The 111,709-nt window shown below is 61.5% G+C and carries 116 protein-coding genes, 1 tRNA gene and 1 pseudogene (2 of these 118 running past the window's edge); 56 read left to right on the forward strand and 62 right to left on the reverse strand.

Annotated features, from left to right (window positions below):
- The 3 genes in view from OHL12_RS08885 to OHL12_RS08895 are tightly spaced (at most 41 nt apart) and all read right to left on the reverse strand, a layout consistent with a single transcriptional unit that may run on beyond the window.
- Positions 1-280, reverse strand: partial view of a glycosyltransferase family 39 protein gene (locus OHL12_RS08885; protein ID WP_263413470.1) — the start only. 1,328 nt of this gene lie to the left of the window's left edge; the window shows 280 of its 1,608 coding nt (coding positions 1-280); it begins with the start codon at positions 278-280; its stop codon lies beyond the left edge, outside the window.
- A gap of 41 nt (positions 281-321) precedes the next feature.
- On the reverse strand, positions 322-1,245 hold the full coding sequence (locus OHL12_RS08890) for a polysaccharide deacetylase family protein (protein WP_263413471.1): 924 nt from the start codon (positions 1,243-1,245) through the stop codon (positions 322-324).
- The gene (locus OHL12_RS08895) at positions 1,242-2,198 is read right to left on the reverse strand and encodes a PfkB family carbohydrate kinase (RefSeq protein ID WP_263413472.1); all 957 of its coding nucleotides are present in this window, start codon (positions 2,196-2,198) and stop codon (positions 1,242-1,244) included. The genes OHL12_RS08890 and OHL12_RS08895 overlap by 4 nt, the downstream gene beginning before the upstream one ends.
- A 332-nt stretch (positions 2,199-2,530) precedes the next feature.
- On the opposite strand from OHL12_RS08895, the gene OHL12_RS08900 reads away from it, so the two are divergent.
- Positions 2,531-3,883: a retroviral-like aspartic protease family protein gene (locus tag OHL12_RS08900; protein ID WP_399261227.1), complete on the forward strand. Its 1,353-nt coding sequence runs from the start codon at positions 2,531-2,533 to the stop codon at positions 3,881-3,883.
- A 14-nt stretch (positions 3,884-3,897) separates the two neighbouring features.
- Here the strand turns inward: OHL12_RS08900 and mtnP are convergent, their stop codons facing one another.
- The 3 genes from mtnP to OHL12_RS08915 form a co-directional block, all read right to left on the reverse strand.
- Positions 3,898-4,770 (reverse strand): S-methyl-5'-thioadenosine phosphorylase, encoded by an 873-nt coding sequence (gene mtnP, locus OHL12_RS08905; protein WP_263413474.1) that lies wholly within the window; start codon positions 4,768-4,770, stop codon positions 3,898-3,900.
- Between the two features lie 71 nt (positions 4,771-4,841).
- Complete coding sequence (locus tag OHL12_RS08910; protein WP_263413475.1) at positions 4,842-6,254, reverse strand: zinc dependent phospholipase C family protein; 1,413 nt, start codon at positions 6,252-6,254, stop codon at positions 4,842-4,844.
- Between the two features lie 110 nt (positions 6,255-6,364).
- The gene (locus tag OHL12_RS08915; protein WP_263413476.1) at positions 6,365-7,957 is read right to left on the reverse strand and encodes a hypothetical protein; all 1,593 of its coding nucleotides are present in this window, start codon (positions 7,955-7,957) and stop codon (positions 6,365-6,367) included.
- Positions 7,958-8,022: 65 nt separating this feature from the next.
- On the opposite strand from OHL12_RS08915, the gene ygfZ reads away from it, so the two are divergent.
- From ygfZ to ribF, 4 genes are read left to right on the forward strand one after another with little or no spacing between them, the layout of a single operon-like run.
- A complete protein-coding gene (ygfZ, locus tag OHL12_RS08920) occupies positions 8,023-9,051 on the forward strand; it encodes a CAF17-like 4Fe-4S cluster assembly/insertion protein YgfZ (RefSeq protein ID WP_263413477.1) in 1,029 nt (342 codons plus the stop codon).
- A 12-nt stretch (positions 9,052-9,063) separates the two neighbouring features.
- On the forward strand, positions 9,064-9,942 hold the full coding sequence (locus OHL12_RS08925; RefSeq protein ID WP_263413478.1) for a DUF1844 domain-containing protein: 879 nt from the start codon (positions 9,064-9,066) through the stop codon (positions 9,940-9,942).
- A 12-nt stretch (positions 9,943-9,954) separates the two neighbouring features.
- Positions 9,955-10,749 (forward strand): MBL fold metallo-hydrolase, encoded by a 795-nt coding sequence (locus tag OHL12_RS08930; protein ID WP_317889812.1) that lies wholly within the window; start codon positions 9,955-9,957, stop codon positions 10,747-10,749.
- Positions 10,746-11,756, forward strand: a complete 1,011-nt coding sequence (ribF, locus tag OHL12_RS08935) for a riboflavin biosynthesis protein RibF (RefSeq protein WP_263413479.1) — start codon at positions 10,746-10,748, stop codon at positions 11,754-11,756. Before OHL12_RS08930 ends, ribF begins: the two co-directional genes overlap by 4 nt.
- Positions 11,757-12,048: 292 nt before the next feature.
- Here the strand turns inward: ribF and OHL12_RS08940 are convergent, their stop codons facing one another.
- Together OHL12_RS08940 and OHL12_RS08945 are read right to left on the reverse strand one after the other, a co-directional pair.
- Positions 12,049-12,828: an SDR family NAD(P)-dependent oxidoreductase gene (locus OHL12_RS08940; protein ID WP_263413480.1), complete on the reverse strand. Its 780-nt coding sequence runs from the start codon at positions 12,826-12,828 to the stop codon at positions 12,049-12,051.
- A 10-nt stretch (positions 12,829-12,838) separates the two neighbouring features.
- On the reverse strand, positions 12,839-15,499 hold the full coding sequence (locus OHL12_RS08945) for a penicillin-binding protein 1A (protein ID WP_317889813.1): 2,661 nt from the start codon (positions 15,497-15,499) through the stop codon (positions 12,839-12,841).
- A gap of 110 nt (positions 15,500-15,609) precedes the next feature.
- Between OHL12_RS08945 and OHL12_RS08950 the strand changes: the two genes are divergently transcribed.
- Positions 15,610-16,038, forward strand: a complete 429-nt coding sequence (locus OHL12_RS08950) for a ribosomal protein L7/L12 (protein WP_263413481.1) — start codon at positions 15,610-15,612, stop codon at positions 16,036-16,038.
- Here OHL12_RS08950 and OHL12_RS08955 read toward each other — a convergent pair.
- The 11 genes from OHL12_RS08955 to OHL12_RS09005 form a co-directional block, all read right to left on the reverse strand.
- The gene (locus tag OHL12_RS08955; protein ID WP_263415103.1) at positions 16,035-16,442 is read right to left on the reverse strand and encodes a helix-turn-helix domain-containing protein; all 408 of its coding nucleotides are present in this window, start codon (positions 16,440-16,442) and stop codon (positions 16,035-16,037) included. The genes OHL12_RS08950 and OHL12_RS08955 overlap by 4 nt on opposite strands.
- A 175-nt stretch (positions 16,443-16,617) precedes the next feature.
- Positions 16,618-17,124, reverse strand: coding sequence for a GNAT family N-acetyltransferase (locus OHL12_RS08960; RefSeq protein ID WP_263413482.1), 507 nt, complete (start codon positions 17,122-17,124; stop codon positions 16,618-16,620).
- 13 nt (positions 17,125-17,137) lie between these two features.
- Positions 17,138-17,800 (reverse strand): HAD-IA family hydrolase, encoded by a 663-nt coding sequence (locus OHL12_RS08965; RefSeq protein ID WP_263413483.1) that lies wholly within the window; start codon positions 17,798-17,800, stop codon positions 17,138-17,140.
- Positions 17,801-17,916: 116 nt separating this feature from the next.
- A complete protein-coding gene (locus OHL12_RS08970) occupies positions 17,917-18,744 on the reverse strand; it encodes a hypothetical protein (RefSeq protein WP_263413484.1) in 828 nt (275 codons plus the stop codon).
- 277 nt (positions 18,745-19,021) lie between these two features.
- The gene (locus OHL12_RS08975; protein WP_263413485.1) at positions 19,022-20,503 is read right to left on the reverse strand and encodes a phosphoglucomutase/phosphomannomutase family protein; all 1,482 of its coding nucleotides are present in this window, start codon (positions 20,501-20,503) and stop codon (positions 19,022-19,024) included.
- A gap of 97 nt (positions 20,504-20,600) precedes the next feature.
- Complete coding sequence (locus OHL12_RS08980; protein ID WP_263413486.1) at positions 20,601-21,734, reverse strand: mannose-1-phosphate guanylyltransferase; 1,134 nt, start codon at positions 21,732-21,734, stop codon at positions 20,601-20,603.
- 72 nt (positions 21,735-21,806) lie between these two features.
- Positions 21,807-23,012 carry a pyridoxal phosphate-dependent aminotransferase gene (locus OHL12_RS08985; protein WP_263413487.1) on the reverse strand — a complete coding sequence of 402 codons (1,206 nt, stop codon included), beginning with the start codon at positions 23,010-23,012 and terminating at the stop codon, positions 21,807-21,809.
- A gap of 582 nt (positions 23,013-23,594) precedes the next feature.
- Positions 23,595-24,116: a pantetheine-phosphate adenylyltransferase gene (gene coaD / locus OHL12_RS08990; RefSeq protein WP_263413488.1), complete on the reverse strand. Its 522-nt coding sequence runs from the start codon at positions 24,114-24,116 to the stop codon at positions 23,595-23,597.
- Positions 24,117-24,118: 2 nt separating this feature from the next.
- Positions 24,119-25,792 carry a M28 family peptidase gene (locus OHL12_RS08995; RefSeq protein ID WP_263413489.1) on the reverse strand — a complete coding sequence of 558 codons (1,674 nt, stop codon included), beginning with the start codon at positions 25,790-25,792 and terminating at the stop codon, positions 24,119-24,121.
- Between the two features lie 63 nt (positions 25,793-25,855).
- Entirely contained in the window at positions 25,856-26,611 is a 756-nt protein-coding gene (locus tag OHL12_RS09000; protein ID WP_263413490.1) for a YqjF family protein, read from the reverse strand.
- 50 nt (positions 26,612-26,661) lie between these two features.
- Complete coding sequence (locus OHL12_RS09005) at positions 26,662-27,027, reverse strand: VOC family protein (protein ID WP_263413491.1); 366 nt, start codon at positions 27,025-27,027, stop codon at positions 26,662-26,664.
- 84 nt (positions 27,028-27,111) lie between these two features.
- On the opposite strand from OHL12_RS09005, the gene OHL12_RS09010 reads away from it, so the two are divergent.
- Positions 27,112-27,426 carry a helix-turn-helix domain-containing protein gene (locus OHL12_RS09010; protein WP_263413492.1) on the forward strand — a complete coding sequence of 105 codons (315 nt, stop codon included), beginning with the start codon at positions 27,112-27,114 and terminating at the stop codon, positions 27,424-27,426.
- A gap of 16 nt (positions 27,427-27,442) precedes the next feature.
- Here the strand turns inward: OHL12_RS09010 and OHL12_RS09015 are convergent, their stop codons facing one another.
- Positions 27,443-28,180 carry a 3-keto-disaccharide hydrolase gene (locus tag OHL12_RS09015; protein ID WP_263413493.1) on the reverse strand — a complete coding sequence of 246 codons (738 nt, stop codon included), beginning with the start codon at positions 28,178-28,180 and terminating at the stop codon, positions 27,443-27,445.
- Positions 28,181-28,215: 35 nt separating this feature from the next.
- Between OHL12_RS09015 and OHL12_RS09020 the strand changes: the two genes are divergently transcribed.
- From OHL12_RS09020 to OHL12_RS09035, 4 genes are all read left to right on the forward strand, one after another.
- Positions 28,216-29,931 (forward strand): FAD-dependent thymidylate synthase, encoded by a 1,716-nt coding sequence (locus OHL12_RS09020; RefSeq protein WP_263413494.1) that lies wholly within the window; start codon positions 28,216-28,218, stop codon positions 29,929-29,931.
- A gap of 111 nt (positions 29,932-30,042) precedes the next feature.
- Positions 30,043-31,122 carry a recombinase RecA gene (gene recA / locus OHL12_RS09025; protein WP_263413495.1) on the forward strand — a complete coding sequence of 360 codons (1,080 nt, stop codon included), beginning with the start codon at positions 30,043-30,045 and terminating at the stop codon, positions 31,120-31,122.
- A 132-nt stretch (positions 31,123-31,254) separates the two neighbouring features.
- Positions 31,255-32,001 carry a 3-oxoacyl-[acyl-carrier-protein] reductase gene (fabG, locus tag OHL12_RS09030; protein WP_263415104.1) on the forward strand — a complete coding sequence of 249 codons (747 nt, stop codon included), beginning with the start codon at positions 31,255-31,257 and terminating at the stop codon, positions 31,999-32,001.
- Between the two features lie 105 nt (positions 32,002-32,106).
- Entirely contained in the window at positions 32,107-32,814 is a 708-nt protein-coding gene (locus tag OHL12_RS09035) for a DUF4396 domain-containing protein (protein ID WP_263413496.1), read from the forward strand.
- On the opposite strand, the gene kdsB is transcribed toward OHL12_RS09035, so the two are convergent.
- Positions 32,815-33,630 carry a 3-deoxy-manno-octulosonate cytidylyltransferase gene (gene kdsB, locus OHL12_RS09040; protein ID WP_399262193.1) on the reverse strand — a complete coding sequence of 272 codons (816 nt, stop codon included), beginning with the start codon at positions 33,628-33,630 and terminating at the stop codon, positions 32,815-32,817.
- A gap of 53 nt (positions 33,631-33,683) precedes the next feature.
- Here kdsB and OHL12_RS09045 point away from each other — a divergent pair.
- The 21 genes from OHL12_RS09045 to OHL12_RS09135 all read left to right on the forward strand — a co-directional run bounded on the left by OHL12_RS09045 (position 33,684) and on the right by OHL12_RS09135 (position 48,293).
- A tRNA-Met gene (locus tag OHL12_RS09045) sits at positions 33,684-33,760 on the forward strand.
- A 175-nt stretch (positions 33,761-33,935) separates the two neighbouring features.
- Entirely contained in the window at positions 33,936-35,135 is a 1,200-nt protein-coding gene (locus tag OHL12_RS09050; RefSeq protein WP_263413497.1) for a tyrosine-type recombinase/integrase, read from the forward strand.
- Entirely contained in the window at positions 35,125-35,784 is a 660-nt protein-coding gene (locus tag OHL12_RS09055) for a hypothetical protein (RefSeq protein ID WP_263413498.1), read from the forward strand. Before OHL12_RS09050 ends, OHL12_RS09055 begins: the two co-directional genes overlap by 11 nt.
- 111 nt (positions 35,785-35,895) lie before the next feature.
- Positions 35,896-36,078 carry a helix-turn-helix transcriptional regulator gene (locus tag OHL12_RS17410; protein WP_399261247.1) on the forward strand — a complete coding sequence of 61 codons (183 nt, stop codon included), beginning with the start codon at positions 35,896-35,898 and terminating at the stop codon, positions 36,076-36,078.
- 45 nt (positions 36,079-36,123) lie between these two features.
- Positions 36,124-36,375 (forward strand): hypothetical protein, encoded by a 252-nt coding sequence (locus OHL12_RS09060; RefSeq protein ID WP_263413499.1) that lies wholly within the window; start codon positions 36,124-36,126, stop codon positions 36,373-36,375.
- On the forward strand, positions 36,372-36,659 hold the full coding sequence (locus tag OHL12_RS09065; protein ID WP_263413500.1) for a hypothetical protein: 288 nt from the start codon (positions 36,372-36,374) through the stop codon (positions 36,657-36,659). Before OHL12_RS09060 ends, OHL12_RS09065 begins: the two co-directional genes overlap by 4 nt.
- The gene (locus tag OHL12_RS09070) at positions 36,656-37,609 is read left to right on the forward strand and encodes a YdaU family protein (RefSeq protein ID WP_263415106.1); all 954 of its coding nucleotides are present in this window, start codon (positions 36,656-36,658) and stop codon (positions 37,607-37,609) included. The genes OHL12_RS09065 and OHL12_RS09070 overlap by 4 nt, the downstream gene beginning before the upstream one ends.
- A complete protein-coding gene (locus OHL12_RS09075; protein ID WP_263413501.1) occupies positions 37,606-39,360 on the forward strand; it encodes an AAA family ATPase in 1,755 nt (584 codons plus the stop codon). The genes OHL12_RS09070 and OHL12_RS09075 overlap by 4 nt, the downstream gene beginning before the upstream one ends.
- A gap of 8 nt (positions 39,361-39,368) precedes the next feature.
- Positions 39,369-39,731, forward strand: a complete 363-nt coding sequence (locus OHL12_RS09080; RefSeq protein ID WP_263413502.1) for a hypothetical protein — start codon at positions 39,369-39,371, stop codon at positions 39,729-39,731.
- Positions 39,728-40,120 (forward strand): hypothetical protein, encoded by a 393-nt coding sequence (locus OHL12_RS09085; protein ID WP_263413503.1) that lies wholly within the window; start codon positions 39,728-39,730, stop codon positions 40,118-40,120. Before OHL12_RS09080 ends, OHL12_RS09085 begins: the two co-directional genes overlap by 4 nt.
- 3 nt (positions 40,121-40,123) lie before the next feature.
- Entirely contained in the window at positions 40,124-40,549 is a 426-nt protein-coding gene (locus OHL12_RS09090; protein WP_344687543.1) for a terminase small subunit-like protein, read from the forward strand.
- 66 nt (positions 40,550-40,615) lie between these two features.
- On the forward strand, positions 40,616-41,029 hold the full coding sequence (locus tag OHL12_RS09095) for a DUF5681 domain-containing protein (protein ID WP_263413505.1): 414 nt from the start codon (positions 40,616-40,618) through the stop codon (positions 41,027-41,029).
- Positions 41,030-41,032: 3 nt separating this feature from the next.
- Complete coding sequence (locus tag OHL12_RS09100; protein WP_263413506.1) at positions 41,033-41,236, forward strand: helix-turn-helix domain-containing protein; 204 nt, start codon at positions 41,033-41,035, stop codon at positions 41,234-41,236.
- Between the two features lie 82 nt (positions 41,237-41,318).
- The gene (locus tag OHL12_RS09105; protein ID WP_263413507.1) at positions 41,319-41,540 is read left to right on the forward strand and encodes a helix-turn-helix transcriptional regulator; all 222 of its coding nucleotides are present in this window, start codon (positions 41,319-41,321) and stop codon (positions 41,538-41,540) included.
- Positions 41,541-41,548: 8 nt separating this feature from the next.
- Positions 41,549-42,076 carry a hypothetical protein gene (locus OHL12_RS09110; protein WP_263413508.1) on the forward strand — a complete coding sequence of 176 codons (528 nt, stop codon included), beginning with the start codon at positions 41,549-41,551 and terminating at the stop codon, positions 42,074-42,076.
- Positions 42,077-42,593: 517 nt separating this feature from the next.
- Complete coding sequence (locus tag OHL12_RS09115; RefSeq protein ID WP_263413509.1) at positions 42,594-43,142, forward strand: hypothetical protein; 549 nt, start codon at positions 42,594-42,596, stop codon at positions 43,140-43,142.
- A gap of 329 nt (positions 43,143-43,471) precedes the next feature.
- Positions 43,472-43,666, forward strand: a complete 195-nt coding sequence (locus OHL12_RS17415) for a toxin-antitoxin system HicB family antitoxin (protein WP_399261257.1) — start codon at positions 43,472-43,474, stop codon at positions 43,664-43,666.
- 177 nt (positions 43,667-43,843) lie between these two features.
- Positions 43,844-45,040, forward strand: a complete 1,197-nt coding sequence (locus tag OHL12_RS09120; protein ID WP_263413510.1) for an acyltransferase family protein — start codon at positions 43,844-43,846, stop codon at positions 45,038-45,040.
- A gap of 150 nt (positions 45,041-45,190) precedes the next feature.
- Entirely contained in the window at positions 45,191-46,375 is a 1,185-nt protein-coding gene (locus tag OHL12_RS09125; RefSeq protein WP_263413511.1) for a glycosyltransferase, read from the forward strand.
- A 599-nt stretch (positions 46,376-46,974) separates the two neighbouring features.
- On the forward strand, positions 46,975-47,340 hold the full coding sequence (locus OHL12_RS09130; protein ID WP_263413512.1) for a hypothetical protein: 366 nt from the start codon (positions 46,975-46,977) through the stop codon (positions 47,338-47,340).
- A gap of 473 nt (positions 47,341-47,813) precedes the next feature.
- Positions 47,814-48,293 carry a response regulator gene (locus OHL12_RS09135; RefSeq protein ID WP_263413513.1) on the forward strand — a complete coding sequence of 160 codons (480 nt, stop codon included), beginning with the start codon at positions 47,814-47,816 and terminating at the stop codon, positions 48,291-48,293.
- Positions 48,294-48,526: 233 nt separating this feature from the next.
- On the opposite strand, the gene OHL12_RS09140 is transcribed toward OHL12_RS09135, so the two are convergent.
- Both OHL12_RS09140 and OHL12_RS09145 read right to left on the reverse strand, forming a co-directional pair.
- Positions 48,527-49,021, reverse strand: a complete 495-nt coding sequence (locus OHL12_RS09140) for a hypothetical protein (RefSeq protein ID WP_263413514.1) — start codon at positions 49,019-49,021, stop codon at positions 48,527-48,529.
- Between the two features lie 882 nt (positions 49,022-49,903).
- On the reverse strand, positions 49,904-50,311 hold the full coding sequence (locus tag OHL12_RS09145) for an SOS response-associated peptidase (protein WP_263413515.1): 408 nt from the start codon (positions 50,309-50,311) through the stop codon (positions 49,904-49,906).
- A gap of 28 nt (positions 50,312-50,339) precedes the next feature.
- Here OHL12_RS09145 and OHL12_RS09150 point away from each other — a divergent pair, with 28 nt between their 5' ends.
- Positions 50,340-50,960 (forward strand): PEP-CTERM sorting domain-containing protein, encoded by a 621-nt coding sequence (locus tag OHL12_RS09150; protein WP_263413516.1) that lies wholly within the window; start codon positions 50,340-50,342, stop codon positions 50,958-50,960.
- A gap of 55 nt (positions 50,961-51,015) precedes the next feature.
- Here the strand turns inward: OHL12_RS09150 and OHL12_RS09155 are convergent, their stop codons facing one another.
- Together OHL12_RS09155 and OHL12_RS09160 are read right to left on the reverse strand one after the other, a co-directional pair.
- On the reverse strand, positions 51,016-51,336 hold the full coding sequence (locus tag OHL12_RS09155; protein ID WP_263413517.1) for a hypothetical protein: 321 nt from the start codon (positions 51,334-51,336) through the stop codon (positions 51,016-51,018).
- Positions 51,337-51,651: 315 nt separating this feature from the next.
- On the reverse strand, positions 51,652-51,939 hold the full coding sequence (locus OHL12_RS09160) for a hypothetical protein (RefSeq protein ID WP_263413518.1): 288 nt from the start codon (positions 51,937-51,939) through the stop codon (positions 51,652-51,654).
- A gap of 926 nt (positions 51,940-52,865) precedes the next feature.
- On the opposite strand from OHL12_RS09160, the gene OHL12_RS09165 reads away from it, so the two are divergent.
- From OHL12_RS09165 to OHL12_RS09180, 4 genes are all read left to right on the forward strand, one after another.
- On the forward strand, positions 52,866-53,402 hold the full coding sequence (locus OHL12_RS09165) for an ester cyclase (protein ID WP_263413519.1): 537 nt from the start codon (positions 52,866-52,868) through the stop codon (positions 53,400-53,402).
- 1,473 nt (positions 53,403-54,875) lie between these two features.
- Positions 54,876-56,870 carry a PP2C family protein-serine/threonine phosphatase gene (locus OHL12_RS09170; RefSeq protein ID WP_263413520.1) on the forward strand — a complete coding sequence of 665 codons (1,995 nt, stop codon included), beginning with the start codon at positions 54,876-54,878 and terminating at the stop codon, positions 56,868-56,870.
- Positions 56,871-57,564: 694 nt separating this feature from the next.
- On the forward strand, positions 57,565-57,801 hold the full coding sequence (locus OHL12_RS09175) for a hypothetical protein (RefSeq protein ID WP_263413521.1): 237 nt from the start codon (positions 57,565-57,567) through the stop codon (positions 57,799-57,801).
- A gap of 937 nt (positions 57,802-58,738) precedes the next feature.
- Positions 58,739-58,912 carry a hypothetical protein gene (locus OHL12_RS09180; RefSeq protein WP_263413522.1) on the forward strand — a complete coding sequence of 58 codons (174 nt, stop codon included), beginning with the start codon at positions 58,739-58,741 and terminating at the stop codon, positions 58,910-58,912.
- Positions 58,913-59,333: 421 nt separating this feature from the next.
- Here the strand turns inward: OHL12_RS09180 and OHL12_RS09185 are convergent, their stop codons facing one another.
- From OHL12_RS09185 to OHL12_RS09195, 3 genes are all read right to left on the reverse strand, one after another.
- Positions 59,334-60,080, reverse strand: coding sequence for a DUF1353 domain-containing protein (locus OHL12_RS09185; protein WP_263413523.1), 747 nt, complete (start codon positions 60,078-60,080; stop codon positions 59,334-59,336).
- A gap of 26 nt (positions 60,081-60,106) precedes the next feature.
- Positions 60,107-60,907 carry a tyrosine-type recombinase/integrase gene (locus OHL12_RS09190; RefSeq protein ID WP_317889836.1) on the reverse strand — a complete coding sequence of 267 codons (801 nt, stop codon included), beginning with the start codon at positions 60,905-60,907 and terminating at the stop codon, positions 60,107-60,109.
- Between the two features lie 140 nt (positions 60,908-61,047).
- Complete coding sequence (locus tag OHL12_RS09195) at positions 61,048-62,181, reverse strand: site-specific integrase (protein WP_263413524.1); 1,134 nt, start codon at positions 62,179-62,181, stop codon at positions 61,048-61,050.
- Positions 62,182-62,307: 126 nt separating this feature from the next.
- On the opposite strand from OHL12_RS09195, the gene OHL12_RS09200 reads away from it, so the two are divergent.
- The 3 genes from OHL12_RS09200 to OHL12_RS09210 all read left to right on the forward strand — a co-directional run bounded on the left by OHL12_RS09200 (position 62,308) and on the right by OHL12_RS09210 (position 64,257).
- Positions 62,308-62,517, forward strand: a complete 210-nt coding sequence (locus OHL12_RS09200) for a hypothetical protein (protein ID WP_263413525.1) — start codon at positions 62,308-62,310, stop codon at positions 62,515-62,517.
- A 589-nt stretch (positions 62,518-63,106) separates the two neighbouring features.
- Positions 63,107-63,844 carry an acyltransferase family protein gene (locus tag OHL12_RS09205; protein WP_263413526.1) on the forward strand — a complete coding sequence of 246 codons (738 nt, stop codon included), beginning with the start codon at positions 63,107-63,109 and terminating at the stop codon, positions 63,842-63,844.
- Entirely contained in the window at positions 63,841-64,257 is a 417-nt protein-coding gene (locus tag OHL12_RS09210; RefSeq protein ID WP_263413527.1) for an acyltransferase family protein, read from the forward strand. Before OHL12_RS09205 ends, OHL12_RS09210 begins: the two co-directional genes overlap by 4 nt.
- 13 nt (positions 64,258-64,270) lie before the next feature.
- Here the strand turns inward: OHL12_RS09210 and OHL12_RS09215 are convergent, their stop codons facing one another.
- Complete coding sequence (locus OHL12_RS09215) at positions 64,271-64,666, reverse strand: SOS response-associated peptidase (protein WP_263413528.1); 396 nt, start codon at positions 64,664-64,666, stop codon at positions 64,271-64,273.
- Between the two features lie 185 nt (positions 64,667-64,851).
- On the opposite strand from OHL12_RS09215, the gene OHL12_RS09220 reads away from it, so the two are divergent.
- Positions 64,852-65,592, forward strand: a complete 741-nt coding sequence (locus OHL12_RS09220) for a Crp/Fnr family transcriptional regulator (RefSeq protein WP_263413529.1) — start codon at positions 64,852-64,854, stop codon at positions 65,590-65,592.
- 578 nt (positions 65,593-66,170) lie between these two features.
- On the opposite strand, the gene OHL12_RS09225 is transcribed toward OHL12_RS09220, so the two are convergent.
- On the reverse strand, positions 66,171-66,656 hold the full coding sequence (locus OHL12_RS09225; RefSeq protein WP_263413530.1) for a DUF4231 domain-containing protein: 486 nt from the start codon (positions 66,654-66,656) through the stop codon (positions 66,171-66,173).
- A gap of 596 nt (positions 66,657-67,252) precedes the next feature.
- Positions 67,253-68,200, reverse strand: a complete 948-nt coding sequence (locus OHL12_RS09230) for a P-loop NTPase family protein (RefSeq protein WP_263413531.1) — start codon at positions 68,198-68,200, stop codon at positions 67,253-67,255.
- A gap of 438 nt (positions 68,201-68,638) precedes the next feature.
- Here OHL12_RS09230 and OHL12_RS09235 point away from each other — a divergent pair, with 438 nt between their 5' ends.
- The 3 genes from OHL12_RS09235 to OHL12_RS09240 all read left to right on the forward strand — a co-directional run bounded on the left by OHL12_RS09235 (position 68,639) and on the right by OHL12_RS09240 (position 69,455).
- Complete coding sequence (locus OHL12_RS09235) at positions 68,639-68,890, forward strand: hypothetical protein (RefSeq protein ID WP_263413532.1); 252 nt, start codon at positions 68,639-68,641, stop codon at positions 68,888-68,890.
- A 209-nt stretch (positions 68,891-69,099) separates the two neighbouring features.
- A complete protein-coding gene (locus tag OHL12_RS17420) occupies positions 69,100-69,273 on the forward strand; it encodes an HNH endonuclease (protein WP_399262197.1) in 174 nt (57 codons plus the stop codon).
- Positions 69,270-69,455 (forward strand): hypothetical protein, encoded by a 186-nt coding sequence (locus OHL12_RS09240; RefSeq protein WP_263413533.1) that lies wholly within the window; start codon positions 69,270-69,272, stop codon positions 69,453-69,455. The genes OHL12_RS17420 and OHL12_RS09240 overlap by 4 nt, the downstream gene beginning before the upstream one ends.
- An 18-nt stretch (positions 69,456-69,473) precedes the next feature.
- Here OHL12_RS09240 and OHL12_RS09245 read toward each other — a convergent pair whose 3' ends face one another.
- From OHL12_RS09245 to OHL12_RS09255, 3 genes are all read right to left on the reverse strand, one after another.
- Complete coding sequence (locus OHL12_RS09245; RefSeq protein WP_263413534.1) at positions 69,474-70,025, reverse strand: hypothetical protein; 552 nt, start codon at positions 70,023-70,025, stop codon at positions 69,474-69,476.
- Complete coding sequence (locus tag OHL12_RS09250; RefSeq protein WP_263413535.1) at positions 70,025-70,357, reverse strand: PadR family transcriptional regulator; 333 nt, start codon at positions 70,355-70,357, stop codon at positions 70,025-70,027. Before OHL12_RS09250 ends, OHL12_RS09245 begins: the two co-directional genes overlap by 1 nt.
- A 191-nt stretch (positions 70,358-70,548) precedes the next feature.
- A complete protein-coding gene (locus OHL12_RS09255; RefSeq protein ID WP_263413536.1) occupies positions 70,549-70,731 on the reverse strand; it encodes a hypothetical protein in 183 nt (60 codons plus the stop codon).
- A 32-nt stretch (positions 70,732-70,763) separates the two neighbouring features.
- Between OHL12_RS09255 and OHL12_RS09260 the strand changes: the two genes are divergently transcribed.
- Together OHL12_RS09260 and OHL12_RS17425 are read left to right on the forward strand one after the other, a co-directional pair.
- Complete coding sequence (locus OHL12_RS09260) at positions 70,764-71,195, forward strand: hypothetical protein (protein ID WP_263413537.1); 432 nt, start codon at positions 70,764-70,766, stop codon at positions 71,193-71,195.
- Positions 71,196-71,320: 125 nt separating this feature from the next.
- On the forward strand, positions 71,321-71,704 hold the full coding sequence (locus tag OHL12_RS17425) for a terminase large subunit domain-containing protein (protein WP_399261276.1): 384 nt from the start codon (positions 71,321-71,323) through the stop codon (positions 71,702-71,704).
- 702 nt (positions 71,705-72,406) lie between these two features.
- Here the strand turns inward: OHL12_RS17425 and OHL12_RS09270 are convergent.
- From OHL12_RS09270 to OHL12_RS09285, 4 genes are all read right to left on the reverse strand, one after another.
- Entirely contained in the window at positions 72,407-72,949 is a 543-nt protein-coding gene (locus OHL12_RS09270; protein WP_263413539.1) for an HNH endonuclease signature motif containing protein, read from the reverse strand.
- Between the two features lie 9 nt (positions 72,950-72,958).
- Positions 72,959-73,147, reverse strand: a complete 189-nt coding sequence (locus OHL12_RS09275) for a hypothetical protein (protein WP_263413540.1) — start codon at positions 73,145-73,147, stop codon at positions 72,959-72,961.
- On the reverse strand, positions 73,144-74,082 hold the full coding sequence (locus tag OHL12_RS09280; RefSeq protein ID WP_263413541.1) for a hypothetical protein: 939 nt from the start codon (positions 74,080-74,082) through the stop codon (positions 73,144-73,146). The genes OHL12_RS09275 and OHL12_RS09280 overlap by 4 nt, the downstream gene beginning before the upstream one ends.
- A 367-nt stretch (positions 74,083-74,449) precedes the next feature.
- Positions 74,450-74,833, reverse strand: a complete 384-nt coding sequence (locus OHL12_RS09285; RefSeq protein ID WP_263413542.1) for a DUF3052 domain-containing protein — start codon at positions 74,831-74,833, stop codon at positions 74,450-74,452.
- Between the two features lie 186 nt (positions 74,834-75,019).
- Here OHL12_RS09285 and OHL12_RS09290 point away from each other — a divergent pair, with 186 nt between their 5' ends.
- Together OHL12_RS09290 and OHL12_RS09295 are read left to right on the forward strand one after the other, a co-directional pair.
- A complete protein-coding gene (locus tag OHL12_RS09290) occupies positions 75,020-75,358 on the forward strand; it encodes a YciI family protein (protein WP_263413543.1) in 339 nt (112 codons plus the stop codon).
- Positions 75,359-75,721: 363 nt separating this feature from the next.
- The gene (locus tag OHL12_RS09295; protein WP_263413544.1) at positions 75,722-76,852 is read left to right on the forward strand and encodes an alpha/beta fold hydrolase; all 1,131 of its coding nucleotides are present in this window, start codon (positions 75,722-75,724) and stop codon (positions 76,850-76,852) included.
- Positions 76,853-76,934: 82 nt separating this feature from the next.
- Here OHL12_RS09295 and OHL12_RS09300 read toward each other — a convergent pair whose 3' ends face one another.
- A complete protein-coding gene (locus OHL12_RS09300) occupies positions 76,935-79,013 on the reverse strand; it encodes a glycosyltransferase family 39 protein (RefSeq protein WP_263413545.1) in 2,079 nt (692 codons plus the stop codon).
- Between the two features lie 667 nt (positions 79,014-79,680).
- A complete protein-coding gene (locus tag OHL12_RS09305; protein ID WP_263413546.1) occupies positions 79,681-80,133 on the reverse strand; it encodes a hypothetical protein in 453 nt (150 codons plus the stop codon).
- 543 nt (positions 80,134-80,676) lie between these two features.
- On the opposite strand from OHL12_RS09305, the gene OHL12_RS09310 reads away from it, so the two are divergent.
- The gene (locus tag OHL12_RS09310) at positions 80,677-81,813 is read left to right on the forward strand and encodes a sensor histidine kinase (protein ID WP_263413547.1); all 1,137 of its coding nucleotides are present in this window, start codon (positions 80,677-80,679) and stop codon (positions 81,811-81,813) included.
- Between the two features lie 147 nt (positions 81,814-81,960).
- On the opposite strand, the gene OHL12_RS09315 is transcribed toward OHL12_RS09310, so the two are convergent.
- The 3 genes from OHL12_RS09315 to OHL12_RS09325 all read right to left on the reverse strand — a co-directional run bounded on the left by OHL12_RS09315 (position 81,961) and on the right by OHL12_RS09325 (position 85,952).
- On the reverse strand, positions 81,961-82,551 hold the full coding sequence (locus tag OHL12_RS09315; RefSeq protein ID WP_263413548.1) for a PEP-CTERM sorting domain-containing protein: 591 nt from the start codon (positions 82,549-82,551) through the stop codon (positions 81,961-81,963).
- A 67-nt stretch (positions 82,552-82,618) separates the two neighbouring features.
- A complete protein-coding gene (locus OHL12_RS09320) occupies positions 82,619-83,719 on the reverse strand; it encodes a type 2 periplasmic-binding domain-containing protein (protein WP_263413549.1) in 1,101 nt (366 codons plus the stop codon).
- A gap of 103 nt (positions 83,720-83,822) precedes the next feature.
- Positions 83,823-85,952: an alkaline phosphatase family protein gene (locus tag OHL12_RS09325; RefSeq protein WP_263413550.1), complete on the reverse strand. Its 2,130-nt coding sequence runs from the start codon at positions 85,950-85,952 to the stop codon at positions 83,823-83,825.
- 354 nt (positions 85,953-86,306) lie between these two features.
- Here OHL12_RS09325 and OHL12_RS09330 point away from each other — a divergent pair, with 354 nt between their 5' ends.
- Positions 86,307-87,590 carry a S41 family peptidase gene (locus OHL12_RS09330; protein ID WP_263413551.1) on the forward strand — a complete coding sequence of 428 codons (1,284 nt, stop codon included), beginning with the start codon at positions 86,307-86,309 and terminating at the stop codon, positions 87,588-87,590.
- 110 nt (positions 87,591-87,700) lie between these two features.
- Here the strand turns inward: OHL12_RS09330 and OHL12_RS09335 are convergent, their stop codons facing one another.
- The 16 genes and pseudogenes from OHL12_RS09335 to OHL12_RS09410 all read right to left on the reverse strand — a co-directional run bounded on the left by OHL12_RS09335 (position 87,701) and on the right by OHL12_RS09410 (position 103,589).
- Positions 87,701-88,606: a rhomboid family intramembrane serine protease gene (locus OHL12_RS09335; RefSeq protein ID WP_263413552.1), complete on the reverse strand. Its 906-nt coding sequence runs from the start codon at positions 88,604-88,606 to the stop codon at positions 87,701-87,703.
- Positions 88,607-88,655: 49 nt separating this feature from the next.
- On the reverse strand, positions 88,656-89,162 hold the full coding sequence (locus OHL12_RS09340) for a hypothetical protein (RefSeq protein WP_263413553.1): 507 nt from the start codon (positions 89,160-89,162) through the stop codon (positions 88,656-88,658).
- Between the two features lie 95 nt (positions 89,163-89,257).
- Positions 89,258-90,436, reverse strand: coding sequence for an MBL fold metallo-hydrolase (locus OHL12_RS09345; RefSeq protein WP_263413554.1), 1,179 nt, complete (start codon positions 90,434-90,436; stop codon positions 89,258-89,260).
- A gap of 69 nt (positions 90,437-90,505) precedes the next feature.
- Positions 90,506-90,973, reverse strand: a pseudogene (locus tag OHL12_RS09350) (MaoC family dehydratase); the annotation flags it as partial.
- Between the two features lie 56 nt (positions 90,974-91,029).
- Positions 91,030-91,938, reverse strand: a complete 909-nt coding sequence (locus tag OHL12_RS09355; protein ID WP_263413556.1) for a PP2C family protein-serine/threonine phosphatase — start codon at positions 91,936-91,938, stop codon at positions 91,030-91,032.
- Between the two features lie 19 nt (positions 91,939-91,957).
- The gene (locus tag OHL12_RS09360; protein WP_263413557.1) at positions 91,958-93,739 is read right to left on the reverse strand and encodes a carboxypeptidase regulatory-like domain-containing protein; all 1,782 of its coding nucleotides are present in this window, start codon (positions 93,737-93,739) and stop codon (positions 91,958-91,960) included.
- Positions 93,736-95,442: a carboxypeptidase-like regulatory domain-containing protein gene (locus tag OHL12_RS09365; protein WP_263413558.1), complete on the reverse strand. Its 1,707-nt coding sequence runs from the start codon at positions 95,440-95,442 to the stop codon at positions 93,736-93,738. Before OHL12_RS09365 ends, OHL12_RS09360 begins: the two co-directional genes overlap by 4 nt.
- A 200-nt stretch (positions 95,443-95,642) precedes the next feature.
- On the reverse strand, positions 95,643-96,071 hold the full coding sequence (gene atpC / locus OHL12_RS09370) for an ATP synthase F1 subunit epsilon (protein WP_263413559.1): 429 nt from the start codon (positions 96,069-96,071) through the stop codon (positions 95,643-95,645).
- Positions 96,072-96,162: 91 nt separating this feature from the next.
- Complete coding sequence (atpD, locus tag OHL12_RS09375; RefSeq protein ID WP_263413560.1) at positions 96,163-97,605, reverse strand: F0F1 ATP synthase subunit beta; 1,443 nt, start codon at positions 97,603-97,605, stop codon at positions 96,163-96,165.
- Positions 97,606-97,631: 26 nt separating this feature from the next.
- Complete coding sequence (locus OHL12_RS09380; RefSeq protein WP_263413561.1) at positions 97,632-98,741, reverse strand: F0F1 ATP synthase subunit gamma; 1,110 nt, start codon at positions 98,739-98,741, stop codon at positions 97,632-97,634.
- An 86-nt stretch (positions 98,742-98,827) separates the two neighbouring features.
- Complete coding sequence (locus OHL12_RS09385) at positions 98,828-99,055, reverse strand: hypothetical protein (protein WP_263413562.1); 228 nt, start codon at positions 99,053-99,055, stop codon at positions 98,828-98,830.
- 9 nt (positions 99,056-99,064) lie between these two features.
- The gene (gene atpA / locus OHL12_RS09390) at positions 99,065-100,615 is read right to left on the reverse strand and encodes a F0F1 ATP synthase subunit alpha (RefSeq protein ID WP_263413563.1); all 1,551 of its coding nucleotides are present in this window, start codon (positions 100,613-100,615) and stop codon (positions 99,065-99,067) included.
- 84 nt (positions 100,616-100,699) lie between these two features.
- Positions 100,700-101,239 (reverse strand): ATP synthase F1 subunit delta, encoded by a 540-nt coding sequence (atpH, locus tag OHL12_RS09395; RefSeq protein WP_263413564.1) that lies wholly within the window; start codon positions 101,237-101,239, stop codon positions 100,700-100,702.
- Positions 101,240-101,965: an ATP synthase F0 subunit B gene (locus OHL12_RS09400; RefSeq protein WP_263413565.1), complete on the reverse strand. Its 726-nt coding sequence runs from the start codon at positions 101,963-101,965 to the stop codon at positions 101,240-101,242.
- Positions 101,962-102,432 (reverse strand): F0F1 ATP synthase subunit B family protein, encoded by a 471-nt coding sequence (locus OHL12_RS09405; protein ID WP_263413566.1) that lies wholly within the window; start codon positions 102,430-102,432, stop codon positions 101,962-101,964. Before OHL12_RS09405 ends, OHL12_RS09400 begins: the two co-directional genes overlap by 4 nt.
- A gap of 368 nt (positions 102,433-102,800) precedes the next feature.
- Positions 102,801-103,589, reverse strand: a complete 789-nt coding sequence (locus OHL12_RS09410; protein WP_263413567.1) for an SDR family oxidoreductase — start codon at positions 103,587-103,589, stop codon at positions 102,801-102,803.
- Between the two features lie 112 nt (positions 103,590-103,701).
- On the opposite strand from OHL12_RS09410, the gene OHL12_RS09415 reads away from it, so the two are divergent.
- On the forward strand, positions 103,702-104,076 hold the full coding sequence (locus tag OHL12_RS09415) for a cupin domain-containing protein (protein ID WP_263413568.1): 375 nt from the start codon (positions 103,702-103,704) through the stop codon (positions 104,074-104,076).
- Positions 104,077-104,098: 22 nt separating this feature from the next.
- Here the strand turns inward: OHL12_RS09415 and hflX are convergent, their stop codons facing one another.
- Together hflX and hfq are read right to left on the reverse strand one after the other, a co-directional pair.
- Positions 104,099-105,640, reverse strand: coding sequence for a GTPase HflX (hflX, locus tag OHL12_RS09420; protein WP_399261294.1), 1,542 nt, complete (start codon positions 105,638-105,640; stop codon positions 104,099-104,101).
- A gap of 2 nt (positions 105,641-105,642) precedes the next feature.
- Positions 105,643-105,942, reverse strand: a complete 300-nt coding sequence (gene hfq, locus OHL12_RS09425) for an RNA chaperone Hfq (RefSeq protein WP_263413569.1) — start codon at positions 105,940-105,942, stop codon at positions 105,643-105,645.
- A gap of 299 nt (positions 105,943-106,241) precedes the next feature.
- Here hfq and OHL12_RS09430 point away from each other — a divergent pair, with 299 nt between their 5' ends.
- The 3 genes from OHL12_RS09430 (at position 106,242) to OHL12_RS09440 (ending at position 109,692) form a co-directional block, all read left to right on the forward strand.
- The gene (locus OHL12_RS09430) at positions 106,242-107,390 is read left to right on the forward strand and encodes a DegT/DnrJ/EryC1/StrS family aminotransferase (RefSeq protein WP_263413570.1); all 1,149 of its coding nucleotides are present in this window, start codon (positions 106,242-106,244) and stop codon (positions 107,388-107,390) included.
- 320 nt (positions 107,391-107,710) lie between these two features.
- Positions 107,711-108,697, forward strand: a complete 987-nt coding sequence (gene kdsA / locus OHL12_RS09435; protein ID WP_263413571.1) for a 3-deoxy-8-phosphooctulonate synthase — start codon at positions 107,711-107,713, stop codon at positions 108,695-108,697.
- 5 nt (positions 108,698-108,702) lie between these two features.
- Positions 108,703-109,692: a KpsF/GutQ family sugar-phosphate isomerase gene (locus OHL12_RS09440; protein WP_263413572.1), complete on the forward strand. Its 990-nt coding sequence runs from the start codon at positions 108,703-108,705 to the stop codon at positions 109,690-109,692.
- A gap of 3 nt (positions 109,693-109,695) precedes the next feature.
- On the opposite strand, the gene OHL12_RS09445 is transcribed toward OHL12_RS09440, so the two are convergent.
- A complete protein-coding gene (locus OHL12_RS09445; RefSeq protein WP_263413573.1) occupies positions 109,696-111,198 on the reverse strand; it encodes a glycoside hydrolase family 32 protein in 1,503 nt (500 codons plus the stop codon).
- A gap of 142 nt (positions 111,199-111,340) precedes the next feature.
- Here OHL12_RS09445 and OHL12_RS09450 point away from each other — a divergent pair, with 142 nt between their 5' ends.
- Complete coding sequence (locus OHL12_RS09450; RefSeq protein WP_263413574.1) at positions 111,341-111,589, forward strand: hypothetical protein; 249 nt, start codon at positions 111,341-111,343, stop codon at positions 111,587-111,589.
- A 21-nt stretch (positions 111,590-111,610) separates the two neighbouring features.
- Positions 111,611-111,709 carry the start of a hypothetical protein gene (locus tag OHL12_RS09455; RefSeq protein ID WP_263413575.1) on the forward strand. It continues 417 nt past the right edge of the window, so 99 of the gene's 516 nt are visible here — the first part of the coding sequence; its start codon is at positions 111,611-111,613; its stop codon lies beyond the right edge, outside the window.

Below are 111,709 nucleotides of genomic sequence, written 5' to 3' on the forward strand. Positions count from 1 at the left end.
CGAAGCTGATGAGACGAACGGCGAGGCGGTCGGCTACGTGCAGCTTGAGAAGGGCCGCGACCGCGAAGACGTGAAGCGGGCTGGTGAAGCCCTCGACCGGTGGACCGGCGATGTTCCAGCGCGGGCCGAGCCCCTGTGCAAGGTGCCGTGCGTAGCGGAGCGTGATGTCGGTGTCGTCGTAGAACCAGGCGTGGTTGTACCAGAGGCAGAGCGCCACGAGAACGGCGGTTGTCGCAACCAGAACGGAGCTGAGCCTGTTGTCGGCTTGTCGCGACAGCATGTGCCCCTTATACCATTCGTGGGCGTGCGAGACGGGGTGAGTCAACGGCACAGCTTGGCGAGCTTGTCATAGGGCTTGGTGTCGGGCGCGACGGTTTCGTCGCGGGATTCGAGCAGGAGCTCAGTGAAGCTGCCGCCATCCTTGTCGCCATGGTCGGGATCGAGCCGGTAAGCCTTGTCGTTGAGAGCGTGCGGCATGGTGACGAAGGTGAAGCCGCGCTTGCGATAGAGTTCGAGGAGTTCGGGCAGCATCTTCGCGTCGAATGCGCCGATGTGCATGAGCAGAACGTACGGGATGTCGCGATGGAAGGCCTGCTGCGATAGACCCCGGTAGACCGTGATGTAGTGATCCGCGGTTTCCAGATAGGAGTCGTGCAGGTACTTGAGAGCTTCCGGGTCGTTCTTGGCGGAGCAGCGAGCGTACGGATCGTTCCAGAGGTAGTCTTCAAAGTCCATCGAGACTTCGGCGATGCGGAAGCCGCGGGCGGCGAGGCCGGCACGAACGGCGCGGCGCTTTTCGATCGTGTCGCCTTCGTGAAGGAAGGGGTAGCGCAGCCACTGCTGGTGCTGGCCCTTTGGGTCGATCTGGTTGAGCAGGGTCTGGTTGCGATCGACGTCGGCAAGGAATTGCTCGGCGGTCTGGTCGTTCAGGTCGGTGTGGGCCCAGGTGTGGTTGCCGAGCGGCTGCCGCGCTTTCAGCCAGGCTTGCAGCACCTGCAAGGTGGGTGGCGCGTCAACGGTGCGAACGCCATTGACGAAGCCGTAGATGGGCGGCAGGTGCTCGCGGTGGAATGTGTCGAGGAAGCTCTGCGCGACCTGCTGCCGCGTGACGCCGGGCGGGAGTTCGCCGTGGGCAGGCAGGTCGTCGACCGTGATGGCGAGTTGGAGCTTCTGCGCAGGCGCAGCGACAGTGGCGATGGTAAGTGCGACTGCCGCTGCCAACGATCCGAGGGTGCGGCCCTTCACTTCGCGTCCGGCTTCAGTTCGCCGTCGAGGTGCGAGATTTCGACGAAGAGACGGAAGCGTTCCTCGATCTCCTCGCGCGTCGTGCGGGCGAGGCGGTCGGTGCCGAACTCTTCAACCGCGAACGAGCCCATGACGCCGCCGTAGAAGAGCGCCTTGCGCAGAACGGCGGGCGTGAGCTGCGGCTGCGAAGCGATGTAGCCATAGAAGCCGCCGGCGAAGCTGTCGCCCGCGCCAGTGGGATCGACGACGGTTTCGATGGGCAGAGCGGGAGCGCGGAAGGGCTTGGGTGTTCCCTGCTCGCCCGTGAACGAGCGCTCGCTGAAGAAGGCGGTCGCGCCGTACTCGCCATGCTTGATGACGAGCGACTTGGGGCCGAGCTCCATGACGCGCTTGGCGGCGGCGACCAGGTTGTGCTCGCCGCTCAGCAGACGCGCTTCGGTGTCGTTGATGATCAAGATGTCGAGCTCGCGCAAAACCTTCAAGAGGTTGTCGCGGTGGTCGTTGATCCAGTAGTTCATGGTGTCGCCGGCGACGAGCTTCACGTTCGGTAACTGCTGGCGAACCCGCAACTGCAGCACGGGATCGATGTTGGCGAGGAAGAGGTAGTCGGAGTCGGCGTAGCTGGCGGGGATCTTCGGAGCGAAGGTGCCGAAGACGTTCAGGTCGGTGCCGAGGGTCTTGGCCTCGCTCATCGCGCCTTCGTACGCGCCGGTCCAGTGGAAGGAGAGGCCATCGGCGTGCTCGATGCCGGAGGTGTCGATGCCCTTCGAGCGCATCACATCTTCGTGCTCAGCAGTGAAGTCTTTCCCAACTACGCCGACGACGCGTACGGGCGTGAAAAACGAAGCAGCAAGCGAGAAATGTGTTGCGGCGCCACCAAGAATTTTCTCGCGATGACCTGTGGGCGTTGTTAGGGTATCGAAGGCAACGGAACCGACTACAAGGATGGACATTGGACCTCGCTTTTGAAGGTACGTTATAACCCCGGTCAGCGAAAGTTCAGCGGGACAGATTGGAATTGCAGGCCTTAGAACACGCAAGTACAGTGTTCGCATCCATGATGAAGCTCTTTGCTGCTCTGTGTACCTTTTTCCTTCTCTGCCCATCCATGCTGCATGCGCAAGCGGCGTCGGCATCGCGGTCCTGCCCGATCCGAAGCACACCTCTCAGCGAGGCGGATCTGCTGCTAAGTCGTAGTCAACCCAAAGAGGCACAGGCGATTTACAAAACGCTGCTGCAGAAAAGCCCGACGGACGAGTACGCGAGGCTGGGCTTCATCCGGTCCATGCTCGAACAATCTCAGGTTGCAGAAGCAAGCCGCGAATCAACCGCATTTGTGAAGGATCGACCGGCGAGTGGGCTGGCCCAGCTTGCGGCGTTTGAGGTCGCATACCGTAGGGGTGACATCGAGGAGGCATTCGCTCATGTGAAGCGGGCCTTGGCGTTGGCGCCCTGCGATGGTCAAGCCGACATGGGATTGGCTCAGATGTATCAAATGACGGGCCTGTATGCCACGGCGGCCCACTTCATTCGGCTGGCACACATGCTGGACCCGCAGAATCAATTCATCACGCGGGAATGGATCGGCACTTTGCCGAGGGAAGAGCGCCTGCCCGCGCTCACAGCGTTCCTTCAGTCGAATCCGCCGGTGTCCGATCGCGTGCTGCGCACATTGGAGGATCGCGAGGAAGATCTGAAAGCGCAAAAGTCGGGTGAGTGCCGGGTTGTGTCTTCGACCGACGCGGCAGAGGCACCGTTTACTGCAATCTACGGCGGGAACGGGAACCGTCCTGTGGCGTACGGACTCGAGGTTCAATTCAACAACAAGAAGCGAGTCATGCAGATCGACACTAGCGCAAATGGATTCTTGCTCACCACCGCCGCGGCTCACGCCCTAGGACTTCAGCCGGACACCGCGGCCAAGCCGGGCGCGAAAGGCAACGAAGGGGCGCGTGACGAGTACGTGACGCACGTGCACAGCATTCGACTCGGTGCGATGGAGTTGCAGAACTGCAAGGTGCGTGTTGTGAAGGGCGACGGCCCGGTGGCGAACGGCGTGATCGGGATGGCGCTATTTCGACGCTGGCTCGTCACCCTGGACTATCCGGGAGCGAGGTTGCGGCTGGCGGCGCTGCCTGTCAATCCACGGGCACCCGCATTGAGCGCCGATACCGACCCGGATGATGAAATGCCGCAGGACGCGTACATCGCTCCGGGCATGGAGGACTGGGTACACGTGGTGCGCATCGGAAACGAACTGCTGCTGCCGTCATCGCTGAAACCGAATGGTCCGCTGCACTACATGGTCATGGAGACTGGTGCGTTGAATAGCACGCTTTCCCCAACGATGGGCAAAGAAGCAGGCACGTTGCGTGCCACGAGCTACCGGAACGCCAATCCTGCCGCGACGGGCACCCTATACGTAACCCAGGACACCCCTCTGTACATCGGCAACCTGCACCTGCTTCCGGACTCCTATTTCTGCACTGACCTCGAATACGTCTCAAAAGGGCTGAACTTCGATATCGGCGGCTTCTTCGGCCTGAACACGCTACAGCGGCTTACCATCCAGATCGACTATCGAGACGATTTGGTGAAGCTGACCTATGACCCGAAACGAGATGTGGTGCGGTTCTAGCTAGCTTCGCTGCGTTAGCCCTCGTACTTGTCGAGGAAGATGGCGAGCTTCTCGCGGGTGGCGGCGGGGATGAGTTTCTTGTCGGTCATGATGGCGTACTTAAGGGCGCTGGCGCACGGGGTGTCGCTGTTGGATTTGGGCAGGGCTCGGATGGCGCCGGCGAGGACGCGCTGGGCGTTGGCCGTGTTCTCGTGGATGACCTTGATGACCTGGTCGACGGTGACGTCGTCGTGGCCTTCGTACCAGCAGTCGTAGTCGGTGACCATGGCGAGGGTGGCGTAGCTGATCTCGGCTTCGCGGGCCAGCTTGGCTTCCTGCAGGTTGGTCATGCCGATCACGTCCGCGCCCCAGGATCGGTAGAGGTTCGACTCGGCGCGGGTGGAGAACTGCGGGCCTTCCATGTTGACGTAGGTGCCGCCCAGCTTGCCGACGACGCCTGCGTCATCGCAGCCCTGCTTGAAAGCTTTTGCTGCGACGGCGCAGACGGGATCGCCGAAGGCCACGTGGCCGACGATGCCGTCGCCGAAGAAGGTGGCGTTGCGGGCAAAGGTCCGATCGATGAACTGATCGGGGATGACGAAGTCGGTGGGCTTGTGCTCGGCCTTGAGCGAGCCGACGGCGCTGATGGAGAGGATGAACTCGACGCCGAGCGACTTCATCGCGTAGATGTTGGCGCGGAAGTTCAGCTCTGATGGCAGGATCCGGTGGCCGCGGCCGTGGCGAGCCAGAAAGGCGACCTTGCGGCCCTCGAGCGTGCCCAGCACGATGGTCTCAGACGGTGCGCCAAAGGGCGTATCAACGGTGATCTCGGTGGTGTCTGTGAGGCCGGGCATGTTGTAGAGCCCGCTGCCGCCGATGATGCCGATCTCTGCCTGCTGCTGTGCCACGTGTGTCGTCTCCCTGCGGGTGCGCGTGTGACTGCACCGTTGCTGAGTATAAGCGGTGTGGCCCGCGAGACTTAGTTGTCCCTGTCGTTGTCGTCTCCGTAGGTTTCGAAGAGTTTGTCGGCGTCGCGCGTGGGCATGCCCTGAAGGGTGACCAGGTCCTTCTGCACGGTGGCCCACTCTTGCGGCTTGTGCTTCACGGAGTAAGCCAGGCTCGTGTTGCTGAAATAGTTGAGGATCTCGGTCTTGACGCCGGGGGGCACGGGCTCGTTGGGCATGGCGGTGAGCCGATGCAGCAGGCGCGCGTAGGTCTGGTCGGTAAGAGGGTACCCCGCAGGCTGCACGACGTTTCCGGTGTCCAGGTCTCGATTGGCGAGCGGATGGTTGGGATCGCGCTGAGCCTGCGGCGGTGCGAGTGAGCGGAACATGGACGCCGGCAACGTGGAGTGCGTGTCCGCAGCGGCAGCGGTAGCAGCGCTGGGCACGGTTGTGGGCGGCGGAGTGAAGCGGTGCAGCGTGCGGTTGAGAGCGTCGGTCGCGCGGATCACGCTCTTCACGTATTCGACTTCGGTCTGGTCCGTAGGGCCTTTGACAGACACGAACTTGATGGGGCCTACCTTGGGCAGGATGTACAGCAGACCGGCGAGGCAGTAGGTGCCGATGCCCGCTTTTTTGCGGTAGTCATCCCAATGATTGTTGGTGGCTACCTGCTGCAGTTCGCGTTCCATGCGCTGGAAGTCGGCGTCCTGCACGTCTGCCGGTTCTTTGTGGCGGTGAAGAAGCGTGACGGCGTAGGCGATGCGCGGAAGAAAGCTGCGGACGGAAAAGCGATAGCCGCTGACGTTGATGCGGCGGCCGCGACGCTGGGTGAAATCTTCGCCGAGGCCGTAGGTCTGGTAGAAGGCGAGGGCGAGCTGCTTAGTGGGCACCTGAAGCCCGATCTGGCGAAGGTAGTGCACGGGAGCGAAGCGGTGGTGCGCGATCTCGTTGACGTCGAAGGCGAATTCGGTGCGCACATGTTGGCTGGGCCCCTGGGCGTAGTTCACGGAGTCGCCGTAGAGGGCGCGCAGCTTCGGGAACTCGACCGGCACCGAGCGGTTTGTCGCTTCGGAGTGGCCCACGGTATCGCCCACGTAGTGCGACAGGGCGCCGACGGCAAAGGCGAGTTCGTCGGCGTTGCCGGCGTTCCGGAAAAGATTGACGACGAAGTCGCCGGAGCGGACGTAATGCGTGAGGTCGGAGAAGAACTCATCGCCGAACGGGTAGTAGCCGATGTCCTGGATGACGCAGCCGCCGTAGGCGTAGGCACGCGCTTCCTGAAGCTGCGCCGCGGTGAGCGTGGGGTAGCGGCTGCGCAGGAGCGGAACGATGGAGCTGTCCCAGGTGAGGTCGATGAGTTGTTCGTGGGTCAGGACGGAGTAAGCGTGCGCCGCGGGAGTGGCGGCCAGCAAACAAGCCGCGAGGAGCAGACTGAGGCGCTTGCGCATGTCGATGAGAGGCTACAGCAACGCGGTGGGTTGTAGCGAGTTGCCGAGGAAGCGCGCGATCTTAACAAGTGCCCATACCCCTGGGGCATTGAGCTGGTGAGCGCTGTCTGCTATCGCAGGCTGAGCGGGACGATGTTGACCACCGTGGCAAGCCGGTTGTGCAGTTCGCCCGCTACGGGTAATTGGTTCGAGAGGCCTGCGTTTTGCAGCACGCCGTTGCCCTGCACCTCTCGCAGCTTCGCTTCCAATTGCTTTGCGAGGTCAAGCGGGAAACCCTCGCTGATGAAGACGGTGCGGTCGTCGAGCGTGAGCAGGATGTCGCCCTCTTCGCTGGTAAAGCGCAGGTGGTCGATGTCGACGTCGGTGCCGGTGGTGACCTGCTGCAGATGCTCGTACTTGCGCGGCAACTGGGTCGCGTAGACGCGCAGGAAGGAGCGCGCCGAGTCGGCGTTCTTCCAGCGCGAAAGGTAAAGCAGGCCGAGCGAAGCGGTGCTGGCCTTCTGCGCCGGCGTCACGTCTTTCTTCTGCGCGGCGTAGTAGATGCCGCCGTCCCAGTTGAGGGAGAGCGGACCGGCGATCTGTGCACCGCCGAAAAGTTCAGTGAGCATGCGGACGTCCAGCTCGCCCATGACGCCTATGTCGTAGGCGTTCCACTGCTTGTCGAGCAGCGGGTGAATGTCGGGTATGGCGAGCACGGGCACCGGAACGTGGTTCAGGTAGTCGTCGGGATGCAGGATTTCGTGCGAACTGGAGGGCGGGCGATCGAGCGCGCCGGCAAAGGCTGCATCGACACCGTTGCGCTGCAGGATCGCCTGCTCAAAGGTGACGCCGTTGGTGTACGGAAAGAGGAGGGATTGCTGCAGGACGAGCGGAGCGCGGGCGAGGATGGGTGAGCCGCTGGTATCGGACCCCATCTGGGCCAGGCGATCGCCCATCTGCGGAACGTCGCGGAGGGTCTTGCCGGTGTCGCGGATGCTGTAGTCGATGAAGGTGACCATGGCCTGGCCTTCGGTGACGGCCTGGCGCGCGGTGGAGGCCTCGTCGGTCTGGATGTGCAGGTTGTCCTCGCGCTCGTTGTGGCTCATCTCCTCGGGCTGTGGGTCGTTCCACTTCTCAAGGCCTACGCGGTTGTCCTGCAGAGCGTGGGTCAGCTCGTGTGCGATGACGGGCTTCTGCTCGTCGGGCTTGACCCAGTCGAGCAGGTTCATGGTGCGCGTCTTGGGTTCGTAGAAGCCGGCGACCTGCTCGCTGAGCAGTGACAGCAGGAACGGCTGCAGATCGAAGTCGCGGTCGAGCAGGCCGAACTTCTTCAGGACCAGCTCCGCGCGCTGCATGCGGCGCGTGCCTTCATCCTCGGCCATCTTGCGGCGAAGGATCTCGGTGACTTCGGCGCGGGTGTGGATGGCGCGCTTGATCGGCTTGTTGTTGGCGAGGTGCGTGTCTTTGCTGACAAAGGCCAGGATGCCGTCGACGGAGGCGAGCAGATCGTCGGCCTGCGCCTTGGTCAGATGGGTGTCGGCGTCGGACGGGGCGGGCTTAGGGGTGCCGGTCTGGGTTTCCGCGTTGCGCTGTGCGGACTTCTGCGCGCCCTCGGTGCCGGGCTTGGGAGCGACAGGAGCGGAGGCCTGGGCGAAGACTGTGGTGGCGGCAAGCGCGATTGGCAGCAGAAGCGAAACGCGGCGGAACGGCAGAGCTGAGGGCACTAGGAGAGGTCCTTTGGAAGGCGGCGGCGAGCGCTGCAGCGCGCGACGAGGCGTATCCTCAGTGTATGGGAGCGCTTGTGCCGGAGGCGACGCTGACAGGAACGGAAGGCTTGCGCGCACTGCGCTCTGGCGCGGGATGGACGCGGCTGGACGATCGCGGCTGGATCGCGGTGACGGGCGAGGACCGCGTGCGCTGGCTGAACGGCATGGTCACGAACAGCGTGCAGGCGCTGCAGCCAGGACAGGGCGCGTATGCGTTTCTGCTGAACGCGCAGGGACGCATCCAGGGCGATGCGACCGTCTGGTGCGAGGCGAACCGCCTCTTGCTGGAGACGGACCTTGCCCAGGTGAAGCCGATGATGGAGCTGCTGGACCGCTTCATCATCATGGACGACGTGGAGCTGGAGGACCTGACCGGGGACATGCATGGCTTGCTGGTCGCCGGGCCGCGGTCGGCGGAACTGCTGGCCGAGGCTGGGCTGGATGTGCCGCGCTCCGAGGAACTGACCCGGACGGAACGGCAGTGGGACTTTTCGCCGGTACAGGTTGTTCGGGCCTACAGCCCTGCTGTTCCACGCTATGAGATCTGGATGAGTTCTGCCGCAGCGCAGAAGGCTGACGTGAGCGCGTGGATGCAGGGCATCTCGCCAGTTGGGCGTGAGAGCTTTGAGCTGTTTCGGGTCGTGGAAGGTGTGCCGCGGTTTGGAGTGGACATCCGCGACAGGGACCTGCCGCAGGAGACGGCGCAGACGCGGGCGCTGCACTTCAGCAAAGGATGCTATCTGGGCCAGGAGATTGTGGAGCGCATCCGGTCGCGCGGGCAGGTGCACCGCACGTTTGCGCAGTTTGTGCTGGAGGGCGATGCGCCCGCTGCCGGGACCGAGCTGCTGGCCGAAGAGAAGCCGGTCGGAGTACTGACGAGCGTGAGTGCAGAGCCGATCGACGGAGCGACGCTTGCGCTGGGCGGAACGACACTTGCTCTGGGCTATGTGCGGCGCGAGGCAATCGAGCGCAGGCTGCCGCTGTCGTATGCAGGCGGAACCGCACGCGTGCGATTGGAAGCTCTGGACGGCAAGGCTGCATCCAACGCTTGAGATTTTGCGCGCGTGCCGCATGCACGACGCTTTTACGCCGGGAAGGACATTACCGTCATGGCCGAGCAAGACAAGCCATTTGTTGTGAACGATCGCCGCAAGTTCCGCATGGACGGCGAGTTGCGCGAGCCAGCGCCCGAACGCACGGAGAACGCGGAAAGTGCGGAGACGCCCGGCGGACCGCCGGCGACGGCCTTCTCTGCCGCTGAACCGACGCCGGAAAAGCACGCGGATGGGGGCAAGGTGATCTCGTTTGCAGACGCCGCGGCGCAGCACGAGCACACCCACACGGACCGCCCGCGCACCACCGAGCACGCAAGCGAGCCGATTCCCTTCCATTCGCACACCGTCACGCCGGAGCCGGAACCGGGCGAGAACGCCAGCGCAAGTGCAGGCGACGAGAACCTGCCTCCTCCGCCTACGGCGGAAGAGATGGAGCAGGTGAAGCGCGCCTACGACAGCACCGCCGAGCGGCTGGACACGGTAATGCGCGCCAGCAACCCTGGTGGCGAGCATATGCCGCCCATGGACTTCACGCGGCTGGTGCAGTCCGTGTACATGAGCGCGATGGTGCAGATGGGCGCGGGCACGCCGCAGGGCGAGCAGGCACGCGTAGACCTGATGGGCGCCAAGCAGAGCATCGACATGCTGAGCACGATCGCCGAGAAGTCCAAGGGCAATCTGGACAGCCGCGAGCAGTTGCTGATCGACTCCGCGCTGTTTGAGTTGCGGATGGGATTCCTGGAGATTACGCAGTTGCTGGCGCGGCAGGCGCAGACCCGGCAGCCAGGCCCCGGAGGTTTCAGCGGATCGGGCGGCTTTAGCGGTGGCCCCGGCGGCTTTGGCGGACCCGGTGGAACGACCGGCGGCGGCCCGCGCATCGTTTCCTAGGCGCGCGGCCGGATGGGAACGTTGAACGCGAAGCTTACCTTTCTTGGAACCGGAACCAGCATGGGTGTGCCCACGCTGGGTTGCGATTGCGCGGTGTGCACGTCTGCAGATGTGCGCAACGTGCGGACGCGTTCGTCGATCGCGCTGGAGTACGCGGGACGCGTGGTGCTGATCGATACAGGCCCGGACTTTCGGCAGCAGATGCTGCGCAGCGGCCTGCGCCAGGTGGATGCGGTGCTGTACACGCATGGGCATGCCGACCACGTGCTTGGCTTTGACGACCTGCGGCCGCTTACCTTTGGGCGCGGCGGACCCGTGCCGGTGTATGCCGACGATCCGACCGCCGACGTACTGGAGCGTGTGTTTGAGTACACGTTTCGCAAGGTGGACAAGTATCCGACCAGCGCCAAGGTGGCACTGCACCGGTTGAGTGCGGAGCCGGGCACGGCAGTGTCGCTGTTTGGAGCGTCGTTCGAGCGGATCCCGATGATCCATGGGCGGAACAGCATTGGCGGGTACCGGTTTGGCCAGGCCGCCTACCTGACGGATATGAGCGACTTGCCCGAGGCGAGCTTTGACCGCCTGCACGGGCTGGACGTGGTGGTGCTGGATGCCCTGCGACGCGAGCCGCACCCCAGCCACAGTCACCTGGAAAACAGCGTGCGGATCGCGGAGAAGATCGGCGCGCGGCGCACGTTCTTTACCCACATTGCGCACGAGCTGGACCATGCGGAAGTAGCAGCCGAGTTGCCGCCGCATATTCAGCCGGCATACGACGGGCTGCAACTGGAGTTCGTCATCGCATGAGCTTTGTAGCGCAAAGTGAGGTTTCTCCGTCAGCGTGCGCGGTCTTCCGCAGCATCGATTCGGTGCCTGAAGATTTCGGTCCGAGCGTTGTGACGGTGGGTAATTTCGATGGGGTGCACTGCGGCCATCGTCGCGTGATCGGCGAAGTCGTCGCGCGCGCCCGGGCGCTGCAGGCGAAGGCTGTGCTGGTCACGCTGGACCCGCACCCTGCCGTGATCCTTCGGCCCGATCAAGCGCCGAAGCTGATTACGCCGACGCCGGAGAAGCTGCGGTTGCTGTTGCAGACCGGGCTGGATGCGGTGCTGGTGATTCCCTTCACTGCCGAGCTGGCGCGTACCAGCGCGCGGGAGTTCGCCGCGACCGTGCTGCGCGATCGGTTGCGCGCCGTGGAAGTGTACGAGGGCGAGAACTTCCGTTTCGGCTACCAGGCCGAGGCCGATATCGCAGGCCTGAGCGAACTTGGGCGAGAGTTCGGATTTCGCGTGGAGGCGTTCCAACCGGTCAAGATCGCGCGTGGCGTGGTTTCGTCGTCGCGCATTCGACAGGCGATTGCCGCGGGCGACCTGACCACGGCCAGGCACCTGCTGGGGCGAAGCTTTGCGGTGCAAAGTACGCCAGCGCGCGGCCGCGGGTACGGCACCCAGTACGCCGTTCCCACCGTGAACCTGGCAACGTACGAAGACCTGCTGCCAGCGAACGGTGTGTACGTGACCGAGATGCGTATCGGCACGGGCGAGGAAGTAGTGACGTTTGAGAGCGTCACGAATGTTGGGAACCGGCCGACGTTCGGACCGGACAGCTTTGCGGTGGAAAGCTTCCTCTTCCGGTTTCGCCCGATCGCACTTGGGGAAAGCACGCCGGTTCGGCTCACATTTCTGAAGCGGTTACGGGAAGAGCGCAAGTGGCCCTCGCCCGAGGCTCTGAAGGCACAGATCGGCCGGGATGTGGCGCGAGCCGAGCGATGGTTCGCGCTGCGGCGGGCGCTCGGCGGAGCTTCGCAGGGGTAGACGCGCCTGTGCTTCACACAGGGCCGAAGCGGTCTGAAGCAGCAGGAATTAGGAACTGGCTGGACTTGCGGGCGTGGCCGCTCGCGGTCGGAACGTGATCCAGGTACATGCCGCATTTTGCTGCGATGAAGTTGAAAGCTTCGCAAAATCGACACGGCACAGGGATTGCCTGCGTTCACAGCGAACTAGGATTTTCCCTAGTCAGTGGCGGCTGTGGCCGTCGTCTATGACGGTATTGGCAGCACTAGGGGAAGGGGGCACTCGGCCATTTCGAGGGCCCCTATTTTTGGCCTCAGGAGGCGTCCGGCAGCCGTTCGCCGGTAATGCGTTCGCACGCATCGATAAACTTCTGCTGCGACTCCTGCCGCTGCGCATCTGGCAGTACTTTGCTCTCGCGCAGGTGGTAGAAGTAGCGGCCCGTGACAGTGGCAGCAGGATCGTCACTGGTGGCAAGCCACACCTGAGTGAGATGCCCCTGTTCCAGGTCGTCGCTGGCGCCGGGGCCGCCCATCTTGGTCTGCACCCAGCCGGGTGTCATTGCATTGCTCAGCACGTTGGGCCACCGTCTGGCGATTGCGAAGGCGAGCAAGACGTTGTGCAGCTTGGAATCAGAGTAGGCCTGGTGCCCACTCCAGGGACGCGAGTCCCAGTTCAGATCCTGAAGGCTCGGATCGCCCTGCAGGTGAAGCCCGGAACTGACGTAGACCAGACGCGTTGGTGCAGGCATCAGCGCAGTAAGCAGGTAGGGCGCCACGCTGTTGATGGCGAAGAGATGGGCCAGGCCATCCTCAGTCACAATGCGCTTCGGCTCACGGTAACCAATGGCAGCGTTATGGATCACAGCGTGAAACCGGCCGGTGGCGTTGGCCTGCTCCGCCACACTGCGGGTCTGCCGCAGGCTGGACAGGTCGCCGGTGAGCACGGCTTCTGCCTGCGGAAGTTTGCGCCGGGTCTCTTCTGCGCGCTGTTCGTTGCGTGCGTGCAGAACGACGGAGTGACCTTGTTCGAGGAGCAGCTTGGCGGCCATCAAGCCCAAGCCATCCGAGGAGCCGGTGATGAAGATGCGAGCCATCGCTACTCGTTTACTGAGGCGGAGCCGTTGCGGGCCGCTGGGTCTTGGGTGGCGTCTGCGGTCGAGTGCTCAGAGGAGTCGCTGTAGCACCTGTGCCCGCGGGAGGGGTGTAGGGGCGATAGGGTCCGAAGGGCGATGCAACCAGGCCGGAACGGGGCGTCGTAGCAGCCGGCGCGGGCGATGTGCGTGGGGAAGGCGCTGCGGCGGGAGAGGGCTGTGAATCCGCCGGAGCTGCATCCGAAGGAGCGTCAGACGGTAGGGCGTCGGGCGACGGAGCATCCGCTGGTGGCGCGGCCGACTTCGGCCCGTTGTCGTCGCCCGAGTCTTCCGAATCGTCGCTGTCTTCTTCCTTCTTCGGAGCAGGAGCGGTCGAGGCGCTGTTGTCCGTCGTGACGTCGAGTTGCTTCTTGAGCGCGCCGCTCGGGAACTGTTCGTTGGGCGTGCGCGCGATGGCAACCTTCATGAAGTTGATCCACGCCGGCAGAGCGGCCTTGGCGCCCTGTTCCTTGTCGCCGAGCGTCTGGCGATTGTCGTAGCCGATCCACGTGCCACAGGTGACAGAGGGCGAGAAGCCGATGAACCAGGCGTCGGTGAAGCCGTTGGTAGTGCCGGTTTTGCCACCGATCGGGTGCTTCAGTTCGGCACCGGCGCGGGCCGCGGTGCCGAAGGTGGGAACGGCCTTGAGAAGGGTCATCATGGTGCGCGCGGTTTCGACGCTGATGACCTCTTTGGCGCGTGCGGCGTTGGAGCGCAGCGGCACGCCGTCGGACTGCACGACCCGGCGGATCACATGCGGCTCCACGCGGATGCCGTCGTTGGGAAAGACCGCGTAGGCGGCCACCTGCTCGTTGAGCGTAATAGACGCGGCACCGAGCGCGACGGGCAGAAACGCCGGAATGGTTTCGGTGATGCCGAAGCGGTGCGCGACTTCGATGACCTTCTTGATGCCGACCTTGTTGGCGAGCTTCAGCGCCGGAATGTTGCGCGACTGCGCAAAGGCGGAGACAAGGCTCATGGTGCCGGCGTAGTTGGGCTCGTAGTTGTGGGGCGTGTACGGGCCGTTGGGCGTGTAGAAGCTGGTGGGCGCGTCGACGATGGTGTCGTAGGGCTTGGCGCCGGCTTCGACAGCGGCGGTGTAGACGTAAGGCTTGAACGACGATCCGACCTGGCGCTGGGCCTGCGTGGCGCGGTTGAACTGCGACAGGTTGAAGTCGCGGCCGCCGACCATGGCGAGCACTTCGCCGTTGGAGTTGTCCATGGCCATCATGCTGCTCTGCGCGCCGGAGTCCTGCTGCAGCGAGGCATGCATGGTGCCGGCTTCCGGAGCATCTTCGACGCGGACGTAGACGATGTCTCCGCGCTGGAGAATGCTGGCTGCGGAGACCGTGGTCCATGCCCAGTCCCGGGGCAGGATTTCGGCGTAGCGCTTGCCGATGCGCACAAGGATGTGGCGCGCGTTCACGTCCATGACCAGGGCGTGGATGTAGCCGCCGGTCTGGGGCGTGTCGACCCAGTCCGGGTGGTTGTAGGTGTCCAGCTCCTGACCCTGGGCGAGCACGTTCTGCAGCTTGCCCTTCCAGCCGTGGCGACGCTCGTAATCAGCCAGGTTGTCGAGCACGGACTTCTCAGCCGCCTGCTGCAGGTCGAGGTCAAGAGTCGTGTACACGCGCATGCCGCTGCCGTGTACCTGGTCGGTGCCGTACTCCTGCTCCAGCTGGCGCCGGACCTCTTCCACGAAGTAAGGCGCAACGGTGACCGGCGCCGGCTCAATGTGCAGTTGCAGCGGCGTGGACACGGCCTGCTGGTAGGCGTCCTGCGTGATCTTGCCGTCTTTCAGCATCTCGCTTAGCACCAGATTGCGCCGCTTGATGGCGCGATCGGGGTGGCGGAGAGGCGAGTAGCCGTTGGGATTCTTGGGCAGGCCGGCCAGCAGCGCGGCTTCGGCCAGCGACAGGTCGTGCAGGTGCTTCGAGAAGTAGTGCTCGCTGCCGGCTTCGAAGCCGTAATTGCCGCTGCCCAGGTAGATCTGGTTGGCGTACAGCGTGAAGATCTGTTCCTTGGTGAAGTGGCGCTCAATCTGAATGGAGAGCAGCACCTCCTGCAGCTTGCGGGTAAAGGTCTGCTCAAACGAGAGGAACAGGTTGCGCGACAACTGCATGGTGAGCGTGGACGCGCCCTGGCGGCGGCCCTTGCTGCGGATGTCTACGATGGCCGCGCCCACCGCGCGGAAGAGATTGATGCCGGCGTTGCTTTCAAAGCTCTTGTCTTCGATGGACAGAATCGCATCGTGCAGGACGGGCGGGATGTCCTGGTAGCCGACGACGATGCGCTTTTCCAGAGCGAAGGAGCCGAAGGTCCGGCCGTGGATGTCGAGCAGTTCGGTGGTAGTGCTGGGCCGGTAATGCTCCAGGTCTTCGATCTGGGGCAGGTCGGTGACGGAGACGAGCGTGAGGCCGGCCAGCGCGCCGAAAACCGCCGACATGGCCAGCAGGCTGAGGAAGATGGCGCGGCGCGCCTTCCGGCGCGTGGGAAACCAGCGGTACCACCGCTCGCGGAGGCTGTGGGGCAGCCACGCCGGAACGTAGCCGCGCTCCGACGCAGGCCGGGTGGGCGGCGCAGCCGTATCTCGGCGGGCTCCGCTTTCGGGTTCGCGAGTGGGAAGCGTAGCCACAGCAAAGCTTACGGTATCATGCGGCCGCCACCGAGAACGGGCGACTCCGGCGCTGGTTCAGCAATCTTAGAACGTGAGGTGCGGTGATGAACGTAGTTGGCTGGATTGTGATGGCTTTTGTATTAGGTGTCCTGTTTGGCCGGTTGACATCGCGCAGCGGTACGTCTGGTCATGCACATCCGCTTGCGCCAGGCTCGCCGGATCTGGATTTGGGACGGCCCTCAGCTATCTCCTCGGCGGATGCCCCGGGTGGCCCTTATGCCGTGACGCTGCTGGATCAGGGATCTAACCTGATCCGAACCATCAAAATGGTGCGCGAGGTCAAGCACCTAGGCCTGAAGGATGCCAAGGACTTTGTGGAATCAGCGCCGCGTCCGCTGATCCGGGTTGCGTCCGCGGACCAGGCGAACGCGATCGTACGCGCGTTTCAGGGTGTTGCGTCGGTGCGGGTGGACGGCCCCGAAGGTGTGCACGAGGTCAAGGACTATGGCTATAGCCAGTTTCCTCCGCCGAACCGTGACACGACTTCCGCAGGCTAGACCAGGGCGGTCTGGGCGAACTTTTTCACCATTGCGAGCAGGAGCTTGCGGTCGGATTCGGTCAGGTGCGCGCTGTACCGCTGAATCTGGGTGAGGAAGCGAATGTCGTCTTCGCTGAGCGACAGCGACTGCATGTCACGCGCGATTGCCTCTTCGGCGAAAAACTGGCTGAGCGGCAGGCCCAGCGCGCCGGCGATCTTCTGCAGCGTGTCCAGCGACGGAACAGTGTGGCCGTTCTCCACGCGCGACAGGTAGCAGCGCAGCAGGCCGGTACGCTTCTCCACATCGCCCTGCGACATGCCCTTCTGGAGGCGGTACCCACGGATTGTCGAACCGATATTCATTGCCGCGGGGACCGGTGTTTCCTCCGGCGGGGCGTTCCGCGCCGGAAACATCATGTGCATGTCAGCCATTGACCGTAAAGTAACGACCAGTTATGGCAGTGGCAAGAACATTCGTCGCAATCAGCGCTCCTGGAACCTCTGCGGATGCGTATCCAGCCTGAGGCTTGCCGAGCTGGTGACGAGAGATTGCAATGACCGCCGTCATGTCAGTTTAGGTGCTGTATGTACTAAAAGATTATCCCAGGCGCAGCCGAAAGAACGCGAACTCCGGACCGAGATTCCGGTTGTAACGAGCGAACGGTTCGAAGCCGAGGGACTGGTACAGGCGAACCGCATTGGGCATTGCGGCCGGCAAGGTGTCCAGCAGCAACTGGAAGGCGCCGAACTGCCGGGCCGTTGCCGCGGAGGCCTGGATGAGCGCGGCACCCGTGCCACATCCGCGAGCCCCTGGGGCAACGTAGAGCCGCTTCATCTCTGCGCTGCGTGGCGGCGCAGCAAGACGGTGCACGGCGGCACAGCCCACCGCTTCGGTTCCCATCCAGGCGATTAGCAGCGTGGAGGACTGGCGATCGTACCGCTGCGGCACGAGCGCCAGCTCCGGCGCACGATCGATGGAGCGAATCGACTCCGGGACCGCGGGATTCGCTGCGAGCCAGGCGAAGTACCCGGTGAGCAGGCGGATGGCGACTTCCCTGTCCTGCGGCCACTCCGCCGGGCGAACTTCAATGTGCTGGCCTGTCATCCGCTGCTGCCCGTCAGCCGATTGCCTGAATCTGCAAGTTGAGCGCGCCCTGATCGCTGACTGTTGCGACCGCGTCGCGCAGCGATGCGACGCGCCACGTTGCCTCTTTGAGGTCTTCGAGTTGGTGCGTGCCGAGCACGCCAAGAACGCGCGATCCGGCGGCTAGGCCTGCGGATACACCGGCCGGCGCGTCCTCCACGACGATGCAGTCCTGCGGTGGTAGGCCCAGGATTTCAGCGCCGCGGCGATACGGCTCGGGGTGCGGCTTGCCATTGACCACGTCTTCGGCAGCGATGAGTCGCTCGGGGGCGGGCAGGCCGGCGATGCGGAGCCGCGCCAGCATCAGCCGGCGCGTGGCGCTGGTGACGATGGTCCAGCGATCGGCAGGAAGGCTCTTCAGCAGTTCGGGCACGCCGGCGAGCACGCGGAGATCTTCCGTGTCTTCGATCTCCAGGTCTTCGATCAGGCGCAGACCTTCTTGTGGATCGATGTCGGGCTTGATCTGCTGGATGATTTCGATGGCGCGGGTGCCATGCGGGATTTCGAACGTATCGGCGCCAGGGATTCCATAGTGCCGGCACCATTTGCGCCAGCAGCGGCGGACCGAACCGATGGAGGAGATCAGCACCCCATCCATGTCAAAGAGCAGACCGCGAGTCGTGATGTTTTCTTGCATGCTAGGACGATTGTAGTGAGCGAGGAATGAGCACCCGATGGTGGGCCAGGTGCAGCGACGCAAGTAAGAGGGCACGGCTGCTGCCGTGCCCTCTTGGAATTGCCGAGCGTTGTTGCCTAGAACCGGTAGAAGAAACCGGCCGCTGGCATCGCCTGGTGGATCCACGCGTTGCTGCGAAGGCTGCTCATGTAGTAATCCGGGGCCTTGTAGAAGAGGCTGTGCTCCTCGATGCGGATGCCGAAGTTCTTGGCGCGCTTGGAGGTGAAGTCGAAGCCGACGTTGGCCATGTAGGTGCCGCGCCACTGGTCGCCAAGCACCTCGTTCAGGCCGTTGCCGGCGGGCGGCTGGATGCGGGTGGAGCGGAAGTAAATGCCGCCGCCGCCAACGACGACGAAGGGCTGCACCCAGGGCGTCTTGATGTGAAAGACGTAGCCAGCGGTCGCTTCGTGCTGCTCCATGGGCCGGTTCAGGGCCGTAGGGGCGTTGGCGGCAAAGCGGTAGTGCTCGGTGTACTTCTGGTAGCCGTAATCAAGCTCGATGCCGGCCCAGGAGACGGGATGCTCACGGATGTTCGCGAGGAAGCCTGCGTTGAAGCTCTGGCCCACCTGGGTCGGTCCCTGCTCGTCGATGTTCTGCTGCAGGCGGCCGGTGGCGAGACCGGCGAGGTCGAACCCGTGCGTGTGCCAGTAGCTGTGGCTTTCCGCCGGAGCGGCATAGCCGGGCGTGCCCGAACCGTACTGCTGAGACGCGGTGGCTTGAGCGGGCGCGGGTGCGTCCACGGGGGAGTCGCTGCTGCTGTATGCGGCGGTGGCGACTGGGGCGTTGCTGGCCAATTGAAGCTGCTGCGGGGCGGCCTGTGCAAGGGCGCTCGGCACCGGCACGGCCATGCAGCCTGCTACGGCAAAAGCTAGCGCAAAGCGCTGCATGTGTGTCGTCGTTTCCATCTGTTCTCCTTCACATCGACTGCGATGTGACGACGCACGCCGGCATTTACTTTGCGATACAAAGTATGTTGTGCAACATGCCTGTTGCGTCGTTTGTTACTGGGATGCGAACGACTTACTCGCCGCACGCGACAAACCGCGACAAGCAATTTGGTTGTAGTCCAAGAACGCAGGAAAATCGCCTGCATTCTGACCAATGTTCGCTGTTCGAACAGGGATTCACAAGCCCGGAAAAGGTCGCAACAAAATGGGTAACTCCCCAGGTACAACTTAGGAGTTACTTGCCTTGCAGGACAAACGTTTCAGCAGCCTTGAGGATGCGAGTTACATTCTCTGGCGATGAGCTCTCGCAGTAGACACGAAGCAACGGCTCAGTGCCGCTGGCGCGCAAGAGCAGCCACGTTTCCGCAGGCGCTGGCGTGCTGCCCTGCCTGGCCGCGTCTTCGGGGATCTCCAGAAAGAATTTGAAGCCGTCCAGGTTTTCCGTGCGCAGGACCCTGAAGCCCGCGAAGTCGGAAACGCCGCTCGACGCGCGCTGAATGGCGGACTGCTTGAGGCGGTCGTCTATGTGCATGTCGATGCGGCCGTAATGGTGCTCGCCGAACTCCGCCTGCAGCGATGCGACGAGCTCGCCGAGTGTCTTCTTCTCGTCGGCCATCACGTTGGCGATCAGCAGCGCGTTGAGGATGCCGTCGCGCTCCGGAAGGTGTTTGCTGATGCCGATGCCACCGGATTCTTCACCGCCGACCAGGATGTCTTCCGAGAGCATGAGATCGCAGACGTACTTGAAACCGATGCCGTGCTCGTGCAGCTTGCGGCCGTACCTGGCGGCGATGCGGTCGAGCATCTTTGTCGTGTTGAAGGCGCGGGTCACATCGCCGGGCCACTGTTTGCGCTCGAGCAACCAGCGCAGAAGAATGGCGAAGATCTTGTGCGCGTCGACCACATTGCCGTGCTCATCGACGCTGCCGATGCGATCGGCATCGCCATCGGTGATCAGGCCGGCGTCGCAGCCCTCGGCGACAACGCGTTCTTGCGTCAGCGAGATGTGCGGCAGGATGGGCTCGGGATTGATGCCGGGAAAGTTCGGGTTGCGCTCGGAACGGATCTCAACTGCTGGAACGCCGGCGCGGTCGAAGATGCCCTTGAGCACGCCTGCTCCCGCGCCGAACATGCTGTCGATGAGGAAGCGATAGCCCGAAGCCTGGATGGCGGGCAGGTCGGCGAAGGCCTCGACCGCGGCGATGTAGTTGGGAAGGAAGTCAACGCGGGTGATCGCCGCGGGCTCTGCGGCCTGGGGAAGGTCCGCGCCTAGGTACTGCTCGATCTGCTTGATGATGCCGGGCGAGCCGGAGCCGCCGTAGCTGGCCTTGTACTTCACCCCGTTCCACTGCGCGGGGTTGTGCGATGAGGTGATCATGATGCCACCCGCGCAGCCGCGGTGACGCACGCCATAGCTGAGTGCGGGTGTGGGCGTTACGTCCTGCGCAAGCTGCACGGGAATGCCAGCGTTGGCGAGCACTTCTGCGACGACCTGCGCAAATTGCGGCGAACTGAAGCGCGTGTCGAACCCGATGCATACGCCTTTGCTGGCGTCTTCGTGGCGCAACACGTAGTTCGCGATGGCGGCAGCGGCGACGCGGACGTTGCTGTAGGTGAAATCGTCGGCGATGATGCCGCGCCAGCCATCCGTACCGAATTTGACAGCGCTGAATGTTGCGGAGGTGGACGGGAGGGGCGACGCGGTCTGGTTGCTCATAGCCAGCACCGATTATCCGACAGTGCTCCCGTGAAAGGAACCTGGCGATGTGGTCTGCAGCCGAATCGGGCCTGGAAGCAACGGCGCAAAGGCCTGGCTAAACGAGTTCGTGGCGCGCGTGCTTGACCAGCTCTTTAACCACGCGGCCAACTTCCTGCGAGTGCGCGCGGGTGGTCACCAGAAGGGCGTCGTCCGTTTGCACGACGACAAGATCTTTCACGCCCAGCAGAGCCACGGTGAGCCCCGGCGCGTAGACATAGTTCCCGCTGGCGTCCAGTTGCAGAGTGCTGGAGGACTCGACGACGTTGTTGTTGCCGATGTCCTGGATGTGCTGCAGGTGGTGCTCGTGCAGCGCGCTCCAACTGCCCAGGTCGTTCCATCCAAAGTCGGCCGGCAGGCAGTAGATGTTGCTCTTGCCTTCGCCCTTGAAGGAGCGCGATTCGAGGATGGCAAAGTCGATGCTGATGTTTTCGACGGTGGGATACTGCTCGGCAAAGACGCGATCGAAGTCGGGCGTGCCGAACGCGTCGGCGATGGCGAGGATGGGTGCGAGCATCGAATTGCAGTGTTCGCGGAAGGCGTTGATCAGGGTCTGCGCGGACCACAGGAACATGCCGCTGTTCCAGGTGTAATTGCCGGCGGAGAGGAACTTGCGGGCATGCGCGAAATCCGGCTTCTCGGTGAAGCGTCGGACCGCGTGAACTTCGAAAGGCTCGCTTCCGAAGCTGACCGCAACGCCTTCTTCGATGTAGCCGTAACCCGTCTCAGGCCGCGTGGGCGGAGCGCCGAGAACGACGATGTTTTCGCCGGCGGCTGCCACTTGGATGGCCTGCTGCATGCGCTCCACGAACTTCGCGTCGTCCAGCACCACGTGATCGGACGGGAAGATACCGAGCACGGTCTGCGGATTGCTCTTGGCCAGGATGGCGGCGGCCAGCAGGCAGGCAGGAGCGGTGTTGCGCGCGGCGGGTTCACGCAGGATGCGCGCAGCCGGTACGTTGGGCAACTGCTTGCCGATCGTCTCCGCCAGCAAGTCGTTGGTGATGACCAGAAAGGTGGAGTCCTGAGCAAGCGGGCGCAGGCGCTCCACGGTTTGCTGAATCATCGTCTCCTCGCCAGACAAGGCCAGCACCTGCTTGGCGCGGGCTTTGCGAGAACGCGGCCAGAAGCGGGTGCCGCTGCCGCCGGCGAGGATGACGGGAACGAAGTCGATGTTGGTTGGCGGTTGCATGCGTGACTTGAGCAGTGTAGTCAAAGAACGGCGGCGAGCGGAATAGCACGGAGGCTTTCCAAGGGGACTCGTTTAGGTGAGCGAGGCGAAGAAAGTGCGCATACGCTCAAGACCCTTATCGACCACGCTGGACGAAACGGCATACGAAAGCCGGATGTGGTCGGCGGTGCCGAAGGGCTCGCCGGGAACGCAGACCACGTGAGCCTCGCTTAGCAGGCGCGCGGCAACGTCGGACGCGGAGTTCACGCCGCCCTTGCCGAAGAAGGCGCTGACGTTGGGATACACGTAGAACGCGCCCTGCGGCACGGTGCAGGTGAGACCCGGGATGCTCTGGAAGCCCTCCAGAACGCGGTCGCGGATTTCGATGTAGCCCGCGCGCATGTCGGCCACGCACTGCTGCGATCCGCTGAGCGCGGCGATGGAGGCGTGCTGCACCATGGTGTTGGTGTTGCTGGTGGACTGCGACTGCAGCTTGTTGATGGCCGCGATGATCGGCTTGGGAGCCAGCGCGAAGCCGGCACGCCAGCCGGTCATGGCGTATGTCTTTGAGAGTGAGCCGAGCACAACGATGTGCTCCTTGCATTCGGTCACGCTGGCGCCGCTGACCGGCTCGCCGTCGAAGCAGAGGTAGACGTAGCACTCGTCCAGCAGGGCGTAGATGCCGCGCTCGTGGGCCAGGCGCACGATGCTGTAGAGGTCGTCCTTGGCCATGATCGCGCCGCTGGGGTTCGACGGCGAGTTCAGGATGATGGCGCGCGTTTTGGGTGTGATCGCGGCCTCAATCATGGCAGCGGTCACGCGGAAGTTCTCCACCTCGCTGGTTTCGACGAAGACGGGAACGCCGCCCGCGAACTGGATGATGTCCTTGTACGAGACCCACGCCGGGGTGGGCACAATGACCTCGTCGCCGTGGTCGATCAGCACCTCGATCGCGTTGAACAGTGCCAGCTTGCCGCCGGTGGTGAAGCTGCACTCTTCCGGCGCGTAGTTCGTGCCGAAATCGGCAGCGTGGCGGTCGACGATGGCGCGGCGAATCTCCGGGATGCCGGCAACGGCGGTGTAGCGCGTGTAGTTCTTTTCGATCGCCTGGATCGCGGCCTGCTTGATGTGCTCGGGCGTGCTGAAGTGCGGCTCGCCGGCACCGAAATCGGCCAGGTCGATGCCCTGCGACTTGAGGCGAAGCGCCTCCGCGGTAATGGCCATGGTGGCCGAAACCTCAATGCGGTTGATGCGTTCGGAGAGTGTGTGCGCGGCAGGAGCGGCGGTCGCGGTAGCCATGCGTATAGTGTCGCAGATCGTCAGCGGGCAAGGCGAGAAGCTGTTCTGCTTCCGACAGGCCGACTTGTCAGGAGCTGAGTGAAATCTGTGCAGGGCACCCGTAGACTGCTCTCATGTTCAGCCGCGGTTACAGATAATGAAATCGTTAACTCTCGCAGGCTCGACACTCATCGCGCTAGGACTTATTGCATTCTCGTTGGGCGAAAGGCTCTTTTACTTCGACGATTACACCCTCTACCTGTGGCTGATAGGGCTCGGCCTAGTGTCGTTTACAGTTGGTGCAATTGGCTGGTCGATTCTCCTGAAAAAGCAAGAGCGAAGAAGGATGGGTGCTTTCCTTATCCTGTGCCCAACAGCTCTTGTTCTACTCGTTGGATCTTTCAACCCCAACGTACACGGGATCTTCCCGCTATTCTTCATAACACTCGTTCCGATCTGGCTTCTGGGAGTAATCGTTCTACTGACTTCATTCAGGTAAAACTCCGCCATCGGCTCTTGCACTCATAAAGTGACTTGAAGCTTTATCGAGCTAAGTTGTGATGAACGTCTTGCGCCACCGACGCTTGGCAAACCGCTCAGCAACTAAGTGCTAGCGCCGGTCTCCGGCGGAGCGATGTTCGCCGGCACCTTGCTGCGCAGGCGCTGCATCACCTCAGGTGGAACGAGCGAGTTGATGTCGCCGCCGAGTTGGAAGACGCCCTTGATGAGGCGCGACGAGACGTAGGTGTACTTCTCCGCCGGTTGCATGAAGACGGTCTCAAGCTGCGGGTCCAGCTTGCGGTTCATCATTGCCATCTGGAACTCGTACTCGTAGTCACTTACGGCGCGGATGCCACGCAGCACCGCGGTCGCGCCCTGCTGGCGTGCGAAATCGACCAGCAGGCCGTCGAAGGTGGCGACCGTCACGTTGCCGAAGGGGCGTGTGATCTCCGCCAGCATTTCCGCGCGCTCCTGCGTGGTGAACAGCGGAGCGCCCTTGCTGGAGTTGCGCAGCACGGCGACGATGAGCCGGTCGAAGATGCGTGACCCGCGCATGCAGATGTCGAGGTGGCCGTTCGTCGGCGGATCGAAGGTTCCGGGGTAGATTGCGGTGACTTGCGGCATAGCTACTTCGTCCCTTGGCTCCGCTTGCGCGCGGCTTCGAACTCGTCTCCGGGCTGCCAGGCGACGCTGCCCTGCTGCTGCATGACCAGCCAGCCCAGTTCAAAGCCGAAGCGGGCCATGCGGGCGTTGCCGCGGAAGTCCATGGAGTCTTCGTACTTGTCGGCGGGCGTGTGGTAGCGCTCGGCGGTGTACTGCTCGGCCTGCTGCCTGCCCCAGGCGTCGTCGTGGTCGCGGAACATCGTGCCCTCGCCGATGCTGAAGGCGGGCACGCCCACGCGCGCCAGCGAGAAGTGATCCGAACGATAGTAGTGGCCGGCCATCGGGAACTTGTCCGGCTCCAGTTGCAGGCCTTCCTTCGCAGCCAGCGCCTCCACCAGCGGATACACGGTGGTGCGTTCGGCGCCGTGCACCTCGGCGCTACGCACGTCGCCCACGGGCAGCAGGGCGTCGTAGTTCAGGTCAAGCTGGATGTCCCGCGCGGGCACGGGCGGATGTTCGCCCAGGTACTGCGATCCGAGCAGCCCCTGCTCCTCTGCCGTGACACAGGCGAAGTAGACGTCGTGCGGCGGCGTGGCTTTCTTTTCCGCGAAGGCGCGGGCAAGTTCCAGCACGATCGCCGTACCGGTGGCGTTGTCGTTAGCGCCGTGGAAGACCGGGTCGCCCTGACGCGAGCGGTCGATGCCGAAGTGGTCCCAGTGGCCGGTGTAGAGCACCGCACCGCTGCCGGGCTTTGCGCCAGCCAGCTTGCCGACCACGTTGGCCGAGTCGTACTCGCGCACCTTGCTGACGATGTGCGCCTCGAGCTTGACCGGCAGCGGCATCGCCTTGAAGCCGCGCTGATTGCTGGCGTCGATGGCCTGATCAGCGGTCATGCCGATGCTGGCCAGCAACTTGTCTGCCTCGGACTGCTGAATCCAACTTGCCGCGGTCAGGCGCGCGTTCGGGTCGCCGCGCAAGTAGCTGTGCTCGCCCGACCACGAGTTCTGCACTACCTGCCACGGATAGCTGGCCAGGTCGGTCCGATGGATGATGAGCGCGCCAACAGCGCCGTGGCGGCCTGCCTCTTCGAACTTGTAGGTCCAGCGGCCGTAGTAGGTGAGCGCCTCGCCCTTGAAGAACTTCACATCGGTCGACGGTGGTTCGTTGACCACGATCAGCACCACTTTGCCGCGCACGTCGACACCGGCGTAGTCGTCCCAGCCGTACTCCGGCGCGACGATGCCGTGGCCGACAAAGACGATGGGCGCATCGACCTGTGCCGTGGGCATGTGACGCTGGTTGTTCACCACGAAGTCAGAGCCAAAGGTGAGGTCGGTCGGCGTGGTGGTTTTCGATCCCGACTGCGGCACAAAGCGGAAGTGCGTCTCCGCCGCGACCGGCGTCACGCCGACCAGTGGCACCGCCTGCACAAACGTGCCGTGATCGCCCGCGGGTTGCAGGCCGTACTTCTTGAACTGCTCCACGAGGTATGCGGTGGTCTTTTCGCCGCCGGGCTGACCGGGGCCGCGGCCCTCGTAGGCGTCGCTGCTGATCAGCTTAACGGTGGCGCGCAGATGTTCGGGATCGATGCTGTTGGCCTCGGCCTGTGCGGCTGGCAGCAGCGTGCTCTGTTGCGCGGAGACAGTGGCGCACATGGCGAGCGACGAAACGAGAAGAATGGCACGAACAGCGCGCATGCGATGGACCCTCGGAACGAAGTGCGAAGACACACCGAGTGTACGGCAGCGCGGACGATTGCCTTAGCGCAGGGACGTGGCGAACGGCCGGATCGTCCACGCCTGCATGTGCACCTCCGCCGCGTAGTGCAGCACCGGCGGGCGGTCTGGCAGCGTGAATCCGAACGCGCCTGGGAGGCCGTTGTGCTGGAACTCCGCTTCGGCGTTTTCCAGTTGCCATGGCAGGTGGTGGATCTCGCCAGCCCAGACCCGGCCCAGGTAGCGGTTGAAGAAGGCGTAGCGCCCGGTGAGGAAGCGGCGCAGGTCGTCTTGTGGGCTCTCGGTGCCCAGCGAACGATAGCTGGCGGCGAACTCAGCGGGACGGCTGAGCAGGCGACGCGACGTGTAATGCGTGGTGCTGCCCTGCTGCTGCATGCGCATGCGTGCCCAGAAGTACGGCAGGCCAAATGCCACGCGCGCACCGGTCACCGCCAGCAGCGATCCCGCGTCGAGCGAAAAGAAATACACGCCGGCGCGGCCGTCGGGCGCGAGGACGTAGGTGCGCAAATTGAGTTCTGGAAAGGCCCGCGCCGTGGGAACGCCCAGGGCGTGCTCACCGATGGTCCGGAAGCGCACCTGATCCATGAGGAACGGAACGACACCGAGCCAGGCCCAGCCGTCGAACGTGTCGACTCGCAAACCGCGCGGCAGCCGCTGTTGCACTGCCTCGGCCGGAACGGGCCAGTGCGCGAAGAGCAGACGCGACCAGCGCTGGCGCAAACGCCACGGCCGCTGCGGCATGGGCCAGGGCCGGTGCGCGGTGTGTACCGATGAGTCCACGCCTGTACAGATGCCAGGATTCAACCGCACTGTTGCGAGCGGCGCGCCGGTTACCGACTCGATAGCACGAAGCGGTTTCCGTCTCCGTCCAGGAAAATGGCCGACGTACCCCACTGCTCTTGCTTCGGCTCCTGCTCGAACTGCACGCCCTTGCCCTTCAGGATGGCCGCGGTTGCGCGGACGTCGTCACACCATAGCGACATGGGTTGAAAGCTGCCGATGCGGTCCTCGTGACCCGGCGGCGTAAACAGGACGAGACCCGTTTCGGCGCCACTGAAGGCGAGTTCGATCCACCGCTGCGTGGGACTGAACGCCTGGTCGGTCTGCACGCGCATGCCTAGCTTTTCCGTGTAGAAGTGCAAAGCCCTGTCCTGGTCAAGCACCGGGATGCTCACAAACTTGATGCCTCGAATCATGCTGTCTTCTCCTGCCTGCGAGGATGGCACCCGCGCCCGGACAACACAATGTGCTACTCCGTCCTATACCATTCAACGGTATAGATGGGCGATCTGAAGATCGACGAATACGTGCATAGCGTGCTGCTGCGAGATCTGGTGGGGCACGACCACCGGCCTGCCGCTTTCCTCACTTATCTGTGGCTGACCTTAGAGGAGCAGCGCCGCGGAGACTCTGTGGCGATCAGCTATGCCAGCCTTGCGGAAGAGCTTGGGATCTCGCGATCGGCGGCGCAAACCGCAATCGCCTGGCTGCTGCAGCGCAAACTGCTCACTGTGCAACGCGAGCACATTACCGCGACGCCGGTGTACACGACGCATCAGCCGTGGTCCCGGCTGCGCCGGGACCGTTCGATCTAACACTTGCTGTACCGGACTACTGCGCCGGAAGCTCGCGGATGCGGATGTTCCGGAAGTGCACGGTATCGCCGTGGTCCTGCAGCAGGATGTGACCGTTGGGAGCATCCGCAAAGCCAGAGAAGTGGGTGAACTTGCTTTGCGTGAAGGCCGCCTTGAAGTCCTGCGAGGCGCGATCGTACTGCAGCACCTTTACGCCGTTCAACCAGTGTTCGCCGTGATTGCCGCGAACCACGATGCGCGCGGTGTTCCAGACGCCGGGGCCGCGGTAGGCGCCCGCCGTGTGCGACGGCAGAATGTCATAGAGCGATGCCGTCCTACGGTCGCCGTCATGGCCCAGCTTCGCGTCGGGGTGCTTGTCGTCGTCCAGGATCTGGTATTCGAAACCGAGCTGGTGATCGTGCGCCGCCGCATTCACCTGGTCGTTGACGAAGTACTTAATGCCGCTATTGCCGCCGGGCTCGATGTTGAAGTCCGCGAGGAGCTCGAAGTTGGTGAAGGTGCGGTCGGTCACAACGTCGCCCTGGTGGTGCGCGCTCTTCTGCAGCGTCAGGACGCCGTCCTGGATGAGCACGCCGGTGACCGGCTCTCCCGTCGCGGCGACATGCCAGCCGTTCATGTCTTTGCCGTCGAACAACAGTTGCCATCCGGCCTTCTGCTGCGCGGGAGTCAGTTGGTTCTCCTGTGCCATGGACGGTGCCAGAGCGGAGCTGGCAGTGAGGAAGGCGATGACGACTGCTTGTGAGAAAAGTCTCATGCCGGATCAGCATACGCCGCGCTATCCTTGGGTGCATGCCCGACAACCTGCCTGACGTCCCGGCCAGCGGGAGCCCCGCAGTCACCGCCGCGACCGAGGTGTACGCCATTCACGGCGCCGATCCGGAGGTGCTGGCGTATGCGATGGCGAAGTATTCGCGCAGTGCCCTGACCCTGCGTGAATCGCTGAAAGAGATCAGCGCGCAACGCGCCGAGCAGTTCCTGAACACGTTCTATTTCCAGTACGGTCACCGCTCCATCGCCGACCTGGCGCACGTTGCCTTTGCCGTGGAGCGGCTGAGCCTCCTGGCTGCGATCGCCCTAGTCGACGAGCCGCGCTGGGATGGGCAGGAGCGCTCCACGCGCTACCAGGACTTCCGCAAGTCCGGCTACTACACGCCTCGGCTCGACGACTCGGCGAAGGCGGAGCTGTACCGCTCGACCATCACGCACCTGTTCGACAGCTACCAGGCTGTGGGCGAAGGCATGCTGCAGGAGCTGAAGCAGCACACACCGCGGCCCTCGACCATGGACGAGGCAGCGTATACGCGCACCTTGCGGGCCCGCGCCTTTGACATGGCGCGCTACCTGTTGCCGCTGGCGACGAATACGTCGCTGGGCCAGATCACCAACGCGCGCACGCTGGAGCAACAGATCGCCCGCCTGCTGGGCAGCGAGTACGGCGAGATACGCGAGCTGGGCGAGCGGCTTCGCGAGGCCGCCAGCGGTTCCGCCTGGAACCCGACGGGCGACACGAGGGAGGTGAAGGTTGCGCCGACCCTGGTGAAGTACACGGCACCGAGTAACTTCGCAGCGCAAAGCAAGCTGGCACTCACCGAGGCCGCGCGATCTCTGATGGGGGACGCGCCCATTGCGGCGATGCCGGCTGAGTCTCCCAACGTGGAGCTGATCGTAACGCCGCCCGGCGAGCGGCTCTCACTGGAAATCGACCTTGCAACGTCCCTGCTGTATCCGCACACGCATTACCGCTACGCGCAGTTGCGGGAAGCGGTGCGCAGCCTGCCGGAGCAGCGCATCCTGGAGCTCGTGTCGCTCGGCACCGTGCACCGCGGCCGGCATGACGAGTTGCCGCGCGCCTTTGCCGCGGCGAACGGTTTGCGTTTCGACATCCTGATGGATGTGGGCGGCTTCCGCGACATGCACCGGCACCGCCGCTGCGTGCAGTTGCTGCAGGACTACACGTCTGCGCACGGCTTCGATACGCCAGACTTCCCGGGTCAGCCGCCCGTCAGCGGGTCGGCGGTGGCGGCGGTATTTGCGGAAGGTATGGAATCGGCCATGCACGCGTACGCCCGGCTGGGGGGAGCCACTGTGCCGGACACGGTGGCCACCGCTTCTGCGGAGGGCTCGAAGCTGCAAGCGCACTCGGCGGCTGCTGTTCCCGTCCCGGAGTTCCGCGCGAATGGCTCCCTGGGCATGACGTGGGGCAAACCCCTGGCATCGCCGGCCGACGGTCTCGACTTCCCCACCGACCCGAAACCGACGACTGTAGCCGCAAACCCGGACGCAGCCTATGTGCTGCCGCTGGCCACGCGCTGCCGCTCGCTGTTCGCCATGGACTTTGCGCAGGCGGTGTACATCAGCGAACTGCGCTCCACGCCGGCCGGCCATTGGAGCTATCGCAACGTCGCCTGGCAGATGTTTCAGGCGGTGCAGCGGCAGTATCCGGGGCTGGCGGAACACTTCCGCATCCGCGATCCACACGAGCCGGTGGACCTGCTGCAGCGGTAGGCTGGCGGCAGGAAATGCCGCAAAGATGGTGCACCATTGCTTCGCTTTTTCTTTGCTCTACTCCTGTTTCGGGTGCTACGATTTTCTTAGGATTGCGAGGGTTGTAACGGCATGGCAGACGATCGCGGCAGAGCCATAGAGCTGGCGCTGGCCGGCATTGAAAAGCAGTTTGGCAAAGGTTCCATCATGAAGCTGGGGGCGAAGGACGCCATCGTTCCCATCTCCGTGATCTCCACCGGTTCCATCAGCTTCGACGCGGCGCTTGGCGTGGGCGGAGTTCCCCGCGGCCGCGTAGTTGAGATCTACGGCCCGGAATCATCCGGTAAGACGACCATCACGCTGCAGATCGTGGCGGAAGCGCAGAAGCAGGGCGGTATCTGCGCGTTTGTGGACGCCGAGCACGCGCTGGACCCCGTCTACGCGCGCAAGCTGGGCGTGGACACGGACAACCTGCTGATTTCGCAACCGGACTACGGCGAGCAGGCGTTGGAGATCACCGAGGCGCTGGTCCGCTCCGGCGCGATCGACGTTCTCGTCGTCGACTCGGTCGCGGCGCTCGTCCCCAAGGCCGAACTCGACGGCGAAATGGGCGACTCGCACGTGGGTCTGCAGGCTCGTCTCATGTCGCAGGCACTGCGTAAGCTGACCGGTACAGTCTCAAAGTCGCGCACCTGCCTCATCTTCATCAACCAGATCCGCGAAAAGATCGGCGTCATGTTCGGCAACCCCGAAACGACGACCGGTGGCCGCGCTCTGAAGTTCTACTCGTCGGTGCGCGTGGACATCCGCCGCATCGGTGCGGTGAAGGAAGGCGACGTGGTCGTGGGATCGCGCACCAAGACCAAGATCGTGAAGAACAAGGTCGCCGCTCCGTTCCGTGAGGCTGAGTTTGACATCCTGTATGGCGAAGGCATCAGCCGCGAGGGCGACGTGCTCGACCTGGCGGTGCTGCACAACATCGTGGACAAGAGCGGCGCGTGGTACAGCTACGCGGGCGAGCGCATCGGACAGGGTCGTGAGAACGTCCGCAACTTCCTGAAGACCAACAAGGACGTCTTCGGCCGCATGGACGCGGAACTGCGCGCCAAGCTGAAGATCGGTGCGGCCTCGACCGCACCGGTTCCAGATGCTCCAGCGGACGGCGAAGCCAAGGCTGTGGAAGCCGTCGGCGGACGCAAGGGTCGCGGGTAAGTAAACCTTTTCAAGCAACGGGCGAGGCTGCGGCCTCGCCCGTTTGTTTATGACCACGGCAGCCTCGCACAGAGGAGCCGCTGGCGCGATCCCGCTTCGTATACTGTTCAGCGGAAGAGAGGTATGGCACACATGGCAGGTTTCGAAGGGCGCGTTGCGCTGGTCACGGGAGCATCGCAGGGCATCGGACGCGCCGTCGCGATCGAGCTCGGACGCGCGGGTGCCACGGTCGCGCTGGCCGCACGCAACGAGAGCAAGCTGGCCGAGGTGAAATCCGAGATCGAGGCTGCAGGTGGCAAGGCCGAGAGCTTCGCGCTCGACGTTGCGAGCGAAGACTCCATCAAGTCTGTCGCCAAGGAGATCGTCGCCAGGCTCGGTGCTGTCCACATCCTGGTCAACAACGCCGGCGTGACGAAGGACGGCCTCGTCCTGCGCATGAAGACCGCCGACTGGAATGACGTGCTGACGACAAACCTGACCGGTGCCTTTCTGCTGACGCAGGCGCTGCTGCAGCCCATGATGAAGGCTCGCTGGGGCCGCGTGATCAACATCACCTCCGTTGTGGGCGAGACCGGACAGGCCGGACAGGCGAACTACGCCGCCAGCAAGGCCGGCATGATCGGCCTGACCAAGTCGCTGGCGCGTGAGTTCGCCAGCCGCGGCATCACCGTAAACGCCGTCGCGCCCGGCTACATCGAAACCGCGATGACCGCCGTTCTGAACGACGACCAGAAGAACGCCATGCTGAGCGTGGTGCCCCTGGGCCGCGCCGGTGCCGACGCCGACATCGCCGCCGCCGTGCGCTTCCTCGCCTCCGACGACGCGAGCTATATCACCGGGCACACGCTCGACGTGAACGGCGGCATGTACATGGGCTAAGTGCCCTCGATCGCACGAGGCCAACGACGCCCGCCTGCTACGGCGGGCGTTGCGCGTTACAACGAGCGCAGCAGCCGGGCACTCCTACCTTTCAGGAGCCTGCTCGTGCTGAACACCTTCGCCATTGTGTCCATTGTCATCGCCGTGATTTGCGCGATCACCATCGCAGCAGACGAGTTCCGGCGGCCGCAGAAGATGGGCGTGATGAACGTGGTCTGGCCCGTCACCGCGCTCTACTTCAGCGTCTTCGCCGCTTGGGCGTACTTCCGCTTTGGTCGCGCCAAGCCGAAGAGCGAACCCATGCCGATGCAAATGGGTAGCAGGCAAGGCGATGGCATGTCGGAGGCAAAGCAACCGCCCGATCCGAACTGGACGCAGGTCGCCACCGGCACCAGCCATTGCGGCGCCGGTTGCATGCTGGCAGATCTCGTCTCAGAGTTCGGCATCGCCGCCGCAGGGATCACGCTCTTTGGATCGATGCTGTGGGCGGAGTACGCGATCGACTTCGCGGCCGCCTGGGCGCTTGGCATCGTCTTTCAGTACTTCGCCCTGCGCCCCATGCGGCACGACCTGAGCGCAGGCGGCGTGATCCTGGCCGCCATCAAGGCCGACACGCTCTCAATCCTCTGCTTCCAGGTCGGCATGTACGCGTGGATGGCGCTGACCTACTTCGTCTTCTTCCCTGCACCGCATATCACGCCGTTCCAGCCCGGCTACTGGCTGATGATGCAGATCGCGATGATCTTCGGCTTCCTGACCAGCTATCCGATGAATCGCTGGCTGATCCGCCACGGCCTCAAAGAAGCGATGTAGCTAACGTTCGCGACCGGCGAGCAGCGCCTCAACGCGCAGCAGGTCTTCTTCCGTGTCCACTCCGACGGTGTCAAAGTCGACAGCTTCCACGTAGAGGCTCAAGCCGTTCTCCAAGAGGCGAAGCTGCTCCAGCCGCTCCGTTTGCTCCAGCGCCGTTGGGTGCAAGCCCGCAAACCGCAGCAGCGCCGCGCGGCGGTAGGCGTACAGCCCCAGGTGCTTCCAGTACGGCGGATGTGTGCCGTCGCGATCGTAAGGGATGGTCGCGCGAGAGAAATATAGTGCCCGGCCGTCAGAGGCAGTCACGACCTTGACTGCATTCGGGTTGGTGATGTTCGCGGCGGAGCACGGCGTCTTCACGGTCGACACCTCCACGTGGCTGCCCAGCAGAAACGGCCGCAGTAGCGCGTCGATGTGGGCGGGCTCCAGCAGCGGCTCGTCCCCTTGCACATTCACGTAGAGATCGGCCGGAACGCTCTGGGCCACGGCGTACATGCGGTCGGTGCCGCTGGGCAGTTCCGGGTCAGTCCGCTGGTAGTGCCAGCCCTGTTGTTCGCACAGCTCGGCAACCTCGTCCGAGTCGACCGCGACAATCACCTGCTGGAATTGTGGACAGCACTGTGCCGCCTCCACCACCCAGTGCAACAGCGGCCGGCCCAGCAGAGGCCGCACCACTTTGCGCGGCAGGCGGGTCGAGGCAAGGCGCGCTGGAATGACCGCAACAATGCGGCCAAGCGACGAGAAGTCCGAAGAGGGTGCGACAGGTGCGGTGATTGGTTTGGCTCCAACTGGTCTGTTCCGGTAGACTACTGGAAGCAGCGAACCGGCCGTGGCGCACCCGCGCCCAAGCGAGGCCGCCGCAGCGTCACCCCGGCGGTGTAGCTCAGATGGTTAGAGCGACGGACTCATAACCCGTAGGTCAGTGGTTCGATTCCACTCACCGCCACCATAAACCCTTCTCACCAGATATCGCAGAGTCTCTCAACTTTAGAGATTCCGAAGGAAACAGCCGCTTCCTCGTCTCAGACGGTATCACAACTTCTTTTGACTTCTCACATTATTTGGGGGCAGAATCGGGGGTAAGTTGACTCGCAGCAAATCTGCTGCCCCAAAACTGCCCCACCATGCCCCTAACAGATGCCACGATTCGACAGTTGAAGCCCGCGGAGAAGCCTCGCAAGGTCTCAGACGGCAAGGGCCTCTACGTCGAGGTCATGCCAACCGGGGGCAAGCTGTGGCGCCTCAAGTACCGCATCCACGGCAAGGAAAAGCGAATCAGCCTGGGCACGTTCCCGGAAACGGGCTTGAAGGTCGCGCGCGAAAGCCGCGACGAGGCACGTGCCCTCATTGCTAAGGGCATCGACCCCAGCGCCCATCGGAAGGCCACGAAGCGTACCGCCAAGGAACGAGCGGCGAACGACTTTGAAGCGATCGCACGGGAGTGGTTCGCTATGACCGGCGCCGTGTGGGCCGACACTCACCGAGATCGCGTCCTGCGCCGGCTGGAGCGGGACGTCTTCCCTGCCCTTGGCCCACGTCCCATTTCCGAAATTACACCGCCAGAAATCCTTCAGGTGCTCCGGCGCATTGAGAAACGCACGGTTGAAACTGCGCACCGCGCCATGCGTAGCTGTGGCCAGATCTTCCGCTATGGGATCGCTACAGGCAGGTGCACCACCGACCCCACCCGCGACCTCCGCGGCGCACTCTCGACCGACAAGGGCGGCAGCCACTTTGCTGCGACGACGGAGCCGAAACGTCTCGGGCAGATTCTCACGATGCTGGACGCCTATCCCGGAACGCCTGTCGTCCGCGCTGCCCTGCAGCTTGCGCCGCTCGTGTTCGTACGTCCCGGCGAGCTACGAAAGGCGGAGTGGTCGCAATTCGACCTGGACGAGGCTACCTGGCAGTTCACCTCAAGCAAGACCAAACAGCCGCATATAGTCCCGCTGGCGACGCAAGCAGTTGCCATCTTGCGTGAGCTGCACAAGCACACCGGAGGCGGCCGCCTCGTCTTCCCTGGCGCCCGTAGCAGCGGCCGGCCGATGTCCGACAATGCCCTGTTGGTTGCGATGCGATCGATGGAGATCGGACAGGACGAGCTGACAACGCACGGCTTCCGTGCCGTCGCACGAACCATTCTCGATGAGACGCTGGGCTTCCGGCCGGATGTGATCGAGCACCAGCTCGCCCACAAGGTCAAAGACCCGCTGGGCCGCGCGTACAACCGAACGCAGCATTTGCCGGAGCGCCGCCGCATGATGCAGGAATGGGCGGATTACCTGAACACTCTGCGGGGGAAGGCTGGGACGAGTGCACGATGATCGAAACACAACTCCGATTCGCTATACGCCTTTACAGAAGGCGATCATGTGCCTGAGGCAGGACATCCTAGATCTCAGCGCAAGGCTCAAACCATACCCAAAGCCCGGAATTGGCTTAACCATCGAGGAGCGCTTTGATCACACCATTTCAGGTGCGGGAAGAAAGTGGCTTGACGATTTACAGGAAAAGTACGCCATTGACATCCAGCCACGCGTTGCTGAAGTGCTAAGGCAGTTCGAAGTGACCGAGGGCAGGAAAGTCGACACGATTAGGCGCGTAGGCGCCACTGAGGGCCAGAAGCACGAAACGTTGCAAGCTTATCTGGAGCCTGAGTCAGGTACTGAGCCGCCAGTCTACCTGCCTCCCCACGGCATGAGCTTGGACAAATTGGCCAAAGATCTTTTCGGTCTGGTCGGCGAAATTACGGCGGCGGCTTCGAAAACTTCAACCTCTAAGGCTACAGGTAACGCTAAACGAAATGCGGAAGCGGTAAAGAAGTTCGATGAGATACGCGCCGCAGCCAATCATAAAGTAGGCCCTAAAGAGGCCGCGCCTCGAGTCTTCAAAGAGATGGGCGACGCATTCACGTCCGAGAGCGGTTGCTTTGAGGTGCTGAAAGACCACAATAAGTGGCGTGACGAAGGGTAGAAGGTCCGTTTACCCCTTTTTTACCCCCTTATCACCCCACACCTACCCTTTGCTTGGCCTCTAGATTGACCTCAGTTCCGCAAAGTACCGCAGGGGCTTAGGAGGTCATCTATGGAGCAGCGATACATTCGCCTCCCCAGAGTTCAAGAGCTATACGCGCCCGTGAGCAAGCCCACTATCTATCGGTGGATTGCGGAGGGTCGCTTCCCTCGCCCGCACAAACTGCCAGGTGGTCGCGCTGTCGCGTGGCTTGAGAGCGAAGTCGTGGCCTGCTTGCAAGGGGAAGCGGCCTGAAACGAAAGGCGCCCTGCCAGGCGCCTCTCAGAAGGAGTCATTGCGATGAGTCTGAATCTACCAGCAGGCGCGCCGGTAGCGCCACAACGATCTGACAATCAGCCGCGCTTCGTGCTCAAGTGCGGGTCGCTTTTCCTAGGCCTTGAAGGTGCACCGCGTGTGGCATCCGCAGATCGCGCTCGCAAGATGAATAAGAGCGAGGCCGAAGTCGCTCTGAAGCTGCTGACGCGGCGAAATGCGGCGTTCGTGATGCCGTGGACGATCGAGCCCGCAAACGCGGAAGGCGGTGGCGAATGAGCGCGCTACAGAGGTTCCCTTGGCCGCTGACTCAGGAGCGCATCGAAGTGCTCGCGAACGTGCTGTATGAGCACGTTGACGTGTTGAATCGCTTACACCCAGGTAGCGCCAAAGCGGAGAGGGCACACCAACTCATCAATGACCTCCGCGGGCACTCCGTTGCCGCCGGCGCCGAAGATCCGTTTCCCTACATGGGTTACGAGCCGGCCTTTGCGGACACACCAGTACCCGCGTGGCCGGATGCGCGCTTTTTGCAGTTCGAAGACATGGAGGCGAAGGCATGAGAAGTCCTGCTTTTCGCTTCTACGCTGGCGATTTCCTCAGCTCTCCGACCGTGCAGGCCATGGACCTGCACGAGATCGGGAGTTACACGGTGCTGCTGCTCACTGCCTGGATGAACGATCGTCACGGCTACCTTCCCGACAATGACGAGATGCTGCGGCGGTGGGCGCGCATGTCCAGAGAGCAATGGTCAGAAAGCCGGGAGATCCTCCTGAGCAAGTTCCCCGTAGTCGAAGACGGCTGGCGAGCCAACCCGCGCATGGTTACTGAGGCGGAGAAGCAGGCAGCTTTCAGCGAATCACAGTCGGCGAAGGGAAAGAGGGGCGGCCGCCCGAGAAAAGCCGAAGAGAAGCCGGGGCTTTCTTCAGAAAATCCACAGCTTTCCCCGGGTAGAGCCAACCAGATGCCGAGTGCTGGCGCTGACGCGATAGGCCAGACGATCAGAGGCGAAGAAAAAGCCGGGGCTTCTGAGTCGAAAGCTGGAGCTTCGAAAACAGAAAGCCCAGAAAAGCCTTCCGTTTCCGTTACCGTTACCGCCTTCGGTAGCTCTTCTTCTTACGAAGAAGAGAGTAAGAGCGCTGACGCGGACACTCCCGCTCGGAAACGGACCACGACAGGGCAACAGGACAGACCGGACGGACCTGCAACGGCAGAAGAGCTCAAGGAAACAGGACTTGAGCCGGAAGACTTCTCGGCCTACATGGCAGTGCGGCGGAAAAAGCGCTGCGCGTTCATCGACACCGCCACTCGTGAGCGTTGGATCTCCAGGTTCCGCAACTTCTACGCCGAGGGCAAAGACACGCGAGACATGCTGCACCAGATGATCGAAGGGCAATGGCAGGGCGTTGTAGCCGAGAAGTGGAAACAGCGGCGGCAGGACCTCGTCGCCTGTGACGATCCTGCCCTCGTCTGGCCTGAGTTGTACGGCAACGGGAACGGGAGGCTCCAGTGAGCGCGACACCTCAGCAGATCGAGGTCTACTTCCTGCAGCGCCTGGATCCGTACCGCATCCGGCACAGCCGCGGCAACGAGTACCGCAGCCGTTGCCCCTTTCATGGCGGCAGCAACGTGACGGCCCTCGCTGTAAACCTCGAAGACGGCCTGTACTTCTGCCACGCGTGCGGAGCTAAAGGGAAGGGCATTGGCGAGTTCGAGATGCACCTGCAAAAGGCGGAAAGCGGAAGCATGCCGCCGATCGCGGATGCTTTACGCGCTGCTGAGCAGGTCGTGGGCACACCGTTCGAGCGGCGGGTGCACCAGGAGCCGGTCATTGGGAAGCGCAGCGGCTGGAACCGCAAGCAGGCGCGGGATCGGTACATCTACACCGACGAGACCGGAAACGAGATGTTCAGTGTCTGGCGCTTTGTCGACGCAGCCGGGAACAAAGTCACGCCGCCCGACCATCCATGCGGCTGCTCGCCAGATAGCGAGTGTCAAGAATGTGAAGGCGGTCGCGTCTGGGGGAGCAAAGGCGTTCGGCGCGTCCTCTACCGTCTGCCGGACGTGCTGCAGTCACTCGTCGTGTTCGTGGTCGAAGGGGAAAAGAATTGCAACGATCTGTCACGCGCGCTCGGCACATACCTTGCCAAGGCCCGTGGCTTGGCCGTAGGCGCGCTAACAGTGGATCGGGTAGGGGTAACCTGCAATCCGGGTGGCGCGAAGGCCTGGAAGCCCGAATACGGCTATGGAAGATACTTCCAAGGCAAGATCGTCATCAAGCTTGGCGACAACGATGAATCCGGTCGGCAGCACGACGAAGACGTTTGCCGGGATGTGGCTCCATTCGCCTCACAGGTATTCCGGCTCGCGCTCCCGGTTGGCGAAGGGGAGGACATCTCCGACTTTCTGCAGGAGCATACCGTCGAGGACCTGCTTCAATTACTGCCGAACCGTGTCGCCTGGCAGCAGCCGGCACCGCAACACGCGCTGGTCAAAGACAACCTGGTTCCGCGGGCGCTGCTGGTAAAGCCCTCCGAGCTGGTGCGGAACGAGTCTGAAGGCGGCGACTGGCTGGTAGATCGGTTGATCCCGCGCAACAGTCGCGGCCTCGTGATCGCGCCGCCGAAGACGGGAAAAAGCTTTTTCTTCCTCGACTTGGCGATTGCGCTGGCGACTTGCGGCCGGGTGCTTTCGCTTCCCTCGCTTGGCCGCCCTGTCCGTACCGCGATCATCTCTCGCGAGGATGGACCCCAACTCGTAAGCGAACGCCTTCGCGGCCTCGCGCGCGGCCGAAACCTCGATTGGAGCGATGTAGACCGGAACATCCGGATCAACACCGTGCAGCAATCGCAGACGTTCCGGATCGACAACGACGAAGACCTGACCGAAATGGCGGAGTGGCTGCGCGGTGAGGGTATCGAGTTCACGGTGCTCGACGTGCTGAACAAGCTGCATGGCGGCGAAGAGAACTCCGCGAACGACATGACCAAGGTAATGGCGCGATTCGATGAACTGGCTCGGCTTTCCGGTTCTCAGGTGTGCGTCATCCATCACACGAACAAAGGCGGGGGCGCGCGCGGATCCAGTTCGATCGCGGGCTGGGCAGACACGATATTCCGGCTGGAGAGCGACGAATCCGATGAGCGCTTGAAGCGCCTGTTTGTGCAAACCAAGTTCGGCAGCACACCGACCCCGCGGCTGATGCGCTACGTGGAAGACACGGCGGCGCGTTCGTCTCGGATCGAGATGGTGGTGCAACGGTGAGCAGCGGCATGGATCGAAAGACCTTTTACGAGTGGATCGGTGAACGCTGCTACGTGTCACTGCGTGTGGCCGGAAATGTGGCGCGGCTATGGATTTCCTACGAGCGTTTCTGCCTACAAGCCGGCGTTACCGCCGAGAAGCTCGCCTTCACTCAGGCCATTGCAACCGAGTTCAGCGTGAACGGCGGGCTGGCCGCAGGTGTGTGCCTACTGGTCGACTCCACAGCGTTCGGCAAGGCATACCCGGAACAATGGCGGCAAAGCGCCGTAACAACCCACAGGCTGCGTCGCAAGGCCCAGGACAGCCCGATAGACCACCCGGGTATCGAGAGCCCAGCACTGGGCAGGTCTGTGCGAATGGAGGCGGCATGAGCAGAGACATTTTGCTGGTCGGCGAAGCTCTCACGAACCGACAGTGGAGCTTCGCTGCCGTCTTCCCGGATTGGAATGCGGCTGGGCATTGGCTGAAGCAGGCGAACAAGGATGGCGAACGACGCGTGAGGGAGTTCGTCGCACGTGGCGGCGCTGTCTACTCCGGAGAGGCAGATGCTCTGAGCGGCCAGACTCAGGGCGGATTAAGGGCGGAATCTATCAGCGCCGCGGTCCCTGAGAACAGGGGAGAAACAGGGCCGCAGCCACTCTCGAAGGCAGCCACCGCGCATACTGCCACGCTCGTGCAGCAGTGCGAGACACCGGATGGTAGCTTCGCCGAAATCGCGATCATGCACTCTATCCCGCGCCCCAAAGAAAGGGTCAATTGATCCATGGCGAACCAAACGACACGAACCGAACAGAAGACGACTGCCTTCCTGAGGGCTCTTTCCGAGTGCGGTAACATATCCGACGCCTGCCGCATGTCCGGTGTTCCCAGGGCCACTGCCTATCAATGGCGCGATGCGGACGCGGACTTTGCGGAAGACTGGCGCAAAGCGAGAGCGATGGGCCTCGAGGTCCTTGAGGATGAGGCGCTGCGACGCGCTTACACCGGAGTGGATCGGCCCGTATACCAGGGCGGCAAGCAGGTGGGCAGCACCCGTGAGTACAGCGACACGCTCCTCATCTTCCTGCTGAAAGGCGCGAAGCCTGAAACTTACCGTGATAACGCCAAGGTGGAGCATGCCGGCGGTGTGGGGATCACGCTCATCCACAGCATCCCGCGGCCCAGCGGAACAAACAATGGCGGCAACTAGGACAAGCTGGACGCCTTAAAAGCAGCCCTGCTAACAGGAGCGCTTCAGAACCGGAGGACGCAGAAGATGAATCAAGCAACGACGAACCGCAATCCACCAGAACAGCACCGTTTCCAGCCCGGGCAGTCCGGAAACCCTTCCGGCCGACCGAAGAAAGCTCCGATCACCGACTACCTCAGGGAGCAGCTAGATCGGGCCATCCCCGCGGGCATGCTCGACAAACTCCGACCAGAAGAGCGTTCTTTCCTTGGCGAACTCTTCGGGACGTCACCCACATTTGGGCATATGGTGGCGTTCAAGACCATCCAGCAGGCGTGCAAAGGGGATGTGTTTGCATTGCGCGAGCTTCTGGACCGTGTCGAGGGCAAAGTGACGAGAACGGTAGAGCACGCGGGAGAGGTTGGGATCCGCACCATCTTAATCCCGCAACGGACCCAGACAGCAGTGAGCCAGCCGCCTGCTGCGCCGGAATGGGAGTAAGCGATGCCAAACCTCGGAAAGCTTATCGTCCACGAGCGGATGCGCCGAGGAATCGGGCCGGAGCCCTTCGCCGACGCGTGCGGTATCAGCCGGCAGACGCTGTACAGGATCGAAACTGGCGAGTGCGAACCGTCGCTGCCATCTCTGCGGAAGATCGCTCGCGTGCTGCACGTTTCGCCTGGAAAGCTGCTTGACCTCGGCGCGTAACACATTCGTTACGAACAGGAACAAAAAGCCGTGCTTGGCTGCATAGTGTTCTTGAAGAGTCTTTGATCGCAGAGAGGGAGCAATGCGCAGCGAGACTGTCGACACACTTCTGACTGCACCCATCGTCGCGAAGATGCTCGGCACATCGACCCGAAGCGTCCGCCACATGGTGCGAGATCGCCAGCTTAAGCCATTGCGGCTGCCGCATGTGCGAGGGTTCCGCTTTCAGCGCTCGGCGGTACAGCAGCTCATCGACAGCGCAGTCGACACCAGCGGAGCGCATAAGTGCGCTCTTGGCGCATAGGAGGTAACATGGGTAGCTCTGGAGTGAAGAACGACGCTCTGTTCTCTTATGGTACCAACAGCAATACTGCCAATCGGTCCTTGGGTCAGATCTCGCCCCTTCTTGCAACGGAACTGACCGGCAGCGACGGCTACACGCCCACGCAGCTATCAGACCTGTACACCGGTGCGGCGCAATCTTCCGGCGGCGGGCAGGCGGCGGCAGTGGGCGCCGGCAATCTGTTCGCGGCTCGCGACAACAATGCGGGCGGCTTTGGAGCATCGATTGCAGATGCTGCGCGGATGGCTGGAGACCGCAACGCAAGCACGGCATTGCAGATTCAGAATCAGAACACCGGCCTTGAGAACCAACGTCAGCAGTCTGCGCTTTCGCAGCTTTCCGACCTCTACACGTCGTCTGACCAGCAAGCCAATTCCTACCTCAACACCGCCAACCAGGCAGCACGTCCGTTCTGGCAGCAGATGCTTCTCGGTGGCATCCAGGCAGCAGGAGCAGCGGCACCGACCATCGGCAGGGCTGCGGGTCTAGAGGGCTAGATGGCTGTCGGGACGAGATCTCTCAAGCTCCGTCCTGGCTTAATCGCCGCAGTCACCATATTGCTCTTCTCTGGAGCTGCCGTGAACGCACAGTGGCCCACAGCTGACTACGTGCCCGCCGCTGCCTTATATTCCTACAACGGCACAAACTACTCGGCTCTTACCACAACCGGCACAGCCGGCCAGGCTGCAGACAATCAGCCCGGGATCGGGATTTTGGCTACAACGCTACCACGAAGAAGTGGTGTCCCTGCGGGCCATCGAATCCGTGCCTGGGCGCGGGCGGCAGTGGCGGCGGAACGCCGAGCGGCAATGCGGGCGGCGACCTCTCGGGAACGTACCCGAATCCTTCTGTAGCGAGCACGGGCGGCAAAACCTTCGCGCCTTCCGCTACGACAGACACAACGAATGCAAGCAACATCACGAGCGGAAGCATCCCCTATCCGCGCGTGCATCGGCCATCAGCACCGGGCTTGCTGCGGCTGGTATCATCACGAACACCGCCAAGAAAGGCAATGTGAACCTCACCTACACGGGCACCGCTCGTGCTGGACCGGGCGCGAACACAGTGCAACAGCAGCAGGCTGTATCTGTGTCGACGCCTTCTACCTGGTCGATGCCAATAGGGCCGCCCCCAGACAGCACACACAACATGCTCGCCTTCACCCTTACGAACGGCGTGTATGTGGGCGCATGGGTGTCGACTTCTTGCGCTGTGACCACTGGCACCGTCCCGGGTGAATGGTTCTTCAATGAAGGTTCGGGAACGGCCTCAGCAAATCAGGGTACCGGCCCCGTCATGAACATCGCGAATGGGACTTGGACCGCGCAAGCCGGCCTGAGTGGCGGCGCGCTCGTCTTCAACGGCTCTACGAATTCCTCAACGCATACCACGGCTTCTGCGTCAGGCACGGCATTAAGTCTCGCTTCCGGCCACCCGATGGGCGCGTGTGGATACTATGCACCGATGTCGACGGCGCTCTACTCGCGTGTCGTCGAATCGAAAGCAAGCACGGGCAGCAGCAACGGTGTCTCGGGGATGGGAGTTCGGGCTTCAGAGGGATGATCGCAATTCGGGACATCATGGAAGGGCTCGCGTCTCCGGTACGGATCAAGCCTTCAAAACTGCTCGCTACGCGAGCAACGTGCAGCAGGGTCGAGGTTGCGCACTCTGCTGGTCCAACAAGCTCCCATCGGCGCGCCCGCAGATGTTTTCGCATTGTGGACATATACGCAGATAATGTTCGTTTCATCAATGATCTACGATTCACTTGATTTTTACGTCTGGTACATGACGCAGGCAAACGCTGACCTTGGGTAATCTCCTTGGTGATTACTACAACGCATTACCTGTGCTGCTGCCTGGCGACAATACCTGATGGTCACGAGACATACATGGACGCAAAGAGACCCGTCACTTTCCCCCTCCGCCTACCGGCATCAGTTCGCCGTCAAGCTGAACTCGATGCGAAACGCGATGGCGTCTCACTAAACCAATTCATAACGATGGCGACAATCGAGAAGCTCACGCGTAACGCGGATCGAGTCCAAGATCCCACTTCCGCTTCAAATGACCAATGGCGCCGATAATGCAGTTTGTTGCTTCGACTCGGTCTTCTGTTCGGTTCGTGGCCTCTCGAAGTTGATATCACTAATGATATTGTCTGGGATGTTAGACATCACCTGAGATATCGAGCATGATGTCGCCTGTGATTTCACCACGCCTGTGGGATGTTCGCCAGTAATTGATCTGTCTAGATTCACTCCATGGTTCAGAGTGATCGCGCGACTTCCCCACGCTCCATTGCCTACAAACCCGAGTTAGAAGGTATACGTGCGATAGCTTTTGGCATCGTGTTCCTGGTCCACTACAGTACGCATAACGCGAACCTGCATAGTCATTCTCGTCTTGCGTATCCATGGCTTCTAGCGTGCCAGTTGTCATACTGCGCCGTACCGATCTTCTTCGCTCTCTCTGGCTACTTGATCACTGGTGTTCTTCTGAGCACTCGCGAGAAAGCAAACTACTTCAGCGTGTTCTATATGCGACGGCTCCTGCGAATCGCGCCTTTGTACTATGCGGTTCTGTGTGGATGTGCTCTCGTGGCCCTGGCAATGCATACTGGACTGCGTCTACGGCTCATTCTCCTTTTGGTTCATCTGCACAATTTTTGGCTGACCGACGATTTCTATGCAATCAACCCGATGATGAACCTAGGCCACTTTTGGTCACTTGCAGTCGAAGAGCAGTTTTACCTTCTTTGGCCTGTCGCGATATTTCTCGTTAGGAATGATCGATCGCTGCTGCGCCTCTGCTACTTTGCCATCTTCTTATCGCTATCCGCTCGCCTTGCGTGGTGGTGGTGGGCGATGCCATACCCGACTTTCGGCAATGTAAATTCGGTCTTTCGGTGTGACGCGCTTATCCTCGGTGCGATTCTCGCGATTTCCGAGAGAAAGCATAAGAATCTGGTAGAGAAACTCGCGTTTCCAGCCATCTTGTGTCTTGTCATCAGCTGCTGCGCCGTATTGGGGCGCGCCTTCTATTCAGGCACCAGCATGCCCGTAGAGCCTTTCGGCGTAGCCTTTATCTCTCCCCTCCTGTCGGTAATGGGTATCGCTCTGGTGATTCTGGCGATGAACAAATCCTCCGTCGTGCATCGTGTCTGCTCTCAGAAGTGGGCGGTCAGCTTCGGCAAGCGAAGCTACGGGTTGTATGTCATCCACCAGCTCTTCCTTCTAGTGACCTTGGACCGCGTAATACCATGGCTCGCGCGTAGTTGCGGTCGTCCGATCGCTCACATTCTCGGAGTTCTGCTGGCCCTTATAGCGACCTGCTGCGTGGCTGAGTTCGGCTATCGCTTCATAGAACTGCCAGGTGCGGGTTTGAAGAGGTATTTACCCTATCGCGACCAACCTAGAGTTCAGAGCTATCCGACAGGCCTTGGGCTGACGACATCGTAGTCATCGTCCTGGTTGTAATCAGTCCCGTTGTCGTCTTTCCTAAACAGCAGGCCTGTTCACCAATCAGCTGCTCAAGTGATTGAGTAGGCGGCGCGTCGCAGTATCACACCCACAAGGAAGAGCATGCACTTTCTACACGTAATACGTTCCATGCGAAAAGAGGGAGGCGGTCCCGCAGAAGGGCTTCGAATCCTTGCAGAGGGCTATCGCCAGGCCGGGCACACTATGGAGATCGCAACGTTGGATCCGCCCGGAGAAGCAACTACAGATGTCCTGGCGCCTGTGCATGCTTTGGGAGTGAAAAGCGATGGATTTGGCTTCTCCCCTCACCTCCGCCCGTGGTTGCGAACGAATGCTCATCGATTCGATGTGACTTTAGTTGACGGACTGTGGCAGTACCACGGCTACGCCGTACTCCGGGAGCTCGCAGGAAAGCACCCCTACGTTGTCTTTCCACATGGCATGCTGGATCCTTGGTTCAACAAAGAATATCGATTGAAGCACCTGAAGAAGCTGCCCTATTGGCTCCTGATAGAGCGCTTCCTACTCAACAAGGCAAACAGGGTTCTGTTTACGACAGATCGGGAACTGACATTGTCTGGCACCAGCTTTCCAGGTGCTCGCTGGAAATCGAGCGTCATACCATACGGTACGCCCGGACCTCTTGGAGATGCAGCGGATGAAGTTGGCGCCTTCCGATGCGCAGTTCCTGAAATCGGGGAAGAATCCTTCCTCCTCTTCATGGGAAGGCTGCATGCTAAAAAGGGCTGCGATCTCCTACTGCGAGCGTATGCCTCCGTCCATGAACACGTCAACCTGCCTCGATTGGTCTTTGCGGGCCCCGATTCTGTCGGTTGGAAAGCCTCGCTAGAAGAGCTTTCAAGAGACCTTGGGATCCAGGATCGAGTACTTTGGCCAGGCATGCTCGTCGGCCCAGAGAAGTGGGGCGCTCTGCGTTCCGCTGAGGCTTTGGTCTTACCATCCCATCAGGAAAACTTCGGCTTAGTTGTAGCAGAGGCATTGAGTTGCGGAACCCCAGTCCTCATCTCAGATCAGGTGAATATTCACGAGGATATTGTCGTGGAGAACTGCGGGTTGAGCGAACCGGACACTATGGAAGGCACCAGGCGGCTGCTCACGCGTTGGGCAAATACCAGACCATCAAGGCGCGCCCACATGCGAGAACGCGCGGTTCGGTGTTGGCGCAAACACTTCGACAGTGCCCAAACTGCTGCCAGCATCGCATCAATGTGCTCAGGTGTAATTCGTCACGAGAAATCGTCTGCGCGGCATCCGGAGTCGAAGTACCGCATGTCGGCGCACCTCCCGACTTAGACCAGTGTCTATCACACGAATTCCAGCGTAATCGTAATCTGCGCTTTCCTCCCTCAAGTCTCATCGGCCAACAAGCAAAGATTGCAGCCGTTGTATTGGATCCATCCGACCTAAAGGCGACCAGACACAAGCATGCGACCTTCTGTTCAATTCGTCTGTGTGTTCCGAAACAGCGACCAACGCCTGACTGTCATGTCGGATTTTAGGAACATCGGAGTACCTGCACCGGCGATAGCTGTCACTGACAGCAATTATCTTTTGAATCTCGTGCTGGATGAGCCGATGGTAGCGAATCTTAGCAATCCAAGAATCTGCTGTCCTTGGGGCAAGGGGCGCGTGGAGCACGACTGCTTCGCTGTTTCGATCGTAGCGGAGTCCAAACAAGTCGCCGGCGTCGAGTTGGTATTGGCGATTCACAGTGTCCAGAGGGTCGCTCTTAGCGACTTCGTGGCGAGTCCACAGGCTTGGGATGCCGCCTACTGCAGGTTCAATCGTTGGACTGGAACCAGAACTGCGCATACAAGCTGCAGCGAAGGTACTCACAGCAAGAACACGATCCGGACGTGCCATCTATTCACCTCCATTAAGAAGGAGTAAGAGTGTTTCTTCTCTCGTCGCTTTCCATCTACCCCAACGTCTCAAATCGGCCAGACGAGATTCGTTGGATTTCGTTGTGGCAATCGTTCAAACGATTGCTTCTGACCTCCAAGGAGAAGACACTCGTGATCTCGCTCGACCAGTTCGGTTGTGTCTGGTGTGAGGTACGTCATGGTGGTCTGCGCTTCGTCCGCTGCTTCGAAGGAGTGGTCCAAGCCGCTGAGGAACTGCGCCAAGTCGGATTGATCTCATCAGCGTATTGCCTGGAGATTACTTCCGGTCTGAACGGAACTGCCGTCGCGAATTTACACCGAGATTATGACGTCAGTTTCCTTCCGTGGCTTGGGTTCGACATGGACACCGAGTGAATACACCGGGCCGAAAAATGCATCATCTCGCGCGACGGAAAACAGATCGCCACTCAGGCAAGAGCGGCGACTCTGAGCGCCTTTCGCTCTTCCCGCCATCCTTGTAGTTGCTGCATCGCGGACGCACTGCGTCGCAGGACGGAGACATCATGCTCAAGCTTTATAGATTTAGCATTGCAATTATCGGTTGGATCATGCTCGTTACAGCGCTGCTCGGCTGGGATATACATCGCAACGGCTGTTCGCTCTGGACAAGGTAGCAGATCATCCCTGATTCGCTTTCCGCCGCGATGCGTTGTCAGCTAACTTTCACGAGCCGTAGAGCGCTAGAGCGGTTTCCGCATTTCAGATCGACGGCGTGGACGTTTCGCGTTTGGGCAGTCTTGCAGCTTACGCACAGACACCTTGCGGTCGGCAGGTTTCTATACAGGAGCTATACTTCGTTCCTTTGTCGAAGGTGAGGCAGTAGAAATATGTCTTCGTCCAAACGCATCTACCTAGTAGAAGATGACGAACTTGTTGCTGAAACCTTGGGCATAATCCTCGAGCGATCGGGTTACGTCATCACGACGTATGCGGACGCTGAAAGCGCTATTTTCCAGGTCGTTCAATCTGCTCCGGATCTGGTCTTGTCTGACGTTTCGCTCGCCGGCAAGATGACAGGGTTCGAGCTGGCAGACGAGATAGCAGGAAGCTACCCTGAAGTCAAAGTGATGCTAATGAGTGGAGCGGCCGACGTCCCTGGATTGTTAGGCAAGCAGCTGCCACCCAGCATGCCATATCGGGTGCATGCAAAGCCGATCTTGCCTATGTGGTTGCTCGGTGAGCTCGCAAGAGTGCTCGCCGAGGTTCCTTGCGGAGGAACACAGTCTGAAGATTCTCCTGGAGCCAGCCCTTCTCATTCGACGTCCTCTATATCAAACCCAAGCCAGGGTAAGAAGCTGACATCGTAGTCGGGAGGCAGCTCGATTCTCTTCGGGCTATCAAATCTGCGGAACAGTCGAGGTCGGACCGCATCTGAGACAAGGCCGAGATCCGAAAGCACTTCCGATGCTTGCTCAAGGTTCTCAAAGCAGCGAATGAGGCGAAAGCGATGAAGACGCAGTTCGAACGAAACCTCGGCATTGTCTGCTGAGGCGTCTGAAATGGGCGCCGCGCTTGTGAGCGTGAAGGTCATGCAGCACGCCTAAGCAGCACGGTTCCGCGGAATCACTTCAGTCTTTGCGAGCGGCCCATTGCGCCAGAACAAGATCAAGTCAATCCTGTAGGTGCCGTTCTCTGTGTCGCCGACCTCAAGCACACGACCCCATGCCTCACCTCGACTTCTCAAGGCCTCGCAGATGCCGCTGGCGTCGGGTCCGGTAAGCAGACCGACCAGTTCCCCGGGCTTGACCGTGATCCACACTGCACAGTCACCATGTGGCATCCGGCTCTCTACCAATTCCAACCTTTGCAAGCGGTGCAGCTTGAGCAGGGTTGAAAAGTTGGGATCAGCTTCGATGGCGGCTCGGGTGTCTTCAATGACAAGCGCGCAAGTGTTCGCTGAATGCCGTTTCGCTTCGGAATCGAGAACTGTGCTCAGAAGCGATTTGGGTTTGGGATTTGGTCGAGTCCGCTGCACGGTACGGCCGCTGCGCACGAAGGCGACGAAGAATTTGCGAACTGATGTGAACAAAGGCATTTGAGACCTGGAAAGTGCAAGGGAGTGGAACGCGATACGCGGCAAGTCGTGCTTGACCGTCTTTGCTAAAACGTCGTGTGCGGAGTCTATTGTCGTTAGCCCTTCACTGAATCCTGCTATCGACGACATCTCACCGAGCCTCATCCTCCGCAAAATTCAACACGTCTCCCGTGCTGAAGCGGATCGATCCGCATGCATCGGTTCGGCCTTCTTCAGCACGGGATCACCAAGGCCTGGGATCCGAGGGGACGTGCGAAACGCAGTATAGGCGAACTAAGCTGAAGCCCAGCTTAAGAAGCTGCGCCCTCTGGGAAGCCCCAGATGTGCCCTCTCCTTGCTTCTCGCAGGCAACCGCCTGGACCCTTCGTCGATGTGGCGCGCCGCGCATCCATGCAGGAAACAAGCAGCTTGTCGAGACTAGCTCGAAAGTTGTACCTGTTGTGTCGCCAATCGTACCGACTGGGTCGCGAGGTGGCGAGTATTGCTATCTCAGATTTGACTGTGGTTTGGCGTCACAAGTGAGGAGGTAAGCATGACACCTGAATGGAAGAAGGATCAGTCGACCAAAGGCAAACGCGTCGGTAGAGACGCGGACGAAATGAGGCAAATCATTCTTGAGCACATGGCGGAACTAGAACCGAAGAGCCCACTGTTCTTCGAACTCGCGTGTCTCGCTAACCTTTATAGCCGCATCTCGGAAAGGCCCTCCGAGATCTCAGCGAACGAGTGATCTTTTCGCGCAAGAGGTCTCGCACCCGCTCAGCCTGTTCGGGGTGGAGAGCGCCTAAACCGTCACTCTGCTCTCGTGCGTGGCTCCCGCCGTGTGATTAGCGTTCGCGGCAGGCAGCATCTCTGAATCAGCGGCTGTTCGGCTCGACAAACTCAGCCGGTGTTGCCGGTGAGGTATCCCACAAGCCCGCGAACGCGAACGGCTGGCCGTCTGCTATGCCTATTCTCATACTTCGGATTGTTCTTGGCCCGGATCTTGTGCCACTCGTAGAACGAACCAGTTGCGCCACATCCCGGCTTTCTCGATGCCCTCGGCACAGCGTTGAAGGTCGTAGGAGGAAACTTCTCACTCGGCTTCTGCCACGAAGGGATGAAGCCCCAACCGGCAGGTATGAGTTCCCGGTCTCCGCTGTCCCGGTTCATTCGGATGATCGGCTGTGTTGTGGTGAGCCGGATGTCGTCGTCGGGTGCGAAGTTTAGGTCTGAGAGGTCGCCCACAGCGGCATGGAACACCTCCGCGATCCTCTGCTTGTCGGAACGGCGACGGTAGCGACCACACATGCGGAAAGTTTAGCGGACACACAAAACGATGCGTGAGCCGCACAAGGTCGCCTTTTCAGCTTCTATTGCCGACAAGAGAACGTCAGAAACCGACGTACGCTGGGCGCACATCACATCAGGAGTTTCCCCCTTGCGCCTACGCCTTTTCGCGGCTGCCACAGCCATGCTTGCCTTCAGCCTTGCTGCCAAAGCTGATTCTCTAATCGGCAACACCGTCTCTTGTAACCAGACCAACTCAAACTCTGGCCTTGCCTGCAGTAGCGCAACAGCTACGGTTGGCTCTGGCGCTGAGTTTACCGTCTCTAACCCCTCCCTGTCCTTTACAGAGAACTTCAGCGCCAACTCTCTTGTTCTCACCTTCGGCCAAGATTTTATGTACGCATTGACCCAGGTGACGAACACGGATTTGACGACTCCATTCACATCTGCTCTGTTTCAAAGCACGACGGGAACAGACTTCAATAGCAGCGACTTTTCTCTCACAAACGGAAATCTGAATATATCGCTTGTAGGAGTGACGGTCGCCGCAGGAAGCACAATCACCTTCGCAATCGACACAGCTGCCACACCTGAACCGTCCAGCCTCGCTCTTCTCGGCACAGGTGTGCTCGGTGTGATCGGTGCTGCACGTCGTCGCTTCGCTGCCTAGCAAGGGAACAGCAGAACGTGACAGAAGGCCCAGGCGCGATGCCTGGGCCTTTATGTTAATGCTGTCCGGGATACCAGACGGAGGCTTTCGGTAGCCAAGATGGTGGAGCAACCGGAAGGACATTCTCAGCATGCAAGACGAAGACGATAAGGTCGTCACTGATCGCCTTGCGCAAGACAGCTTGTAGGGCCTTCGTCACGGTCGCATCATCACCGGTGCTTTCACCGCCATACAGCCCAGGAGCTAAGAAGACGTTGCGAGAGCCGATCTTCCAATCCTTGGTGAATCCATGTTCTTCCATGAGGTCCGTTATGACTTGGTCTAGCTCGGACTGTACGCCCGCTGGAACATGTACATGTACGAGGAAGCGGCCCATCGAACGATGCTAACGAATGTCAAACCGAGATCAGGGGACATCTGGCTACAGAGAGGAAAAAGATCTGACGCTGCCAGGATTACGACGCGTCTAGACGGCTCGCGGCAGGCGGGATAACCTGATGGCTGCCTAGCTTGGAATTTTTCATAGCAGATCAACTCCTAAGTGATGGCCAAGGCGTCGGGTGTAGACACATCCGGCGCCTTGCTGTTTCAGCACAACCTGCCTCCGTGGCTCTACAGCACGAGCAAGCCCCGATCAGCACGGCCCAACCAAGCCTGCTCATGTCTACAGCTTTGTCATAGCGGCCGATCTTCATTGCGAGCCGGGCCGTGACCGCTTCAGGCGTTCGTACTGTCCAGGCAAGAGTCGCAGGCGCACCATGCCACGCCGGGTAGAGAACAGCTTTCGTTCCATCTCGCTCTCTGCATGCATGGGCTGGTAGCTGGCATTGACGATCCTATAGAGCGGTTCCTGTGTCTTATACCGGCCCGTCCAGGGCAGAGCTGTCATGCCATCTGCCTCGGTGAACGTCACGCGATAGTGGTTCGTTGCGAGATCGAAGTCGAACGCCATGATGACGACTTTGAGTTGTGCTTCCATGCAGCGAAGGCAGAGCCGTGCGCCTGTGCAGCCGTCCTCCCTGGGAGGCAGCATGTTGCGGCATTTGCAGCAGATTGCGCCCCGTTCGATCTGCCGGATTGTGGATGCTCTCGGCCCACCCATGTACGCCAGTATAGGCGAACATAAGGCGAACCCAATCCACAGGCCATTCCGTGTCCCGCTCAACTTCCTACAACGGCGTTTATCGGGAGCTATCCAGCGATGGGCGATAGAATCGCCGGATCGAACAAGAGCGAGTCCTGCATGCCTAGAACAAAGGTTCTCAAAGGAGTTGCACACAACCTTGGTAGCTCCTTCACCAGCTCGATGAACTACTCCGAAGACGATTACTCGTTGGGACATATCCTGCGTTTTGCACGGCAGAGCGGAGAGGACACCTTGACAATTGACCTGCTCAGCGGTCGAGGTAGCCCAGCAACACTCCTGCAAAAGCCTCTTTCCGCTTTGCCGGATTGGTATTCGAAGATGTTCCTCCGCTTGGTCCAGAGCGCCGGGTCAGACAGAGAGCTGATCCAATCCGCCACTCTTACTTTGTCTTACGATCTGCAGCGTACCCTGCCGAGTCCGATTCCAAGGGAGCCACAGAGCCCTTACATTTGCGACGTTTCGATACGTGATACACGCGGCAGAGATTACGCTGCACACTTTGAGGGATGGTGGTTCATCGAACTTATGAACTGAACCGACCGGCCAAGGCATCTGCTCGTAAATGGTGGAATCCAAGCGCCTGGTTGCGCTCACGTAGAGCAGAGTAGCGGCTTGGTCCCGACAAGTCGGCTTGTGGGCAGTGGTCCGGCCAGGAGAGCCGTACCCGATCCGAATCGCTCGTCAGCTTCCCACAACGGCGTTTATCAGGACTTGCGCCTCGCGCTGACTCGAGCTGACATCAGGCGCCAAGTACCCGCATGGCAGTTGAGGCGGTGCGGTTTCAACCTGCTTACCTGCATCCTATGGTGGAGGTTCAGAATATGAGCAAAGAAGCAAACGTCGCAACGCAGAAGAAGATGGGCGAAATCATTAACAGCCATGACTTTGAACGATTGACTGAAGTCTTTGATCCGGCTGTCAAGGACAATGATCCTGCAGACGATCAAGGTCCCGGCCCACAGGGCTTTGTGCAGTGGTTTACGCAGTTTCATTCAGCGTTTCCAGACTTCAAGATTGCCGTCGAACATATGCTTGCGGATGAGAACAACGTGGGTTTTGCATACACCATCACTGGAACGCAGGATGGTCCGTTCAACGGCATCCCTGCAACAGGAAAAAAGATCAAAGTTCGCGGTATGCAGATATCGAAGTTCAACTCGGACGCAAAGATTGTTGAGCGCTGGGGAGCCTCGCACGAGGTGGGAATTTTGCAGCAGATCGGTGCGATGAAGCCGGTCGCTCACCTTGATGAGCCGCCCGTTGTCTCGACGCCGGCATCCACCGGAACTATCTAGTCGAGAATATGCGACCAAAGAGGAGCGCTCAGGATTCGGAGCGCTCCTCATCACTCAGAGAGATCGATCCTGCTAAGTCGGCTTCTCGGAAGTGATTCTGGTCCGACCATCGTGCCAGCTGCTCGAAGTCTCCACTTTCCACAACGGCGTTTGTCGTTAGTCGCCAACGAAAACAGACTTGCGCTTACGATCAATTCAGCTTTGGACACATCGGTTCTACTACGTAAAACGGCTCGGGTGTCGAGTTTTTCTCTTCGGAGTACTTCACATACCAGACGACTGCTGGTTGCGGTATGCCCTGCTTTTGAAGGATAAAAGCGAGTGAATATGTACCATTGCCTCTGCCGTGAAATGAAAACGCACGATCTTCCTTCTGGTAGACGGTAGCTGTTCCGTCCTGAGTCTTTCCATGCTCCTCGTGGACGACGTCGTGTACGGTCTGCCGTTCTAGAACGGCGCCATCTTTAGATCGAAGCTCCACGATGATCTGTTCGTCCAGATCGTAAACCGAGGGGTTGTTGCAGAGATCACCAACACATATATGTACCGTTCCGCAGAGGCAGGACACCCTTCGTGGTCGGTGCCTGAGGCTAGTGCAGTCAGAAGGCTGTGTCGCCTGACAAGCAGCTGTATGAACGGAAAGAAGCAGCAGGAACAAGTTGCGGAACGTGCAGCTCACCCAATCATGCTAGCCGAATCCATTAGTCCTGGTAAGTCGGCTTCTCGTCAGTTGAGAAGGAAAGCCGCTCCGGGACGGCTCAAAGTCCTCCCTACCGACGACAATGGCGTTCATCAGGACTTACCCCGGCTAGTGCGCTACAGTCTCCGTATGCGATCTGGGCAGACACAGCTCTGATGAATATGGATTTTCAAGGCGAGGGACATGATCCGCTGCAGAAGGCCTTAGCGGAACGGGCACCTTTCTTACATTCCTGGATCGGATCAGGACATCAGACACGCCTTCAGCGCGCAGGGTTCCTCCTGCTCTCGCTCTTTGTATTTGCTATAGGAACGACGATGTGGTGGGACTTCTTCAGGGATCCTTCTGGACGAGGCACTCTGGTGATCCTCATAGGGTCGCTTCCCCTTGCACTCGGACTTTCCGGGATCGCCAAGGCAATCCGCTCCTGACCGCCGCGCCCTCTCTCAATCTCGATAAGTCGGCTTCTCGGAAGTGACGCCCGTCGATCCCCACAACGGCGTATCTCAGGACCTATCCGGCCCGGCGTGCGCGCTTACGGCGAACGCGCACAGCCCTGGGAAGTCGATGATGTCAGCTCTGCGCCGGATTACGTGACAGGTGCCCGCGTTTCGCCCGATATCGTACACTGGCGGCACTTTGCGCCACAGATCATTTCTACCTCGCCTAGGTTCCAGGAGGCCTGCGCCCTTATGTGCAACATCGGTTCGCTAAAGCTCTTCTTTTCGTCCTTCAATCCTGAACCGGCTGTTGTTCACGAACCTCGCTGCCGCTTGCTGTGGCTCTTTCTGGCGGCGGTGATGTGCGTCGGCGCCCGCGCGCAGACCTTCAAGATTGCCGACCCCGGACCGGGGGTCGTGCCTATCAAGGGAACGTGGCAGTTCCACACCGGCGACGATCCGTCGTGGGCCAACCCGGCGTTCAACGACTCTGGCTGGCAGGCCATTACGTCGGAGGAGCCCTGGGGCGCGCAGGGGCATCCCGGCTACACCGGCTATGCCTGGTACCGCAAGCGGCTGGAGATCGGCCCGGGCAGCAAGCCGCTGGGCCTCTTCATCCCTGAGTCCGATGGCGCGTATGAGGTGTACTGGAACGGGCAACTGATCGGCAGCTCCGGCCGCCTGCCGCCGCACGCAGTCTGGTATTACTACGGACAGGACGGTATCTTTCCGCTGAGCAACGGCGAGGCTACCGCGGGCGTCCTCGCCCTGCGCTTCTGGGTGCCTCCTTTATCAACGGTAGGCGATCCGGCAGACGGAGGACTGCATGGCGCGCCGCGGCTGGGCCGCGTCTCCCTCTTGCAGCAGCAGTCGCAGCTCGCCTCCCTCCGCCGCGTGGACAGACGTCTTCCAGCCACCATCTCTGCGTTCCTGATCGGCGCCGGAGGACTGATCAGCTTCCTGCTCTTTCTGCGGGGGCGCCGAGACTGGCTCTATCTCTGGCTGGCGCTCCTGCTGTTCTCGTACCCGCTCGCAGCTCTGGCATCCGTATCGACACGAAGCGTACCCTTCGTGACGGATGAGCTGTTACAGCAGATCAAGGTGCTGTGCGAAGACGTCGGGCTCTGGTTGACGCTGCTCTGGATCTTCGGCTTGAACACGAGCAGGCGATGGCGCGTGATCACCGCAGCCGTGATCGCCGTCGTTGTGACGGCGAGCCTCATCGACTCCAGCACCCTTTGGTTCTGGCAGACTGCCGGCCCGGGGATCCTTCGCACGGACTTTGTAACGACGGAAATCTCCACAGCGATGTGTTTCTTCCCTGTCTTCCTGGTCGGCTTCGGGCTGGCCCGCAAGAAGACCTCATCGCTGGTTCCTCTGGGCTTGATCGCGGCTATCTACGGTGCCTGGTCACCTGCTCTCAATTTCGCAGGCTCCTTCTGGCCAGCCGTCGAGGAGCGCATGGTCCGTTGGGGATTGACGATAGGGACGTATCATTTCTCAGCATTCGCGCTGCTTGGCTGGCTGTTGATTCTTACGCTGGCCGTCCCGGTCGTGCGGCGACAGATGGAGGAGGGCCACCGCCAGGCGCACCTGGAAGCGGAGATGCGTTCCGCGCAGGAGTTGCAAAACGTCCTGATCCCGGAGGAGATCCCGTCCGTCCCCGGCCTGGCCGTGGCCAGCGTCTACAAGCCCGCGGCGGAGGTGGGCGGTGACTTCTTCCAAGTGATTCCGCCGGACCCGGACGACCCCGGTGCAGGCACGCTCATCATCGTGGGCGACGTGAGCGGCAAGGGGCTCAAGGCCGCCATGACTGTCTCCCTCATCGTCGGCACGCTGCGCACGCTGGCCGAGGCCACCCGCAGCCCTGCCGCGATTCTCGCGGGGCTGAACCGCCGCCTGCTGGGCCGCACCCAGGGCGGCTTCGCTACCTGCCTGGTGTTGCGGCTTGACGCGGACGGCACGGCGACACTGGCGAATGCCGGGCACCTGTCGCCCTTCCGCGATGGCGTGGAGTGGAAGGTGCCGGCATCGCTGCCGCTGGGGCTTGTTGCCGATGCGTTGTACGACGAGGAACACACGCGTTTCGGAGAGGGTGAGACGTTGACGCTGATGACCGATGGCGTGCTGGAGGCGCGGAACCACGAAGGCGAATTGTACGGCTTTGAACGCGTGGCGGCGCTGATGCGCGAAAGGCCAAGCGCCGAGCGGGTGGCCGAGACGGCGTGCAGCTTCGGGCAGGATGACGACATTACGGTGGTGTCCGTCGCCCGCGAAGGGACGCGCGAGCCGCTGCGGGTAACCGGCCTACTAACCGTAAGCGCCTGAGCTTCAGGCCTGGCTGTTCAACGCCGAAGGGCCACTCTCATCTTTCCACCCGCCTTCGCGACCAGATCGGTAACGGGAAGTCGGCTTGTCGGAAGTGATCCGGTCAGAGCAGATCGTCCGGGAACAAAAAATGGGGACTCCGTTTCCAGAGTCCCTCTTCTCCCAGGTCTGTGTTTGCTTTTCCTCTTACATTTTGATGCAGAGCTGCCATAGCAGCATCCCCCGACAGAGGCAGACAACTGTGACGCTCTACGTGCGTATTCGGTAATGCCACAAAAGGGGCATCTCGCGGTTGCGCTGAGTGAAAACTACTTGTCGGCTTATTGCGTCCCTTATATGACACCTCTTCTCCCAGGTTGAAGGTGTGACCTCACAGAGCGAGTCTTCGAGCGCACCGCTAGACGGATGCGACAGGCTGGCATGTAAAGGGAACGTGATGACAAAAGCTATCGAGACCCTCGCGGCTACATTTCGAGAGATGCCCTCAGATTGGCTTCGGAACAGTTGGCCCGCGATGGATAGTGCCAGCGCTTACGCTGCTAAAGCTGTGCTGGATGAGCGTGGCGAACCCAATACAGTACCCCTCAGAGCATACGGACCTGCCGAGTGACCAGGATCTCCTACTAGGCAATCAGCTAGGAGAGGGCTTTCACTGGAGCGGGAGGTCAGCTAACACGTGCTACTTTGGGGAGTTATGGATACCCAAAGCATCATCGAAGCTCTAGATCGAGAGATTAATCGTCTCAAGCAGGCCCGCGCCATCCTTGAGACACTGCCGAACTCTGAACCAACGAAGCGCGGTCCCGGTCGCCCCAAGAGCAGCACGGTTACGGCTGCGCCGAAGAAGCGGATCATGAGCGCTGAGGCAAGGGCAAGGATTGCCGCCGCTCAGAAGAAGCGTTGGGCTGCACAGGGCAAGAGCAAAGCCTAAACCACACGAGCTGCCACCGAGTTCGCCGCGTCTGTAGTCGAACGATGATTGCTTCCGAAGCGGCAGTTGTCCTTATCTGCGTGGAAGCTCAGCGGGGCATAATGGATCCCGCTGCTATAGTTTGCGCATGCTTTCAACTGGTGTGCTGGGCGAGCTGAAGGCCGGCGTGCGTCTTTTTCTGTACTCGTTGGTGTTCTGCTTGGCGATGTCTCCTGTATGCGGCGCTCAAAGCGCGCCAGCAGAAAAGCCCTCCGCTACGTCTCCGGAACCCTCACAGCGTTCAGTGCCGTCGGCATTGGCAGCGGCACACGCCTATTTCCGGGCTATGGAAATTCCATACCGGAGACGACCTTGCCTGGGCGCAACCGGGTTTCGATGACCACAACTGGGAGCAGCTTCCCCGCGACCATCTTCTGTATCGTCGGGCTGCCACCACGCGCTGGCATTCGGGGAGCTCGCTTCTGGTGGCGCATCTCTCTTTCATGGAGAGCTCTGCGGCTTCGACCGGCTTAGCCAACTGATGCAGCAGCGGCCCAGCCGAACACGTCGCAAACACGGCGGCAAGCTTTCTTCAGGATGATGACATTACTGTGCTCATCGTCATGCGATTGGCAAGTGCCTGAGCCAGATTTCACCGTCGAATGCGATTATGGTGGACCGATCGCCCCCGAGCCAGATTGCGATGATAAGTCTTCTCGGAAGTCATAGAGCGATGCTGCGCGAATAGCCCGTGAACCACTGGCATCCCTAGGCGATCGCGAGGAGGCGATGGCCTCTGGCTGTGCTCATGCGAACGACTCAATTGGCGCATGTATTCACGCACAACGTGATCAGCGAAATGCGACTTCTTAGTTAAAGCTCGGCAGATGTGAGACATGCCGTTGGCCCCTTCGTTGATCGCTGGACAAGGGAAAGGCGAGACGGGGAGTAGCACCGCATGGCTTTTTACTGGGAAGGTGATCATCTGCTGGACGACGGCGGTCCGTTCGATCCAAAACAGTTTCGGCAGCTCATTCGTGAACACATGAAGAAGGTCCCGGCCGATTCTGCTGAGTATGCCGAGCTGGATTATTTGCAAGCAATGTATGCAGGGGAAGAAGAGGAGACATAGCAGATCAGCGCATTGCTGCGTAGCTTGGTCCGGTCGACTCGACAAACTTCCATGAGATTGCTTGCGGCCTGCTAGACTCGCGCCAATGAATGCCTCGGCGGACGACAACTCGGCTGCCAAACTGTCTCTCTGCATCTCCATGTGCAATCTCGAAAGAACAGCGGATACGTTGCGACGTTGCCTCTCAGCAACTACGAGCATCGTTTCGAAGGAGAAGCTGCAAAACTCGCTCAAGGAAGTCGAACTTTCGCTAGACTTCGCACGCCATGCCTTGGCGGCTTGCTCTCTGTAGAGAGCACTACTAGCAATCAACTTGAGGTATTTCTGAGCCTCATGCGATCGACGGGGCTGATCGTACTGTGCCGAATGACTCGCCACACGTGTCGTTCCTACCGGCGGAGAGACAGAACCTCCTAGACCTTTATTGCGTTGCGGCCATCAGCTTCAAGCCCTTGGTTTCGCGTTCAATCATGGCGTCGATGCCGTCAAGATCAAGGTCAGTCGCGGATTGGACAACCCGCTCAGCCTTGGCTTGAGACGGGCGATATCGCACGGCAAGTTTCTGCGGCTGTTTGGAACCTCGTCTTGTTTGGAGCAGCTTCGCCAGTCGAGCCGGACGAATCGCTAGGTCGTCAGCGAACGCAATCAGAGGGTCCCGCTGCGTGTCAGCGAGACCGGTGTGGTCGATGGATGCTGCAATCTGAAAGACCGCCCCGGCGTGTTCCCCTTGCGACTTGCCTTGTACCGACTCTCGCCTGGTCGCAATCAGAGCGCGGGATTGCGAGAGGATAGCGTTGCTGACAGCGTTCTCGCTCCACTTTGGGCCGCCCAGCATCACGCCTGCGTACATCATCTTCGCTTGCGATGTGCCGACGCCTGATGTGAGCATGGCCTCGAAGAACATGCGATGAACAGCACGCCAGGGTCTCGTCCGGACATCGCAGTACCAGTCGTGAACGACAGATGCGTCGCGGTACTTTCCTTCGAAGGGTCCGCCAAGAAGAGTCCAAAGAAAGCGCGGGATCGAAGCGCCATCGACCCGGGCTTCGGCAGGAACGTCCCAGCGCAGTTCCGCGATGTCAATGTAGGCGAATGGCTCCTCAATCTGCATGTTGCGGCCATCGCTCAGCCAGGTTGCGACGACCTTCCCCTCGTAGTGCCCCGTCATTGCAGCAGGATAGCTCCCGACGGTGGTCAGAGGCGTGTGAGAAAAGCCAGCAGCCGCGGATCGTCGTTCCAAGTTCGACGATGCTTTGCGGGACTGAGCTTTTCCAGGTCTTCCCGGAAGCGTTCTGGTGTGAGCGCCAGGAACTCCTCTGCTTTACGAAGATCCGCATAGCCCATATAGGTTGAGAGTGCCGGGAGCAGCACATTGAGGTCTGCCCCTTGCTGAATCCAGCTCTCGATCCTGTGAACTGCAAAGGTATAACGGAAATCCTGAAGCCTTGGCGGTTTCCCTCCGATGTCGTTCCCAGTTTTCACCTGTTGGGTGAGGCGCTGGAAGCGCGCCCCCAGATAGGCGCGAGACAATGGCGAGCCATGTCGATTGCACAGGAGAACGTCATCAGCTCGCTTTCCGCCAATCACCCTTCTCAGGAGCTTTGCCAGCGGGACCGCCACTGGGATCCAGCGCTTCGTGGCGCTAGAGCCCAAGCCGATGATCCGGCGTTGAAGATCCAGATCAGAGACTCGTAAGCGCAATACCTCAGTTGCGGTCGCACCTGTGGCGTAGAGCAGTAGCAAAGCGATGCGAAGTGTCTCTGCGTCACAACTGAAACTGGTCGATTGACAAACGACGGCGCCCTCCAGCAGCGCGCGTATCTCATCCTTGGTGTAAATGCGGGGCGGCCTCTGCTCTCGATTCCTCGGAAGGGGCGCCAGGCAAAGATCTTGAGTGCGTCCAAGTGCTTGCTGGTGAGCAAAGAAGCACTTTATCCCACTGAACACGCTCGCCCTGGTTGATGCCGCTCGCCCGGGCCTGCTCACGTGGGTCACAACCAAGTCCTGTGTGACGTCCGCGAGAGCGATATCGCCGCAACAGCGGCAGAAAGCCTTGAGGGTTGCCGCGCTGCTTATGGCGGTCGAGCCGACTGCTCGCCGATAGGCAAGGTACTGGTCGACAGCGACTGCAAGCTTCAAACAAGCCCCGAGAGGTCGAAATCGGCGACTCGCCGCAGCGCCCGTTCGTCCGAGCGGGCATAGATACTCACGCTGCTCAAGTCACGATGACCAAGGAATAAAGCGATGCCTTGCAGAGACGTTCCTCGTCGAAGCAGTTCAGTCGCGCAAGCGTGCCTCAGTGCGTGTAGACCCCAATCGCGCTGAAACGCGCCCGTCGCCCGCATGACTTTACGCATGGACGGTCCGAGGTTCTCAGCCGGTCTATGCGGCCGATGAAGAGTGAGAAACACGTGCCGGTGATTCGTGTGAGGGCGAACCTCTCGAAGGTAGCGGATGATCGCATCGCCAACTTCGGGCTGAATTGGGAACGTCTGCACACGGCCGCGCTTTGCACGTCGGATTGTCAACGTTCCTTGCCCCCAGTCGAAATCATCCAGTTTCAACCTCGCAAGCTCACACCGCCTGAGCCCGTAGATCGAAGCAAGGAAGAGGATGGCCCTTGCGCGGCACTCCGAGGGCACAGAAGGGTCGAGCGCCTTGAGCATCCGACGAACCTCTTTCCATGGTGGCCCGCTTGGGCTTGTGCCTCGTCGAAGCACCGGCCCGGTCTGTATGGTCCGGCTCAGGCCGGTCTTGGACCAACCCCGTCGTTCGGCAAAGCAGAAGAACATGCGAAGGGATCGACCGGCATTGGCCACCGTGCGGCGGCTCCATCCCGCCAAGGTCTGCGCAGCTAAAAAGTCCTGCACATGGTTCGGGGTGATCTCGTCCAAGCAGTTTCCTTGTCGATCCGACCAGTCCAGGAACGCAGCAATTGGAGGCAGGCTGCTCCGTACGGTAACGGGTGAGTACCTTCCTTCGGAGAGTAGAGCGGCTTCAAAGGCGGACAGCAACGCAGCGGAGGGGCGCTCGCCCGACCTCCCCTCCGTGTATAGGCCCAAGAACCGGAACCAGCTTCGAGCGGCCGCGGAAAACTCTTTCCGGGCGCCGGCTCCCGCACCCGATCTTCGCTGAGTGAGCGCAGAGGCTATCTCCCGCTTCCCAATGCGGCCTTCCAGCCCAGGTCGAACAGCTTCCTCAACAACCAAGATCGACGAGGCACGCTCGGCGATGTACCTCTTGCTATGTCCTGCTGTTTCCAACGTCATGAGGTAGCATTCCCGCTCCTGAAGACGTGGTGCTGTGAGGTGACGTGTGAGAGCGTCCCGATGGATGAACAAACTGCGGATCGTTGGCGCGGTTTCCAGTCCGACTGACACGGAGAGAGCCTCTTAGTGCGCGCTGCTATTCTTGCGAGCATGTCCATAGACCGGACGCCTGAAGAGTTCACGGATTATGTGAAGCGCCTGGAAGTGCTTGCGTGGCATCTTGTGGGCGAGACGGAAGAGTACGAAGCACTGATGGAGGATGGGAAAGCGAACGGGCGCACCTATGTACAGGCACTCGAATTGTTGGTGCTCACGAAAAGTGGTGGGATTGATTAGGTAGCCTTGAGCATGCTCGACAGGAGACAGAGACTCCTGATCGCGCGTACATCCTGGGGCTTAAAGGCGCAGCGAGCGCGGCGGGATTGCTGCGCTTCAGGGCGCTGCTCGATCCATGACGGCATTGTAAAGACACTCGGAGCACTTGTTGGGGTTGCTGGCGCTGGCTTGTCCGCACAGAGGGCATGGGCGACGGGACATCCACGATTTATAGAACGCCCGGAGCCGCTCAACCAGAAGTCGCGCCGACATGAACGAATCCTACCAGAGAGAGAACAGCGGTTGAAGCACCCGTGCAGTTCTTCCTCTTGTCGGCCACACCTGCCAGCATCAGCAGATCATGCGGGCGGTAAATACGCTGACCAGCATTCGAATATGGGTTTGCTCCCCAGCAAGATTTAGTGATTGCAGCACCTGGGAGGTGCTGCTGTTGAGGTTCTTAGCTGGGGCGAGAAGTCACGGAACACCTACGTACTGCGTAACCTTAAGGAAAGCTTAAGAGTAACTTACTCTAGAAGCACTGGGCTTCCCATGACAGCGGCTGAAACGCTTTGAGCGCAGCCATCCAGCTTATTTGGGGCGTCGGTTGGTGTCCAGTTCACCCGCAATTACCAGCACCGGGCCTACCCCCATACGCAAAGGCGAGGCGCACGTCTACGCGCTCGATGGTCTGCGCGGCGTTGCGATCCTTATGGTGTTTTTCCACCACCATAGGCTGTTTTCGCATGGTTGGACGGGGGTCGACATCTTCTTCGTTCTCTCCGGGTATCTGATTACCTCGGGCCTACGTACCGCGCGTCATGAGCCGCACTTCTGGAAACGCTTTTACGTGAAAAGGGCTGCGAGAATTTTGCCGCCCCTCCTTCTTGCCTTGTTGGTATGCGAGGTTTTCTACCGGCCCGTCCATAGCAAGTTTGCGTTTTACGTGTTCACCTTGGGCGACTACGCGAGCGCATCCGCTCGCTTCGCGATTCCTTCCATCCTGGTGCTGTGGTCCCTGGCTGTGGAAGAGCACTTCTACCTACTTCAGCCGTTCGCCATCCGGTATCTGAGCAGAAGATCTTGCGCTGTGCTGTTTGTGATTGTCCTGGCTTGCGAACCGATTCTGCGCGCGATCTTCAGTTCCGAGCACAATGCGCCATACATCTACTTCTTCACGCCGTTTCGCCTGGACGGGCTCTCAGCCGGGGCACTGCTCGCGCTCTTGCTGGAGAACCAAACCGCGAAGATGCATGTGCAACGCTTCGCCAGCTACTACGGCATCGCCGTCGCAGCGATAGCTCTGGGTCTTTCCATTCGCTTCCCTGTACTTTCCATCACGCGATGAATTCGCGCCTGTTCGACAGCATCGGATTTACTCTCGTCGCATTCGGATCAATGGCGCTGATTGCCTACGTGCTCACGCATCCCGAGTCCTTCGTCTCGCGTGTTCTGCGGTGGCGCGTGCTGGGCTTTCTGGGCACCATCAGCTATGGCATGTACCTCTTTCACCTCTTCTTTCTGGACGCGGCGCGGAGGCTGTTTCGGATGACAGAACATCAAGCTGTAGTCATCACGCTTCCTCTTACGATCCTTGCCTGCTGGCTTTCGTACCGTTACTACGAACGCCCGCTTGTCCTGTACGGGCGCAAATGGCTTGACCGCCAGGGGTACAGTAGGGCCTCCCACGAAGGATCTAGCAGCCTTGGGACTTCTCCGGCGCCAGAGATTTCGCAGCGAGGTGAAGCCTTGCCGAGTTAGCTGACTGAGGGAGCTATTTGCTGTTCAGCAACTCGGGATGATTGTTGCGAACATTCCCGACGTCTTTGCTCACCGGCCGCTTGCTCATCTCAGCCGCGGGGAACGGCTTCAGCAGGTGGACGGGCGCCGGGCCCTCGCGCAGGAGCCATTCGTCCCAGTCGCTTTCGTGCAGGATGACGGGCATGCGGTTGTGCACGTCGCGGGTCACGTCGTTCGGCTCCGTGGTCAGAATCGTGAAGCTCTGCAGCCAGGTCTCGTCCGCTTTGTTGTGCCATTCTTCCCATAGACCGGCGAAGGCGAAGGTCTGCGCTTCGGCCGCGTGCGGCGCGTGGACCTTCAAGGCGTACGTCTGCTTCGCGGCCTTGGCTGGCTTCTTCGCCGTGATGTCCGGCTCGGATCCGCAGCGCATCAGCGCTCCATCTCAGGTCCCGCATGCGGCCCACCAGCTCGGGAGGCATCAGCACAGTCACGATACAAGGCGTACGCTTGAAGTGAGCCCGTAGGACGCAGCCCCCCTCTCGCTCAGTAGTTCGCAATTTCTCCCGCTAAATGGATGGCGGCACTCCCTTGCGATTTCCTCCAAGGAACTTACCCGTGGCCTTTCCCCATTCGAACCTTCTTCTCGCATCACTACCAGCCGATGTGCAGGCTAAACTGTCTGCCGATCTCGAACCTGTTCTCCTTCCCGTCAACACCGTCCTCTTCGAGCCTGAACAGACCCCTCGTTATGTCCACTTCATAACTTCTGGCGTCGCGTCGCTCGTCACTCAGATGGCCGCCGGCGAAGGGGTCGAGGTTGGTCTACTCGGACGCGAGGGACTTCTCGGCAGTCTTCAATTGCTTGGACCACATCGGGGATCAGCTCGATGCTTCATGCAGATTGGGGGCAGCGGCCTTCGAATGGACTTTCGAAAGTTCCAGAAGGCCTTCCTAGAGAACCCAGACCTGCATCGTTTGGTCCTGCAGCATGTTCAGTACGACGGTCTGAACCTTGGGCAGCTTGCAGCGTGCAACCGGGTTCACGAGATTGAAGAACGTTTAGCCCGATGGCTATTGATGGTCGAGGATCGTCTTGGAGAGCCGGATCTGCCGCTTACCCAAGAGTTCCTTGGGCAGATGCTCGGGGCTCAGCGATCAACCGTAACATTAGTCGCCGGAACGCTGCAGCGCGACGGCCTGATTGAATATCACCGAGGGCATGTCAAGATCGTGGATCGGCCCGCCCTTGAGAATGCTGCCTGTGAGTGTTACTCAATCACTCGCAAGCTCTTTCAGAACCTCTATCAAGGAGAGCGGGGTGCCGTCCCGAGAGACGGCCTGCGAACGTCGCACTGATAGCGTCCCTGCTGGGTCTCATCAAGCCCTTAATAAACCGGCAACGGAGCGTTGGTGCGATTCATTCTCATGAAATTTTCGATTCGTGAGACGCTGCGCACAAGTATCTCAACTATTGCGGCATGGGTACGACTTGAGGATTGCGATGCATTCCGCCCTGTCGTGCAGCAGGAGCCAGTGGCTGACGGGAGGCCCTTTGTGTTCGGGCTGGGATGGCAGAAGCACATACTCCAGCCTTCGTCCGGTGCCCACGTCAGAGCGGCATGCAGCGCAGTCCATGGAACCCCAGAGACGGGCCAGCAGTGGGCGCAGAGACGGAGCCCGCGGATCGATGCGTCGCGCGCCGGTAGGTAGCCTAGGCAGGCCGCGCAGGTTTCGCCGCGGCACATGGCTAGGTGCTGCTCCAGGTCGATACCGAGGTTGGGCGATGCCGTCGCGAAACCTATGCTTGCCATGAGGCGAAGGATAGGCGAAACCGCTGTGGAGGGCTGTGGAAACGGCAGGTAGGCTGGTTCTATGGCTGAAACCACACTGCAGGCCCGGGTCAATATAGTCGCATTTTGGTCACCACGCAGCGATCATTTGGCTTTGCTTTCTGATCGGAGCTGCAGCCACGAATCATTCGATTCAGCGATGACATCTTCAAACTTTCTGAAGAGGGCATCTACTTCTTCTTGCTTAATGTCTGTGCCACCTAACATCAAATAGTCCAAGCTGGCCTTGATGGAAAGTAACTGCGCGTGTGTCCTGGTGTACTTGACCCATAATCCTCTATGGTCGAAGAACGCTTCCCATGCGCCAAACACAGTGACAAGCGCACTGAAGCAGAGCGCGGTGTTCTTCAGGTAAAGCATCGCGTTCTTCGAATCTGGTGCTTGAATTCCCAAAAAAATGGTCGTCAGGGCGCTAAGAGTTGTGCCGGCGATGTGGAGCCAAAAGGCCTTCTGCTTGTTCTGTCGGCGTCGAGCTTGGAACGATTCGATCCTGCCCGTAAGCATAGTCGCCAGGCACTGTGCCCTACTTTCCGCGGGCGCGACGATCTGCGATTGAGGATCCGGGGTCACGTCGAATGCTCCTAGCTGAATGTGTGAGCTTTATATCAACGCACAGCCGAAATTCCACCAACCTTTTCGCTGTCAGCGAGGATGTTTTCAGCGCGCGGTACACGTGAAGGACCAAACAGTTCTGCCTTGGTCCGGTCCATTACGACGCACAGAACGAACGGGACGGAACGGGCAGGCCAGAAACGCGTCCCCCCTGTGCCGAGTCCGGCGGGCGTCCTCGCACGTGGGGTAGGGGGTCGAAATCCGTCAGCGCAGGCGCCCGCCGAGACCGGGCCCCTGGCAATTTTTCGCATCCACAATTCGTTTTTGCGGCTCCAAATACAGAAGGGCCCCAGCTGCGCTGGAGCCCTCCATAGATTGCGTGATCTTGCTACTTCTTCAACGATTCCGCTGCTTTGCGCAGCACTGCGAAATCACGGCTGCCGAGAGGACGAGGTTCGGCGCCTTCTTTCTTGGAACTTCCAGTCTTGTTGCTCAACTCTCGATATGTCTGCCCGATTCGCGGGGTCCGCAGTGCTTCTCGGTAAAGGACCGTGCTGCTCATTTTTGATTGCTCCTGGTAGTCAGATTGCCAGATCTGCGTCGCGATTCAGCAATTACGATTCAACCGCACCTGCTGCAGGTTGTGCGCCGTCAACAACCGGCGCTTCTTCGTCATCCTCATGGTCGAGCTTCGGAATTGTCAACGCCAAAAGAAGTGGCTCAGGAGTCGTCAGATGCTTTGGTTCCCAGTGCTCACGAACGAATTCGCCCAAGGTCACCAAATCTTTAGACGGTTTCTCGACAGATTTGAAGATTTCTGTCGCTTCTTTGCGATCGATAACGAAGCCATGAGTCGGGTAGGCAGCGACGAGCCTGGCAAGCCCACCGGGCTTCAAATGGTTCGCTCCAAGTCGAGAGCCGTACTCGCTTGCGATGCGCATCGCGCGATCAAATTCTGCAACGCGCATGGGATCTATTTGACTGAAGATCTCACCGAACAGACTCGTTGCCATCCGCGTCGCGATCTCGGACGCGCCCTTCGTTCCGAAGAGCAAATCTTGATTGAAGCGCAGTTCTTTGAAGCAGTCCTCGAAATACTTGATCGAAAGATCTCTGATCGATTCGATCGCATGCATGGGCGTGAGACTAGAGCTTCGCTCTCCGACCTCATCGCCTTTTCGCAGCTGCACGTCAATAGGCCCAAGTTCGGCAAAGTCGGACATGATCAAGTGGGTAGCGCCAGTTGCGAGAATCGTTCCGGCTGATTTACAGCGCGAATCGACGAACAGGTAGAACTTACCGGCGTCCTTCGGCTCGACGTCTGGCTGATCTCCATTGCCACGGTTGATTCCGTACTCTTCTTGCAAGCAACGCGCGATTCGATATGCTGCGTTCGGATCGCCACCCAAGGTGGTCAACACAAGCAGCACGTTCGGGCGCTTCTTGTAAGCTTTGCAGCGTGCAATGAAGTGATCATCGAACGGTCGATCAATCGATCCTACATAGAGGAGGATGTCAGCGTCGTAGGCATCTCTCACTGCCTTTAGAAGCTTTTCAAACACGTTTAGCGCCATATGAGTTTGGTGGAAGGGTACCAGCTTTAACGGTTTTGCGTAATTATCCGTCTGAATTCGTCAAGGCACTTTATTCTCTGGTCCAAGCTCCATTGCGTGCGTAGTGCCAGGTCCGCACGAGCGGGTTCTTCGAAGGGTGCAGGTAGCTGCGGGTCGTCTTGGTCTCGACCTGGTCGAACGTCAGAAGCGCACCGCGCAACCCTCGACGGCCTCTCTTCGCGGCATCGGCAACGGCTTCCGAGGGAGCGCCGCTGCGTCCGCTTCGACCTGACCCCCGACGCTTACGACAAGCCTTCAAACTGACTGCGCTGCCGGCCACGCTATCGTGAGCCGGCGGGCCTCGCGCTCGGCAAGGCTGACCCGCTGGGCCGGCCAGAGTCGGCCGTCGCGACAGTCGAGAGGCTGATTCGCTCAGCGCACGCCAAGTTGTCAGGGCGCCTAAAACGAATCAGCAGGACCGCTGCGGCCGTCCGCGACGCCAAGGCAGAAGTCGAAAAGGCCAAAGAGGCGGTCGAGCAGCAGTTCGTTGAAATCGAGAGGCTACGCAAGGAGTTCATCGAAGCCAACGATGTCCAGCAGGTGCACCTGAGCGCACGGAACGCAGCCGAGGCGCGACTTGCGGAAGCTGAGAAGCGTTACAACTTCTACACCGCCGAAGCCGTGTACCACCCCTTCTAGATGCCGATGCGTGCCGCACGTCCGTGCGCGCATCCCGGCTGCCGTGGTACCGCAGCGATCGGACTCTTTTGCAGCTCCCACGCAAACTCCCTTCGCGCGACCCGGCCCTACGACGACTGGCGCGGATCTCCCCGGGAACGCGGCTACGACCGCGACTGGGCGGTGGTCCGCGTCCAGGCGCTTGAACGGGACAGCTATGAGTGCCAGTGGTGCAAAGCCCCGGCCGACTCAAGCGCGCCACCGATGTGCACCACATCGTTCCGATCCGGGTCGCTCCCTGGCTCCGCCTGGTCCTGAGCAATCTGGTCTCGCTCTGCAAAGAGTGCCACTCCAGCATCACAGCCCGGCGCGACTCAACCTTCGCGCACAGGAGATCCGTTTGACCGCTGCAGGCAAGATCCGCCGAGCCTTCCGTCACAAGCACGAGCGCGCCACCATGCTGCGCTACAGCCAAACCCGCGCCGGCCAGCACGCCACCGAGGCGCAGATCCGCGCGGCAAGCCGCCAACTGCTCATGAATCACACCGCCGCGCTCCGCCGCGACGGCGTGATTGCCGCACCCTAGCAGCCGTGGACTCAATACTTAACTACTTCGAAGCAGCCACTTCGTTACGGCGTAGAGTAGAGACCGTGCAGCGTAAGCACAGGCCAGCAAGACATGCCACCAGTAATAGATCTTTGCAGCGCGTGGTCCAAATTCTGGCACGAGGATGGTTGTAAATTCCTCTTCTAAGTCGCCGACCAGACCTTCGCGAAACCGGCCAGGCACGAGAAGCAGCAGATACTTAGCGGCTTTGGGCGGCTTTTGAGCCTGTCTCAGCTCGTCAGGCAACCCAGCGTGATGACCCAGAGTTATGGCTTGGAGGGACATGCTGGCGTGCTTCGAGAGCGTTACAGCGAACTTGAAGAACTGAAGCGCAAGTCTGACCTTGAGTGACTCGCTGCTTGTGATTTGCTGTCCAGCAATGGTATGGAAGTGTTCTGCATCGATCACATGCAGGTCGGCGCTGATCCGCGAATGCCCTTGTTCATACACGTACAGATTCCCGTGTTGCTTCCTTACCGCCTCGTCGAGGAACACATAGGATCCGTGGACAAATTCTGCATTGTTCGATTCCTTTTTCGCTCGCCCCATTACGCACCTCCAAAGAGAGGTTCGAGCCCATGGGCCATCGCGGCTCTGGCTGCATAAGAATTGCGCAGTCCAGCTTGGCCAGCCGCCTCGACTTTGAAGAACTTCTTGGCTCGACCTCCCCGCTCTGGAGTGGATTCACCATAGCGAGATGAAACGAAACCCTTCTGCTCCATGCGGTCCAATGTGGTTGATATGGCCCCTATCGAACACGAGCGACCGATCCTCGCTTGGATCTCTTGCTGTATCGCGAATCCATAAGCGTTCGCACCCAATCGAAGGACCGCCAAGAGGACGATCTGTTCAAATTCACCTAACCAATCCTTTTCTGACATCGGCACCCACCTCGCTTACTACAATGTAGTAAATGATTGTAGTGGTGGTCAAGTCTTCCATTCAAAGCCGCGCGCCTTTAGTCGCGCGGTAAGACAAAAGACCGTGGCTGTGGTCGCAGCTCCTCATGCCGCTGGACCCGCTTCGGCGTAGATCCCGGGGAGATGCACCACAGCCACAGGTGCCGCTTCGATCAGAGCTCGACTCCTTGCACCGTCTGCCGGAAATCTTTTTCCTGAAGCGCCTTGGCGATCTTGAGCACATCCTCACGAAGAAGTGTCAGAGCTTCCTTGAGATTTTCGCCAGCAAATTCCTCGCGCTCGACGTCTTCGAGTCTTTGTTCCATGGCCTTGATGTCTAATTCCGAAAGCGGCATTGCCTCTCCTCCTAAGTAGCTCTTGAAAGTGTATGCCGCGACCTCAGACCCCTATCTCCATCGGTGAAGCCACAGGCGCTAAAGAGCACAACCCTGGCCGCTACGAAGGGCGCAAAAACGCTCCGAAGCCGGATCCGGAGCTGGGCCCCGCGCCGAACTACTTCGACGACGTCGATCGAGACTTCTGGAACGAGGTCGCCGGGACGACGGCGCCTGGTGTCCTTACCAAAGCCGATCGCATCCTGGTCGAAGTCACGGCCAGGCTCCTCCGCAAATTCCGCGACAAGAATCCCCAGACGGGCGGTCTGAAGCCGGTCGAACTGGGTCACCTCCGCGCATGCCTGGGCAGCATGGGCCTCGCTCCCGCCGATCGTGGCCGGGTGACTGGTTCCGATGCCTCGAAGAAAGAAGCAGACGCCGCCGAGCGCTTCCTCGCTCGACGAAAAGATACGGCCGTCAACTGACGTAAGCCTGACCGCAACCGTGGTCCAGATCGATCCGCGCGTCCAGCACGCGCTCGACGCGATCGATTACGCCGAACGGATCCATCGCGGCGACATCCCTGCCTGCATGTGGGTGCGCCTCGCGTATGAGCGCTTCCTCAAGGACCCGAAGAGAGCAAGGATCCGGCTTACCCCTACCGCTTCGATTACGAAGCGGCCGGCGACATCTGCGAGTGGCTGGAGCTCATGCCGCACGTGGACGGCAACTGGGGCTCGCCGACGATCGTTCTCGAGCTCTGGCAGAAGTTCATCTGGCCAACGTCTTTGGCTGGCTCGGCAAGGAAGACGGCCTCCGGCGTTTTCAGAAGGTCTACATCTCCGTCCCGCGTAAGAACGCGAAGACGACGATGGTGGCCTGCGTCCTGCTGTATTGCCTCCTCTGCGACGGCGAACATGGCGCGCAGGTCTATGATGGCACCAACAAGCTCGAACAGGCGGATGCTGCCTGCTCTCGCACCGCGTGGGCATAGGCAGAACTTTGATCGAGCCAAGATCTGTGCAAAGCGTCGTTCCCGCTCTTCGCGGTCCCCTGGCGCGCAGCTCCAATAGTTGAAGCCTGACGTGTCTTCGAGAAGAACATCCGCCCTCTGAAATCTTGTTGCAAGCAAGTGCCGCCGTACCGGATGAGACATGCGCCCCGTGAAGCTGAAGAGCAGATCCTTCGAGGTCGCAGCCTGGCACTGGACCGCGGCGATGTGGTGGCCCGAGAGCTCGTATGAACCCGTGACGCACCGGCCTTTATTCCACCAACACGCTTGCGCCGACTCGTAGATCCCGCGATTGAAGAGCACGGGAGTGTCGCGATATGAGACGGTAAAGCACTTCTCCGGAAAGCGATCGATGAGGGGCTGGTGGATTGTCTGCGCGACGTACTCCTCCTGGCCCATCTCGTTGCCGATGCCGCCTATGAGGATCAGATCGGCCGCTTCCGGCGTATCTATTAGCGGGTGGCGGCCATCGGAGCAGCTGTGCACGCGTTTCAGGTTGGTGGCGACCTTCTCCGCTTCTGCGTTGGGATAAGCCGCGAGAAAGATCTTCTGAGGCGCAGTTCTGCCGTTGTAGTCGGCCATGTGTACCCGCGAACCTTTCTGCTTTGTCGTGTTCTGAGCGTGGTGGGCTACGCAGCCCAATGGTGAGCAGCGGGAGCCCGTTCTAAGCAGCCCCTAGATCAGTTAGGCGGCTAGGAACTCGTCGAAGTGCTTCTGGTTCCCAGGTGGTCGAGCGTTCGGCTTACTAACAACTGTCTGCACACGGCTTTCGGCAAGAAGGCGGGACGCCATACCACCGCTTCCCAGACGCTTCAGCATGTCCCCTAAGTCCCGCGAATCGAGCGACCGCGAAGCCCAATGCACGAGACGGAGAAAGCCAGCATCGCTCATGCAGCCCTTACGCTGATTGCAGGAAGCGCAGCTCAGAGCTAAGTTGTGCAGGCCGAGTGGACCGAACCAGGGCCATCCGAACGGGATTCGATGATCGACCACGAAGGTTGAGACGTTCAGGAAGCAATTGCAATACGCGCACTGGACGACACGCTCCAGACTGCCTAAACGAGAAAGCAACCACGTCGAGAACTGCTGTTGCGTGAAGGGCAGGCAGGCGCCGGCAAAAGCGAGCTTTGCGGAGTCGGCTCGCCTCCCTGCTACCCGCTTCCCCATGAAGAAGTAGATCGCGGATGCGCGATCGTCAAAGATCCGCTGAAGTTCTGCTGAAGGCATGGCGAACGCTCACGCTTCCGCTTCAGCAGACGCGCCAGCGAAGATCAGGGCGCTCGCGTTCTCTGCACGCGGCTGTGCGCTTCGCCGGACAACCGCCAGCATCGGAACACTCTTGCTGCCTACGAGTAGTTCCAGAGGCAGATCGCGCTCCGCTTTGCGCGTGCTGCTCCATACGTCGCGAAGGGTGAGCGGCTTCATGCGGCCTTCCGTGCGGAGCGCTTTGCCGCACCGTGTGTATCCGCATTGCACCACACGACACCGATCGGGATGGCGGAACTCGTGAAAGAGCCATGCTTCATTGTGGTGTAGCCGTCATTGGTGACACGCAACAGATGCAGCACTGCATCAGCGTCCATCGCTAGGATCACGTCGCCGCTCTGGATTTGCCTTTGGACATGAATGCCCACAGTGCGTTCAGCGACATCTTCGGTTGCGCGACCCCACATGGCTTTGTCAAGGATTTTGAGACCAAAGTGCGTCTCAGGTGTCGGACTCGGCGTCGAATCCGGCGATTTGCCGGAATAGACGAAGAGGCCGTCCCACCAAGAAGTCTCGAATCGTTTGGCGTTCTTCGTTGCGGACTTCAAGCTCGCGCCACGGGTACCTGAGCCGCCCTGCGTGAAGTAGACAATCCCATCTTCTCCCTGTAGCAACGCTGTGTACGGAGTCGCGCAGCCGACCACGGTGATCTCGAGTACGAGATCTTCGCCGACCGGGCCCTCTGTCCAAGACTGGAAAGCGTCGACGTCTGGTGTGAGGCAAATCCGACCCTCTGCGGTCTTGGTGAAACGGCGAATCACCTGGCAATCGCAAACGTGCAATTCGTCTGGCCAGCAGCCACCCTGCTCCGCAATGGCCTCTTCTTCGGGCTTACCGCGCTTGCGGAGCGACACGTAAGCGCAAACAACATCGCCAGGTTCGGGTTCACGCTTTTCGTCGAAGATGATGTAGCGGTCTTTGGGGTGAGCTGTCCCCATCGCATCATTCGAGGGAGCGGCAGCACCGAAGTCATGCCGGCCAAGCCGGCGACCTTCGATGAAGCCGAAAGGTCTTGCAAGCACGAAGTCGCTCGTTTCATCTTGGGACGTCGTCTGAGTGGGTTTGGTCGTACTGATAACTTGAAGGGTAGCCATGGGAGTCTCCTATCGACTTCTGTGGTTAGCCCCTTCGAGTGGTCGCACACTCGGACGGGGCGGTTAAGGTTGAGGCGCCGCGATGACGCCTATCCGATCTGATGAAGGGGCAGGTTTGGGGGCATGCTGCCAACGTCGATAATCAGAACGCCTGTGACTACAAGGATTTTCCGCTTCTATTCGTTAGCACTCACCGCCACCACAATCGCCCTTAGATGAAGCGCGTGCTCTGCTCGCAGAGAGCATCGATCCCGTTCGCCCACTCATAAGCTGCGAAGCGGACGCGACGCAGCGGACGCCAGTAAGTTCGGATCCATCGAACGGAAGAGGTTTGCATAGACAGGAGCGGTCTGGGCTGTCAACGCTGTCAGAGACGGTTCATCTTTCGGATGACGAGCTTCAATCCTGACCAGATCTCATCGACTGCGCACACCTTTACATCAACTAGCCCGAGCGGAAACGCTTCTGCCCGCACCGTCTCATCGGAGATGTCCGTTGTCTTTCCGGATGACTTCTTTGGCCACGAGACCCAGATCATCCCGTTCGGCGCAAGAAACTGTCTTGCTTCAGCCAACCTGCTTGCCAGCTCGCATCTCAGCGTGACAAAAATATGCACCATCTGCAGGTCCGGGACCGGATGGCTGAACAAGGCCGGACGGGAGCCGCTTGACGCGATGTCCGCAGACACGCTGTCCGGCATGCCAACTCGCCATGTCTTTTGGCCGTCCACCACTCCGAGCTTCTTGGCCAACGGCGTTCCTGAGTACCCCGACGGCATGGCGAGAGTTTACAGCCACCACAGGCGAAGGACAGATGCCGAACCTAAGCAGGCTATCGAAAGTGTCCAGAACCTCAGTGACGAGAATGGCGCGTCTAGTTACTTACTTCAGAAACTCTGGCGTTGCTCGACGTCAGAGTCGTGATGCACCATCCATTCATGTCGAAATACCTGATCTCATTCCCCAGTGAAGCCATGGTCCTTACGGACGAAGAACTCGAAGTGGTTTCCGCGGAAGCTCACGCAGTTATTGAGGAAGCCAAAGCTGCGGGAGTCTATGTGTTCGGCGGTGGTATCGAGGAGCAAGTCGATCCGGTACTGGTCTCCGCGGATGGTTCGGTATCAAGCGACATCTATCCCGGCAGCGATCTGCGAGGCGGATTCACAGTGTTGGAGCTACCGACGCGAGCGGACGCCATCGAATGGGCCAGAAAACTTGCGGTGAGTTGCCGCTGCTCGCAGGAGCTCCGCGAGTTCATGTACGACCCGGCAAGCTAGACCGGCTGTGCCGACGGGAACGCCGGGAAGCGAGCCAGCTTCGGGTACGGCCGTTTCGGTTGTAAGCCGGGCCGCTACGCTGCGCCTCTACTTGTACACAGAACTCAGGCGCGAGACGAAGCTCGGCCTCAGATAAGATCGCCAACTTTCGTCCAGCAGTAGCGGTGCTTCAGTTCGTTCCGGAAAAGTCCAAACATTCGCGAATCTACACCGCAGTGCCTGGACGACTCAGATAAGCGAATCCGAAGATCGCGAGGCAGAGTCGAAGGTTCGGTAACTCTTCAGAGGTCGGCCTTCTCGCAAGAAGATGTCGAACCGCTGTATTTCCACTTGCATGCTTGTCGAGGAGGCTATCCTCACTCCATGCGTCGACTTGTTGGCTTGCTGCTGAGTGTTGTTGGTCTTTGCTCGCCTTCCCTTGCCATGGCTGCGGACCCGGCAGGGCCGCCTGCTCCGGTGCGGCATGAGTATGTTCTGCGGAACTTCCGTACGGAGTCAGGTGCGGTGTTGCCCGAGGCCCGGTTGGTGTACGGCACGACGGGCACGCTGAATGCAGATCGCTCCAATGCCGTACTTCTGCCATCGCACTACATGGCGAACATGAATGGGTATGGCTTCCTGGTGAAGTCTGCTGCGTTTCCCGAGGGTGCGCTCGACCCCTCGAAACTTTTCCTCATCACCACGGAGCTGTTCGGCAATGGCCGGAGCTCGTCTCCGTCGAATACGCCTCCGCCGTTTGATGGTCCGCGCTTCCCAGTCATGACCATCCGCGACAACGTTGAGGCGGTACACCAGATGCTGACTGAGGAGTTGCACATCCAGCATCTGCGGGCGGTCATCGGCTTTTCGATGGGCGCGCAGCAGGCATTTCAGTGGGCGGTCAGCTATCCCACATTCATGGATCGAGCCGTCGCCACCAGCGGAACAGCCAAAACCTATGGCCATGGCATCGTGCGACTGGAAGGCCAAATTGCTGCGCTTACCGCCGACCCCGCCTTCATGAACGGCAACTACAAGACAGAACCGGCCAAAGGGTTAGAGGCGTTTGGCATGGTGTGGGCCGGCTGGCTCTACTCGCAGGAGTGGTGGCGCAAAGAACTGTGGCGGACCGCATCGCCTCCGGGAACCACCTTTGAGCAGTACATGTTCAGCTTTCGTAAACGCTTCAACGCAGACGCGAACGACTACATCCTGCAGGCCCGTACCTGGGAGTCGAATGACGTAGGCAAGACCTTGCTTGTTGACGGTCGTCCTGCGGCCTTCCAAGGAGATGTAGAGAAAGCTCTACGCTCCGTCAAGGTGCCGTTCCTCTATATGCCATCAGCAACCGACTTGTACTTTCCACTGGAAGATGCAACGTACGAAGCAGCGTTCCTGCCGCACGGCAAACTGCTACCAATCCCATCACTCTGGGGCCATCCCGCGGGCGCAGGTGCCAGTCCAGCGGACAAGCTCTTCCTGAATCGGCAGATTGCAGCATTCTTGAGCGAGTAAAGCGACGCTGTATCGATAGATCGCCTTCTCGGCTGTTCCCGCTTCGATAGACCGACTTACGGTATGGCCGGGGAAGGAAAGACTATCGGCCTGGCCCATTTGCCGCCGCTGCTCGCATCCCGTTCTCAATGGACGGGCCCAGCTCCGCGCCCTGCAGATCGGGTCTTTGCTCTTGCAACAGGTGTTGCGCTGCCACAAAGTGAGCCGCCGCCTCGGACTTTCGTCCCACCGCCAACAGAGCCCACCCCAGAGCCAGCTCCACTGGGGCGACACCCGGCGCTGTTTGCTCAGCCGTTTGCATCACGGCGAGCGCCTCATTGGGCAGTCCCGCCTTGCTGAGTTCTGAAGATCGCCGGATGGACACCCAAGCCGACGCCAGGGGTACCGGGAACTCCCCCTCGTAGACATACACTCCGTCTTGCAAGATGGTCTTGGGTTTGAGAGTGCGAAACGCCTCAAATGGGTTGAGTGCGTCTCCATCCCCGGACTCTACGCCTTCCAGAACGCTCTCGCTGATCAGAACCGTCCCTCGGATGGTAGGGGGAACATCCATTGGTAGTTGAAACCACCACAATCCGCTGCGAGTAGGTAGTCGCTTGCACTGTATTCCGTAGTCCTGTGGCTGCACTGCGCCGTCGGCAAAGTAGGCGAACCAGCAATCCTGCACATGGTTGTCATCCAGGTACGCCCGCACTGTCTTCAACTGCTGGCCCCAATCCACGTTGGAATCGCTTAGGTACCGCCGTACCGCTAAAGGGCCACCCATCGCCTCGTTTCCATAGGCCATGTATGCCGGTGCTACACGCAGGCTGGTTCCCACTTGGCAAAGCGCCAGAAGAGCGGCAACTCCCATCCACATCGGCCCGCGCTGGGACAAGCGCCAGCACACAACGCCGGCAAGCACATAGAGAAATGGATAGATCGGCATCATGTGCCGCGCACCGATGTCGAAGCGTGAGCTCGTGATGACTAAGAAATAGAAGACCACTGGCAGAAGCAAGAACAGCAACGCCTGCTTTTCGCGTCGTCCGGAGCTGCGGAACGCGATCGGCGCCAGGGCAAGCAGCGCAAGAAACGGCAAGGTGGACTTGATCAGAAACGCTAACGGAAAATACCCGGCACGACCATGCCGGTAAACATGCCCCAGCATGTATGCCAGGTAGTCCCACTCCTTGTGTTTCGTGTCGGCGAGGCCCCAGAGAAAAGCTTCGGGCAGCACGCGGAACCGGGCGAGAAAGAGCAGCAGGCCGGCAGTGCCTTTGCCGTGTATGGAAGCCGCATACGTGGCCAGCGTTGGTGAGATCGGCAGTCCTGCCCCCGCCGGCGCGTACCGGAAGCCGTAAAACGCCCAAACCGTCACCCATCCGGTGAGGGCCACCAAGCACCAGCCTCCTAGTCCGCGCCAAAGCGTCGCCCGGCTACGTTCCCGCCATGCTTCTGCGACGACCAGAACGAGAAGGATGGGCAGCAAGAGAACACCGGTAAATTTGGTCACCAGCGTCAATCCCGTAAGCAGTGCCGTGAGGCACAGCCAGACCACGTGACGCTGTCTGGCCCATTCCAGCCCAGCCATGACTGTTGCGAACATCAGACAGGCGCACGGCACATCGGTGGAAATTAACGTGCCATGCGCGAGCACGAGCGGGTCGAACGTGAAAAGCAGCAACCCCATCAAGCCTGCGCCGGCACCAAAGAGACTTCGGCCCGTGAAGAACACCAGCAACGCCAGCGTGAGCGGGAACAAGGTGCACACAAGCCGAGCCGGGATAAGCAGGCGGTCGCCGCCGTTCTGAAAAAGAAAGGTCCGGCCCTCCAGGAAGGCGCTCAGTTCGCGCGAGTTGCCTTCAGGGGCCGGCATCGCCGGGTGGAGCCGTACCAGCGGCAATGCCGCCAACACTTTCACCAAGGGTGGAACTTCGGCGTTCGCTCGGTAGTCGCGCTCGGTCAGAATCCTGTAACCGTCATAAAGGTGGTGTGCCTCATCCCAATTGGCTGAGTACAACCGCGCTACGCGCGTCAGCTGTATCGCGAACACAGCCAGGAGAACAAAAGCTACAACTCCGTACACGAATGTTGTGGGTCGAACAGGTTCCGGTCGGTGCGGGCGGTCCACCATGCCGCAAGAATACAGAGCATGACGTTTCCCACTTTTAGCGACCACGTAACGACGGCGCCGAGGGTGAGTTCATGCTGCGTAGGTCTTTGCGGAAAGTACGGTGCGTCGGAAACGTTGTTTCATCACGTGGAACTCGAGTCCCGCCCCACGCGCGAAATTATGTTGCCAGATGACGACAAACGTTCTAATCTTCGACTTGCTACAGAGGGCGCTAGACTCTCTGGGCTGCAGCACCGACCTATTCCCAGGCCTGGGTTAACAAGTATTTCCCCTGAGGCCCCCATGCAGCACGTTAACCACTTTCTGTCTTTACCGCTCGATCTTCACGCCGAACTGTGTCGGTACGCCCAACTTCGTGGGATGAGCCTTTCGGACATCCTCTTCGAATCCATTGTCACTGCCGCCGAGGAGCACCGCTTCCACTTGGAAGCGCACAGTGTGCAACGGGCGTTCCACCGTGCGCCCGAACTACTTTGCGCTTGATTCGCTATCTCTAAGCACCCCCGTTTCGAAACCGAGCCAGGGCAGGTAGCTGACATCGGAGTTACGGGAAGACGGGCCCCGGCCTTCGTCGAGGCGCGATCCGTTGCAACACAGCTCACACCAGACACAACGGACGCATCGAGTCAGATCGAGGCTGTTTCCGTATAGAAGATTGTGCGCTAGCTGTGGCTGAGTGGCTTCGGTTCCTTCGACTCTGTTGCCTCGCTACTTATTTCTTGCGCCAGAACAGGATCAGATCGACTCGGTAGGTGCCCACTGCCGTATTCCCAACAGCGAGCACTCGTCCCCACGCCTCACCGCTGCGGGTCAACGCGTCACAGATGCTGCGCGCGTCAGGGCCGCTAAGCACAGCGACCCGACCAGCGGGCTCGACCATGATGCGGATGGCACAATCACCATTGTGAATTCGGCTCTCTACCAGGCGCAGTCTCTGCCATCTGCGCAGCTTCAGCAAGATCGAGAGTGCGGGGTCAGACTCGATGGCCGTTCTGGGCTCCTCAATTACCAGCGAACACATACCAGCAGACGGCTGTCCCGCTTCGGATTGGTGAACTTTGCTGAGTGCAGATGCCTTCGCAGATGGCGGAGTCCGCTTACGGCCATTCACGCCGGGATGCATGAAGCCACCGAAATAATCTGTTACTGCGGAGAAGAAATGCATAATGCACGACCTAGGCAGCGCAAATGAGTTGATTGCGATATCGCGGCAAGTCATGCTTGACCGTCTTCGCTAACCCATCGTGTGAGGAGTCTATGTTCAGCAACCGTTCACTGAATCCTGCTAAAGGCCACACGTCACCGAGGCTTCAGTCTCCGCGGAATGGGACACGTCTCCCGTGCTGAAGCGATTCGATTCGCATGCGATTCGGACCTCTTCAGCACGGGATCACCAAGGCCTGGGATCCGAGGGTCGACGTGCGAAGCGCAGTATAGGCGAACCAGAATGAAGATCAGCTTAAGAAGCGGAAAGCTCTGACTTTGCATCACACGCGCGATGCTGTACAGAAGATCGCTCAAAGAGTTTGTTACGAATGAGCAGAGCTCACTTCCCACGCAGGTCTTTATAGCTTGGTGTGGACCTCATCCATCTGCCGGCCTTTTACGTTGAATTCGCGGGAAAGCGCGACGCCGTAGAGGCTGTTCGGAGGCGTCAGCTTGGGCCGGCGATCCAACGGACACATATGCGTCTAGAATGTTTTCCGAAATGACTAGTGACGTCCACAACCACGACCTCCGGTCAGCCGAATTGATCCTGGAGAACGACGCGCGGTTGCGACTGCAGTTGGACGGTGCCCATGTCGGCCTGTTCGAGTGGGATCTCGTTACGGGTCAATCGCGATGGTCGACGGGCTTCTATCTTTTGCATGGGCTTGAGCCTAGCCAAGAGGCGAGCTACACACTTTGGCGCGACCAGGTCCATCCAGACGACATCGATCGGGTGGAGGCCGCGATCCAGGATAGTTTGGCAAAGCCCCAAGAACTCGACGTGGACTACCGCATCGTCCATCCGTCTGGGGATCTCCGATGGACACGCCTTCAGGCGCAGACGATGCGTGACCCTCAGGGCCGCCCCTTGAGCATGACGGGACACTGCGGCGATGTCACCAGGCGCAAGCTCGCCGATGCTGCTTTGCTTCAGAGTGAGAAACTTGCGGTCGCAGGTCGCATGAGTGCGGCTCTCGCGCACGAGATCAACAACCCTCTCGAGGCTGCCTTCAATCTCCTGTATCTGGCCCGCGGTATGGCGTCCCAAGCTTCTCAAGCCGACCTGCTCGACCAGACAATGGAACAGTTGCAGAGAGTGTCGGAGATCAGTCAACAGACACTGAGGTTTGCGCGCCCATCAAAGCCGAAATTCGTGAGAGTGATCGAGGTGATTGAATCCACGTTGCGGCTTGTTGGTCCGAAACTGAGCATGGGCGCGGTTCAAGTGAAGACCGATTTCCAGGCGTCACCTCAACTTCTGTGTTCACCCGGAGAGTTGCAGCAGATTCTGACGAACCTGTTGAACAACGCCGCCGAAGCCGGTCGCCAGCCGAAAACCGTGACCGTGAGAGTCCGAACGCAGAACGATGCAAACGAAGGAAACCCTGGCGAGATCCGCATCACAATTTCCGATAACGGACCGGGTATGACGCCGGAAACACTCAGACGGATCCGGGAGCCGTTCTACACGACGAAGCAAGGTTATGGAACAGGTTTGGGGATGTGGGTAGTGCAGGAACTCGTCTCCAAGCTGAACGGCAAGCTGACCATCAAGAGTTCTGTCGGTGACCGTTGGCATGGCACAACATTTTCTATAGTTCTGCCGATGACTCCGGCGGAGACCGAGCAGTCGTGAGTTCTTCTCCTCTAGATGGATGACTTTATTCCTTGGTGTGACGGACGCAGGCCCGCTGCAAGGAACGGGCCTGCTCACATCGCCGCAGTTCTACTCAAGGTGCGCCGTATCTAACGCTCACGACTAATCGTTACGAGCGATGCCGAACTACGAACGGCGGAGGCGGCGAGACGCCATACCGACGAGCCCCGTTGCGAGCAACACGATCGAAGTCGGCTCTGGCGTAACTGCTGCCGGAAGGGTCGAGATATCTCCGATGGCGAACGAGGCGTTCGGATTGCTGCCGCTCAGCGTCAGGGACGTGATCGGAGCGTTGAGAGCAAATTGCGCAACGCCACCCGGCTCTGCAAAGTTCAGGCTATCCAGCACGGCCGCCACCGTCAGCGTCTGGCCGGTGTTCGCCGTCAGCGTGAACGAATCCGTGGTGCTGAACAGATCCAGGATCGCGAACGGGATCACAATCGTGCCGCTTACCGGAGCCGAGAACGCGATGTTCAACGGATCGTTCGCGAAGAAATTGTTATCCAGCAGCGCGGTGTTGAACGGCAGCAGGCCCGTCGTGTCCTGCACCTGGAATTCACCGGTGGCGGAGGTAAAGCTCGCGGTCACACCAACCGAGGTGATGGTTAGCGGCAAGGTCGCACCGCTGAAGTTTTCCAACGCGAACGTGGAAGCGTGCGCGCTGGCGCCGAGCGACAAGGCAGCAACGGAAGCAACGAAAAGAGCGCGAAACAACATAACTATCTCCATTTCTGTGGGGGAAGAAATCAGCGCCCGCGAGGGTTTGCGGGACGGCATCGGATCGTCACTGTAGCGGAGACGGGCTCATGATCCCGCCCCCAGTCCAAAGCGCGTTGGGGCCGCGCTCCAGGTGATAGCTCTTGCCTAACGTGCGGTCGTACAGCTCGCCGTAGTTGCCGACCGCCGCGATGACCGGCACGGCCCAATCACTGGACAGCCCAAGTGCCTGTCCCACCGAACGATCCGAGCCCAACAGACGGCGCGCCGCCAGATCGGTTCGCCTGGTCGCGTCGTTCACGTTGCCCTGGGTAATGCCGAGAGCCTCGGCTTCGACCAGCGCGCTCAGGGTCATGTCGACCAGCAGTGCAAACTGCGGATCGCCGGAGTGGTACGCCGGCGCAACGGGCTCAAGACCGAACCGCTCGGGCAGGAAGACAAATTCTGGTGCGCTGGCGGGAAAGTCAGCCCGCGATTCGGCCAGGCGTGACTCCATGGCCGTACCCGCAGCGCAGTGCGCCACGGCGACCGACGCGTCCATCTCGCCTTGCTCGGAGTGTGCCTGCAGGCCATAGGTGATCTTGCGATCGCTCATGTAGTCACGCAGCCGCTGCTCGGCCGGGGTCAGGTTCATTGCACAGATCAGGTTGTCGCGCAGGTCCTCAACGGTCTTGAAGTGTGCCGCCGCAGGCACCATGAAGCGCTGCGTGTCATAGAAGACCGGGTGACCGAAGGTGACGCCATACTGCATGGCCGCCTCGGCCGACGGGGATAGGCCGACCACCAGATGGACCTGCAAATCTTTCAGCGCCTGCAGCGCTTCCGCCTCGGCGGGAAAGGTACGCACTTCGACCGGAGCCTTGGGCCCCAGCACGGCGACCGCGACGGCCTCGCAGAAGCCCTTGCCCAGAGATGACAGGTCGCCGTGTTCTCCCTGGCCATCCCAGTCGTCGGTGGCTTCGACCACGCCACAGACCAGGCGGCCGGCGTTGTGAATTGCCGGCACGATCGCAAGCGCGCTTCCCTGTTTATTGAAGGGCGCGGGTACATTCGAAGCCGCTGCGGACGCGGGCGCTGCGGTTGATACGGCGGACGTCTTCTTCGCAACCGGCTGAGCGGTTGCGCATATACCGGTCAGTGCAAGAACAAGGGGAAGATAGCGGAGCATGGTCTCTCGAGCGGGGTTGTGGAGAGGCAGGACGATGTGATCGTCCTGCCCTCCTCGTTTGCTGGCGTGTGGCTTGCGCGGCCTGGGGTGAGCGGTTGCGCTCTTACGGAACCCAGGTCGTCGAAGTCGGTGTTCCCGGCGACTGTGATGGCCGCGGGTTCACGTCCAGCGGATACGGGTCGGTAGGGATTCCCGCCTGGTATGCCGCCGCGGAGACGAAGTCCGTGGGCAGCACACCGATGGCCTGGCAAGCACCGTTGGTGTAGCCGTTCGGAGAAAAGCCAGCGGTTGCCAGGTGCGGCAGCGTGTTGATCTGCATTGGCGAGAACGAGGCCACCAAGGGGTCGATTGGCGAGTTGTTCTGCATGCGCGCGTAGTCGAACGCTTCCGTCAGATCGCCCAAGGCATTGTTGGGATCGTCGGATGGCCCGAGGTTTGCTTGGCCGAGGTTCGCCTGCCCCAGAGCACGCGCATGCGCCTCGTCGGGCAGGTTCGCCAGCGGTACCAAGTTGTAGAGCTCGTCGATGAACTTGATCAGAGAACCGTGCTCGCTGTACTGGTGCGAGATGCTTCCCTGCAGCGACCACGGCGAGATCACCAGTGTTGGAATGCGCGGACCCGCGTCCAGAATGCTACCGTCGGCCAGCACCGTACGCGGCTTCACCTGCTCGTGATCGTAGAAGCCATCCGTCTCGTCATACGTGATGATGATGGCGCTCTGGCTCCAGTAGGGGCTGGCCGCGATGGCACTGATCGCCTGCGCCGCAAACCCTTCACTAATCTGGTGGTCCGAGTACGCCGGGTGATCGTCGTTACCGATGAAGGCGTGCTGAATGCCAGGCGTGGGATCAACCGGCACCAGGCCCTGGTTGTTGCTGTAACCGCCGCGCAGGTAGAAGACTCCACCGGTGTTCGGCAGCGTCCGGTTGTTGACGGCGCTGAGGAAGTCCGCGGCGCCGTGCAGGTTGTTGTTGAGCACCTTGGTGTTGTCGGCCAGGTAGCCGAAGTACTGCGGTCCGTTGTGGTGCAACACGTAGCCGGTGTACAGGCCGGGGTTGTTGGTCGGGTTCGGTGTGCCGGTGCCCTGCGGTTCGTACGGGTCGGGCGCGTCGTTGCCGTTGAAGCCCTGCTGGTACCAGCCCCACGGCACGGCCTGGTTCTTCGCCGCGATGGTAAACACGTCGTGCTGCACGTCGGCGAGGTCGGCCTTGGGGTTCTGGTCCGCCTGAATCGTCTGACCGATCGTCTGCCCCATGAACGACAGCGGCAGCGTGGCAAACGTCAGGTTCAGCGAGGGGTTTGAGGCGCTCTCGTCGAAGTTATAGGGCGGCTTGACGGCGCTGGGATCCTTCAGCGATCCGGGGAACGGTCCCGGGTCCGCGATGATCGGCACATAGGCGTTGCTGTTGCCAGTGGGACCGGAGTACGTCGCGCCCTTCACGTTGGGGAAGGCAGGATTTGCATAGGTGATGGTTGGTGCTTCGTTCGGGTGCTCCGCCCACTGGGTCTCTCCGCTCTGGCCGGCGATGATGGCAATCGCGTTCGGTGTCGAGGGGCCGACGGTCGTCTGGTGGAAGTTGTCGAACAGAACGAAGTTCTTCGCCCATGACCACATGAACGGGATGGTGTCGCAGTCCAGATGGCTCAGGTCGGTCTCAGCCTGCTGCTTCTGCGCCAGAGTTACGGAGGTCGGTGCCGCGCCGTTCGACTTCACGATGTTGCCGTTCGCGTCGGTGGTCAGGCCTTCCTGGTTCATCGCGTAACGGTCGTTCGCTGCGACGGTGCCGTTCAGGTGCAGATCGTTGGCCATGCCCTGGTGGCTGTGATCCACGCTGACCAGGTCAGCCGGATAGATCTGCCGCTGCGCGCCGCCGCTGCCGTATCCGCCTACCTGCACTGCCTGCGGCATCAGGAAGGGCGTCTGCGTCACGGTGTTTAGCGACGTATCCAGGTAACGCTGGGTGAAGTTAGCCGTCTGGTTCGCGGCAGTAAGTCCGGCGGGCGCGGAATACAAGCCGTTCGCACCGGGGAAGGTACCGAAGAAATGGTCGAACGACTCGTTCTCATGGAAGATCACGAACACGTACTTCACATGCGTCTGCAGCAGAGCGATCTTCTGCTGCAGGGTCAGTTGCGGCTGCGGTGAAGCCTGCGTTGCTGCGGGCGGCAAAGGAGCCGCACTGACAATCCCTGTGCTGTTGGCGACGAGTGCCGCCATGCCGACTGTGGACAAAGCTTTCCTGAACCAAATGCGCCCTGACATTCTCTCTCTGCTCCTGTTTGCCGGATCAAGTGAGATCAGTAGCGCATGAGCCTCGTGCGCCTTCAATGGGACAGGCCCATTCCGAACGCTGAATTCACCAGCATTTGACACGCAGCGAAAGACCAACAAACGGTTGACTTCAGCAATTCACGCTTTGTCGTCTCGCTGCGACAGCATAGGTTCGCAGTCGATGTACAGTGCGCTCCGTCGTAGCGCGATTGCGTGGGGCGCAACGGGCGGCGGGAACAGGCGTATGCTATCCGGAAGCGTGCGGCGTCTAATACCGCAGTGCGTTCTGCCGCTTTTGCCTGAGGTGCCGTTTCTGTGCCCAAATCGTTGAAGATTTCGTTACTTGCCGTCTCTGCCGCGCTGCTGTTGACCGTGTTTCTGGGCGCGAACCTGAGCGGGGTCCACGCCGCCACCGGATCCGATAAAGAAGGCGCGTACCGTCAGATCCACGTGTACGGCGAGGTCCTGCAGCACATCCAGTCGGACTACGTGGAAGAGCCAAAGATGGCGGTGGTCACCACGGGCGCCCTGCGCGGCCTGGTGGAAACGCTCGATTCCAGCTCCAGCTACATGCCGGCGGACGAGTACAAGCTGTACAAGGCCAACGTGTTCGGCAAAGGCACGCTGGGCATGACGGTGGCCAAGCGCGGCTACTATGCCGTGATCGTCAGCACCGTGAACGGCGGCCCCGCGGACAAGGCCGGCTTGAACGACGGCGACGTGATCGAATCCATCGGCGACATTAGCACGCACGACCTGTCCGTTGCCAGCATCCAGAACAAGCTGGCAGGGCAGCCGGGCACCAACGTGACTCTCTTTGTCATCCGTCCCCGTCACTCGCGGCCTGAGAAGATGCAGTTGACGCTGAGCGACCTGCAGCCGGTTCCGGTGGCGGAAACATTCTACGAACAGAACAGCATCCTGTACCTGAAGCCTGCCATCATCGATCGCGACCACGTGCAGCAGATCGAGCAGAAACTGAAGGCCATGAACCGTACCAATACGAAAAAGGTGCTGCTGGATCTGCGGGACGTGTCGACAGGCACTGAGGCGGACGGCCTGCGCCTGGCGAACCTCTTCATCAAGAACGGAACGCTGGCAACGCTGGAAGGGCAGAAGTTCAACCGGCAGACGTTTACGGCCGAGCCGGGCAAATCGGTGAACAGCTCGGCGCCCCTGGTGGCGATCGTGAATCGCGGCACCGCCGGACCTGCGGAGCTGGTGGCCGGCGCACTGCTGGACTCCAAGCGTGCCGACGTGGTGGGCGAGAAGACCTTTGGCCAAGGCAGTGAGTTGAAGACCTTCGAGATGCCGGACGGCTCTGCCGTAATCCTGTCCGTCGCCAAGTACCACACCCCCGCTGGCAAGAAGCTGCAGGACGAGGGCGTAGTGCCGAACATTCTGGTGGCCCAGGACATGGGCGATCAGGCCGCTGCGGGCGCGGACGACGAGGACGAAGACTCGACCGATAGCCAGGTGAGCAATGCCTCGCAGACGGTGAATGCGAGCAAGCCATCGCTGCCTCAGGGCAAGCAGCCGGTGATCGTGGATGAGCAGCTGAATAAGGCGCTGGACATGCTGAAGGGCAAGAACGCCTAAGCCGAAGTGCAGGACGACCAGGAAAATGAGGAAGGCCCGCCAGATCGGCGGGCCTTCTTTTGCGTCATGTACTCCTCAAAGACGCCCCGAACTGGTGCCCGGAGAACAGACTAGGCTAGCCCTCTGACGAACTTCGCAATCATCACCAGAATGAGAGCGGAGGCTCCAAAGACCAGCCGCTGGCGTTCCAGGTAACGTTGCCGCCCCAGCGTCATCGCGCTCAGCAGCGGTACACCCAGCAGGAGACCGCAGATGAAGCCGCCCAGATGCGCCCGGTTGTCGATGTGGATGGGCAGAAAGCTCTGAAAAGCCGACCCGAGCCCGATCAGGAGATTGATCCCGGCGAAGTTGATCACCGAGCGGCGTAGCGCGTGCAGTTCCGCCAGGGGAACGCCGCCGCGGCCGTTGCGTGGCTCAGCCAGCCGACGGTTCGACAGCAGGACAATCAGGATGCCGGCAATGCCAAATACAGCGCCGGACGCGCCGGCACCCACGATGCCGTAGTTGCGAAACCAGACGTCTGTGGCCACCGACAGCAGGTTCCCCGCCGCTCCGGTCAGCAGGTAAACCGAGATCATGCCGAAAAAGCCCAGCAGCGGTTCGCCCAGGAGCCCCAGGTTCCACAGGCACCACATGTTGGTCAGCAGGTGAACCATTCCCACGTGCACGAACATGGCGGTCAGGATGCGCCACCATTGCCCTCCCAGGACGACAAACTCGGCGTTGTTGGCGCCGAAACGGATCAACTGATACTCCGTGGGAGATTGCGCGCTTACCCCGTGCAGGACCATCCACAGGAAAACGGCGATGTTCGCTGCCAGGAGGACGTAGGTGGCTGGCGCTCGGAGAAAGCGCTCCACCCGGAAGGAGGCTTGCCGGCGGCCGGGTAGTTGCTGGGGCGCTGTGACCGGCTGGCCGGTAGGGTAGGTGGGGACGGGAGCAGCGAAGCCGCTAAACTCGCGTTCCGGCACGGCCGATTCGGGGTGGCCCGGTTCCGATGAGTTCAGGGAGTTCACGCTTATCCGGCTCGGATGCGAAAGTTCGCGCTGCGGAGGCCCGAATGGCCTACAGCCGCTGCCGGCCGGTTGCCAGGCGACGCTGCTGCACGGTGTTGTGGATCAGCATGGGCGCAGGCGTCATGAGAGCGACCATGATCCACAGCAGCAGGCTGAAGAGCAGACCGCCGAGCGCGACCGTCTGCAGCGTGACCGCAAACGAGAGGTGGGCGGTGTGCAGGCTGGCCAAGGCGGTCTGGCCCCAAGGCGCGCGGTGAATAATCGCGGTGGCCAGCAGGAAGGCGAAGAAGCTGAGCGTAAAGAGCGCCAGCAGCACCACATCGATGGTGCGGTGCAGGCGCTGGCGCGCGCGGCAGTGATAGCAGTCCAGCAAATGTGCTTCGTAGTCAGTGCGCGTTGCGGGCGACACCTCCGACAAGTCATAGCGCCAGCCGGAGAGAATGGTGCCGACCACCTGGTCGTTGCATCCCTCGGGCGTTCCCAGCAGAGCGGCGGTGGCGCTTCGCGCGGCAGCATCCTGCAGATACCCAGCGGGCTTGGCCGTGCTCTGATTCATCGTCACGTCATTCATCTTACGAGAGTTTGACTCTCCAAAGCCAGTCAAGGATGCGGCCCTGGGCCTCTCCGGTGATTCGTTGGTCACAGGCATTTCTAGAGACAAAGGCTCGCGAGCGGCTCTGCCTGCGGTGCCAGCAGGATGCGATTGCCGAGCAGGCTCAGGCGATCGCCCACAGCGGCTTCTGCCGCCCGCCGCGCCAGGTCCGGTTGATTGTTGCTTTCAGACAGGTGAGCCAGCACCACGTAGGCCGCGCCGCCGTCGTAGTCGCGCAACAGAAACTCCGCGCATGCATCGTTGGACAGGTGACCGACCCGGGACAGCACGCGCTGCTTTACGCTCCACGGGTACGGCCCGTCACGCAACATCTCCAGGTCGTGATTCGATTCCAGCAGAAGGATGTCGCAGTTGCGCAGCGCCAGCTTCACGTTGGGCGGCATGTAGCCGAGGTCGGTTGCAAATCCGATGCGCAGCCCCTCCGCCGCGAAGACGAAACCGCAGGGGTCGGCGGCGTCGTGCGGAATGGTGAAGGGTGTGATGTCGATGTCCCCGATCGCCAGATGCCGGCCCGCCTGGAAGTACTCGACGGCCGGCAGGAAGCTGGGATTCTGGCGGATACTCTCCCGCAGAGCCTTGCTGGTGTCCTCGCACAGGTCGTCTTCGGCGGCGGCTGCCAGCGCGCTGGCAGGATCGGTCGTCGCGTCGGGGGTCGTGCTCGCGTTGCCTAGCCTCGGCGGCAGATCGGGCAGCCTTTCCGCCTCCGCATGAACGTGGACGGCGCTCGCCGCCAGCGGTTCCCCATGCTCCGCGGCAGAAGCGACGAACTCTGGAATCTCACCAGTCGGAGCGTCGCTCAGGAAGAAATGATCGTCCGGCGCGTCGTTCAGCACCCCGGGCATGGTGGCAATCTGATGAGCCAGTGCCTGCGCTTCGAGCCGTTCCTGCTTCTCGCGACGCTGCTGCTCCAGCCACTGCTTGTAGCTGACGGTGGTCTTGGGGGTCATCTGGCGCACCCAAGCGCGATGCGTCTGCTCGGTAAAGTACACCGGAATGTTCAGCTTACGCGCCAGCACCGGGAGTCCACTGACGTGGTCGGCGTGCTCGTGCGTGATCAGAATGGCGTCCAGGCCGGACGGATCTTCGCCCACCTGGTGCATGCGCCGCATCAATTCGCGGCACGAAAGGCCAGCGTCAACTAAAATGCGAGTGCGCGAGGAGGCGATTACAGCGCTATTGCCTTTGGACCCCGAGGCGAGCACTGTCATCCGCATCATTGGGCTAGTTTACTGAAGAGTAACGTGGAAAAGCGAACCAGGATCAGTGCTTCCCAGGCACATTTACGCCTAATCGTTGCTGCGCAGCGGCGCCAGGAACTTGACTGTGCTCTTCATCACCACCTCATCCCGCTGGTTGAGCGTAAGCGTGTAGATGGTGACCAGGCCCAGCTCCGGGCGATTCTTGCTGCGCCGCAAGCCGATGACCTCCGTCTCCGTGCGGAGCTGATCGTTGGGGCGCACCGGTTCGGTCCATCGAATCTCCTCGACACCGGCGCCGATCATGCCGCCGTGGACGCGGATCGTGTCCACACGCATGCGCATGACGATAGCCGCAGTGAGCCAGCCGCTGGCCGCTAGGCCTCTGAAGAAGCTGCTCTTACCCGCGTTCTCGTCCAGGTGGAACGGCTGCGGGTCGTACTTCTCGGCGAATTCCATGATTTCCTTGGCGGACACGCGCACCGGCTCGGCAGACTGGAACTTCTGACCCAGGTGGAAATCCTCGAAATACAACTCCGTGTCCATGCTCTTCTCTCTCCTGTTCGCTTGTTCAGATGCGTGGCGCGGAACGCCGCTGCAGGACCGCTGCCGCTCTAGGTGCCAGACCCGTGGGTGCGCAGAATGGACGACATGCGCGTGACACGGTCGGCATTGCCGGAAAGCTTGCTGCCATCGTGATCCTCGCCGCGCGTGCCGTTGTGCTCCGCTGCCGGATCCCCGCAGCGCACCACCTCCAGCAGCAGCACGGTAATGTTATCTCCGCCACCCAGCAGGTTCGCGGCGTCCACCAGAACGCGGGCGGCGTGATCCAGGTTGTGGCGGTGGCGCTCCACGATGCTCAAAATGTCGGCATCCGAGAGGTCGCGATTCAAGCCGTCCGTACACAACAGCAGCAGGTCGCCGGAACGGCAGGGGTGCTCGGCGCACTCCGGAGCCACCTCCCGCTGCGACCCCACTACGCGGGTGATCACGTTGCGCAGGTGGGAGCGGCGGGCCTCCGCCTCGGTGATCTCTCCGTTCCGAATCTGCTCTTCCACCACCGAGTGATCGCCGGTCAGGCGCTCGATGCTTCCGGCCCGGATGCGGTAGCAGCGCGAATCGCCGACGTGCGTAACCCATACGCTGCCGCGCTGGGGAACCGTTTGCAACGCAACCAGGGTGGTGCCCATCCCGCGCAGACGGCGGTCCCGGGTAGACATGCCATATACGGTCCGGTTGGCCGCGCTCACAGCCTGCTCCAGGTCGTGGGCGGAGATTTCGCCGGAGAAGCGCTGCTTCAGCTCCGCCAGAAATGACGCTGCGGTCTCGCGTGAAGCGATCTCGCCACCGGCCGCCCCGCCCATGCCGTCACACACCACATAGCTGCCCGTCTCAGGGTTGGCACCGCAAGCGTCTTCATTGTTCGCCCGTACACGGCCCACGTCCGTCAACATGCTGTACCGGGTTTCGAGTGAAGCGAGCATGGGCAGCAGGGCGAAGGTGGAACAAGCCTCACGATACACAATGGGGGCGGCGATGTGCCTAATTCTGCTGGACGATCGCCGGGTCGGCGAGCCGGATCACCGGCGTTCCGCTGGCCGGCACGGTGACCGGCAGGGCCTGCGGCAGGTACGGCATCAGCTCGGCGGTCTTGCGCCAGTTCAGCTTCCAGTGATTGTCCAGCGCGATCAACAGGTAATTGCCCGGCAGCACGTTTAGGAACTGAAAGCCCCCGTCCAGATCGCTCTGATCGGCCCGGAACAGGTCTTCGCTGGTATCCGCGCCTGCGGGCACAAGCACGACCAGCGATCCCGGATGGACATGGCCGTCGCGTGCGTGAACCTCGCCGTCGACCTCGGGGGAGTAGCGCGCAACGGTGACCTCCACCTGCCCGGGTGTGCCGCCATCGACGCGCAGCAGCCTGGAAGCGACTGCCTTGCCACCGACGGAAAGCCGGTTCACGTTCCAGGTCTCCCCTTCCTGCTGCACGACGACGCGGTATTGCCCTGGCGGAACGTCGGCGAAATGAGCCACACCTCCCTCCACCTTGCCGGGCGAAAGGTCCTGGGGGAATCGACCGTTGCCGGGGCGGCGAAGGAGTACGTTGGCGCCGTCGAGGGTCGCGCCTGTCACACTACGCAGCGTTAGGTCCAAGCTGGTCGAGCCTTCTCCGCTGACCGGCAGACTGACGGTCGCCGGGCCGGAAGACAGGCTGACAGGAAGCCCTGACGCCGAGTCTCCAACACGTCCCATGGACCGCAAGGTGTACTGCCCGGGCGCAAGTCCCGACAGGATGACGGTATCGCCGACGCGACTGGAGGTTACCGAGCCTGCCCCCTGATCGGTTCCGAATGTCCTTGAGAAAAGCATGGGAAACTGCTGCCTTCCACCTTGGGGAGCTCCATCTGACGGCGGCATCTGCACCGTAAGCGTGAGCGCAGGCTCGGCCTGCAGCACAATGTTCGCGCTGGCCCGGCTGCCCGGCTTCAGAGCGATGGGAGCGGCGCCCTGCTCCGTCGTCGCATGCGGATAGAACGTGGTCGGATACGCCACGTTCAGCGCAGGATCGATGGAGGTGCGGTACGGTAGCCGGTCCTCGTTCGCCTGCACCTGTGGATGGACGGCGTACCACGGCGTCGCCGTCACCGCCACGTAGTAGCGCCCCGGCCGCACGTTCGTGAAATCGTACTGGCCATCCTCATCGGTCTGCTGCGAGTTGGCAATCCGCATGCGCGAGGCCCCGTCGGCACCGGTGCTGACGGGCAGCGGGTCGTCACTCGTATCGCGATACAGCATCACGTTGGCTCGAACCGGCTCGCCGGTGTCGTCCAGGATGCGGCCGTGCAGGGACGCCTCGGGCACCAGGTTGAAATCGAGGTGATCCGTGGGCAGCTCTGCGCCGGTCACAATAGCCGAGCTGAGATTCTCATGCTGCAGGTAGAACGCGCCGAGATACCCGGACGCCGTCGCACGCAGCGTGTAGCGGCCCGCGCCGGGCGCGAGCAGCGAGTAGCGGCCCTCGGCATCCGTCTGCGCCGTTTGATTGGCGGCCGCCTGCGCCGACCGTCGACCGTTGCGCACCTGGGGTGCCAGCGTGAGCTGGGCATTGGGGATGCCATGACCATCCACGCTGCTGACCACCCGCCCGGCAAGTAGCTGCCCCTGCGCCGTGACAGCCGGTGCGGTTCGCGCCGTTGTAATGCCCTGCTGCCCTGCGGAGTTCGAGCCGCACACCAGGAGACCCACAAGTGCGGCCGTGCAAACTGCACGGCGCAACGACAGGTGCCAAAGCAAATCGACCTGCGGGGCGGAGATTCGCTTCATGGCAGGTCCGTTCCGTCGGCGCCGACCAGCTCTGCCTGCACCTGCGCCGTTTGCCCCGCCATGACCGTCACCGCTCCGCCGCGCGAGGCGAAGGGCCGCATGGCCTGCGGATCGCGGTACGGCAGCGTGTCCGGGCGGTCCGCCGGAACGGCCAGAACGCGGTACGACCCGGGCGGCACATTGCTCACCTCAAACCTGCCCGTGCCCGCGGCAAACCCGTACACCACGTGACCCGATCCGTCCGTGGGCAGGATGAAGATACGCGCAGCCTGCACTCCTGCGGTGTTCAGGTCCACGGTGCCGGAGACGGTGCCGGCGTCATCGCGCAACGTGACCTGGATGGGTGCAGTGTGGCCCGAGTCGTTCACCACCAGCGCGTTCGTCAAGAGGTCAACACCGTCGCACGTGAGCGAGGCGATGTAGCCCTGGCCCATCTCGGCGCCCTGCAGGTAGTAGCGACCTGGAACCACATTGCGCAGCATCGGTCCCTCCGGCGTGTTTTCCATGGTCGCCATGCTCCCCATCATCGGCTCTTCGTTGCGTGCGGACAGGAAAAAGCCCGGTGTCGCTCCGGGTGTCGAGTCTCTCGCGATGGACGTCACCGTAGCGGACCCATTGCTGCCCACGTTGGTCCGCTCGTCGCGCACAAGTACCTGGATGGACTGCAACGGTGTGAGCCCCACGGGAGCGTGCACCACGGGTGCTCCCGCTACGTGCAACGGAACCTGTGCCGCGGAGCGTTGCGCTGCGAACTCGGTGATGGAGATGGTGTAGTTCCCGTCCGGCAGCGCGCCTTCCACGGCGGAGTTACGTGCATTCCAGCCAAGTTGGTACAGCGGAACTCCCACTCCCGACGCAACCGTCACGTTCGCGTTCGCGTTGGGTGGCAGGCCCTGCACCGGGATGCTGATGCTGTAGTACGGCACCGCTCGCAGATGCAGGTTGGCGGGCACGGACTGTCCCGCAACCAGGTGCAGCTTGGTCGCAACGTCGAGGGTCGCGGTGCCTCCCAGAAACACCGGGGAGTACTGCTGCGTGACTGCCGCCGAGCTATTGAACCCGCCCGGAGACCACTCCGAAGTAGCCAGTGTGTAGTCGCCCGGTTGCAGATCGATGAAGTGAAAGGTTCCGTCTTCCGCGACAGGGTGCGCCCCCGCAAACTGCCAGCCCGGCCGGCCATCCTGCGCGGAGTAGCGCAGCAGTTGCACTCGCAGCCCGCGAAAACTCTCCGCACCGCTCACCGAGACGCTGCCGCGAATGCTGGCCGAAGGCATGAGCCGCAGAACCACGTTGCGGGTGCTTGCCGTACTGTCGAGCGCGACATTGACCCCGCCCCGGGATCGGAGGAAGCCCGGACGCTGCGCCATGAGGACCACGCTGCTGCCCAACGTTCCCGAGGTGGAACCATAGAGCGTGATCCCACCCGGCCCGCCAGACGTGGTGGGCTGGGACGTGCCCGTCTGCGCCGCCGCCTGCGCTGCCGGGACGCTGACATCGAGCGTGAACTGGCCCTCAGAGTTGGTCATGGTCGCAAGCCGCCGGTCGGCGGAGACAACCAGGGCCCGACCGATAGGACGCCCCGTAGCGCCGTTCACCACCGCCCCGTGCAGGTGATAGATCGTGTCGGTGGTGCTCTGCGCCTGACCGCTAGCCGCCAGAAGCGCGCCGATCACCGCGTACCTGCAGATGGAAAGCCTTCGCATACGGGAACTCGCCTGGAGCATGGACGCAGATCTCCCCCTGAATGTACTCCGGGGCAGGGCGAATTGTGCGTGGGACGGAGCACCAGTGGTAGGAAGTGGTCGCGCAATTGGTCGCGCATGGGCCAACTCGGTCGAGTTCAACAAATGCGAAGAGCCGAGGCATGAAGCCCCGGCTCTTTCGGTGGAATGTCCGTCCGGTACTACCGGTCGTTCGCTGCCGCGATCTTTTCTTCGGCCACACGGATTTCGGCGCGGGCGTATTCGTACTTCTCCGAGTCGTCGCCGGCCTGGTTCCAGTCTTCCTGCGCCTTGGCGAGGTCCTGCTGGGCCTGTGCGGCATTGATTTCCTGCGGCTTCATCGCAGTCTCTGCGAGGATCGTGACGCGCTCCGGCAGAACTTCAACAAATCCCCATGCCACGAAGAACTTGGCGTCGGCAGACTGTCCGCCGTGCAGCCGGACCTCGCCGGCGCCCAGTTCGGCGAGCAGCGGAGCCGCGCCGTAGAGCGCCTCCATGTAGCCGGAGAGTGCCGGAAGCTCGACCGCGTCGGCCGTGGTGTCGATCAACACGCGATCGGGCGTGACGATGCGAACGATCAGCTGCCCGGAGGTTGGAGTTGTGTCTGCCATAGATCGGTTCTCGTGTTGCTCTCGTTAGGGTCGCTGCTCCCGCTGTTCACGCATACCTGCCGCGAACAACGAGAGCAACGAACAACGGTTCTTAGGCGTTTGCCTTCATCTTCTCGGCCGCCTCGATGACTTCCTCGATGCCGCCCTTCATGTAGAAGGCCTGCTCCGGGATGTCGTCGTGCTTGCCTTCGATGATTTCCTTGAAGGAACGAACGGTGTCGGCCACCTTGACGTACTTGCCGGGGTTGCCGGTGAAGACTTCGGCCACGTGGAAGGGTTGCGACAGGAAGCGCTGCACCTTGCGGGCGCGGGCCACCGTGATCTTGTCCTCTTCCGACAGTTCGTCGATACCCAGGATGGCGATGATGTCCTGCAGGTCCTTGTAGCGCTGCAGAATACCCTTCACGGCCTGGGCGGTGTTGTAGTGCTCGTCGCCCACAACGCGCGGCGACAGAATGCGCGAGGTGGAAGCCAGCGGATCGACGGCCGGGTAGATACCGATTTCCGTGAGCGCACGGTTGAGCACGGTGGTCGCGTCCAGGTGGGCAAACGTCGTTGCCGGAGCAGGATCGGTCAAGTCGTCGGCGGGCACGTAAATGGCCTGCACCGAGGTGACCGAACCCTTCTTGGTCGACGTGATGCGCTCCTGCAGCTGACCCATCTCGGTCGCCAGGTTCGGCTGGTAACCCACGGCGCTCGGCATACGGCCCAGCAGCGTCGATACCTCAGAACCCGCCTGCGTGAAGCGAAAGATGTTGTCGATGAAGAGCAGCGTATCCGCGCCTTCCACGTCGCGGAAGTGTTCCGCGATGGTCAGGCCGGTCAGCGCCACGCGCAGACGCGCTCCTGGAGGCTCGGTCATCTGGCCGTAGATCAACGCGGCCTTGGACTTGCGCCAATCGTGCGGATCGATCACGCCCGACTCCTGGAACTCCATCCAGAGGTCGTTGCCCTCACGGGTGCGCTCGCCGACGCCGGCGAACACCGAGAAGCCACCGTGCTGCATGGCGACGTTGTTGATCAGCTCCTGAATCAGAACCGTCTTGCCCACGCCGGCGCCGCCGAACAGACCGATCTTGCCGCCCTTCAAGAAGGGCTGGATCAGGTCGACGACCTTGATGCCGGTCTCGAACATCTCTTCCGAGGTGGCCTGCTCGTCAAATGCGGGAGCCTGGCGGTGGATCGGAGCGCGAGCCGACGTCTGCACCGGGCCCAGCTGGTCGACCGGCTCGCCGATCACGTTGAGCACGCGTCCCAGGGTTTCGCGGCCCACGGGAACCATGATCGGGCCGCCGGTATCGACAGCCTTCATGCCTCGCACCATGCCTTCGGTTGCTTCCATGGCAACCGTACGCACTCGGCCCTCGCCCAGGTGCTGCTGCACCTCAACGATGACGGAGAGCGGGTTGGGAATGTCGAAGCCTTCGCTGGTGATGCGGAGCGCCTGATAGATCGGCGGCATGTGATGCTCGTCGAACTGGACGTCCACGGCGGGGCCGCTGATCTGGATGACTCTGCCTACGTTTTCTGCCATAACTCTCTCTTTGTGCGTGGTGCGGTTTACAGCGCCGACGCGCCTGAAACGATTTCGATGATTTCTTTGGTGATCGCTGCCTGGCGGACCCGGTTCATGGTCAGCGTAAGCGAGTCGATCATGTCGCTGGCGTTGCTGCTGGCCGAATCCATTGCGGTCATGCGGGCCGCGTGCTCGGAAGCAGCGGACTCCAGCAGCGCGTGATAGATCTGCGTCGTGACATAGCGCGGCAGCAGGTGGCGGAACAGCTTGGCCGGATCCTCGTCGTAGGTGTAATCGACGTCGGCCGTACCGAAGGTCTTGGCTTCCTTCTCCTGCGCGGTCTCTTCCGGGGTGTTCAGCGAGATGCCCGACTCGGCCGCGGCGCGTCCGGCCGCTTCCTTCTGCTCTTCGGTCATTTCGTCCAGAGCGGTGATCTCCGGCGATCCCAGCTTACGAATCGGCAGCAGCTTCTCGACGACGACGCGCTGCGCGATGACCGACTTGAATTCGTTGTAGACCAGGTAGACGGCGTCGATCTCGCTGCGCTCGTATCGGTCGATGATCGAGTGCGCTGCCTTGTCGACCTCCACAAAGTCCAGCTTGGCCAGCAGCTCCGAGCGGTCGTAGGTGACCTCGACCGGATGGTTGCGGTGGCGGACGTCTTCGATGTGGTGGGACAGGCCGTTGTCGTAGGTCTGGTCGATGTGCTCCCAAGTCGCTTCCGGGTAGCGGCGCTTGAAGTAATCGCGCGCCTTGCGGCCGACCGTCTCCACGTCGACGCAATGGTCGGTCCCGTGACCATGGCGCGAGTCGATGAACTTCTGCGCTGCCTTGCCGACGTTCGCGTTGAAGGCGCCTGCGAAACCCTTGTCACCTGCCACCACGAGCACGAGCGAGGTCTTCTCTTCGCGCTCGACCAGGAGGGCGTGCAGGTCACCGGCAGTGGCGGAGTCGGCACCTTCGCCATACAGGTTGGCGCGGCGCACCAGCGATTGCAGCACGTTGGCCAGCATCTGCGCGTAGGGACGCGCCTGCATGGCACGCTCCTGCGCACGACGCAGCTTGGCAGCCGACACCATCTTCATGGCCTTGGTGATCTGCCGCGTGTTTTTTACGGAGCGGATGCGCCGCTTGAGATCCAGTACGTTTGCCATCTATCGACTTTGCTTCTCTTCGAGGCGCGTTCGCCGCACCTCGACCTCTATCAAAACTTTCGAGCACTTTCAGGACGGCTTGCCGCCTAGAACTCTGGAACCGTCTCTCCGCTTTCGGTGCCGTTCGCTGACAGCCAGCGAAGCTCCTCTTCCAGAACGAACAACCGGGCGTCCTGGCTTTCGGCGACTGCTTCCAGTTGAGCGAGACGCGAGCGGAGCGACTGCACCTGTCGGCGAAGGAAGAACACGGTCGGCAGAAGGAACCCAACCAGAAGCCCCGCCGTCCACGTCAACGCAATCGCCGCTGCGCTCATCTCGTCCTCTTATGCCGTCGCCAGTGCCGGCTGCTTGTCTGTGCTGTTCGCATCCACGAACGACTTCTTGTAGTCGTTCACGGCGTCGGTCAGCCGCTTCTTGATGTCGTCGTCCAGGGCCTTCTTGGTCGCGATGTCGTCCAGGACCTGCTTGCCCGTAGTGCCCATGTACTGGTGGAAGCCGTTTTCGAACGCCTGAATCTGCTTCACATCAACATCGTCCAGCAGGCCATTCGTACCGGCGAAGATGATGCTGACCTGCTGCGCCGCTGTGAGCGGGTGGAACTGCGGCTGCTTTAGAATCTCCACCAGGCGCTGGCCACGGTTGAGCTGCTTCTGCGTTGCAGGATCCAGATCCGAACCGAACTGCGCGAAGGCAGCGAGTTCGCGGTACTGCGCCAGATCGAGCTTCAGCGTTGCACCCACCTGCTTGGTCGCCTTGGTCGCCGCGGCAAAGCCCACACGCGATACCGACAGACCGACGTTGACGGCGGGGCGGATACCCGAGTTGAACAGATCGGTTTCCACAAAGATCTGGCCGTCGGTGATCGAGATCACGTTGGTCGGGATGTACGCGGACACGTCGCCTGCCTGCGTCTCGATGATCGGCAGAGCCGTCAGCGAACCGCCGCCCAGCTTGTCGGACACCTTGGACGAACGCTCGAGCAGACGCGAGTGGAGGTAGAACACATCGCCGGGGTACGCCTCACGGCCTGGCGGACGGCGCAAGAGCAGCGAGATCTCGCGGTACGCCGCAGCGTGCTTCGACAGATCGTCGTAGATGATCAGCGCGTGCTTGCCGTTGTCACGGAAGTACTCGCCCATTGCGGTCGCGGCATAGGGTGCCAGGTACGACATCGGAGCCGGCTCGGACGCGGTCGCGGCAACCACGATCGTGTATGCCATGGCGCCGTACTGCTCCAGGGTCTGCACCACCTGCGCCACGGACGAACGCTTCTGGCCGACTGCGCAGTAGATGCAGATCAGGTCGTTCTTGGCCGAGTTGATGATCGTGTCCAGAGCGATGGCGGTCTTGCCGGTCTGGCGGTCGCCGATCAGCAGCTCACGCTGACCACGGCCGATCGGGATCATGGTGTCGATGGCCTTCAGGCCGGTCGCCATGGGCTCGGTCACCGACTTACGGTCGATGACGCCGGGAGCGAGACGCTCTACCGGAAGGGAGTGCGGCGTGTCGATCGGCCCCTTGTCGTCTATGGGCTGGCCAAGCGCGTTGACCACGCGGCCGATCAGGGCATCGCCCACGGGCACGCTCATGATCTTTCCGGTGCGCTTAACCTCATCGCCTTCGCTGATCTCGGTAAAGTCGCCCAGCAGAACCGCGCCGACCTGGTCTTCGTCCAGGTTCATGGCAAGGCCGGAAACGCCCTTGGGGAACTCGATGAGTTCGCCGGCCATGACCTTGTCAAGGCCGTGAATGCGCGCGATGCCGTCGCCGAGCGAGATGATGGTGCCGACCTCGTCGACTGCCACCTTGGTCTCGTAGTTCTCAATCTGCTGCCGGAGCAGTTCGGTGATTTCGTCTGCCTTGAGCTGTGCCATGATTCCTTTGCTCTTTCCTTGCGTACTGCCCTTGCGTGTTGCGAATCTCTTGCGTTTCACCAGCCCGGGGCTGGTTGGCGGCGCTTACGCTCCGGCCAAATGCTCTTTCATCTGTTCCAATTGACCGCGGACCGAGCCATCGTACACTCGCGAGCCCAGCCGGATCACTGCGCCGCCCAGCAGGCTGGCGTCTTCGCTCCAGCGCACGCGGACGTTGGACCCGGCAAGCTCTCCGGCCTTCCACTGCAGCAGGTTGCGCTCGTCCTCCGCCAGCGGCTTGGCCGAAACGATCTCGACCTCGGCAACGCCGTTGGCAGCGTCTGCCATCGCCTGGTACTCCGCGACGACGTCGTCCAGCGAACCAAGACGCTCGTGGTCCATCAGAACGGCTAGGAAGTTACGGACCGTCTTGTCGATGCCGATGCGGCCAGCCACGGCGTCGAGCACCTTGAGCTTGTCGTGCTGCTCGAGCGAAGGATTGGAGAGGAACTCACGGAGTTCGCGGCTGTTATGGAGCGTGGACGAAAAGTCCGCGAGCTGCTGGCGAACCTGGTCGTTGTTCAGGCCCTGCGCCTGGGCGACCTGCTGAAATGCGCGTGCGTAGCGAAGCTCAAAGGCAGCCATTTAGTTTGTGCTCCCCTGGCCGAGCTTTGCGGCGAAGTTCTGGATCAAGGCGCGATCGTCCGCGTCGGAAATCTCGAGCCGGCTGGCGGCGCGATCGACCGCAACACCCGCGGCATAGGCGCGCAAATTGCGCTGCGCCTGTGCGGAAGCGGCTGCGATTTCCTGCTCTGCGGATTTCAGGATGCGCTCTGTTTCTTCCGCGATGTGCTGCTTCGTCCGGGCTTCTTCTTCGGCCGACTCACGCTCGCTTTCGGCGCGGATCGAGGCGATCTCGTCGTCGAGCTTGGACAAACGAGCCTCCACCGCGCTCAGCCGGGCGTTGGCGGCATCCGTTGCTACCCGCGCGTCCACAATGTGCTTCTGGATGCCTTCCGTGCGGGCACGGAAGGTCTTCGGCAGGGCCTTCGCCAGGGCGTACAGGATGGCACCGGCCAGAACGGCAAAGTTGAGCCAGTTGAACGCCGTCTGCGCCGCCTGGGGAGACATGCCCATCATGCCGCCCAGTTTCTTCACCACGGGCGAGGGCTCCTTAAGCGCCTCAGCCGCGTCCTTCTTCTCCGCAGGCTCCGTACCATTCAGGGCGGAGGTGGGTTCTGCCCGCTGCCCGGAGGCCGTGGAAGGAGCCGCTGGTGACGACGTCGTGCCCTCAACGCGCTGCGCGTGGGCCGGGCTGATGGTGACCAGAGCGGCGGACAGAACTGCAAGCGCGACAAACTTCAGCTTCATGCCTGCACCCCGTAACCCTGCTGTGCCCGGTGCGGCAGAATGGCCGCGACGATGCGATCGGAAAGCGCGTCGGCGCCGGACTCAATCTGCTGGCGAGCCTGGTCGCCAGCGGCGGTAACAGAATCCCGGGCAGCCGTAATGGACCGCTGTGCCTGCTCGCGGGCTGCAGCAATAGCATGGTCGCGGGCGTCGGCATTCGCCTTCTGCCGGGCAGCACGCGCCTCGAAGATCTTGCCACGGGCCTCGCGAAGACGCTGCTCGTAGTCGGCCGACTTGGCTTCTGCGGCGGCAATGGCGCGGTTCGCCTCGTCCATGGCGCCGCCCGTGCGGGCGTGGCGCTGGGCTAGAACCTTCGCAAGCGGGCGCTTTACCAGCGCGGAGTACGCCAGCAGCAGCAGCAAAAAGAAGCAAACCGTCGGGATGGAACCGAGCACAAGTTCGCCAAGTTGATTCAGAATCTCTTGCATGGAATGTCTTTAGGGCGTTGTTCCCGCGTTTCAGGAAGCTGTCCGGAAGGAGCCGGCGCGGGACGCGGCAACCCCTCTTTTATAGCAGAGCAGCCCTGGAGCGGCAATGAAACGCCGCCTCGGGCAGACGGTTATCGTGGCTGGACGTTGCCCGGCAGCCCGGTGCGCATAGCACTCCCCAACCGCGCCGCGAATTGGCGCTGCCATCGCAAGGTTTGGCTGGCATACGGCCGCGACCGGCGTACACTGAAGTTATTCCTCGGCCCGACTCAGGGCCAGACAAGCCGCCGCTCCCGGGACCCACCTCCACTCCCCCGAGCGACGGCTTGTTTTATGCCTGCGAGATCTCCTACGCAGCTTTTGCGCGCTTACAGGCCGCGATAGCTGCCGCCGTCGACCAGGATGGTCTGCCCGGTGGTGCTTGCCGCTTGCGCGGAGCAAAGCCAGACCGCGGTGGCCGCGACCTCCTCCAGCGTTGCCATGCGGCCAGACGGCGTTCCCGCGACCGCGCTCGCCACGGCATCGTCATAGCTCGTCCTGTGCAGGGCCGCCTGTCCGCGCAGAACCTCGCGCGTGCGCTCGCTGTCCACGTAGCCCGGCCCTACTGCGTTGGCGGTGATGCCGTCCTTCGCGAACTCATTGCTCAAGCTGCGTAGCAGTCCCGCAACGCCGGGCCGCAAGGCATTGGAGATGACCAGCCCCGGTGCCGGCTGCTTGGACGTGTACGACGTGACGGCGACGATCCGGCCGAAGCGGCCGCGCTGCATATGCGGAATGGCCGCCTGCGCAATGGCCACGACCGAGCGCAGGTTCGAGGCAAAGGCGGCGTCCCACTCGGCGGTTGTGGTTTCAAGAAAACTCTTTGCCGGAGGCCCGCCGGCATTCGGTACAGCGATATCGAGCCGCCCGAAGTGCGCCGCCGCCCATTGCACAAAGGCCCGCAGAGCGCCGTCGTCCCGCACGTCCACCGCGCATTGCTCGACCTCTACGCCGAACTTCGCACGGATTGCATCGGCACTCTCCTTCAATGCGTCGGTACCTCGCGCACACAGTGCCAGCGACACACCTTCCGCGGCAAGCGCCTGCGCGATTGCCAGCCCGATGCCTTTGCTTGCGCCGCACACTACGGCAACGCGCCCCTGCAGATGCAGATCCATAACCCTATCGTAGGGTGCGCGCCCGGTGCCGCGCTCGCAGAGCCTGCAGTTGGCCGAGGGTTGCGTGCAGGAATGGAACCAGTGCGCACCCGATTGCGATAGGCTCATCCGCATGAGCGAGATCGCAAGCCGCGCCACCACGCAACAGTACAGCTTTGACACCATGCCGCTGGAGCAGATGAGCCCGACGATCGCCCGCCAGTTCGTCACCGGAGACGGTGCCATGCTCGCCCGTATCGTCCTGGAGAAGGGCGCCGTTGTGCCCGAACACAGCCACCACAACGAACAGATCAGCTACATCCTGGAAGGTGCTCTGCGGTTCGTGGTGGGTGGGGAGGAGCGGGTGGTGCGCGCGGGCGAGGTCCTAGTCATTCCGGGCAATGTGCCGCATTCCGCTGAGGCGCTGGAACGCACGGTCGATCTGGATGTGTTCACCCCGCCACGCCAGGACTGGATCACGGGCGACGACGCCTACCTGCGGCGGTAGACGTCATGCGGCGTTTGCAGAATCAGCCGTGGGCGGTGCGGTAGCGTGGACGCTCCTCGGGGCTCGTCTCCGGCAACGCACTCGCATCGTGAACCTGGAAGCGGCGATAGCGCTGCAGCAGCGAGGACGGGCCACGCGCGGTGAAATAGATCAGGTTGCCCTCAAACCGCTTGTTCTCCAGGAAGGCTCCGCCTTCCAGCGCCGCGATGGTGCGGCCCTCGCGCTGGGGGATGCGGAAGTAAGCGGTAGCGGTCGGATCCGGGGCCTCGGCGCCGCCGATCCGATCTTCGATGGCCGCGGTCAGCCGGTCCAAGCCTTCTCCGGTTCGTGCGGAGACCGCGATGGCGTCCTTACCCAGCGAGCCAAGCAGGATTTCGCGCTCCGGCTCACTCAGCAGGTCGATCTTGTTGAAAACCTGCAGCGTCGGCGTCTGTGCAACGTCCAGCTCCGAGAGCACGGCCTCCACCTGGGCCTTCTGCTCGGCATTCATCGGCGAAGACGCGTCCCGCACGTGCAACAGCAGCTCCGCACGTTCCACCTCTTCCAGCGTGGCTCGAAAGCTGGTGACGAGCGTGTGTGGCAGGTTGCGGATAAAGCCGACCGTATCGCTCAACAGCACCTTGCGGCGCGACGGCAGAGACAGGTGGCGCAGCTTGGGATCGAGCGTGGCAAACATGCGGCTGCTGGCTAGCACGCCGGCGTCGGTTAGCGCGTTGAACAGCGTGCTCTTCCCCGCATTTGTATACCCGACGAGCGCGACCGTAGGCACGGGTACAGCCTCGCGCCGCTGACGCTGCTGACGGCGGTTACGGCGCACCTGCTCCAGTTGCGCTTTCAGCCGGTCGATACGTTCGCGGATGCGGCGGCGGTCGGTCTCCAGCTTGGTTTCACCGGGGCCTCGCGTGCCGATGCCGCCGCCCAGCTGCGACATCGCTTTGCCGCGACCCGCCAGCCGCGGCAACTGGTACTCCAACTGCGCCAGCTCTACCTGCAACTGGCCTTCGCGGGTGCGGGCGTGGCGGGCAAAGATGTCCAGTATCAACTGCGTGCGATCGATCACGCGAACGGGCAACAGGTCGTTCAGGTTGCGCGTTTGCGAGGGCGTGAGGTCGTGGTCGAACAGGACGAGGTTGGCGCCCGTGGACTGCACCACGGCCTCGACCTCTTCCACCTTGCCGGGACCGATGAGGGTGCTGATTTCCGCGCGAGGACGCCGCTGGGTCAGCGTCGCGGCGATGTGCGCTCCGGCAGACGTCGCGAGTTCCTGGAACTCAGCGAGCGCGGCTTCGAAGTCAAGATCGGGAGCTTCGGCTTCGACCGGTGCATCGTGCTCGTCCACCTCGTCCAGGCTATTGGCGTGCAACGAAGCGGAGCGGCGGGCCAGCGCGGCCGCATGGGTCAGCTTGCGGCGTTCGCCGGTCAGCTCCACGCTTACCAGCACGGCGCGGTCTTCCACGATCGCCGTGGTGTGTCCGCCGGTATCAGCATGTGAAGCTGCAGTTTCCAGCCGCGTTCCTTCGCGCGCAGCGGAGCGGCGGCGCGACGGGATGCGAGCGGTCGCCACGCCTAAACGCCTGTGGGACTGGTGGGCGGCGTGTTGTCCTGCGGCGCCGCGCCTTCGCCACGAGCCAGCGGCGGACCGCTGTGCGTGTGGTGCCCGCGCGTGCTCACCACCGTGGAAATGGCGTGCTTGAAGATCAATTGCTCCTGCGCGTTGTTTTCCAGGAGCACGGAGTACTTATCGAAAGAGCGGATCTTGCCCGTCAGCTTTACACCGCTGACCAGGTAGATGGTGATCGCGCTCTTGTCTTTGCGCACCGTGTTTAGAAAGGTGTCCTGGATATTCTGGGCCGGCTTGTTGTCCATAGTGCCGATCTCTCCCGCGCTTATCGGATAGCCCGACATCGCTGCTTGTACTGCCCTAACAAGAGCCGGAACGGCGGTCGGGAACGTGTTCCCCGAACTCTGCACCCCGCCCGGCAGATTGAACTCACGTTCCGTGTAACGAACAAAGAGTTCAAGGCTTCCCACAATACAAAACTGCTTTGCAGCTTGCAACCGTGAGTGCAAGGGCCAGCGAGGCCGGTGCACCTTCTGCAACATTAGACGCCACGTCTCCGCTTGTGTTGCGTCCTCACGCCGACAGACCCGCTATCCTATACGTCGTGTCGTCCGAAGCAGTTCCCGTTCTCGATCTGAGCCGTCAGTACGCCGCGCTGGGCGCGGAGATTCAAGCCGCGGTCGCCGATGTTTGCAGTGCTGGCCGGTTCGTTCTGGGTCAGGAAGTTCGCGCTTTCGAGCAGGCCGTGGAGCGCGATTACCGGATCACGGGAGCGATCGGCTGCGCTAGCGGAACGGACGCCCTGTGGCTGGCCATGGCCGCTCTCGGCATCGGTCCGGGAGACGCGGTAATCACCACGCCGTTCTCCTTTTTCGCCACGGCCAGCAGCATCCTGCGCGTGGGCGCCACGCCCGTCTTTGCGGACATCGACCCGGTCAGCATGAACCTGTCGGCCAGCAGCGTGGCAGAGGTGCTCCGCGAGCACACAGGCGACCGAATCCGCGCCATCCTACCGGTGCACCTGTACGGTCAATGCGCGGATTGGGACGCACTTTCTGCCTTAGCAGCAGAGCACGGGCTGACGCTGGTGGAAGACGCCGCACAGGCATTCGGTGCAAGCTGGCGCGGTGTGTACGCCGGCGCGCTGGGCGACACTGCCGCCTTCAGCTTCTACCCGACTAAGAACCTGAGCGCCTGGGGCGACGCCGGCATGACCACCGCGCGCGACGCCGCTGTGGCCGAACGCGCCACGGCCCTGCGCGCGCACGGCATGCGCCGTCGCTACTACCACGATGAGGTGGGCTGGAACTCGCGGCTGGACACCGTGCAGGCGGCGGTGCTGCTGATCAAGCTGAAGCACATTGCGCACTGGAACCAGCAGCGCGCCCGCGTGGCCGCGCGCTATACCGATCTGCTGACTGCGGCGGGCATCACCGGCAGCGTGAGGGACGGCGCCGTGTTGCTGCCCACTGCGGACCCGCGCGGCACCCACGTGTGGCACCAGTACGTGATTCGCACGCTGCGTCGCGACGATCTGCGCGCGCACCTGGCCGAGCGCAAGATCGGCTCCGAAATCTACTACCCGCTCTGCCTTCACCAGCAGGACGCCCTCGAGCATCTCGGCTACAAAACTGGGCAGTTCCCCGAATCGGAGAAGGCGGCTGCAACCGTGCTCGCGCTGCCGATCTACCCGGAACTGCGCGAAGACGAGCAGGACCGCGTCGTCGAGGCGATTGCCAGCTTTTTCAGATAAGCGCCAGCGCCTCGCGGGCTCGTAGGTTTGCCAACTCCCGCAAACGAAGTTGTACAGTCGTGACTCAGAGTTCGCTTACAAGTGCGGGAGGCCTTCGTTGCTTAGGACAGACGAACATGTGATCGTTCCGTTCAAGCTAAGGTCGTTTCTGCTCTTCCTTCTGGCTTTTCTTGTCTTGACAGCACCCTTATGGTGGCCTTTCGTGCGGCACCCTTCGGCACCGCACCGCACCGTCCAGACTGGATCAGGAACACATTAGGAGACCTTCGAACGCGGACGCACGGGGGCCAGCGATCAATGCAACGGATACCATGAATGCCATGCAGCAGCGAGCGGTTCCCGTCGGCAACGTCGTCTTTGCAAACAACGCACCGCTTGCGCTGATTGCCGGTCCTTGCCAGATGGAGTCGCGTGCCCACGCGCTGGAAACGGCGCAGGCGCTGCGCGAGATCGCCGCTCGTGTTGGCATCGGCCTGATTTACAAATCGAGCTTCGACAAGGCAAACCGCACCAGCGGTTCCGCACGCCGGGGTATCGGCCTCGATCAGTCGCTGCCGATCTTCGCCGAAATCCGCAGCGACCTGGGCTTGCCCGTGCTGACCGACGTACATGAAAGCTGGCAATGCGCTCCCGTAGCGCAGGCTGTCGATGTGTTGCAGATCCCCGCATTCCTCTGCCGGCAGACCGACCTGCTGCTCGCCGCCGCCGCAACCGGCCGCACGGTGAACGTGAAGAAAGGCCAGTTCCTTTCACCCGATGACATGACCAACGTGGCCGGCAAGCTGGCGGGCGCGACCGGCGGTGTTCTGCTGACGGAACGGGGCACCAGTTTCGGCTACAACACCCTGGTCAGCGACATGCGCGCGCTGCCCACCATGGCGCGCAACACGGGCCTGCCGGTCATCTTTGACGCCACCCACTCGGTGCAGCAGCCCGGTGGTCTAGGCGGGGCCAGTGGCGGCCAGCGCGAGTTCGTCCCGGTGCTGGCGCGGGCAGCCGTGGCGGTTGGCGTGGCGGGCGTCTTCATCGAGACGCACCCCGACCCGGACCATGCTCCGTCCGACGGCCCGAATATGCTGCCGCTGTTGCAGATGGAAGCCGTGCTGCGCGACCTGATTGCGTTCGACCGGCTGGCCAAGGGCCTGACAGCGCCTGGCCTGCCGCCGTTGAGCGCTCCGCTCGATTTGGCCGGGCAGCGCCCCGCCGATCCACCGCCGGGAGGCTACGAGATCGCCGCGACCACCTACGAGGTCGAGGCCGAGCCGATGCGGTACATTCGCAAGGATCCGAACGAGGTGTCGTCCTGAGCGAAGTGGACTTCACGGGCGCACTGGAAGGCTCGCGCGACGCACTCTCGGCCATCGAGACAGTGACCTGCGAACTGCGCGGCCTCCAGCAGCTTCGCGACGCTCTCGGCGGTGCGCTGGGCGAGACGTTCAGCACGGCGGTGCAGGTGCTGGCAGCAGTGACCGGCCGCATCCTGGTCACAGGCGTTGGCAAGAGCGGCCACATCGCTCGCAAGATCGCCGGAACCTTCGCCTCGACCGGACGGCCCGCGCACTTTCTGCATCCGGCGGACGCCAGCCACGGCGACCTCGGCACCGTTCGTCCGGAAGACGCGGTGTATGCGCTCTCCTGGTCGGGCGAGTCCGCGGAGTTAGCCGATCTGCTGGCGTACACGCGACGCTTTCGCGTTCCGCTGATCGCTGCCACTGCCTGCCCGGACTCAACGCTGGGCCGCGCGGCCGACGTGACGCTGGCGCTGCCGCACGCGGACGAAGCCTGCCCGGACTCCTTGGCGCCCACCACCAGCACGACCATGCAACTGGCGCTGGGCGACGCGCTTGCCGTGGCTCTGCTTGCACGCTCCGGTTTCACGGCCGACGACTTCCGCAACTACCACCCCGGCGGCAAGCTGGGCAGCCGCCTGTTGCGCGTTCGAGACCTGATGCACACGGGCGACGAAGTTCCGACCGTTAGCGCTGACGTAAGCCTAAGCGAGGCCATCGTTCGCATGACCAGCGGCCGCTTCGGCGTGACCGGCCTCATCAATGCTGACGGTTCCCTGCTAGGCATCCTCACCGACGGAGACCTGCGCCGTGCCTTCAACAGCGGCATGCACGACCGGCCCGCTCGCGAGGCGATGACCCGGCACCCGCGCACAGCGGAGCCCGAAACCCTGGCCACCGCTGCCTTGGCCGAGATGAACGAGCGCCGCATCACCAGCTTGTTCGTCGTGGAAAGCGGCCGCCCCATCGGCATTCTGCATATCCACGACCTGCTTCGAGCCGGGCTGGTCTAGCTGCTACGTGATGCTGCTCATGGCATAGCCCTGCACGCCTTCCAGCACGTAGCCCTCGGGCAGCACCAGCGTCGCGGGTGATTCCTTGCCATAGACCCGCGCGGTCAGCACAGCGCGGTCGGCCACAAAGACCTCCACCACAGAGTGATCCGCGTAGGCATGAATGGTGAACTGGTCGGGCAGAGGACGGTCGAAGGCAATCTCCTTGCCGGCCCACTGCAGGCCACCATCGCCGCGCGCCACGATCAAGACCGCGTTCGCAACGCCCTGCGGTGTGTGCGCCGACGATCCCTTTGCCACCGTCAGCACCATCTCGTTCTGGAACAGCGCGGGCCCGCCCAGATCGCGAATGTTCGGAACGGCTTCGCCGGCACGCAGTGCATTCACCTCGCGCGCCAGGCGGAAGCGAAGCTGGTTGCCGTCCAGCGTGAGCACGCGCGGCAGGCTCATGCAGCCGGCCCATCCCGCTTTGGCGAACTCCGCCTCGGGGCGGTCTTCGGTGATCCAGCCCCAAAGCACGCGATTACCGGCGGCGTCGGTCTGCGTCTTCGGCGCGTAGTAGGGGCCGTGGTTCAGCACGCCTTCGCTCTCGGGGGTCCACGTCATGGTGGACTTGTCGAGCGTGCCCACCTGCCACACGGGCGTGCGGCCGGCCGGCGTACCGGTGGAGTGGATCAGCACGTGCTTGTTGCCGAGCGGGAAGAAGTCCGGGCACTCCCACATCTCGCCGGTGTTCACGGTGTCTTTCTCGTCGGACCCAGTCCATTTCCCCTGCGCGAAGACCTTCACGAATTGCCACTGCTTCAGGTCAGGCGACTTGTAGAGCAGGACGTCCCCACCCCGCTTGTACTCGCCGCTGGCCAGCAGCATGTACCAGCCGTCGGCCTCGCGCCACGGTGTTGGATCGCGGAAGCCGGTCACGTGCATGCCGGGCGGCGGAGAGGCGACGACCACGCCCTGCTTCTGCCATGTGTCCAGCTTCATGTCCGGGTCGGCCGCGGCGAGCGAGGTGGGCGTGGCGAGGCACTGCTGCTCGCGCTCCGGCGGCTTCGAGTAGCTGATGGTGGCCAGCTCTGGCGTGGATTCGGAAACGCAGGTGTAGACGATCTTCGGAACGGGCCGGCCGGTGGACTTGTCGAGCACCATGGAGCCGGTGAAGACGCCGTAGCTGTCCGGTCCACCGGGCGTGGGTGCCAGTGCGATCGGGCGGTCGGTCCAGTGGACCATGTCGGTGCTCACGGCGTGCGCCCAATGCATGTCGCCCCAAACGCTTGCGCCGGGGTTGTACTGGAAAAACATGTGGTATCGGCCGTCAAAGTACACCGGTGCGCAAGGGTCGTTCATCCAGCCGCGGCGCGGCATCAGGTGATAGCGCGGTCGCAGAGGGTCGCTATCGATCTGCGGCTGCGGCGGGAACTCCGGTGCCAGTGCCTTGGCAAGGCGCGAAAGAGATAACGCGGCCGCAGTGCCGGTAGCAATTTCGAGGAGACGACGGCGGGTCAGCATGGGCTATCCGATTGTCCGCCCGCGACCCAGGCGTGGCAAGCTGCGCCTGCGGAGGGCGGTCTTGGGTGCGGCATATGGAACGATCTTTTTCTGTTGCGACAGACCCAAGCCATCGGCACAATGGGGCAGATCGGAGGCTCTGATGCGCACCGTCGTCCTGGCTTCTCTGCTGGGCGCTGCCCTGCTCCCGCCCTCCATGCTGCCGCAGACCGACGCGCCAGCGCAGACGGATACTGCAAAACAATCGACCGAGCCTCGCGACCACTCATCGAAGCACCCTGTTCGAAAACACCGAGCGAAGAGATCCAGCCACAGCGAGCCGGACAACTCCAACCCGCCGACGTTTGGGGACGCGAAGCCGGACTCGGCTGGCAACAAGCCGAAGCCATAGCAGCGAAGTTCTGGGGACACAATGAAGTGGAGCGATCTACCGCAGCGTTGGAAGCCCTGGCTGGACCTGCTGCAAAGCGTCGGTACGATCGTGGCGCTCGTGGCGGGCGCGTACTGGTTC

Origin of the sequence: Terriglobus aquaticus (assembly GCF_025685415.1) — a bacterium.
GTDB lineage: Bacteria > Acidobacteriota > Terriglobia > Terriglobales > Acidobacteriaceae > Terriglobus > Terriglobus aquaticus.

Excerpts from the sequence above, each read along its gene's own strand:
- OHL12_RS08895 (WP_263413472.1), bottom strand. The coding sequence starts at position 2,198 with ATGTCCATCCTTGTAGTCGGTTCCGTTGCCTTCGATACCCTAACAACG.
- OHL12_RS08900 (WP_399261227.1), top strand. The coding sequence starts at position 2,531 with ATGCTCGAACAATCTCAGGTTGCAGAAGCAAGCCGCGAATCAACCGCA.
- OHL12_RS08910 (WP_263413475.1), bottom strand. The coding sequence starts at position 6,254 with ATGCGCAAGCGCCTCAGTCTGCTCCTCGCGGCTTGTTTGCTGGCCGCC.
- ygfZ (WP_263413477.1), top strand. The coding sequence starts at position 8,023 with ATGGGAGCGCTTGTGCCGGAGGCGACGCTGACAGGAACGGAAGGCTTG.
- OHL12_RS08930 (WP_317889812.1), top strand. The coding sequence starts at position 9,955 with ATGGGAACGTTGAACGCGAAGCTTACCTTTCTTGGAACCGGAACCAGC.
- ribF (WP_263413479.1), top strand. The coding sequence starts at position 10,746 with ATGAGCTTTGTAGCGCAAAGTGAGGTTTCTCCGTCAGCGTGCGCGGTC.
- OHL12_RS08940 (WP_263413480.1), bottom strand. The coding sequence starts at position 12,828 with ATGGCTCGCATCTTCATCACCGGCTCCTCGGATGGCTTGGGCTTGATG.
- OHL12_RS08950 (WP_263413481.1), top strand. The coding sequence starts at position 15,610 with ATGGCTTTTGTATTAGGTGTCCTGTTTGGCCGGTTGACATCGCGCAGC.
- OHL12_RS08955 (WP_263415103.1), bottom strand. The coding sequence starts at position 16,442 with ATGCACATGATGTTTCCGGCGCGGAACGCCCCGCCGGAGGAAACACCG.
- OHL12_RS08960 (WP_263413482.1), bottom strand. The coding sequence starts at position 17,124 with ATGACAGGCCAGCACATTGAAGTTCGCCCGGCGGAGTGGCCGCAGGAC.
- OHL12_RS08965 (WP_263413483.1), bottom strand. The coding sequence starts at position 17,800 with ATGCAAGAAAACATCACGACTCGCGGTCTGCTCTTTGACATGGATGGG.
- OHL12_RS08970 (WP_263413484.1), bottom strand. The coding sequence starts at position 18,744 with ATGGAAACGACGACACACATGCAGCGCTTTGCGCTAGCTTTTGCCGTA.
- OHL12_RS08975 (WP_263413485.1), bottom strand. The coding sequence starts at position 20,503 with ATGAGCAACCAGACCGCGTCGCCCCTCCCGTCCACCTCCGCAACATTC.
- OHL12_RS08980 (WP_263413486.1), bottom strand. The coding sequence starts at position 21,734 with ATGCAACCGCCAACCAACATCGACTTCGTTCCCGTCATCCTCGCCGGC.
- OHL12_RS08985 (WP_263413487.1), bottom strand. The coding sequence starts at position 23,012 with ATGGCTACCGCGACCGCCGCTCCTGCCGCGCACACACTCTCCGAACGC.
- coaD (WP_263413488.1), bottom strand. The coding sequence starts at position 24,116 with ATGCCGCAAGTCACCGCAATCTACCCCGGAACCTTCGATCCGCCGACG.
- OHL12_RS08995 (WP_263413489.1), bottom strand. The coding sequence starts at position 25,792 with ATGCGCGCTGTTCGTGCCATTCTTCTCGTTTCGTCGCTCGCCATGTGC.
- OHL12_RS09005 (WP_263413491.1), bottom strand. The coding sequence starts at position 27,027 with ATGATTCGAGGCATCAAGTTTGTGAGCATCCCGGTGCTTGACCAGGAC.
- OHL12_RS09010 (WP_263413492.1), top strand. The coding sequence starts at position 27,112 with ATGGGCGATCTGAAGATCGACGAATACGTGCATAGCGTGCTGCTGCGA.
- OHL12_RS09015 (WP_263413493.1), bottom strand. The coding sequence starts at position 28,180 with ATGAGACTTTTCTCACAAGCAGTCGTCATCGCCTTCCTCACTGCCAGC.
- OHL12_RS09020 (WP_263413494.1), top strand. The coding sequence starts at position 28,216 with ATGCCCGACAACCTGCCTGACGTCCCGGCCAGCGGGAGCCCCGCAGTC.
- recA (WP_263413495.1), top strand. The coding sequence starts at position 30,043 with ATGGCAGACGATCGCGGCAGAGCCATAGAGCTGGCGCTGGCCGGCATT.
- fabG (WP_263415104.1), top strand. The coding sequence starts at position 31,255 with ATGGCAGGTTTCGAAGGGCGCGTTGCGCTGGTCACGGGAGCATCGCAG.
- OHL12_RS09050 (WP_263413497.1), top strand. The coding sequence starts at position 33,936 with ATGCCCCTAACAGATGCCACGATTCGACAGTTGAAGCCCGCGGAGAAG.
- OHL12_RS17410 (WP_399261247.1), top strand. The coding sequence starts at position 35,896 with ATGGAGCAGCGATACATTCGCCTCCCCAGAGTTCAAGAGCTATACGCG.
- OHL12_RS09060 (WP_263413499.1), top strand. The coding sequence starts at position 36,124 with ATGAGTCTGAATCTACCAGCAGGCGCGCCGGTAGCGCCACAACGATCT.
- OHL12_RS09065 (WP_263413500.1), top strand. The coding sequence starts at position 36,372 with ATGAGCGCGCTACAGAGGTTCCCTTGGCCGCTGACTCAGGAGCGCATC.
- OHL12_RS09070 (WP_263415106.1), top strand. The coding sequence starts at position 36,656 with ATGAGAAGTCCTGCTTTTCGCTTCTACGCTGGCGATTTCCTCAGCTCT.
- OHL12_RS09080 (WP_263413502.1), top strand. The coding sequence starts at position 39,369 with ATGGATCGAAAGACCTTTTACGAGTGGATCGGTGAACGCTGCTACGTG.
- OHL12_RS09085 (WP_263413503.1), top strand. The coding sequence starts at position 39,728 with ATGAGCAGAGACATTTTGCTGGTCGGCGAAGCTCTCACGAACCGACAG.
- OHL12_RS09090 (WP_344687543.1), top strand. The coding sequence starts at position 40,124 with ATGGCGAACCAAACGACACGAACCGAACAGAAGACGACTGCCTTCCTG.
- OHL12_RS09095 (WP_263413505.1), top strand. The coding sequence starts at position 40,616 with ATGAATCAAGCAACGACGAACCGCAATCCACCAGAACAGCACCGTTTC.
- OHL12_RS09100 (WP_263413506.1), top strand. The coding sequence starts at position 41,033 with ATGCCAAACCTCGGAAAGCTTATCGTCCACGAGCGGATGCGCCGAGGA.
- OHL12_RS09105 (WP_263413507.1), top strand. The coding sequence starts at position 41,319 with ATGCGCAGCGAGACTGTCGACACACTTCTGACTGCACCCATCGTCGCG.
- OHL12_RS09110 (WP_263413508.1), top strand. The coding sequence starts at position 41,549 with ATGGGTAGCTCTGGAGTGAAGAACGACGCTCTGTTCTCTTATGGTACC.
- OHL12_RS17415 (WP_399261257.1), top strand. The coding sequence starts at position 43,472 with ATGGACGCAAAGAGACCCGTCACTTTCCCCCTCCGCCTACCGGCATCA.
- OHL12_RS09120 (WP_263413510.1), top strand. The coding sequence starts at position 43,844 with ATGGTTCAGAGTGATCGCGCGACTTCCCCACGCTCCATTGCCTACAAA.
- OHL12_RS09125 (WP_263413511.1), top strand. The coding sequence starts at position 45,191 with ATGCGAAAAGAGGGAGGCGGTCCCGCAGAAGGGCTTCGAATCCTTGCA.
- OHL12_RS09135 (WP_263413513.1), top strand. The coding sequence starts at position 47,814 with ATGTCTTCGTCCAAACGCATCTACCTAGTAGAAGATGACGAACTTGTT.
- OHL12_RS09140 (WP_263413514.1), bottom strand. The coding sequence starts at position 49,021 with ATGCCTTTGTTCACATCAGTTCGCAAATTCTTCGTCGCCTTCGTGCGC.
- OHL12_RS09145 (WP_263413515.1), bottom strand. The coding sequence starts at position 50,311 with ATGTGTGGTCGCTACCGTCGCCGTTCCGACAAGCAGAGGATCGCGGAG.
- OHL12_RS09150 (WP_263413516.1), top strand. The coding sequence starts at position 50,340 with ATGCGTGAGCCGCACAAGGTCGCCTTTTCAGCTTCTATTGCCGACAAG.
- OHL12_RS09155 (WP_263413517.1), bottom strand. The coding sequence starts at position 51,336 with ATGGGCCGCTTCCTCGTACATGTACATGTTCCAGCGGGCGTACAGTCC.
- OHL12_RS09160 (WP_263413518.1), bottom strand. The coding sequence starts at position 51,939 with ATGGAAGCACAACTCAAAGTCGTCATCATGGCGTTCGACTTCGATCTC.
- OHL12_RS09165 (WP_263413519.1), top strand. The coding sequence starts at position 52,866 with ATGGCAGTTGAGGCGGTGCGGTTTCAACCTGCTTACCTGCATCCTATG.
- OHL12_RS09175 (WP_263413521.1), top strand. The coding sequence starts at position 57,565 with ATGGATACCCAAAGCATCATCGAAGCTCTAGATCGAGAGATTAATCGT.
- OHL12_RS09180 (WP_263413522.1), top strand. The coding sequence starts at position 58,739 with ATGGCTTTTTACTGGGAAGGTGATCATCTGCTGGACGACGGCGGTCCG.
- OHL12_RS09185 (WP_263413523.1), bottom strand. The coding sequence starts at position 60,080 with ATGACGGGGCACTACGAGGGGAAGGTCGTCGCAACCTGGCTGAGCGAT.
- OHL12_RS09195 (WP_263413524.1), bottom strand. The coding sequence starts at position 62,181 with ATGACGTTGGAAACAGCAGGACATAGCAAGAGGTACATCGCCGAGCGT.
- OHL12_RS09210 (WP_263413527.1), top strand. The coding sequence starts at position 63,841 with ATGAATTCGCGCCTGTTCGACAGCATCGGATTTACTCTCGTCGCATTC.
- OHL12_RS09215 (WP_263413528.1), bottom strand. The coding sequence starts at position 64,666 with ATGCGCTGCGGATCCGAGCCGGACATCACGGCGAAGAAGCCAGCCAAG.
- OHL12_RS09245 (WP_263413534.1), bottom strand. The coding sequence starts at position 70,025 with ATGGGGCGAGCGAAAAAGGAATCGAACAATGCAGAATTTGTCCACGGA.
- OHL12_RS09250 (WP_263413535.1), bottom strand. The coding sequence starts at position 70,357 with ATGTCAGAAAAGGATTGGTTAGGTGAATTTGAACAGATCGTCCTCTTG.
- OHL12_RS09255 (WP_263413536.1), bottom strand. The coding sequence starts at position 70,731 with ATGCCGCTTTCGGAATTAGACATCAAGGCCATGGAACAAAGACTCGAA.
- OHL12_RS09260 (WP_263413537.1), top strand. The coding sequence starts at position 70,764 with ATGCCGCGACCTCAGACCCCTATCTCCATCGGTGAAGCCACAGGCGCT.
- OHL12_RS17425 (WP_399261276.1), top strand. The coding sequence starts at position 71,321 with ATGAGCGCTTCCTCAAGGACCCGAAGAGAGCAAGGATCCGGCTTACCC.
- OHL12_RS09270 (WP_263413539.1), bottom strand. The coding sequence starts at position 72,949 with ATGCCTTCAGCAGAACTTCAGCGGATCTTTGACGATCGCGCATCCGCG.
- OHL12_RS09275 (WP_263413540.1), bottom strand. The coding sequence starts at position 73,147 with ATGAAGCCGCTCACCCTTCGCGACGTATGGAGCAGCACGCGCAAAGCG.
- OHL12_RS09280 (WP_263413541.1), bottom strand. The coding sequence starts at position 74,082 with ATGGCTACCCTTCAAGTTATCAGTACGACCAAACCCACTCAGACGACG.
- OHL12_RS09290 (WP_263413543.1), top strand. The coding sequence starts at position 75,020 with ATGTCGAAATACCTGATCTCATTCCCCAGTGAAGCCATGGTCCTTACG.
- OHL12_RS09295 (WP_263413544.1), top strand. The coding sequence starts at position 75,722 with ATGCGTCGACTTGTTGGCTTGCTGCTGAGTGTTGTTGGTCTTTGCTCG.
- OHL12_RS09305 (WP_263413546.1), bottom strand. The coding sequence starts at position 80,133 with ATGCATTTCTTCTCCGCAGTAACAGATTATTTCGGTGGCTTCATGCAT.
- OHL12_RS09310 (WP_263413547.1), top strand. The coding sequence starts at position 80,677 with ATGACTAGTGACGTCCACAACCACGACCTCCGGTCAGCCGAATTGATC.
- OHL12_RS09315 (WP_263413548.1), bottom strand. The coding sequence starts at position 82,551 with ATGTTGTTTCGCGCTCTTTTCGTTGCTTCCGTTGCTGCCTTGTCGCTC.
- OHL12_RS09320 (WP_263413549.1), bottom strand. The coding sequence starts at position 83,719 with ATGCTCCGCTATCTTCCCCTTGTTCTTGCACTGACCGGTATATGCGCA.
- OHL12_RS09340 (WP_263413553.1), bottom strand. The coding sequence starts at position 89,162 with ATGAATCAGAGCACGGCCAAGCCCGCTGGGTATCTGCAGGATGCTGCC.
- OHL12_RS09345 (WP_263413554.1), bottom strand. The coding sequence starts at position 90,436 with ATGATGCGGATGACAGTGCTCGCCTCGGGGTCCAAAGGCAATAGCGCT.
- OHL12_RS09360 (WP_263413557.1), bottom strand. The coding sequence starts at position 93,739 with ATGAAGCGAATCTCCGCCCCGCAGGTCGATTTGCTTTGGCACCTGTCG.
- OHL12_RS09365 (WP_263413558.1), bottom strand. The coding sequence starts at position 95,442 with ATGCGAAGGCTTTCCATCTGCAGGTACGCGGTGATCGGCGCGCTTCTG.
- atpC (WP_263413559.1), bottom strand. The coding sequence starts at position 96,071 with ATGGCAGACACAACTCCAACCTCCGGGCAGCTGATCGTTCGCATCGTC.
- atpD (WP_263413560.1), bottom strand. The coding sequence starts at position 97,605 with ATGGCAGAAAACGTAGGCAGAGTCATCCAGATCAGCGGCCCCGCCGTG.
- OHL12_RS09380 (WP_263413561.1), bottom strand. The coding sequence starts at position 98,741 with ATGGCAAACGTACTGGATCTCAAGCGGCGCATCCGCTCCGTAAAAAAC.
- OHL12_RS09385 (WP_263413562.1), bottom strand. The coding sequence starts at position 99,055 with ATGAGCGCAGCGGCGATTGCGTTGACGTGGACGGCGGGGCTTCTGGTT.
- atpA (WP_263413563.1), bottom strand. The coding sequence starts at position 100,615 with ATGGCACAGCTCAAGGCAGACGAAATCACCGAACTGCTCCGGCAGCAG.
- atpH (WP_263413564.1), bottom strand. The coding sequence starts at position 101,239 with ATGGCTGCCTTTGAGCTTCGCTACGCACGCGCATTTCAGCAGGTCGCC.
- OHL12_RS09400 (WP_263413565.1), bottom strand. The coding sequence starts at position 101,965 with ATGAAGCTGAAGTTTGTCGCGCTTGCAGTTCTGTCCGCCGCTCTGGTC.
- OHL12_RS09405 (WP_263413566.1), bottom strand. The coding sequence starts at position 102,432 with ATGCAAGAGATTCTGAATCAACTTGGCGAACTTGTGCTCGGTTCCATC.
- OHL12_RS09410 (WP_263413567.1), bottom strand. The coding sequence starts at position 103,589 with ATGGATCTGCATCTGCAGGGGCGCGTTGCCGTAGTGTGCGGCGCAAGC.
- OHL12_RS09415 (WP_263413568.1), top strand. The coding sequence starts at position 103,702 with ATGAGCGAGATCGCAAGCCGCGCCACCACGCAACAGTACAGCTTTGAC.
- hfq (WP_263413569.1), bottom strand. The coding sequence starts at position 105,942 with ATGGACAACAAGCCGGCCCAGAATATCCAGGACACCTTTCTAAACACG.
- kdsA (WP_263413571.1), top strand. The coding sequence starts at position 107,711 with ATGCAGCAGCGAGCGGTTCCCGTCGGCAACGTCGTCTTTGCAAACAAC.
- OHL12_RS09445 (WP_263413573.1), bottom strand. The coding sequence starts at position 111,198 with ATGCTGACCCGCCGTCGTCTCCTCGAAATTGCTACCGGCACTGCGGCC.
- OHL12_RS09450 (WP_263413574.1), top strand. The coding sequence starts at position 111,341 with ATGCGCACCGTCGTCCTGGCTTCTCTGCTGGGCGCTGCCCTGCTCCCG.